This window comes from Gluconobacter potus (assembly GCF_015244705.1).
In the GTDB taxonomy this organism is placed as follows: Bacteria; Pseudomonadota; Alphaproteobacteria; order Acetobacterales; family Acetobacteraceae; genus Gluconobacter; species Gluconobacter potus.
Genome location: NZ_JABCQF010000007.1, coordinates 1 through 115,343, shown reverse-complemented (window position 1 = coordinate 115,343; position 115,343 = coordinate 1). Strand labels below are relative to the sequence as shown.

102 protein-coding genes and 1 riboswitch (1 of these 103 running past the window's edge) are annotated in these 115,343 nt (G+C 60.0%); of the genes, 53 read left to right on the top strand and 49 right to left on the bottom strand.

Going from position 1 to position 115,343, the window contains the following annotated elements:
• Positions 1–1,535, bottom strand: partial view of a TonB-dependent hemoglobin/transferrin/lactoferrin family receptor gene (locus tag HKD31_RS11240; protein WP_228120563.1) — the 5' portion only. Its footprint begins 790 nt before the window's first position; the window shows 1,535 of its 2,325 coding nt (coding positions 1–1,535); it begins with the start codon at positions 1,533–1,535; its stop codon lies beyond the left edge, outside the window.
• On the opposite strand from HKD31_RS11240, the gene HKD31_RS11235 reads away from it, so the two are divergent.
• Positions 1,529–2,326 (top strand): biliverdin-producing heme oxygenase, encoded by a 798-nt coding sequence (locus tag HKD31_RS11235; protein ID WP_228120562.1) that lies wholly within the window; start codon positions 1,529–1,531, stop codon positions 2,324–2,326. The genes HKD31_RS11240 and HKD31_RS11235 overlap by 7 nt on opposite strands.
• A 695-nt stretch (positions 2,327–3,021) precedes the next feature.
• On the opposite strand, the gene HKD31_RS11230 is transcribed toward HKD31_RS11235, so the two are convergent.
• Positions 3,022–3,636, bottom strand: coding sequence for a YitT family protein (locus HKD31_RS11230; RefSeq protein WP_194265084.1), 615 nt, complete (start codon positions 3,634–3,636; stop codon positions 3,022–3,024).
• A 1,243-nt stretch (positions 3,637–4,879) separates the two neighbouring features.
• Between HKD31_RS11230 and HKD31_RS11225 the strand changes: the two genes are divergently transcribed.
• Positions 4,880–5,473 (top strand): hypothetical protein, encoded by a 594-nt coding sequence (locus HKD31_RS11225; RefSeq protein WP_338085572.1) that lies wholly within the window; start codon positions 4,880–4,882, stop codon positions 5,471–5,473.
• A gap of 76 nt (positions 5,474–5,549) precedes the next feature.
• Here HKD31_RS11225 and HKD31_RS11220 read toward each other — a convergent pair whose 3' ends face one another.
• Together HKD31_RS11220 and HKD31_RS11215 are read right to left on the bottom strand one after the other, a co-directional pair.
• Complete coding sequence (locus tag HKD31_RS11220; RefSeq protein WP_194265085.1) at positions 5,550–6,893, bottom strand: GntT/GntP/DsdX family permease; 1,344 nt, start codon at positions 6,891–6,893, stop codon at positions 5,550–5,552.
• A gap of 130 nt (positions 6,894–7,023) precedes the next feature.
• Positions 7,024–7,794 (bottom strand): SDR family oxidoreductase, encoded by a 771-nt coding sequence (locus HKD31_RS11215; RefSeq protein ID WP_194265086.1) that lies wholly within the window; start codon positions 7,792–7,794, stop codon positions 7,024–7,026.
• A 285-nt stretch (positions 7,795–8,079) separates the two neighbouring features.
• On the opposite strand from HKD31_RS11215, the gene HKD31_RS11210 reads away from it, so the two are divergent.
• The 10 genes from HKD31_RS11210 (at position 8,080) to HKD31_RS11165 (ending at position 19,257) form a co-directional block, all read left to right on the top strand.
• The gene (locus HKD31_RS11210; RefSeq protein ID WP_194265087.1) at positions 8,080–9,726 is read left to right on the top strand and encodes an FGGY-family carbohydrate kinase; all 1,647 of its coding nucleotides are present in this window, start codon (positions 8,080–8,082) and stop codon (positions 9,724–9,726) included.
• Positions 9,727–9,803: 77 nt separating this feature from the next.
• A complete protein-coding gene (locus HKD31_RS11205) occupies positions 9,804–11,132 on the top strand; it encodes an ABC transporter substrate-binding protein (protein ID WP_194265088.1) in 1,329 nt (442 codons plus the stop codon).
• A gap of 27 nt (positions 11,133–11,159) precedes the next feature.
• Positions 11,160–12,083, top strand: coding sequence for a carbohydrate ABC transporter permease (locus tag HKD31_RS11200; protein WP_062447112.1), 924 nt, complete (start codon positions 11,160–11,162; stop codon positions 12,081–12,083).
• A 1-nt stretch (position 12,084) separates the two neighbouring features.
• A complete protein-coding gene (locus tag HKD31_RS11195) occupies positions 12,085–12,912 on the top strand; it encodes an ABC transporter permease subunit (RefSeq protein ID WP_194265089.1) in 828 nt (275 codons plus the stop codon).
• A 53-nt stretch (positions 12,913–12,965) separates the two neighbouring features.
• On the top strand, positions 12,966–14,069 hold the full coding sequence (locus HKD31_RS11190; protein ID WP_194265090.1) for an ABC transporter ATP-binding protein: 1,104 nt from the start codon (positions 12,966–12,968) through the stop codon (positions 14,067–14,069).
• Positions 14,070–14,087: 18 nt separating this feature from the next.
• Entirely contained in the window at positions 14,088–14,861 is a 774-nt protein-coding gene (locus HKD31_RS11185) for an SDR family NAD(P)-dependent oxidoreductase (protein WP_011253692.1), read from the top strand.
• A gap of 185 nt (positions 14,862–15,046) precedes the next feature.
• Entirely contained in the window at positions 15,047–17,236 is a 2,190-nt protein-coding gene (locus HKD31_RS11180; RefSeq protein ID WP_194265091.1) for a TonB-dependent siderophore receptor, read from the top strand.
• Positions 17,220–17,519, top strand: coding sequence for a hypothetical protein (locus HKD31_RS11175; protein WP_194265092.1), 300 nt, complete (start codon positions 17,220–17,222; stop codon positions 17,517–17,519). The genes HKD31_RS11180 and HKD31_RS11175 overlap by 17 nt, the downstream gene beginning before the upstream one ends.
• Positions 17,516–18,979 carry a PepSY-associated TM helix domain-containing protein gene (locus HKD31_RS11170; protein ID WP_194265093.1) on the top strand — a complete coding sequence of 488 codons (1,464 nt, stop codon included), beginning with the start codon at positions 17,516–17,518 and terminating at the stop codon, positions 18,977–18,979. Before HKD31_RS11175 ends, HKD31_RS11170 begins: the two co-directional genes overlap by 4 nt.
• Positions 18,976–19,257, top strand: a complete 282-nt coding sequence (locus HKD31_RS11165) for a hypothetical protein (RefSeq protein WP_194265094.1) — start codon at positions 18,976–18,978, stop codon at positions 19,255–19,257. The genes HKD31_RS11170 and HKD31_RS11165 overlap by 4 nt, the downstream gene beginning before the upstream one ends.
• Positions 19,258–19,269: 12 nt before the next feature.
• Here HKD31_RS11165 and HKD31_RS11160 read toward each other — a convergent pair whose 3' ends face one another.
• A complete protein-coding gene (locus HKD31_RS11160) occupies positions 19,270–21,750 on the bottom strand; it encodes a phosphocholine-specific phospholipase C (protein ID WP_194265095.1) in 2,481 nt (826 codons plus the stop codon).
• A 211-nt stretch (positions 21,751–21,961) separates the two neighbouring features.
• Positions 21,962–24,439 carry a TonB-dependent receptor plug domain-containing protein gene (locus HKD31_RS11155; RefSeq protein WP_062495239.1) on the bottom strand — a complete coding sequence of 826 codons (2,478 nt, stop codon included), beginning with the start codon at positions 24,437–24,439 and terminating at the stop codon, positions 21,962–21,964.
• A gap of 237 nt (positions 24,440–24,676) precedes the next feature.
• Between HKD31_RS11155 and HKD31_RS11150 the strand changes: the two genes are divergently transcribed.
• Entirely contained in the window at positions 24,677–25,615 is a 939-nt protein-coding gene (locus HKD31_RS11150) for a LysR substrate-binding domain-containing protein (RefSeq protein WP_194265096.1), read from the top strand.
• On the opposite strand, the gene HKD31_RS11145 is transcribed toward HKD31_RS11150, so the two are convergent.
• Complete coding sequence (locus tag HKD31_RS11145) at positions 25,608–27,101, bottom strand: aspartate ammonia-lyase (protein WP_370543924.1); 1,494 nt, start codon at positions 27,099–27,101, stop codon at positions 25,608–25,610. The genes HKD31_RS11150 and HKD31_RS11145 overlap by 8 nt on opposite strands.
• 235 nt (positions 27,102–27,336) lie before the next feature.
• Between HKD31_RS11145 and HKD31_RS11140 the strand changes: the two genes are divergently transcribed.
• The gene (locus HKD31_RS11140; RefSeq protein ID WP_062495243.1) at positions 27,337–28,539 is read left to right on the top strand and encodes a pyridoxal phosphate-dependent aminotransferase; all 1,203 of its coding nucleotides are present in this window, start codon (positions 27,337–27,339) and stop codon (positions 28,537–28,539) included.
• Positions 28,540–28,601: 62 nt separating this feature from the next.
• On the opposite strand, the gene HKD31_RS11135 is transcribed toward HKD31_RS11140, so the two are convergent.
• From HKD31_RS11135 to HKD31_RS11120, 4 genes are read right to left on the bottom strand one after another with little or no spacing between them, the layout of a single operon-like run.
• A complete protein-coding gene (locus tag HKD31_RS11135; RefSeq protein WP_194265097.1) occupies positions 28,602–29,045 on the bottom strand; it encodes a hypothetical protein in 444 nt (147 codons plus the stop codon).
• Positions 29,042–30,409 carry an acetyl-CoA carboxylase biotin carboxylase subunit gene (gene accC, locus HKD31_RS11130; protein ID WP_194265098.1) on the bottom strand — a complete coding sequence of 456 codons (1,368 nt, stop codon included), beginning with the start codon at positions 30,407–30,409 and terminating at the stop codon, positions 29,042–29,044. Before accC ends, HKD31_RS11135 begins: the two co-directional genes overlap by 4 nt.
• A complete protein-coding gene (locus HKD31_RS11125) occupies positions 30,406–30,858 on the bottom strand; it encodes an acetyl-CoA carboxylase biotin carboxyl carrier protein (protein WP_194265099.1) in 453 nt (150 codons plus the stop codon). Before HKD31_RS11125 ends, accC begins: the two co-directional genes overlap by 4 nt.
• Entirely contained in the window at positions 30,858–31,613 is a 756-nt protein-coding gene (locus HKD31_RS11120) for an SDR family oxidoreductase (RefSeq protein WP_062495367.1), read from the bottom strand. The genes HKD31_RS11125 and HKD31_RS11120 overlap by 1 nt, the downstream gene beginning before the upstream one ends.
• A 378-nt stretch (positions 31,614–31,991) precedes the next feature.
• Between HKD31_RS11120 and pxpB the strand changes: the two genes are divergently transcribed.
• The 5 genes from pxpB (at position 31,992) to HKD31_RS11095 (ending at position 36,819) form a co-directional block, all read left to right on the top strand.
• Positions 31,992–32,624: a 5-oxoprolinase subunit PxpB gene (gene pxpB, locus HKD31_RS11115; protein ID WP_194265165.1), complete on the top strand. Its 633-nt coding sequence runs from the start codon at positions 31,992–31,994 to the stop codon at positions 32,622–32,624.
• Positions 32,621–33,625 (top strand): 5-oxoprolinase/urea amidolyase family protein, encoded by a 1,005-nt coding sequence (locus HKD31_RS11110; protein WP_194265100.1) that lies wholly within the window; start codon positions 32,621–32,623, stop codon positions 33,623–33,625. The genes pxpB and HKD31_RS11110 overlap by 4 nt, the downstream gene beginning before the upstream one ends.
• The gene (locus HKD31_RS11105; protein WP_194265101.1) at positions 33,622–34,389 is read left to right on the top strand and encodes a LamB/YcsF family protein; all 768 of its coding nucleotides are present in this window, start codon (positions 33,622–33,624) and stop codon (positions 34,387–34,389) included. Before HKD31_RS11110 ends, HKD31_RS11105 begins: the two co-directional genes overlap by 4 nt.
• A gap of 164 nt (positions 34,390–34,553) precedes the next feature.
• Positions 34,554–35,471, top strand: a complete 918-nt coding sequence (locus HKD31_RS11100; RefSeq protein WP_194265102.1) for a DMT family transporter — start codon at positions 34,554–34,556, stop codon at positions 35,469–35,471.
• Between the two features lie 172 nt (positions 35,472–35,643).
• The gene (locus HKD31_RS11095) at positions 35,644–36,819 is read left to right on the top strand and encodes an MFS transporter (protein WP_194265103.1); all 1,176 of its coding nucleotides are present in this window, start codon (positions 35,644–35,646) and stop codon (positions 36,817–36,819) included.
• Here HKD31_RS11095 and HKD31_RS11090 read toward each other — a convergent pair.
• The 10 genes from HKD31_RS11090 to atpD form a co-directional block, all read right to left on the bottom strand.
• Positions 36,816–36,983 (bottom strand): hypothetical protein, encoded by a 168-nt coding sequence (locus HKD31_RS11090; RefSeq protein WP_165919968.1) that lies wholly within the window; start codon positions 36,981–36,983, stop codon positions 36,816–36,818. The two genes, HKD31_RS11095 and HKD31_RS11090, sit on opposite strands and share 4 nt — an antisense overlap.
• Before the next feature lie 71 nt (positions 36,984–37,054).
• On the bottom strand, positions 37,055–37,930 hold the full coding sequence (locus HKD31_RS11085; protein WP_194265104.1) for a F0F1 ATP synthase subunit gamma: 876 nt from the start codon (positions 37,928–37,930) through the stop codon (positions 37,055–37,057).
• Positions 37,927–39,450, bottom strand: a complete 1,524-nt coding sequence (locus HKD31_RS11080) for a F0F1 ATP synthase subunit alpha (RefSeq protein WP_194265105.1) — start codon at positions 39,448–39,450, stop codon at positions 37,927–37,929. Before HKD31_RS11080 ends, HKD31_RS11085 begins: the two co-directional genes overlap by 4 nt.
• Positions 39,437–40,171, bottom strand: a complete 735-nt coding sequence (locus HKD31_RS11075; protein WP_194265106.1) for a F0F1 ATP synthase subunit B family protein — start codon at positions 40,169–40,171, stop codon at positions 39,437–39,439. Before HKD31_RS11075 ends, HKD31_RS11080 begins: the two co-directional genes overlap by 14 nt.
• A gap of 4 nt (positions 40,172–40,175) precedes the next feature.
• Positions 40,176–40,421, bottom strand: coding sequence for a F0F1 ATP synthase subunit C (locus tag HKD31_RS11070; protein WP_011253684.1), 246 nt, complete (start codon positions 40,419–40,421; stop codon positions 40,176–40,178).
• Positions 40,418–41,119 (bottom strand): F0F1 ATP synthase subunit A, encoded by a 702-nt coding sequence (locus HKD31_RS11065; protein ID WP_194265107.1) that lies wholly within the window; start codon positions 41,117–41,119, stop codon positions 40,418–40,420. The genes HKD31_RS11070 and HKD31_RS11065 overlap by 4 nt, the downstream gene beginning before the upstream one ends.
• Positions 41,116–41,430, bottom strand: coding sequence for an N-ATPase subunit AtpR (locus HKD31_RS11060; protein WP_062455410.1), 315 nt, complete (start codon positions 41,428–41,430; stop codon positions 41,116–41,118). Before HKD31_RS11060 ends, HKD31_RS11065 begins: the two co-directional genes overlap by 4 nt.
• Positions 41,423–41,713, bottom strand: a complete 291-nt coding sequence (locus HKD31_RS11055; protein WP_231100538.1) for an AtpZ/AtpI family protein — start codon at positions 41,711–41,713, stop codon at positions 41,423–41,425. The genes HKD31_RS11060 and HKD31_RS11055 overlap by 8 nt, the downstream gene beginning before the upstream one ends.
• Complete coding sequence (locus HKD31_RS11050; protein ID WP_194265108.1) at positions 41,710–42,126, bottom strand: F0F1 ATP synthase subunit epsilon; 417 nt, start codon at positions 42,124–42,126, stop codon at positions 41,710–41,712. The genes HKD31_RS11055 and HKD31_RS11050 overlap by 4 nt, the downstream gene beginning before the upstream one ends.
• The gene (gene atpD / locus HKD31_RS11045; protein WP_194265109.1) at positions 42,123–43,583 is read right to left on the bottom strand and encodes a F0F1 ATP synthase subunit beta; all 1,461 of its coding nucleotides are present in this window, start codon (positions 43,581–43,583) and stop codon (positions 42,123–42,125) included. The genes HKD31_RS11050 and atpD overlap by 4 nt, the downstream gene beginning before the upstream one ends.
• A 307-nt stretch (positions 43,584–43,890) precedes the next feature.
• Here atpD and HKD31_RS11040 point away from each other — a divergent pair, with 307 nt between their 5' ends.
• Positions 43,891–45,516, top strand: a complete 1,626-nt coding sequence (locus HKD31_RS11040; protein ID WP_194265110.1) for an inorganic phosphate transporter — start codon at positions 43,891–43,893, stop codon at positions 45,514–45,516.
• Here HKD31_RS11040 and HKD31_RS11035 read toward each other — a convergent pair whose 3' ends face one another.
• The 14 genes from HKD31_RS11035 to HKD31_RS10970 form a co-directional block, all read right to left on the bottom strand.
• Positions 45,517–46,236, bottom strand: coding sequence for an NUDIX domain-containing protein (locus tag HKD31_RS11035; protein ID WP_194265111.1), 720 nt, complete (start codon positions 46,234–46,236; stop codon positions 45,517–45,519).
• 100 nt (positions 46,237–46,336) lie between these two features.
• Complete coding sequence (gap, locus tag HKD31_RS11030) at positions 46,337–47,356, bottom strand: type I glyceraldehyde-3-phosphate dehydrogenase (RefSeq protein ID WP_194265112.1); 1,020 nt, start codon at positions 47,354–47,356, stop codon at positions 46,337–46,339.
• Between the two features lie 68 nt (positions 47,357–47,424).
• Entirely contained in the window at positions 47,425–48,825 is a 1,401-nt protein-coding gene (locus tag HKD31_RS11025; protein WP_062495277.1) for a sugar porter family MFS transporter, read from the bottom strand.
• A gap of 109 nt (positions 48,826–48,934) precedes the next feature.
• Positions 48,935–50,584, bottom strand: a complete 1,650-nt coding sequence (locus HKD31_RS11020; RefSeq protein ID WP_194265113.1) for an electron transfer flavoprotein-ubiquinone oxidoreductase — start codon at positions 50,582–50,584, stop codon at positions 48,935–48,937.
• 43 nt (positions 50,585–50,627) lie between these two features.
• Positions 50,628–51,554 (bottom strand): electron transfer flavoprotein subunit alpha/FixB family protein, encoded by a 927-nt coding sequence (locus HKD31_RS11015; RefSeq protein WP_194265114.1) that lies wholly within the window; start codon positions 51,552–51,554, stop codon positions 50,628–50,630.
• Positions 51,554–52,315 carry an electron transfer flavoprotein subunit beta/FixA family protein gene (locus HKD31_RS11010; protein ID WP_194265115.1) on the bottom strand — a complete coding sequence of 254 codons (762 nt, stop codon included), beginning with the start codon at positions 52,313–52,315 and terminating at the stop codon, positions 51,554–51,556. The genes HKD31_RS11015 and HKD31_RS11010 overlap by 1 nt, the downstream gene beginning before the upstream one ends.
• 14 nt (positions 52,316–52,329) lie before the next feature.
• The gene (locus tag HKD31_RS11005) at positions 52,330–53,187 is read right to left on the bottom strand and encodes a sugar phosphate isomerase/epimerase family protein (protein ID WP_194265116.1); all 858 of its coding nucleotides are present in this window, start codon (positions 53,185–53,187) and stop codon (positions 52,330–52,332) included.
• Positions 53,187–54,338 carry a dihydrodipicolinate synthase family protein gene (locus tag HKD31_RS11000; protein ID WP_194265117.1) on the bottom strand — a complete coding sequence of 384 codons (1,152 nt, stop codon included), beginning with the start codon at positions 54,336–54,338 and terminating at the stop codon, positions 53,187–53,189. The genes HKD31_RS11005 and HKD31_RS11000 overlap by 1 nt, the downstream gene beginning before the upstream one ends.
• Positions 54,339–54,346: 8 nt before the next feature.
• Positions 54,347–55,114, bottom strand: coding sequence for a 3-ketoacyl-ACP reductase (locus HKD31_RS10995; RefSeq protein WP_194265118.1), 768 nt, complete (start codon positions 55,112–55,114; stop codon positions 54,347–54,349).
• Positions 55,111–56,253: an acyl-CoA dehydrogenase family protein gene (locus HKD31_RS10990; RefSeq protein ID WP_062495289.1), complete on the bottom strand. Its 1,143-nt coding sequence runs from the start codon at positions 56,251–56,253 to the stop codon at positions 55,111–55,113. The genes HKD31_RS10995 and HKD31_RS10990 overlap by 4 nt, the downstream gene beginning before the upstream one ends.
• 111 nt (positions 56,254–56,364) lie before the next feature.
• Entirely contained in the window at positions 56,365–57,627 is a 1,263-nt protein-coding gene (locus HKD31_RS10985) for a glycerate kinase type-2 family protein (protein WP_194265119.1), read from the bottom strand.
• Positions 57,628–57,667: 40 nt separating this feature from the next.
• Complete coding sequence (locus tag HKD31_RS10980) at positions 57,668–59,239, bottom strand: acyl CoA:acetate/3-ketoacid CoA transferase (protein ID WP_194265120.1); 1,572 nt, start codon at positions 59,237–59,239, stop codon at positions 57,668–57,670.
• A 118-nt stretch (positions 59,240–59,357) separates the two neighbouring features.
• Positions 59,358–60,953, bottom strand: coding sequence for a GMC family oxidoreductase (locus HKD31_RS10975; RefSeq protein ID WP_194265121.1), 1,596 nt, complete (start codon positions 60,951–60,953; stop codon positions 59,358–59,360).
• Positions 60,953–62,449, bottom strand: coding sequence for an aldehyde dehydrogenase family protein (locus HKD31_RS10970; RefSeq protein ID WP_194265122.1), 1,497 nt, complete (start codon positions 62,447–62,449; stop codon positions 60,953–60,955). Before HKD31_RS10970 ends, HKD31_RS10975 begins: the two co-directional genes overlap by 1 nt.
• A gap of 336 nt (positions 62,450–62,785) precedes the next feature.
• Between HKD31_RS10970 and HKD31_RS10965 the strand changes: the two genes are divergently transcribed.
• Both HKD31_RS10965 and HKD31_RS10960 read left to right on the top strand, forming a co-directional pair.
• On the top strand, positions 62,786–63,445 hold the full coding sequence (locus HKD31_RS10965; protein WP_062495297.1) for a TetR/AcrR family transcriptional regulator: 660 nt from the start codon (positions 62,786–62,788) through the stop codon (positions 63,443–63,445).
• 272 nt (positions 63,446–63,717) lie between these two features.
• Complete coding sequence (locus HKD31_RS10960) at positions 63,718–63,924, top strand: cold-shock protein (RefSeq protein ID WP_024717199.1); 207 nt, start codon at positions 63,718–63,720, stop codon at positions 63,922–63,924.
• Between the two features lie 54 nt (positions 63,925–63,978).
• Here the strand turns inward: HKD31_RS10960 and HKD31_RS10955 are convergent, their stop codons facing one another.
• Positions 63,979–64,893, bottom strand: coding sequence for a LysR family transcriptional regulator (locus tag HKD31_RS10955; RefSeq protein ID WP_194265123.1), 915 nt, complete (start codon positions 64,891–64,893; stop codon positions 63,979–63,981).
• Between the two features lie 111 nt (positions 64,894–65,004).
• Here HKD31_RS10955 and HKD31_RS10950 point away from each other — a divergent pair, with 111 nt between their 5' ends.
• The gene (locus HKD31_RS10950; RefSeq protein ID WP_338085571.1) at positions 65,005–66,057 is read left to right on the top strand and encodes a YeiH family protein; all 1,053 of its coding nucleotides are present in this window, start codon (positions 65,005–65,007) and stop codon (positions 66,055–66,057) included.
• Positions 66,058–66,063: 6 nt separating this feature from the next.
• On the opposite strand, the gene HKD31_RS10945 is transcribed toward HKD31_RS10950, so the two are convergent.
• Entirely contained in the window at positions 66,064–67,140 is a 1,077-nt protein-coding gene (locus HKD31_RS10945; protein ID WP_194265125.1) for a saccharopine dehydrogenase family protein, read from the bottom strand.
• Positions 67,141–67,261: 121 nt separating this feature from the next.
• Between HKD31_RS10945 and HKD31_RS10940 the strand changes: the two genes are divergently transcribed.
• The 4 genes from HKD31_RS10940 to HKD31_RS10925 all read left to right on the top strand — a co-directional run bounded on the left by HKD31_RS10940 (position 67,262) and on the right by HKD31_RS10925 (position 70,424).
• The gene (locus tag HKD31_RS10940; protein ID WP_041112316.1) at positions 67,262–67,690 is read left to right on the top strand and encodes an Lrp/AsnC family transcriptional regulator; all 429 of its coding nucleotides are present in this window, start codon (positions 67,262–67,264) and stop codon (positions 67,688–67,690) included.
• A 106-nt stretch (positions 67,691–67,796) separates the two neighbouring features.
• The gene (locus HKD31_RS10935) at positions 67,797–68,777 is read left to right on the top strand and encodes an ABC transporter ATP-binding protein (protein ID WP_194265126.1); all 981 of its coding nucleotides are present in this window, start codon (positions 67,797–67,799) and stop codon (positions 68,775–68,777) included.
• A complete protein-coding gene (locus HKD31_RS10930) occupies positions 68,774–69,598 on the top strand; it encodes an ABC transporter permease (RefSeq protein ID WP_194265127.1) in 825 nt (274 codons plus the stop codon). Before HKD31_RS10935 ends, HKD31_RS10930 begins: the two co-directional genes overlap by 4 nt.
• A gap of 1 nt (position 69,599) precedes the next feature.
• On the top strand, positions 69,600–70,424 hold the full coding sequence (locus tag HKD31_RS10925) for an ABC transporter permease (protein ID WP_062495303.1): 825 nt from the start codon (positions 69,600–69,602) through the stop codon (positions 70,422–70,424).
• A gap of 10 nt (positions 70,425–70,434) precedes the next feature.
• On the opposite strand, the gene hpxZ is transcribed toward HKD31_RS10925, so the two are convergent.
• Complete coding sequence (gene hpxZ, locus HKD31_RS10920) at positions 70,435–70,836, bottom strand: oxalurate catabolism protein HpxZ (RefSeq protein ID WP_194265128.1); 402 nt, start codon at positions 70,834–70,836, stop codon at positions 70,435–70,437.
• Positions 70,837–71,009: 173 nt separating this feature from the next.
• Between hpxZ and HKD31_RS10915 the strand changes: the two genes are divergently transcribed.
• The 3 genes from HKD31_RS10915 (at position 71,010) to HKD31_RS10905 (ending at position 72,891) form a co-directional block, all read left to right on the top strand.
• Positions 71,010–71,342 carry a hypothetical protein gene (locus HKD31_RS10915; protein ID WP_194265129.1) on the top strand — a complete coding sequence of 111 codons (333 nt, stop codon included), beginning with the start codon at positions 71,010–71,012 and terminating at the stop codon, positions 71,340–71,342.
• Positions 71,343–71,395: 53 nt separating this feature from the next.
• Positions 71,396–71,776, top strand: coding sequence for a VOC family protein (locus tag HKD31_RS10910; RefSeq protein ID WP_194265130.1), 381 nt, complete (start codon positions 71,396–71,398; stop codon positions 71,774–71,776).
• 104 nt (positions 71,777–71,880) lie between these two features.
• A complete protein-coding gene (locus HKD31_RS10905; protein ID WP_194265131.1) occupies positions 71,881–72,891 on the top strand; it encodes an MYG1 family protein in 1,011 nt (336 codons plus the stop codon).
• Between the two features lie 234 nt (positions 72,892–73,125).
• Here the strand turns inward: HKD31_RS10905 and HKD31_RS10900 are convergent, their stop codons facing one another.
• Positions 73,126–73,992, bottom strand: coding sequence for a DNA/RNA non-specific endonuclease (locus HKD31_RS10900; RefSeq protein WP_194265132.1), 867 nt, complete (start codon positions 73,990–73,992; stop codon positions 73,126–73,128).
• Positions 73,993–74,185: 193 nt separating this feature from the next.
• On the opposite strand from HKD31_RS10900, the gene HKD31_RS10895 reads away from it, so the two are divergent.
• Positions 74,186–75,589, top strand: coding sequence for a superinfection immunity protein (locus HKD31_RS10895; protein ID WP_194265133.1), 1,404 nt, complete (start codon positions 74,186–74,188; stop codon positions 75,587–75,589).
• Between the two features lie 6 nt (positions 75,590–75,595).
• On the opposite strand, the gene HKD31_RS10890 is transcribed toward HKD31_RS10895, so the two are convergent.
• On the bottom strand, positions 75,596–76,930 hold the full coding sequence (locus tag HKD31_RS10890; RefSeq protein WP_194265134.1) for a voltage-gated chloride channel family protein: 1,335 nt from the start codon (positions 76,928–76,930) through the stop codon (positions 75,596–75,598).
• Positions 76,931–76,965: 35 nt separating this feature from the next.
• A riboswitch (Fluoride riboswitch) is annotated at positions 76,966–77,044 on the bottom strand.
• A gap of 157 nt (positions 77,045–77,201) precedes the next feature.
• Between HKD31_RS10890 and HKD31_RS10885 the strand changes: the two genes are divergently transcribed.
• The 4 genes from HKD31_RS10885 (at position 77,202) to HKD31_RS10870 (ending at position 85,243) form a co-directional block, all read left to right on the top strand.
• On the top strand, positions 77,202–79,838 hold the full coding sequence (locus HKD31_RS10885) for a M1 family metallopeptidase (RefSeq protein WP_194265135.1): 2,637 nt from the start codon (positions 77,202–77,204) through the stop codon (positions 79,836–79,838).
• Between the two features lie 109 nt (positions 79,839–79,947).
• The gene (locus HKD31_RS10880; RefSeq protein ID WP_062455518.1) at positions 79,948–81,588 is read left to right on the top strand and encodes an ABC-F family ATP-binding cassette domain-containing protein; all 1,641 of its coding nucleotides are present in this window, start codon (positions 79,948–79,950) and stop codon (positions 81,586–81,588) included.
• Positions 81,589–81,891: 303 nt separating this feature from the next.
• A complete protein-coding gene (locus tag HKD31_RS10875; protein WP_194265136.1) occupies positions 81,892–83,820 on the top strand; it encodes a hypothetical protein in 1,929 nt (642 codons plus the stop codon).
• Between the two features lie 130 nt (positions 83,821–83,950).
• Entirely contained in the window at positions 83,951–85,243 is a 1,293-nt protein-coding gene (locus tag HKD31_RS10870) for an MFS transporter (RefSeq protein WP_194265137.1), read from the top strand.
• A 61-nt stretch (positions 85,244–85,304) separates the two neighbouring features.
• Here HKD31_RS10870 and HKD31_RS10865 read toward each other — a convergent pair whose 3' ends face one another.
• Positions 85,305–85,916, bottom strand: a complete 612-nt coding sequence (locus tag HKD31_RS10865; protein WP_194265138.1) for a YceI family protein — start codon at positions 85,914–85,916, stop codon at positions 85,305–85,307.
• A gap of 38 nt (positions 85,917–85,954) precedes the next feature.
• A complete protein-coding gene (locus HKD31_RS10860; RefSeq protein ID WP_194265139.1) occupies positions 85,955–86,761 on the bottom strand; it encodes a DODA-type extradiol aromatic ring-opening family dioxygenase in 807 nt (268 codons plus the stop codon).
• A gap of 105 nt (positions 86,762–86,866) precedes the next feature.
• On the opposite strand from HKD31_RS10860, the gene HKD31_RS10855 reads away from it, so the two are divergent.
• Positions 86,867–87,778 (top strand): LysR family transcriptional regulator, encoded by a 912-nt coding sequence (locus HKD31_RS10855; RefSeq protein WP_194265140.1) that lies wholly within the window; start codon positions 86,867–86,869, stop codon positions 87,776–87,778.
• 21 nt (positions 87,779–87,799) lie between these two features.
• Here HKD31_RS10855 and HKD31_RS10850 read toward each other — a convergent pair whose 3' ends face one another.
• From HKD31_RS10850 to HKD31_RS10840, 3 genes are all read right to left on the bottom strand, one after another.
• On the bottom strand, positions 87,800–89,488 hold the full coding sequence (locus HKD31_RS10850) for a M28 family metallopeptidase (RefSeq protein ID WP_194265141.1): 1,689 nt from the start codon (positions 89,486–89,488) through the stop codon (positions 87,800–87,802).
• 15 nt (positions 89,489–89,503) lie between these two features.
• Complete coding sequence (locus HKD31_RS16080; RefSeq protein ID WP_228120561.1) at positions 89,504–91,018, bottom strand: hypothetical protein; 1,515 nt, start codon at positions 91,016–91,018, stop codon at positions 89,504–89,506.
• 119 nt (positions 91,019–91,137) lie between these two features.
• The gene (locus HKD31_RS10840) at positions 91,138–93,264 is read right to left on the bottom strand and encodes a M3 family metallopeptidase (protein WP_194265142.1); all 2,127 of its coding nucleotides are present in this window, start codon (positions 93,262–93,264) and stop codon (positions 91,138–91,140) included.
• A gap of 214 nt (positions 93,265–93,478) precedes the next feature.
• On the opposite strand from HKD31_RS10840, the gene HKD31_RS10835 reads away from it, so the two are divergent.
• The 4 genes from HKD31_RS10835 (at position 93,479) to HKD31_RS10820 (ending at position 95,889) form a co-directional block, all read left to right on the top strand.
• Positions 93,479–93,814 (top strand): hypothetical protein, encoded by a 336-nt coding sequence (locus HKD31_RS10835; RefSeq protein ID WP_062455544.1) that lies wholly within the window; start codon positions 93,479–93,481, stop codon positions 93,812–93,814.
• Positions 93,815–93,930: 116 nt separating this feature from the next.
• On the top strand, positions 93,931–94,431 hold the full coding sequence (locus HKD31_RS10830) for a hypothetical protein (protein ID WP_041112298.1): 501 nt from the start codon (positions 93,931–93,933) through the stop codon (positions 94,429–94,431).
• Between the two features lie 82 nt (positions 94,432–94,513).
• Positions 94,514–95,263, top strand: a complete 750-nt coding sequence (locus HKD31_RS10825; protein ID WP_194265143.1) for a hypothetical protein — start codon at positions 94,514–94,516, stop codon at positions 95,261–95,263.
• Positions 95,260–95,889 carry a hypothetical protein gene (locus HKD31_RS10820; protein ID WP_194265144.1) on the top strand — a complete coding sequence of 210 codons (630 nt, stop codon included), beginning with the start codon at positions 95,260–95,262 and terminating at the stop codon, positions 95,887–95,889. The genes HKD31_RS10825 and HKD31_RS10820 overlap by 4 nt, the downstream gene beginning before the upstream one ends.
• 20 nt (positions 95,890–95,909) lie before the next feature.
• On the opposite strand, the gene HKD31_RS10815 is transcribed toward HKD31_RS10820, so the two are convergent.
• Together HKD31_RS10815 and HKD31_RS10810 are read right to left on the bottom strand one after the other, a co-directional pair.
• Positions 95,910–97,094: a serine hydrolase domain-containing protein gene (locus HKD31_RS10815; protein WP_194265145.1), complete on the bottom strand. Its 1,185-nt coding sequence runs from the start codon at positions 97,092–97,094 to the stop codon at positions 95,910–95,912.
• Between the two features lie 92 nt (positions 97,095–97,186).
• Positions 97,187–98,113, bottom strand: coding sequence for a glycosyltransferase family 2 protein (locus tag HKD31_RS10810; protein WP_194265146.1), 927 nt, complete (start codon positions 98,111–98,113; stop codon positions 97,187–97,189).
• 300 nt (positions 98,114–98,413) lie between these two features.
• Between HKD31_RS10810 and HKD31_RS10805 the strand changes: the two genes are divergently transcribed.
• The 12 genes from HKD31_RS10805 (at position 98,414) to HKD31_RS10750 (ending at position 112,339) form a co-directional block, all read left to right on the top strand.
• Complete coding sequence (locus tag HKD31_RS10805) at positions 98,414–99,577, top strand: MlaE family ABC transporter permease (protein WP_194265147.1); 1,164 nt, start codon at positions 98,414–98,416, stop codon at positions 99,575–99,577.
• Positions 99,578–99,579: 2 nt separating this feature from the next.
• Positions 99,580–100,347: an ABC transporter ATP-binding protein gene (locus HKD31_RS10800; RefSeq protein ID WP_011253639.1), complete on the top strand. Its 768-nt coding sequence runs from the start codon at positions 99,580–99,582 to the stop codon at positions 100,345–100,347.
• The gene (locus HKD31_RS10795) at positions 100,347–101,306 is read left to right on the top strand and encodes an MlaD family protein (RefSeq protein WP_194265148.1); all 960 of its coding nucleotides are present in this window, start codon (positions 100,347–100,349) and stop codon (positions 101,304–101,306) included. Before HKD31_RS10800 ends, HKD31_RS10795 begins: the two co-directional genes overlap by 1 nt.
• 44 nt (positions 101,307–101,350) lie before the next feature.
• Positions 101,351–101,929 carry a PqiC family protein gene (locus tag HKD31_RS10790; protein WP_338085568.1) on the top strand — a complete coding sequence of 193 codons (579 nt, stop codon included), beginning with the start codon at positions 101,351–101,353 and terminating at the stop codon, positions 101,927–101,929.
• A gap of 93 nt (positions 101,930–102,022) precedes the next feature.
• Positions 102,023–103,510, top strand: a complete 1,488-nt coding sequence (locus HKD31_RS10785) for an ABC transporter substrate-binding protein (protein WP_338085573.1) — start codon at positions 102,023–102,025, stop codon at positions 103,508–103,510.
• Positions 103,507–104,460, top strand: coding sequence for an ABC transporter permease (locus tag HKD31_RS10780; protein WP_194265168.1), 954 nt, complete (start codon positions 103,507–103,509; stop codon positions 104,458–104,460). Before HKD31_RS10785 ends, HKD31_RS10780 begins: the two co-directional genes overlap by 4 nt.
• Positions 104,457–105,272 carry an ABC transporter permease gene (locus HKD31_RS10775; RefSeq protein WP_228120557.1) on the top strand — a complete coding sequence of 272 codons (816 nt, stop codon included), beginning with the start codon at positions 104,457–104,459 and terminating at the stop codon, positions 105,270–105,272. Before HKD31_RS10780 ends, HKD31_RS10775 begins: the two co-directional genes overlap by 4 nt.
• Positions 105,269–106,087 (top strand): ATP-binding cassette domain-containing protein, encoded by an 819-nt coding sequence (locus HKD31_RS10770; RefSeq protein WP_194265149.1) that lies wholly within the window; start codon positions 105,269–105,271, stop codon positions 106,085–106,087. Before HKD31_RS10775 ends, HKD31_RS10770 begins: the two co-directional genes overlap by 4 nt.
• A complete protein-coding gene (locus HKD31_RS10765; protein WP_194265150.1) occupies positions 106,084–106,848 on the top strand; it encodes an ABC transporter ATP-binding protein in 765 nt (254 codons plus the stop codon). Before HKD31_RS10770 ends, HKD31_RS10765 begins: the two co-directional genes overlap by 4 nt.
• Positions 106,849–106,861: 13 nt before the next feature.
• Positions 106,862–107,875 (top strand): P1 family peptidase, encoded by a 1,014-nt coding sequence (locus tag HKD31_RS10760; RefSeq protein WP_194265151.1) that lies wholly within the window; start codon positions 106,862–106,864, stop codon positions 107,873–107,875.
• An 89-nt stretch (positions 107,876–107,964) separates the two neighbouring features.
• Positions 107,965–111,573, top strand: a complete 3,609-nt coding sequence (gene putA, locus HKD31_RS10755; protein WP_194265152.1) for a bifunctional proline dehydrogenase/L-glutamate gamma-semialdehyde dehydrogenase PutA — start codon at positions 107,965–107,967, stop codon at positions 111,571–111,573.
• Between the two features lie 73 nt (positions 111,574–111,646).
• Positions 111,647–112,339: a GntR family transcriptional regulator gene (locus HKD31_RS10750; RefSeq protein WP_194265153.1), complete on the top strand. Its 693-nt coding sequence runs from the start codon at positions 111,647–111,649 to the stop codon at positions 112,337–112,339.
• 3 nt (positions 112,340–112,342) lie between these two features.
• On the opposite strand, the gene HKD31_RS10745 is transcribed toward HKD31_RS10750, so the two are convergent.
• Positions 112,343–114,514 carry an FUSC family protein gene (locus HKD31_RS10745; protein WP_194265154.1) on the bottom strand — a complete coding sequence of 724 codons (2,172 nt, stop codon included), beginning with the start codon at positions 114,512–114,514 and terminating at the stop codon, positions 112,343–112,345.
• A gap of 15 nt (positions 114,515–114,529) precedes the next feature.
• Positions 114,530–115,012, bottom strand: a complete 483-nt coding sequence (locus HKD31_RS10740; RefSeq protein WP_194265155.1) for a MarR family winged helix-turn-helix transcriptional regulator — start codon at positions 115,010–115,012, stop codon at positions 114,530–114,532.
• A 232-nt stretch (positions 115,013–115,244) separates the two neighbouring features.
• On the opposite strand from HKD31_RS10740, the gene HKD31_RS10735 reads away from it, so the two are divergent.
• Positions 115,245–115,343, top strand: a 99-nt coding sequence (locus HKD31_RS10735) for a DUF1656 domain-containing protein (RefSeq protein ID WP_194265156.1), incomplete at its 3' end; no start/stop codon positions are given.

Below are 115,343 nucleotides of genomic sequence, written 5' to 3'. Positions count from 1 at the left end.
AAGTGGGAGCCATGAGCTCCATGCGGCAGGCCGGTGTAGCCCGAATTCGCCTGATAGGAAGCAGTATTGTGAGGATCGCGCTGGAAGTAGTCGAAACGGAATCCGGGGGTGATATGGAACCATTCCTTCGCACCCATACCGATACGATCCTGCACCAGTGCTCCAAGGTCAGTGCCATGAACTTTCGGCATGTCCGAGAAATTATCATGCAGATAAGGACTGGATGTCGCCTGCTGGCCGGTCTGGGTTTGGTAGGTATCGGTCAGGAAAACTTCACCGCCATAGGTAATGGCGTGATGGAGTGGACCGGTGAAGACATTGTTGGTGGCTGAACCTTTCACGCCATAGGACTGCACCGGCAGCGTCAGATGCTCATGGCTATAGGTCGAAGCCTTGGCAGTATCGTTGTTGAGAATATCGGTATCAGTCTTGATCTGCTGCCAATACGCCAGAAGATGAGCCTCGCTGAAAAGCGAAGTCGGCGTTTCCCCCTGGTAATCGTAGTTGCCTGAGATGCGCGAACGCTGATTTTCACTTTTGGTCGTATAATGGTCGGTAGCAGTGGATTCAGACGTCCGTGTTCGTTCATTGTAATTGCGATCAAACCATTCGCCAGTCAGACCGATCCGGTGGCCACCCTCAAAATAGTGACGGATTTTGCCGAGGAAGCTGCCCTGACTATAGCTGGCAGGATCTTTAGCGGTTCGGGTGCGCCCGTAACCGTAGATGTTTCCTTCGTTCCCTGTCTCGCTTCCGTTCTGATAGCCACCCTGGAGCAGGAAAACCGTGTTCTTGTATCGGGCTGCAAAAGCCTGATCGAGGAGAGCCGCTTCAGCAGAGCCGTTATAGGTCAGCTTCGTGATGCCGCCGAAGGTCTTTCCCGGTTTGAGGATGTCTTCCGGATCCAGTGTCCGGAGTGCAATAACGCCTCCGAGGGCACCTGTGCCGAAAAAGCTGGAATCTGCGCTTTTGACCACATCAATGGCGCCGAGGGAATTGAAATCGAAGGCGCTGACACCACCCTGCGCGGTGCTGAACGACCCGGCATAGGCACCATCATTCGCCCAGGGCATGCGAACGCCATCAATGGTTGTCTGGATGCGGTTCTGATCAAGCCCGCGGATGTTGATGCTGGAATTCCCGGCACTGTAATTCACGGACGCATCCACGCGACGGGAATAATCTTCCAGGCTGTCGATCTGCCGGTCACGAAAAGTCTTGTAAGTGGTCGTTGTCGTGAGAACACCAGCCATGCCGACCGAACTGTGATCTGCATCGGGATCGAATTTCATCGAATCAATGATGTCCTGAGCCCCCTTCACCTTCACGGCCGGCAGGGCAATCGAGACCGGTGGAGGCGTTGGTGTACTCGCGCTGCTTTTGGACGTGGTTGCTGAAACAGCAGATTTGGACGTCTTCGGATCGGTATTCACCGACGCTGCAACGGCAGGTGCTACACAGGCGCAGGCCAGTGCCGTGGTCGCCAGCATATAGGAAAAAAAGACGCGACGTGGTCGCGGACAGAACCTTGGCATTGCGGGAAACCTCAGGCATTGCAAATGAGAATCGATCGCATGTAAGGTCCTTAAAAAGCGCCCGTCAACCGGAATTCGCTCTTGTTGCTCATGATTATCGTTCGCAACAAAACGAGTGTATTTTTCTGGTCACATCGGATCGATCGGCATTTACATTGCGCCCTCCCATTCAGAGAGCGGCATACTATCGAAAGGCCCGTAGCCTGATGAACGAAACGAACACACTCCCCCTGTCGCGCCGCCTCAAGGAAGCGACAACGTCAACACATGAGACGTTGGATCAGAGCATCATGTCGCGGAACATGTTTGCCACGACCAAGGGCTATCGCGACTTTGTGCTCCTGCAGTATCGGTTTCACCAGCATCTTGACCCTCTGTACCGCCATGAGGTGCTCGCCGGCATTATTCCGGGTCTTGAGGCCAGAAACCGTTTTTCGTTGATTCAGGAAGACCTGAACGATCTTGGCGAGCCTCTTCCGTCACACCCAACCTTTTTGCCGGTGGAGGACGCCTCCGTGGCAGCCGGATGGTTGTATGTCGGGGAAGGATCCAAGCTCGGAGCCGGTTTTCTCATAAAGCTTGCGCAGAAAATCGGCTTTACACCAAGCTTCGGTGCCCGACACCTCGCCCCAGATCCAGAAGGCCGGGGACTGTCATGGAACAGGTTTCGTGAAGCCATTGATCATGCGCCGGAACTGGACCCTACGCGGTGTATCCAAGGGGCTCAGGACGCCTTCAGGCACGTCAGGAGATATCTCGAGAGTCCCGAAGATGTCCTGATGCATCCTTAAACGCCGGCCCACTTCACTGCCTCTACAGGCCTGTCGCTAGAATCTTCCTGCTCAGTTTAATGTTGAAAATCTGGGCAGGATGCTGACGTGAAGTGCAAAACCCGTGCAGTCTCGTAGCTCTCTATCTATTTTACCGTAAAAAACTGCCATTTTGAGAGATTTCCACCTCCCTTGACATGGTAGGGGTCACAGGTTCAATCCCTGTTGCGCCCACCACTCGATCCGGACCGTCATCGTGGTAGTCTGTGGGCTTGGCCAGCTCTGAGGGTGACGAAAGTCATCAGACTCCCTTTTCAGTTCACCAGATTGGGTGGTTCCTCCATGGGAGGCGGATTACCACCCGGCGGAGGATAAGGATTGGGTGCTGGCGGAATGGGAGGGCGGGGCGGACACGGGTTCGGCAATTCACTGGCCTTGATCCACGATGCGCGAATAAACTGGTTGCTCTCAACGGTCATGGTCGGCTCCCGTCAAAGTGGTGAGACACTGTAAAACCACTCGGCAAACAAGGTTCGGTCAGGAAAAAAAGAAAAGCGGGCGGCCTCTTTGCGTGGCTCCATATCGTGCTGAGGCGGCACTCCAGGAGCAGAGGGTTGAGGTCCTGCTCCGTTCCACTTCTCGTTGTTCACCCCCAGCCGTCCGGGCCTATACCGGGAGCGTAGCAAACTGACAGAAGGAAATGGATTTGCCTGCGTTTAATGCCCGATGTAGCGCCCAGGCCGGTGGAATACAATCAGGACACCACTCATTGCAAAGGCGCTTACGGCTGACAGCAGGACTTTTTCCCATGGCAGGAAAAATGTGGACAGTGTCAGAATGGCTGTATCAATCATGATCTGAACGCGGCCTGCATTGATTCCCCGACTTTTCTGGAGCCAGAGCGTGATAACGCCTGTTCCACCTACACCGGCCTGATGGCGTGCAAGGGAGAGAATCCCCATCCCGATGACGGTTCCACCGAATATCGCGGCGAACAGGGGGTGGACGTAAGAGAGTGCCATGACATTCGGGATGACACCTGCGAGGGCTGTAATCCCGAAACTGGCGATTGTCGTTTTAATGGCAAAGCGCGCGCCCATAGCGCGAATGGCGAACAGGAGAAACGGTATGTTAATGACCGTAAACAGATTCCCGGGGGTCATGGGAACGACATATGAGAGCAGCAGGGCAATGCCGGCCACGCCTCCGGTCACGAGCCCGGCCTTGTGCAGGTACATGAGTCCCATAACAATCAAGGAACAGCCGATCAGAAAGGCGTAGATGTCTTCTGCGTGCGAGTGACGAAGCCCGGGTCCATATGGTGAGGTCATATCCAGAAAATCCAGCCGTCCAGCAGGCAGACCCCTTCCGCCCCGCCAGATCAGATCCATGAGAATTCGAGCCAGATAGTTCAGTCCCTGCTACCTGCACAGCCCCTTTCATACGAAGAAAATATTGTTTCAAATGGCCGCTTTCTGTCTTGCCTGAAACTGCTGATAGCGCATCGATATTGCATGTTTGAAAGCATGTTGAGCTGGAGGGTCCGATTCTCAAAATGGGATTTTGGAAAGCGACGTTGAGGATGAGGAGACGGTATTGGTTCAGAGATGCACGAGTTAATAACCGAGCTTCAAAATAAAGAAGAGCGCCTCAATATTGCCGCCGACAAGTCAGACAAACCGAATGAGGGCACGCACATGATTACAGCGCTTGCCAACAAAATCGACGGATTGGTTTCACGCGGCCGATAGAGACCTGCCGCCTTCCCACATACCAATATTTCCAGGTGCTGAGCCCCTGAAATCCTGCGCCGGACTCGGCAGAACGCTCGGCCAGTTTTTCACTTCCCAAGACGGGCGAGTTCGGCAAGAAGACACGTCGCACAAAGGCGAATGTTGTGAACACTGGGCATCTCAAGGGCGACGTTCCACCCCGGATATTTGATGACCATACGATGGTCGTTTTCAGATCTGGAACTGGGACAGACTCCATGAACAGTATGCGGCAGGCAGCCTTCCGTTCCACGGCCTTAAACGACAAAAATCAGGATACCGGTATTTCCTTTACCCGGTCCTGAGTGAGCGGAAAACGTAACCTTCTGGCACCTCCTTGCAGAGAGTCCCGATAGTGAACCGCTGGCTGTTATCGAAGACCTGTCATTTTCTCAGCGCAGGGAATATACTAGTATTATTTTTAAGGATTTTCTATAGTAAAAGCGAATCATGCCGCTGCATATACCTCGATAAAATTCAATTATTATTCCAATATAGTGGTAAATACTTCAGTATATATGGCATTTATCTTTTTAGACAAGAATATCACTGAAGTATTCTATTATTACTATTGGGAATATCTCAAGGGTATCCCTCTCACCGGGGCACTTATCCCGGATCTACACCTCGCAGAACCAGATGACGGTCTTTCGTTCTGCATTATGTGGAGACTAGATCAGTGATCTGTCACGGCGGATAACAGCGCGGGACTTGCTTTTTTGGCAAGAATGGACGGAAAATCATCAATGCTCTTCCCTGTAACGAAAACGGTTGAAGAAAATTCACACGGAGCAAGCTGATCGTGGTTCCGCATCCGTTGACGCCTCCCGATATTTTCCAGCATGTGCGGATAATCATGGGCATGGTGGTTGGTCTAAGCGTAACACGCCTCCTGACAGGCCTCGTGCGGATTATTCAACACCCCAACCAGACGCGGATCTATCCCGTTCACATCGGCTGGGTTCTGACACTGCTCCTGATGCTGATGCATTTCTGGTGGTGGGAGTTGTGGCTGATCGAATTACCAGCCTGGACATTTGAAACCTACCTGTTCCTGCTGCTCTACGCGATCATACTATTTTTCCTGAGTGCTTTTCTGTTTCCTGAATCCATCAGCGATTACACGGGATATGAAGACTTCTTTATTTCCAGGAGGAAATGGTTCTTCTCCTTTTTTGCACTGACAGTCATCTTCGATCTGTTTGATACGATTATAAAAGGTCCCGCGCATTATGCCCTGTTTTCAATTGAATACTGGTTCCGTATCCCAATCTATCTTGTCCTGTGCGGTATTGCGATCATCTCGACTGATCGCCGGTTTCATATCGGGTTTGTAAGCCTCGGCCTTCTTTACGAAATTTCGTGGATCATCCGGCATTTCGAAAGATTATCGTAAAGTCTCGCTCCGGTCTGAAGCAAAACAACATGCTGATCCGTCCATCAGTTTGATAGCCCGAACAGGGCGGGAGAACTTAATGAACGAATATCGAAGCAATCATGCAGAAGACGAGGCCGCAGACTGCGATCAGTGTTTCCAGAACGGACCACGTCTTGAGAGTCTGCGGAACCGTCAGGCCGAGATATTCCTTCAACTGCCAGAATCCCGCGTCGTTCATTGGCCCGAAAGCGACCGAACCTGCTCCCGTCACCAGGACCATTAACTCAGCCGAAACGCCCGTTGAACGCGCAAGAATGGGTGCTACAATCCCTGATGCCGTTGCCATCGCAACGGTTGAAGAGCCACACGCAACACGCACAATGGCAGCGAGCATCCAGGCCAGAACCAGCAGAGGGACATGAGCGCCAAGTGCCGTATCCGTGATGGATCGTGAAACTCCGCTATCCACGAGAACACGCCCGAAACCACCCCCTGCCCCTAAGAGGAGCATGATCAGGGCGGTCGGCCCCAGGCACTCATTTGTAAATCGCAGAACGGTCTCTCGCGAAAAACCCCGTGCGTGACCCAGGACATAAAATGACAGGACCGTCGCCAGCAGAAGAGCGATATCCGTATTACCAATGAAATGCAGAATATTACTGAAGGTTGTATGAGGCGCGGCAACGCGATCTGCCATTGAACCGGCCAGCATCAGGATCACGGGAGACAGCACTGTGAAGACCGTGATGCCAAACCCCGGAAGATCTTCCGGCGGCTTGCTGCTCACGAATTGCTTCGCCAGCGGATTGACCCCTTCGGGGATTACTCTTGCTGAAGCAAACCGCCCGAAGACTGGCCCGGCAATCACCGCAATCGGCGTTCCAATCGCAATGCCAAGCAGAATGGTCTTCCCGATATCCGCATGATAGGCGCTCAGCGCCAGAAGCGCAGCCGGATGCGGGGGAATAAGGGCATGCGTGATGGACAGCGCAGCCCCCATGGGAAGAGCGACACGCAGTAAAGGCGTCTGCGTCCGATCCGCCAGAACAAACGCCAGCGGAATCAGAAGCACAAAGCCGACTTCGAAAAATACGGGAAGGCCGACCAGAAGGCCGATCAGCATCATGGCCCAGTCGACATGCCGACGGCCCGAAAGGGTCGAGATCGTCAGGACGATACGATCGGCGCCACCGGACTCCGCCAGCATTTTCCCAAGCATGGTGCCAAGCGCAATGACAGTTCCGACATGCCCCAGCACATGTCCTGCCCCCGCCTCGAACGACCCCACCACCTTGTCAGCAGGCATGCCAGCAATAAGGGCCAGCAGGATCGAGATCGAAAAGAGGACGATGAACGGATTGATCCGGAAACGGGCAATAAGGATGACAACCGCCGCAATGGCCGCAGTCGCAAGCGAGATGGCAAAGATGGAGTTCATCCGGTGTCAACTTTCCTGTGGCATCCCGACAGAAGAGGCCATCTTAACGAAAACCATTCCATCACAAACCCGATAGACAGTGCCCCTAACACAGTTCTGATAAATTGAAACAGAGTCAGCCGCAGAAAGACTACAACGATACGGTAATCCCGCCATCAACCATCAGCACCTGTCCGTTAACGAAGCTTGAAGCCGTGGAAGACAGGAAGACTGCTGCCCCGACCAGTTCCTCGACCCGTCCCCATCGCCCTGCCGGCGTGCGTTTGCACAGCCAATCCGTGAACTCTGCATCCGCCACGAGCTTTTCATTCATTTCCGTGGCAAAATATCCTGGCGCCAACCCGTTGATCTGAAGCCCGTGCCTGGCCCAGTCCGTCGCCATGCCTTTTGTTAGGTTTTTGACCGCTCCCTTGCTCGCCGTATAGGGCGCAATTCCCGGGCGGGCGAGCTCACTCTGGACGGAACAGATATTGACGATCTTGCCCCGTCCGCGCGGAATCATGTGCCGCGCCACCGCCTGCCCGACGAAGAAAACCGCGTTGACATTGGTTGACATCAGATCATCCCAGTCCTTGCGCTGAAATTCCTCCAAAGGTGCGCGGCGCTGTATCCCGGCATTATTGATCAGGATATCGATCGGCCCCCTACGCTGCTCAATCGCCGCGACCCCCTCAATCACCGCATCCTGATCCGTCACGTCGAAAACCGCCGTACTGGCTTTTAACCCTTCTGCCTCCAATTCGGACTGCGCGGCCTTCAGACTTTCAGCGTCTCGGCCATTCAGGACGACTTCCGCCCCGTAACGCGCCAGCCCCTTTGCGAGAGTCAGGCCAATTCCCCGTGACGCACCTGTCACAAGGGCGCGCGAACCGGAGAGTGAAAAAAGATCGGGATGGGACATATCGGTCAGCCTTCGAAATCACGGTTCTGCTCTTCCTAGCAGCCTGAACCCGCCTGGGATCCACAAGTCCGCGTGCGCACCACGTGCTCTCACATCGTCAATAAACTTTTATCAGAAAAAATTTCCATCCCCCTTCTGGACAGTCTGAAAGTTATATGTAACACAAATTACGGTATTTTGTGCCGATATAATGTGATATTCTATCACAAACAAACGTTAGGCTGAATCAGGGCGTGTTTTTCTCTCATGTCCTGTCTGTATTTTTTGAGATCTGGGTGTGATTCTATGGATCTGGTTCTGGGAATTGATGTTGGAACAGGCAGTGCCCGGGCGGGTCTCTTCACACTTGAGGGAGACAAAAAGGCCTCATGCGTCCGGCCGATCCAGACATGGACGCCGCGTCCCGGTTATGCCCAGCAATCCTCGCAGGATATCTGGACTGCCATCTGCGAGGCGACCCGCAGCGCTCTGGAAATGCTTGACGAACCCGGACAGGTCATTGGCATCGGTTTCGATGCGACCTGTTCCCTCGTCGTCGTTGGCGGCGATGGTCAGGGTCTCTCGGTAGATCCCGACGGCGCACCGGGACAGGATATCATTCTCTGGGCGGACCACCGCGCCCTTGAAGAAACGCGCGAAATCAACAGCAGTGACCAGGACGTGCTGCGCTATGTCGGCGGAACGATTTCCCCGGAAATGGAAACGCCGAAGCTGCTCTGGCTGAAGCGCCATCTTCCGAAAATCTATGAGCAGGCAGCCCATTTCTTCGATCTCCCAGATTTCCTGACATGGCGGGCCACAGGTTCGCTGTCACGTTCCGCCTGTTCGACAGCCTGCAAATGGACCTATCTCGCTCACGAAAACCGCTGGGACGAAGGATATTTCCAGTCCATTGGACTTGAAGACCTCGCACGCAACGGCTTCAGCCGCATAGGGAACGACATTCGCGCCCTCGGCGGTCTTGTCGATGGCGGCTTGAACGCTCAAGCGGCTGCGGAAATGGGACTGCCACCTGGTATCCCCGTGGGTGTTTCCGCCATTGACGCCCATGCCGGTGGCATCGGTCTGTTCGGGTTGAACACCGAAGGCTCTCTCTCGGACGATCAACTTGAGCGCTCAATATCGCTGATCTGCGGGACGTCGAGCTGTCACATGGCCGTGTCGAAAGACGCGCGTTTCGTGCCCGGTGTCTGGGGCCCCTACTGGAACGCCATGGTCCCTGAGATGTGGCTGAACGAAGCAGGCCAGTCCGCTACGGGCGCGCTGATCGACTTCGTTATTTCCAGCCATACCTTTGGCTCCGTCCTCAGACAGGAAGCCAAAGACACGGAAACCAGCGTCTACGCCCTTCTGAACACACGGATCGAATCTCTGGAACGCGGCAGCCTGCCGGGGACGATCACGGCCGACCTGCACGTGCTTCCGGATTTCCATGGAAACCGTTCCCCCCATGCCGATCCTGACCTGACCGGCATGATCAGTGGCCTCAGATTGTCCGACACGGTCGATGATCTGGCACGATTGTACCTCGCCACCTTACAGGGCCTTGCCTACGGCACGAAGGACATTATCGAGGCCCTCAACGCGCAGGGCTACCGGATCGACACGATTTTCGCGACCGGTGGCAGCACTAAGAACCCCGTCTTCCTGCGCGAACATGCCAACGCTACCGGATGCCGCATCCTGCTCCCCGCGGAGCCGGATTCCGTCCTGCTAGGCGCCGCCATCCTGGGCGCTGTCGCGAGCGGAACATATACCGATCTGCGACAGGCCATGGCGCAGATGAGCCACGCGGGAGACAAGATCGTCCCCGACCCGCGCCTCGCTGCGTATCACGCCGCCAAGCGCAGCATCACGCACGACATGCTCTCGCAGCAGCTCACCTGGCGTCAGCAGATGCGTGACGTTCTGGAAAAGGAGAACACCGCCTGACGGCCCAACCGTCCGACCCGTTCTGCCATTCCCGCCCACCGAAACGCATCACCATCCCTTTCCAGAGGCCGATCTCCATGTCCCGTCTCAAAGCCACACGCACCGCCATCTGCACTCTCGCCCTTCTGCTCACGGGCTCCGCCCTGTCCAGTGCCGGGGCAGCCGGAACCCTGACGATCGCCACCGTCAACAACGGCGACATGATCGTCATGCGGCAGCTTTCCCAGGAGTTTGAGAAGGCCCATCCGGACATTCACCTGAACTGGGTCACGCTGGAAGAAAACGTCCTGCGTCAGCGCGTCACGACCGATATCGCCATGAAAACCGGCCAGTTCGACGTCGTGACCATCGGCAACTACGAAGTGCCGATCTGGGCCAAACAGGGCTGGCTTACCGAAATCAAGCCGGACGCCGCCTATGACGTGAACGACATCCTGCCTTCCGTCCGCGACAGCCTGACGGCGGATGGCAAGCTCTATGCCCTGCCGTTCTACGCCGAAAGCGTCATGACCTATTACCGCAAGGACCTGTTCCAGAAAGCCGGTCTGACGATGCCGGACACGCCCACCTACAATCAGATCCGCCAGTTCGCCGACAAGATCACGGACAAGGGCAATCAGGTCTACGGCATCTGCCTGCGTGGCAAGCCAGGCTGGGGCGAGAACATGGCGTATATCTCGTCGCTCGCCAACACGTTCGGCGCTCAGTGGTTTGACATGTCCTGGAAGCCGACCATGACGTCCGATGCCTGGAAAGCGACCCTGAACTGGTACGTCTCGGCACTGAAAGCTGACGGTCCTCCGGGCGCGACTTCCAACGGCTTCAACGAAAATCTGGCCCTGTTCGCCAGCGGCCATTGCGGCATCTGGATTGATTCCACCGTCGCAGGCGGGCTGCTGTTCGATCCCAAGCAGTCGCAGGTTGCGGACAAAGTCGGTTTCGCACCCTCCCCCAAAGGCCCTTATGGCAAAGGCCCGACCTGGCTGTGGAGCTGGAGCCTCGCCGTCCCCGTCAGTTCCCATCAGAGCGCGGATGCCCAGACCTTCATCACATGGGCCACGTCCAAGGATTACGTGAAACTGGTCGCCGCACAGAAAGGCTGGGTCGCTGTTCCGGCCGGAACCCGCGCCTCCACCTATGCCGCGCCGGAATACGTCAAGGCTGCCCCCTTCGCGTCCTTCGTGCTGAACGCGATCAAGACGGCTGATCCGAATGGCCCAACCGCCCAGCCGCGTCCCTATACCGGTGCGCAGTTCGTCGGCATCCCGGAATTCCAGGCCATCGGCACGCAGGTCGGCCAGACCGTTGCCGCGACCCTGTCCGATCAGATGACCGTCGATCAGGCCCTGACCTCCGCCCAGGCTTCGATCACCCGCGCGCTCCGCCAGTCCGGCCGCGCGCGATAACGCCGCCCGATCAAGGTTAAGAATACCATGCAGGCCGTACTCGAACACAGCCCGCCCGCCGGAGCGACTGCCCTGAACCAGACGAAGGCACGCGGGAAAAGGACAGGTCTCCTGCTCCTTTCCCCGTCCGTCCTGCTTCTTCTGGTGTGGTCGATCGTCCCACTCGTCATGACGCTGTGGTACTCGGTGCAGAACTACAACCTCGTTGACCCCACGCTGCACGGCTTCGCGGGGATCGACAATTACTGGTATCTGCTGACCGATCCCGATTTCCTGCATTCGCTGCTGAACACGTTCGTACTGGTTGCGGGCGTCCTGATTATCAGCGTCGGCGGCGGCACCCTGCTGGCCGTTCTGTACGATCAGGAGTTCTTCGGCCGCGGCATTGCCCGCATCATGGTCATCTCGCCATTCTTCATCATGCCCACGGTCTCGGCACTGCTGTGGAAGAACCTGATGCTGCACCCGATCTATGGCGTCTATTCCGCCATGATGCGGGCTGTGGGTCTCACGCCGATCGACTGGCTGGCGCGGTTCCCGCTCCTGACCGTCATGATGATCGTCGCCTGGGAATGGCTGCCTTTCGCGGTCCTCATCCTGCTGACGGCCGTGCAGTCGCTTGACGGTGAACAGCGTGAAGCCGCCCGGATGGACGGCGCCGGCCCGATCGCCCGTTTCCGTTACATCATCCTGCCGCATCTGGGCCGCGCCATCAGCGTCGTCGTCATGATCGAGACGATCTACCTGCTGACGATCTTCGCGGAAATCTCCGTCACGACTGCCGGCGGTCCCGGCGTGGCCTCCACCAATCTGGCCTATCTGATCTATTCACGCGCCCTGCTCCAGTTCGACGTGGGTGGCGCCTCGGCTGGTGGTGTGGTCGCGATCATCATCGCCAATATCGTCGCGATCTTTCTGGTGCGCGCCGTAGCCCGCAATCTGGAGGCCTGACGTGGCGCTCAAGACCAAAACCAGCACCCGGATCGGCGTCACCGTCCTCGGCTGGGGCATCGCGCTCTGGCTGTTCTTCCCGATCTTCTGGATGATCCTGACGAGCTTCAAGAGCGAGGTTCAGGCGATTTCCACCCCCCCGAAGCTGTTCTTCATGCCAACGCTGAGCAGCTACGGCGAAGTGTTCGAACGTGCCAGCTACTGGCATTTCGCGCTCAATACGGTGATCGTCTCGGTCGGGGCCACAGCCATTGCCATCGCCCTTGCCGTCCCGGCGGCCTATTCGATGGCGTTCCTGCCCTCAAAACGCACACGCGGGACCCTGCTGTGGATGCTCTCCACCCGGATGCTGCCGCCTGTCGGCGTGCTGGTCCCGATCTACCTGCTGGCCCGCAACACGCATCTGCTCGACACCTGCACCGGTCTGGCCATCGTGGACATGCTCACGAACCTGCCGATCATCGTCTGGATGCTCTACACGTTCTTTCGCGAAGTCCCTGCCCCCATTCTGGAAGCGGGCCGGATGGATGGCGCCACGCGCTGGCAGGAAATGACGATGGTCCTGCTGCCGCTCGCCCTGCCTGGCATCGCATCCACGGCCCTGCTGTCGCTCATCCTGTGCTGGAACGAAGCCTTCTGGTCCCTGAACCTGACCTCCTCGCACGCAGCCCCCCTGACAGCGTTCATCGCATCCTTCTCATCACCGGAAGGACTATTCTTCGGAAAACTGTCCGCAGCCTCCACCCTCGCCGTGGCACCGATCCTCGTTTTCGGCTGGATCAGCCAGAAACAGCTCGTCCGCGGCCTGACTTTCGGAGCCGTCAAGTGATGCGGACCCCGGCTCACTCCACTCAACTTTCCTGCATAAACGGGGCCTGACCCATGGCGACTGTCGAACTCAAGAACCTCCACAAGACCTACCTTACGGAAGAAATCATCAAGGGGATTTCCCTCTCGATCGAAGAGCGCGAATTCGTGGTTTTCGTCGGCCCGTCAGGCTGCGGAAAATCCACGCTCCTGCGCATGATCGCGGGCCTTGAGGACATCACATCCGGCGATCTCCTGATCGACGGACAGCGCGTAAATGACGTGGAACCCGGCAAGCGCGGTCTGGCGATGGTCTTTCAGTCCTACGCGCTCTACCCGCACATGGACGTCTACAAAAACATGGAGTTCGGCCTCAAACTGGCCGGAATGCCGGAGGCCGAGCGCCGCGAGAAGATCGAGCACGTCGCCCGCACGCTTCAGCTCGAGCCCTATCTGCACCACAAACCCGGACAGCTCTCCGGCGGCCAGCGGCAGCGCGTCGCCATCGGTCGCGCCATCGTCCGCAACCCGAAAGTCTTCCTGTTCGACGAGCCGCTCTCGAACCTCGATGCCGCCCTGCGCGGCCAGATGCGCGTGGAGCTCTCCGCCCTGCACCGCAAGCTCGGCGCCACCACGATCTATGTGACACATGACCAGGTCGAAGCCATGACCATGGCGGACAAGATCGTCGTTCTGCAGAAAGGCGTGGTCGAACAGATCGGCTCCCCACTCGAACTGTACCACCACCCCCGCAACCTGTTTGTGGCCCGCTTCATCGGCTCGCCGCCCATGAACTTCTTCCCGGCCATTTTCCAGGGCGGAGATTCCGCAGGCTCCAGCGTGCAGCTCCGCGACGGCTCGACCCTGTACGTGCCCGTCACATCCCCGGGCCTGCTGCCCGGAACAAAGGTGACGGTCGGCATCCGTCCCGAACATGTCGAACTGGCCTCTTCCGGCCCCAACAGCGGCGTCGTGGAAGTCATCGAACGCCTCGGGGCCATCACGCTCGTCCATGTCCGCATGCCGGACGGGGAAATCATCGTCGTCCAGACGGATGGCGCAGTCCTGACGGAGGTCGAAACCCGCGTCAGCCTGACCCTTCCACCAAAGAACTGCCATCTTTTTGCCCCTGACGGCCTGGCCTTAGAAGCCTGCCACCGCCACCCGCTCGCTGCCTGATCTTAGGAACCACATCCCATGTACATGGAAAAACTCCGCCTCGATAACCGCGTCGCCATCGTCACCGGCGGCGCACAGAACATCGGCCTGGCCTGCGTCACCGCACTGGCCGAGGCTGGCGCCCGCGTCATCATCGCCGATCTCGATGAAGCCATGGCCACAAAAGCCGTGGAAGACCTGCGCATGGAAGGCCATGATGTCAGCAGCGTCGTCATGGACGTCACGAATACGGAAAGTGTGCAGAACGCTGTCCGCAGCGTTCATGAACAGGAAGGCCGCGTGGATATCCTGGTCGCCTGCGCCGGCATCTGTATTTCCGAGGTCAAGGCCGAGGACATGACGGATGGTCAGTGGCTCAAGCAGGTCGATATCAACCTGAACGGCATGTTCCGCTCCTGTCAGGCCGTCGGGCGCATCATGCTCGAACAGAAACAGGGCGTCATTGTCGCAATCGGCTCCATGTCCGGCCTGATCGTCAACCGCCCGCAGCAGCAGGCGGCCTATAATGCGTCGAAAGCCGGCGTTCACCAGTATATCCGCTCGCTGGCCGCAGAATGGGCTCCCCATGGCATTCGTGCCAACGCCGTTGCCCCCACCTATATCGAAACGACGCTCACCCGCTTCGGCATGGAAAAGCCGGAACTCTACGACGCCTGGATCGCCGGAACCCCGATGGGCCGCGTGGGCCAGCCCGATGAAGTCGCTTCCGTCGTGCAGTTCCTGGCGTCCGACGCAGCCAGCCTGATGACCGGCGCCATCGTGAATGTGGATGCGGGCTTCACCGTCTGGTGAGCAAGGACGATCCGGGCGCTATTACAGCGCCCGGATGCCTTTTCAGCAAAAGACCGTAACAATCAGTCACTTATTGAGGAAATCTTTCAAAGTTTCATTTTCTTCTGACGCTACTTGCAACTAACTCGCAATATCGATACCAGCCTCTGATCACGCGCCAGCACGCACAGTCATTGAGGTCGGGTATGCACCGCAGCAGGATTCTTTACGCGATACCCCTCTCCCTCGTCATGAGTGGAGAAGTCTTCGCAGCCGACCAGAATGCCGCAACCGAATTGCCCCCGCGATCGGGCACAAAAAAAGCCAGCTCAACCGGGACACAGGCCAGGACTATCGAAAAGCTCGAAGTTCGCGCACGCAGGGCTTCGACCCTCGCCTCGTCCGCAACCAAGTCGGACACGCCCCTGATCGAAACCGCCCAGTCGGTCACGGTCATCACCCGCAACGAAATGGACATCCGCAACGTCCTGAACCTCAATCAGGCCGTGCGCTATACCGCGGGCATCACTGCCGATCTTCGTGGCGGCGGCGTGGGAACACGTTATGACCAGTTCGCCCTGCGCGGCTTTTCCATCCCGACATTCCTTGATGGTCTAAAGCTTCAGGACAGCCCGACCGGCTATGCCGTAGCCCAGACCGACACCTCGCGTCTGGATCGCATTGAAATTCTCAAGGGTCCGGCGTCGGCCCTTTACGGCCAGTCCAGCCCCGGCGGCCTCGTCGCCCTCTCCAGCAAACTCGCCACGGACCAGCGCTCTTACGGAAGCGTCAATGCGACTGGTGGCATGTTCGACCTGTACCGCGTGGATGCCGATGTCGGCGGTTATATGACGGATAACGGCTTCGTCCGCTACCGCGTCAATGGCACCATCAACGGCCAGCACAGCCAGCTCGCCCGCACCGGAAGCCGCCGTTTCTCCATCAGCCCGTCCTTCACCTTCGGTGGCGACGGCCCCACGACGCTCACGATCCTCGGCAACTACCAGTATGACCCGGAAAACGGCACTTATGGTGGCGTCCCGCTCGTCGGGTCGCTCAAACGCGCGTCTTTCGGCTATCTGCCGCGCAATTTCTACGACGGCGATTCATCGTTCGAAAAATACAACCGTCGCCACGGCTCCATCACCTACATCCTCAACCATCGCTTCAACAGCGACTGGAGCTTCAGCACGCGCGGCCGCTACGACGACATCAAGACCCAGTACCGCAGCGTCTATGACAGCGGCTATTACGTCTCGGACGATACGCTTGCCCGCTCGGCCATCGCCACCAACGAACATACGCACAACCTGACCTTTGACAGCCAGTTCAAAGGCCATGTCCGGACCGGACCGCTACGTCATACAATGATGTTCGGCTTCGACTACATGCAGCAGAGCGCCTCGGAAGTCGGTTATTACGGTTCAGCTCCTGATCTGAACGTCTTTCATCCGAACTCACAGATGGCCATTCCCACTCCGTCCCCCTGGGTGAACTACAACACCGACTCCCATCAGGCCGGCATCTATGGACAGGACGAAATCCACTGGCGTCACCTGATCCTGACAGGCAGCATCCGTAACGACTGGTACCGGTCCCATCAGACCGACAACATGTACAACACGACGACCAACCAGAGCCCGAGCCAGATTACCTGGCGTGCTTCGGGCCTGTATCATTTCGATTTCGGTCTTGCGCCGTATATCAGCTACTCGACATCCTTCCAGCCACAGTCCGGCAGCGTCTCGACAGATGGCGGAAAGACCGTGCGTCAGGCCAATCCGTCGCTCGGCAAACAGCTTGAAGGCGGCCTGAAATACCAGCTTCCGGGCACCTCACTGCTCCTGACGGCTGCGGGCTTCCATATCGAGCAGACCAACGTTCTCGTTGCTGTCGGCAACACCGGCTACAGCGCTGAAAGCGGGCTGGTCCATTCGGACGGCTTCGAGTTCGAGGCCCATGCCGAGCCGTTCCACAATCTCGTGCTAACAGCAGCCGTCAGCATCCAGAAGGTGCATGACGACTCAACCGGCAAGCCGCTCATCCAGTCCGGCAAGGGTAATGCCTCGCTGTTCGCCTTCTATACGATGCCGTCGGGTCCCGCGAAGGGCCTCGGCTTCGGCGGCGGCATGCGCTATTCCAATAAATCCTATGGTGGTGAAGCATCTTACGGGAGTGTCTGGGTGCCGCAATATGCCGTGTTCGATGCGTCGGTGCGATACGACCTGTCCAACCTCTCCCACAGCCTGCATGGCTGGAATGTGGGCGCGAGCGTCCGCAACCTCTTTGACAAGAACTTCATCGCCAATTGCCTGAGCTATGCCTCTTACGGTCAGGAATACTGCTATTACGGAGAGCGCCGCAACGCGCAGGCCAATATTGGCTTCAGCTGGTAAACCACAACCCGGAACCCGGCGCTACGACATCGCCCTGCGCCTCGTCGTGGCGTTGCCGCTCGGTTACGCCCTCTCCGCGCTGGGCGGTGTCTGCCTTGCGTTCTGGCTTCCCCTGTCCAGGGCTGACAACGCCATGGCCGGAATCCTTCTCGGCCTGGTCCTCTGGCCCGTCGTTTTCATAGCAGCTTTCGCAGTCACCCGTATCGGGCGACTGCTGGCTTTCCTGATCCTCGTGGCCTCTCTCCTGAGCGGCCTGGGACTCCTCGGAGGCTGGCAGCCATGAAAGGCACGTTCCGCGCGTCCATGGCTGTAGTGCACACGACACTGGGTCTCGTCACGGGCTGGGTGCTGTTCGCCATTGCCCTGTCCGGCGCATTGAGCGTCTTCCGGCGAGAGATCAGCCTCTGGGCCAGGCCCGAACTTTCCACTTCCGTTTCCTCCCCCCTCCTGACGGACGCCCATGCCCTGGACTGGCTGAACCGCAACGCGTCCACCGCCAGTGCCTGGTATGTCGGCAGCGCAACTGATCTGTGTTCCTTTGCAACAGCCCTGTGGCCTGACACAAAGGGCAAATACATCCAGCGTGCCCTCGACCCCGAAACCGGAAGCCCGGATGGTATCAGGGACACGCTCGGCGGCGAATTCTTCTACCGCTTCCATTTCGAGCTTCAGCTTCCCCATCCCTGGGGGCGGCTTATCGCAGCCCTCGCCGCTCTGGCCCTCGTCGTCGGGCTGGTCACCGGCATCATCATCCATCGGCGCATCTTCGCGGATTTCTTCACCTTCCGTCCCTCGCGCGGACAGAGAAGCTGGCTGGACACGCACAATCTGCTTGGTGTCGCCGCCCTGCCTTTCCATCTGATGATTTCCTTCACAGGCGCCGTCACCCTCGGATCGCTGCTCCTTCCCTGGAGCACCCAGGCGCTTTACCGGAACGACGTCACCGCCTCCTACACGGAGCTCAATCCCGCGCTCTATTCCCGCCCGGCAAGTGGCCATGCAGGTCATCTCGCACCGATCCTCCCCATGCTCCAGGAAGCTGACAGGCGTTTCGGCGGCACGGGCCTGGAACAGATCTATGTTTTCAATCCGTCCGATCAGGCGTCACTCGTTACGATAATCGCGGGCAACAGCCGTACCGTCAGCACCTCGTCGCAAATCATCACCTTCGATGGTCCATCAGGTCACATCCTCAGGGAACATATCGAAAAACGCCCTGTCATCCGGGCCTATACGTTCCTGTACGGACTGCATGTGGCGCGTTTTGCGCCCTGGGTCACACGCTGGCTCTATTTCCTGTCCGGACTGGCGCTCGCGGCGCTGATTGGCAGCGGCATGCATCTGTGGACGCTCAAGCGCCTGCGCCGCCCGCATCATCTGGGACACCGGATCGTCGCCCGTCTGAATGTGGGCGTTCTGATGGGTACGCCCCTCGCCTTCGCATCCTTTTTCATCGCCAACCGCCTTCTCCCCGTCACGATGCCCCACCGAGCCGGATGGGAAGTGACAACCGTCTTCATCGTCTGGGGGATCACGCTGGCCTACACGCTAGTCCGTAACCCAGAGCGGACATGGGCGGAGCTGCTGGGCGGCAATGCCGCAGCATGCTTTCTGATCGCAGCGCTCAGCCTGCCCTGGCATGGCAGCATCGTTGCAGGCGTCGGGCTGACAGCCCTTATCCTGTCAGCATCTTTCGCTTTTGCGACGTATCACAGAATACGAAAAACCGGGCTCCTGGCATGAACTGGATTTCCGTTCTGTGCGGACAGTCCGCCATGCTGATGTTCGTCGCGGCCTCTCATCGCGGAAACCGGGTCTTCTGGCATGACCGCCTGACAGCAGCACGGCGGCGCATCCTGAAATCATGCGCCGCCCCGGTTCTGCTCCTCAGCCTCGCGCTTCAGACTCTCAGCGACGGGACCGTCATCCTGAACATGATCGAATGGATTCTGCTTGCCAGCCTTGAAATCATGGTCGCGACACTCGCCTGCTCCCTCTGGGAACGCAGCGCCCGACCATGAGCCGGAAGGCGCTTAGCCAGCCATCGCCGGATCAGTGAGCGTGATCTTCCCCGTTTCCATCCGGCCGCCCAGAACATGCCTGAAATCCGGATCTTCCGGCGATGTTAGCGTCACGTCATACCACTGATGGCTGGCTGACAGATCCAGCCGGATCTCCTGATGCCCCCGCCCTTTGAGGACCACCGTCCGCAGTGGCCCAGCATCGCCGGCATGGTACTGAACCGTCAGCGGTGCCTTGCCACCATTGGTCAGGGAAAGAACGATCCTGGGCCCTTTGCCCTTGCCGCCAACGTCATAACGACAGGCTGAACGAAGCGCGACCCGATCAGCATGCCCCCGATAAGCCCGGTAGAACCCGTTGGGCGCATGAACCGCGACATCATACAGACCATCCGCAGCCGGAAGCGTCACATCCATCCGGTCTCCCGCCGCTACGGCGTAGGTTCCAGCCTGCATATCGCGACCACCATTGCGGTAATCATAGATATTGAATGGCGCGCCGGCCGCCCGCTCTCCATGAACGCTCTGCCCGGCTCCCAGCTTCAGGCTGACCTGCCCGCGCTCCACATCAATGCCGCCATCACAGTAAAGCTCATAGGGCAGCGCACAGGCCGGACGTGTTCCGCTTTCCTGTCGTACGGTTTGCCGCAGCAGATCCGGCTGATCTTTCAGTGCGGCGATCTCATCCCCGGACAGCGAGCGGAAACCACCCGGCATGGGACGGTTCCGCGCATCTTCGATAGCCTTCAGATGCGTGTTCCGGTCCAGATAGTTCAGGGACGGCGCAACCTCGTCTTGAGGATGGAAACAGGACGTCAGATCGCCGCAGATGGCCCGACGCCAAGGGGAAATATTGGTTTCCCGGACAGGCGTGCCGAACTTCTTCTCAACGAAATGCTCCAGAAACCGCAGTGTCGAGCTGTGGTCGAAAAGCTGCGAATTGACCAGCCCACCCCGGCTCCACGGAGACGCCACAACCATCGGCACCCGGAAGCCGAGCCCGATCGGGCCACTGCGTGCGAGCCGTTCGGGAACGCCCCGGCAAACCTCGTCCTCGGCAGTCGTGTATTCCAGCCCGTCTGCCCCGATCGAAGCGGAAGAGTGGCCCGTTTCCGGACGCTGCGGATCAGGGGCCGCATAGGAACAGCCGTGATCGAAATACCCGTCATTTTCATCATAGGTCAGAATGAAAATGGTCTTCTTCCAGACCTCGGGATTCTCGGTCAGGATGTTCATGACTTCCGACACATACCAGGCCCCCCCATACCAGGCCGATGTCGGGTGGTCCGAGAAATGCTCGGGCGCCGCCATCCAGGAAACAGCCGGGAGTTGGCCTGTCCGTACATCCTTGCGGAACTGGTACAGCACGTCTCCCTTCGGCGCCTTCATCCCCTTCGCATCCGGATCGTCCACGAAGGAGAGTTCCTCAAGGCTGCGATAATCAGGATCGCCGCTGTTGATCACGAAGGCCTTCGTGAAAAGCGCGCGCTCCTCGGGCGTCAGCTTCTCAAATCCCTTCGAGGATTTCTGACGCTTCTTCAGAACCTCCATCAGGGCCTTCGCCTCGACAAGCTGCTCGCTCCGCTCCCCGGAGACCAGCATCTCAAGGTTTTCAAGCCGATTGATATGCTCTGAACATTCCCGGATCCGCTCTTCGATCCATTCTCCAAAGCCCGGATTGGAGCTGACATTGAAGCTGTCGAAACACTCCAGCACGTTACAGCCGAAATTGGACAGCCAGGAACGCTCCGCCGGAGACATGCCGCCCGTCTGGCTCAGTTCGTTCTGATAGAACTTCCACGACACCCCGACCTTCTCCAGCCGCTCCGGAAAGGTCATCCAGGTCATGCCGCCTTCCAGGATTTCCGGGTTCCGCATGTAGACGTTTGACGCGGTATTCTGCTGGTCCCGCACGGTTCCTGTCCAGAAGACGAGACGGTTGGGCGTCGTGCTGGACATGACGCCGCAGTAGTTCTGGTCACAGACCGTAAACGCATCGGCCAGAGCATAATAGAATGGCAGATCCTCGCGGGTATAATATCCCATCGTCAGCGGATACTGCCTGTATTCCTTCTTGTGAGGCCGCTTGACGTCAATCCACCGGTCATGATGCCCCCCGTTCCAGGCATCGACCTGACTGTCCCGGGAGTGCGGGATCGAGCCCATCCAGGTGACCTTTGTGTCGTGAATGTTCAGGCGCCACGGCGCATAGGTCTCCCCGCTCTTGCCGGACTGCACGAAAACGGAGCTGCCGTTCTTCTGACGGATCGCGCGCCTGTCGTTGAAGCCGCGAACGCCGGCCAGTGTTCCGAACATATGATCGAAAGAGCGGTTTTCCTGCATGAGGATAACGACATGCTCGGCATTCAGATATGTCGTACCCGGCTCGGGCGCGATGGCATAAGCGCGACGGATGGCGGCCGGAAGCCCTTCCGTTGCGGCTGCGGCACTACCGAACAGGGCGTATTTGAGGAAGGTTCTGCGAGTGGACATATCAACCGTTGCCTGGGACCTGAAGCCGCGTATTGCGACAGACTAGAGAAATAGCCCCGGATGAATAGTCGTCTCCCGTCCCTAATTCATCCCGCGATCCCGAAACTTCATGAAAACGTCACCTGGCCGGAAACAGCGAACGGGCGCAGGTCGCTTTGCCGACCATACGCCCGTTCATTTCGAGACACAAAAAATCGCGTTCTGAATACAATCAGAAGTTGATAGACGTTTTTACGTAATACATGCCGCCATTGAAACCATAAGGCGAATAGGAGGCATACTTCGTAAGCCCCTGCTGCGTATGGGAAATGGAAGAAGGAACGCGCGTCGGATACTTGTTGCCAACATTGTTGGCACCAACCCCGATCGTCCAGCGCGGCAGGATCTTATAGTCCACCTCAAGATTGGTCAGAAGCGCGGGATTCTGCATGAAGGGGACGCTGCCGGCGCCTGTCGGAGATGCCATATAGATGATCGAGCCATAACGCATCTCCTGCACGAACGCAGACCACTTGCCGTAGGTCCAGTTCACGCTGATCTGCTCGCGGTTCTTCGGAGCCGCATGCAGGACAATTTCCTTGGTGTACTCGTTGACGAAGCTGGCGTTCGAGGAGCGGATTTCCGTATCCGAGAAATTGATCCCCATCGCAAAGCGGAACTGCCCCAGACGCCGCGTATGCAGCGTGTAGTCAGCGCTGAAGTCGCCGCCGAATGTCTGGGTATTGTAAAGGTTGGCGTAATAGGAAAGCGAAGTCGCACTCTCAAGATTATTCTGCGCAAGCAGGTTCATGAGAACGGCATCGCTCGTATCGACGCTATAGGTTTTCGTGCTTCCCAGACGGGAATTGATGGCGATGTAGTAAAGATTACCGGTTACATGAAAATCATTCACCGGCGTCGCATCCACACCGATGCTGTAGCTTCGGGAATATTCACCCTTCATGCTACCTGCACCAAGATATTTGGCGATGGCGCTGTTAGCCGGGACCTGATCCACCGTATAGCCGGGATAAGGCGCAGAATAGAAATAGGACATCTCGCCCAACGTCGGCGGACGATAGCCCGTATTGATATTGGCGCGGATAGCCCAGCGCTTGTTGAAATTGTACCGTGTCCCGACCGATCCGGTCTCAACGGTCGCAAGGTTGTTGTAGCTCGCGACACGCCCGCCCAGCGTCCACTCCCACTTCTTGGTAACGTAGAAGTCCAGGTTCGCGAAGCCTTCGTAGACATCGCGGTTCTGATTGGTAACAGCCATCGGGACGTTACCCGGATGATCCGTCGCCCCAAGCCCTTCCCAGGACGCCGTCTCGCCCTCGGTCATCTGGAACGTATCGTGGCGGTATTCGGCGCCAAACTTCAGATCAACCGGTCGAGGCAGAAAGCCCGTCTGGAACGAACGCGACCCGCGAATGCCGCTCGTCAGTTCCGTCGCAATGGAAGACCCGTCATAGAACGAGGTCTGCGTGCTGTCGGTGAGGGAGACGTTTTCGGAATCCTTGGTACCGTATTTCTGGGCGTCACGGCCAAACGTGACATACGCATCCCAGGCGAACCCGAATTTATGGGTCCGGATACCATTATCCGTCTCGAAATCATACTGGTCCATTGTGATATACGGCTGATCGCCATTCGGGTACAGGTCAGTATTGATCCAGGTATCCGTATCGGCAGCGCTGCGATACGTCTCCGCTACATTGGCCCGGCGATGTGAGAATGTCGACGTGCTATAGACACTGAAACCATTCCCCAGCGGCATAGACATGTTCTCGCTGATCGTCTCAAGCGTGGATTTCGGCAGACCAAGCCCGCGCTGAACGTCACGATTGGCCGTTTCATTCCGTGAATCGCTGTAAAGCGTTCCATAGAAATTGCCTCCACGCGTCGTGGGAAGCTGATGCGTCACCTGAGCTGCCAGATCGAGATAGCCGCCGTTATTGCCCAGAGCCATGCCATAATTGGCCGATCCATCAAGACCCTGGCCGTCACCTGCGTAATAGCCATTGTTCTTGAAGTTAATGCTGCCACCATGCGTATCGCGCTTGAGCACGATATTGACCGCACCAGCAATGGCATCCTGCCCGTAAAGCGCAGACGCGCCCTCCGTAATAACCTCGATATGATCAATTGCAGACACCGGGATCAGCGAAATGTCGCTTGGCTCACTGCCCCAGTTCGTACCGGCATTCGAATTGAAATTCGCACCAATATGGCGTCGATGCCCGTTGACAAGGATCAGCGTATCGTCAGGAGACTGCCCGCGAAGCTGCATCGTCTGGACGAACGCACTCGCTCCACCGCCTGGCAATGCCGAGGTGGTGATGGCTGGATTGGCCTGGGCCAACGCTGACAGGACGTTCGTCTGACCCGTCTTGAGCAGTTCAGCCCCCGTCACCACCGTCACCTGCGTCGTGCTGTGCCGCGCCGTCACCGGAGAGAATACGGAGTTCGTCTGCCGCCCACCGACCTGAATACTTTCAGTCGAAGAGGCCAGAAGTGACGTCGGAGCATGATGAACCGGCGCAGCACTCCGCACAGGCGCGGCACTTGCACCTTTTCGTGCAATAACCCTGTGATGTTTTACAGGCACGGATGGCGCAGTCGACGCTGCGAGAACGATATCCGGTATGAACGCGCCCAGTGCAGCACTTGCGACCAGACAGAGTTTCCAATTTGACCCAATCAACATTGCATCCCTCTCAAGTCGCCGGAATCCCGATGCGAAAGCATGAGTTTATGGTACGGATACGTTATGTTTTGGCGTCATATGGATTATTTATATTCCAATTTCGCAACGAGGACGCAGGAAAATTTCACCAGCTGCCGCAGCTTAAAAAATTAAGCATATTCCGATGGATTCATTGACGATTTCCCCCAATCGGCAGACTATCGGAATCATAGTTCGTCACATCAGGAGATTGACCAGTTGGATATCAGGCGTTTGCAGGCCTTCGTGAAGATCATCGACCTCGGCAGCATTTCACGCGCTGCCGACCTGCTGAACATCGCCCAGCCGGCACTCAGCCAGCAACTGGCCGCCCTCGAAAGCGCTTTCCGTCAGAAACTGGTCATCCGCAGCAAAAGCGGCGTCACCCCGACAATCGCTGGGTCAGTCCTTTACCGACATGTCCAGATCCTGAGCAAGCAGTTCGACCGTGCCATGGTCGAGATCACCCAAGGGGCTGGTCCCCTCGTCGGCAAGGTCTCTGTAGGCCTTTCTCCATACAGCGCGGGATCCACGCTCTCGGTTGAGCTTCTGCGCCGCATCCGGGAAGACCTTCCCGGCATCGTGCTGCATCTGACCGAAAGTTTCGACGACATATACAGTGAACTCGTCATGACGGGCCGCCTGGATATGGCCGTGATCCATGGCTCAGGTCCCATGAAGGGGGTCAGCTTTACGCCGCTGATGAAAGAGGAATTCTTTCTGCTTGCCCCTCATGCCCTCAATATTCCCTATGAGGACGAAAATACGGTCCAGCTCGCCGACATTACGGACATCCCGCTTCTGGTGCCCCCGAAGCATAACTTCGTTCGCAAGGCTATCGACATGGCCTTCCTTCGCAAGGGGCTGGAGCCAACCATCGTCGCGGAGATCGAAGCCCTGACAACCCTTCAGGGCGCAATCCAGGAAGGAATCGGCAGCACCATCCTTCCCTGGTCGGTTGCCAGCCGAATTGCCGTCGAAGGCAAATCCCGCATCTACGCCCTGCGCAATCCCGTCATCAGCGAAAACGTTTCCCTCTGCATCCCCGAACTTGTTCCCGAAACCGAGGCTTCGGTCGCGGTCCGCGAACGCCTCATTGATCTTGCCCGGGCCATGGCATCATCGCGCAACTGGCCCGGGACCCATGCCTCTACATAACAGCAGCAGTCACGCGCCCGACATTGGGCTGTGTCAGGAATTCCGGCCGCAAAAGCCCTGCAAGCTCATTCTCGGACAACAGCTTCTCTTCAAGCACAAGTTCCGAGACCGTCCGGTTTTCCGCCAGCGCACGGCGGGCAATCTGCGAACAGGCATCATATCCAAGCACCGGCACCAGCGCAGTGACAATACCGATATTCCGCTCGAACAGATAGCGGCACCGCTCGGGATCCGCGGCAATACCAGATACGCATTTCGTAGTCAGAAGCGTCACTGCCGCCGTCAGCGTCTTCAGCGACGAGAAGAGACAGTACCCGATCATGGGCTCGAACGGATTGAGCTGGAACTGCCCACCATCGGCACACATACTCACCGTGACATCGTATCCTGCCACGAGATACGCCACCTGGTTAACGGCCTCTGGAATGACCGGATTCACCTTACCCGGCATGATCGATGACCCTGCCTGCACGGCTGGCAGCATGATCTCGCCGATGCCGGCCCGCGGCCCGCTGGACAGCAGCCGCAGATCGCTTGAAATCTTGGACAGCTTAAGCGCCAGGCGCTTCAGTACAGCCGAGAACTGGACGAAAACCCCGACATCCGAGGTCGCTTCAATCCTGTCAGACGCCTCCACCACCGCCAGACCGGTCAGCCTGCCAAGCTCCTGCACAACAGTCTCCGCATAACGCGGATCGGTGTTCAGACCCGTCCCGATCGCCGTCCCGCCCAGGTTGACTGTCAGGAAAGACTCGGACTGATCCCGGATATGGCGAATCTCCGTCTCCACCGCATGCTGAAACGTCCTGAATTCCTGCCCGAGCGTCATGGGAACGGCGTCCCGCAACTGGGTGCGTCCAACTTTCAGAATAGATGCGAATTCATCAGCCTTTGTCTTGAATGCGCACGCCAGATCTTCCAGAGCCGCCAGCAACGGCACTGTGGCTGCAAGCACGCCAAGTCTCAGCGCCGTGGGGTAAACATCATTGGTAGACTGCGCCATATTCACATGGTCGTTCGGATGCACAACCCGGTAATCGCCAGGCTTCTTCCCCGCCAGTCCCAGCGCGACATTGGCGATCACTTCGTTGACATTCATGTTGGTGGACGTTCCCGCCCCACCCTGCATGGCATCTACGATGAAATCATTGCGGTAATCATCGCTCTTCAACAGCGCCAGACAGGCCTCCTCGATCAGTGCGGCACGCTTATGGTCCAGATAGCCGAGCGCCCTGTTCGTCCGTGCCGCAGCCTGCTTGACCGTCACGAATGCACGGATAAAATCGGGAAACGCCCCTACGGGCTCTCCACTGATCGGAAAGTTCTGCGCCGCCCGACTGGTATGAACGCCCCAGAGCGCCTCGACCGGGATCCGGGCCTCTCCCAGCAGATCTTTCTCGACCCGGAAACCGGCTGGCGGCGGCATATCCGTCTGCTGCGGCATCATGTTTGCCGGGACTTCTGACTGGGGTGCAGATGTCGTCATTTCGGATATCCAGAACTGTGATTGAAGCAGAGCACGATCCTTCGCCAAAAGGATCTTCAGAGGCCTTGCACCCCCTGACCAGCCTGAAGCCTATTATTGCGACTTCGATTCATCCCCATATGATTGTGATATAGGGTCAGACAATTTTCGGCAGTATCTTGGCGTCATCGAAACGACTTACGATGTTTCCATTCGCGCACGCGTTACCACCCCTTGCGGCAATGGAGACCCATCAATGCCCGGTTTTGCTGATCGACTGAACGGAATTGGAGTCTCGGCCTCCGCTGCCATGACGGACAAGGCCCGCGAGCTCAAGGCGGAAGGCCTGAAGATCGTCAGCCTTTCTTCCGGCGAGCCTGATTTCCCGACCCCGGACCATGTCGTGGACGCTGCCATTGCCGCTGCCCGCGGTGGCGATACCAAATACCCCCCGCAGGACGGCAAACCCGCGCTCAAAAAGGCCGTGCAGGCCAAGTTCCTGCGCGAGAACCATCTCGATTACGCCCTCGACGAAATCCTCGTCGCCAATGGTGCAAAGCAGATCATCTTCGATGCCATGATGGCGACCTGCAATACCGGTGACGAAGTCGTCCTCGCCTCCCCCTACTGGATCAGCTATTCCGACATTGCCCGCCTGTGCGGCGCAAAACCGGTGCAAGTCGCTTGTCCGGCCGAGGACAATTTCCGCCTGTCCGCCAAGGCGCTGGACGCGGCCATCACGCCGAAGACCAAATGGCTTCTGCTGAACTTCCCCAACAATCCGACCGGTGCCTGCTGCCCGCGTGAGGACATGGAAGAGATCGCCGCAGTCCTCCTGAAGCATCCGCATGTCTGGATCATGACGGACGACATCTACGAGCATCTGATCTATGACGATTTCGAGTTCTGCACCATCGCGGAAGTCGAGCCGCGCCTGAAGGACCGTGTGCTGACGGTCAACGGCGTCTCCAAGGCCTATGCCATGACCGGCTGGCGCGTTGGCTATTGTGGTGGTCCGCGTGACCTGATTGCCGCCATGAACAACATGCAGGGTCAGTCCACCAGCGGCATCAACACCATCGCCCAGGCTGCGGCCATCGCTGCCCTTGAAGGCCCGCAGGATTTCCTGAAGGAGCGTGCCGCAGAGTACCAGTCCCGTCGCGATCTCGTGGTCGGCCTGTTGAATGACATTCCCGGTGTGACCTGCCACACGCCTCAGGGCGCGTTCTACGTCTATCCCGAGATCGGTGCCTGCCTCGGCAAAACCACACCCAAGGGCCGGCATCTCGCAACAGACGCTGATTTCGTCATGGCCCTGCTGGAAGAAAAGCAGGTTGCATCTGTCCAGGGCGGCGCTTACGGCATGAGCCCTTTCTTCCGCATTTCCTACGCCACCGACCGGGAAACACTGAAGGAAGGCTGCCGCCGTATCGCAGACTTCGTTACCTCCCTGACCTGAACGAAAAACGAGGAAGCCATATGGCTTCCTCGTTCCCCTAGATCCGACAGGTTGGGCTACTCTCAGACAGTCGGTTCAATCCGTACAATGATGGCCCCATAGCCGGTCAGCACACCATCCTGCCCGACAACGTCCACGACCGTTCCCTCTACAGGAACCGTAACCGGAATCTGTAGAGTTCCGATCCGCATCTGGGCCACGACATCGCCCTGCCGCACCAGCGTTCCAATTTCCGCCAGATCCGTCAGCGCCAGCACTCCGAAATAAGGTGCATTGACCGCAATATCAGTCTGCATCGTCTCAACAGACGCAGACGGGGCGCCAGCAATCGGCACATGTGGCGCGGAAGCAGGAGCCTTCACGCGCAGAAAGCACCGCGAGCCCTTGCCATCCGAAAGCTCGATCGTCTCCAGCCCCGCCTGAACCAGCAGATCTGCAATCCGTGCGAGATCGTCTGAAGACGGGATACCTTCAAACACCGGAACCTGATTTTCCGCAGGGCTCATGATGATGACCTCTCTGCCAGCCAGCGTTCAAGATAGTGGATATCGACGCCCCCCGCCTGAAACTGCGGATCAGCCAGCAGATCCTGATGCAGCGCGATATTGGTCGAAATGCCTTCGACCCTCATCTCGGCCAACGCTACCCGCATCCGGGCAATTGCCTGTTCACGCGTTGCCCCATAGCTGATGATCTTGCCGATCAGCGAATCATAATAAGGCTGAACCGTGTAATTGCTGACCACATGCGTATCGACGCGAATACCCGGACCACCCGGCAGATCCCACCGCGTCACCGTTCCCGGAGATGGCATGAATGTCGCGGCGTCTTCCGCATTCAGACGGCACTCGATCGCATGACCCTGCATCCGGATATCCTCCTGGCGCATATCAAGCGTCTCGCCCTGCGCAATCCGCAATTGCTGGGCCACGATATCAATGCCGGTCGTCTCTTCCGTGATGGGATGTTCGACCTGGACACGCGTATTCATCTCGATGAACGCAAAGATCCCGTCTTCATACAGGAATTCAAACGTACCCGCTCCGCGGTAACCGATCTGGCGGCAGGCCTGAACACAGCGCTCCCCGATCTCGGCGATCGTCTCAGACGGAATCCCGGGCGCCGGCGCTTCTTCCAGAACCTTCTGATGACGCCGCTGCAGGGAACAATCCCGCGCGCCAAGCCACAACGCCGTCCCATGCATGTCACACAGAACCTGGATTTCCACATGGCGCGGCTTCTGCATGTATTTTTCAAGATAGAGCGTCGGATTGCCAAACGCCTGCTGAGCCTCCTTGGCTGTCAGGACCACGGCATCATCCAGTTCGTCCACACTGTGAACCACCCGCATGCCACGACCGCCGCCGCCGCCCGAAGCCTTGACGATCACTGGAAAGCCAACCTCGAGCGCAATGGCTCTGACCTCTTCTGCAGAAGACGGCAACGGCCCGTCGGACCCCGGCACACAGGGCACACCAGCATCGCGCATGGCCCGCTTTGCCGTGATCTTGTCACCCATCATGCGAATGGAATCACCCGTCGGCCCGACAAAGGTCAGTCCAGCCGCTTCCACCGCATCCGCAAAATCCGCATTTTCAGAAAGGAATCCATATCCCGGATGGATGGCTCCCGCGTCTGTCACTTTCGCAGCCAGAAGCAGACCTTCCATATCCAGATAGCTTTTCGAGGCGGCGGCCGGGCCGATGCACAAAGCTACATCCGCCTCACGGACGTGCCGACTATCTGCATCCGCTTCCGAATACACTGCCACCGTCTCCAGCCCGAGCTGACGGCAGGCACGCTGGATCCGCAGGGCAATTTCCCCACGATTGGCAATCAGAACTCTTTTGAAACGCTGCATGTCACTCATACCAGACGGAACAGAGGTGTTCCCATGTCGACTTCGGCGCCGGCAGCCACGAGAACCTCCTCAATCGTCCCCGCAACGGTCGCACGAACAGGATTGAAAACCTTCATGGCTTCAAGAAGCCCCACCTGCTGTCCTGCCTCGACCTTCTGGCCAACAGTGACATAAGGCGGCGCATCCGGTGACGGAGAGAGGTGAAAGACCCCGTAGGACGGCGCAGTGATCGTCTCCGCGGCTTTGGGGACAGAGACCACTGCCGGTGCAGCCTTTGCCGCAACCAGTGCCTTCTCTGTCGAGGCCACATGCGCGGTGGCGGCTACAGGAGCATCCTGCGTTCCACACGCCTTCCCAAGACGGATCTTCCGACCGTTTTCCTCAATCTCAAGCTCCACAATCGGAGCCTGAGCCATGAGATCGATCAGACGACTGATCTGTGAGATATCCACTGCCATCAGGCCGGAGTAGACGTTTTCTTCGCAAAATTCAGACCACCCACGACCTGCATCGTCGGCAGCACTTCCATGAAGCTGACATTCATGCGCTGGGGAGCCAGAACCGCAAACGCCACGGAGTTCGCGATATCTTCCGGCAGCAGCGAATCATACTCATCGAAAAAGCGCTTCTTCGCCTCGGCCATGTCTCCGATCAGACGACCGAAAACTTCCGTTTCCACACGCGCCGGCGAAACTTCCGTCACCCGGATCTGACGGCCGAACAGATCACAGCGCAACTGCTGCGACAGCGAATGCACACCGGCTTTTGTCGTATGATAGACCGTATTGCCGCCCGCAAAGGCATAGTGCCCGGCAATGGAGCTAATATTCACGATATGCCCACGGTCCCGCGCGATCATCCCTGGGACCACCAGCCGCGTCAACTGCAGGACAGCGCGCAGATTCACATCCACCAGCGCATCAATGTCCTCAGGCGTCGTGTTGGTGATATTACCCGTCCGCGACTGTCCCGCATTGTTCACCAGAACATCGACTTCCAGCCCGGCAAGGAGGGCCTCAAGCCCGGCCTGGTCCGACACGCTGACGGCATGGGGAATGCACCCCGTTTCGCTTGCCAGCGCCTCAAGGCGCTTCGCATCGCGGGCCAGAGCATGAACTTCAATGCCGCTTTCGCTCAGCCGCCGGACAATGGCAGCGCCAATGCCCGAAGAAGCGCCAGTAACGAGAGCGGTGCGGTAAGGAGTATTGCTCATGCGAATGAGACCCATTGCTGGAGGACAGGAAGAGACCGCCATCAGCGCCGCATGAAATACGGAACATCCGGCAGGAATATTATTCCGACGCTAATGGAGTTATTTCACAAACACCAAGAGCCGTTCGTTCTTGCCCCATAACATAATCCGATGGAACCCTTACCTTACCCTCTGGAACCATAAGATTATCCAATGACATCACACGGCGAATTGCTCTGGCCATCATTCCCGTGCCAGTCATATCGTTTCGTTACCGCCTCAAAAGCGGACTTGAGAAAATGAGACGGAACCGTCACAGCCCGGGAACTGCATGTTTTGACCGCAGACACGCTCCTCACACCGGACCGGCGTCACGCCGCCAGCGCCCCGGTCATCAGCATGATGGGCACACGCGCCATGCTGTTCGAAGCACCCGGCGAATTCACCATGCGGCAGCAGCAGCGGATCTGGGCTCTCATCGCCCATACCGAAAACCGCCCGAACATCCAGGAACTCGTCCCCGGCGTCACGAACCTGCTCCTGATCTTCACCCATGCCCCCGAGCATCCGGAACAGACCGCAGACTGGCTCCGGAACGCCTGGGAAATGCTCCCACCCCGCCAGATCGAAGGACGGCTCTTCGAAGTGGGCGTGCAGTATGGTGGCGCGTTGGGTGACGATCTTGCTGCGGTTTCTGCCCATACGGGCCTGCCTCCCGAAGAGGTCATCCGACTTCATCACGAAGGCGAATACACCGTCTGTGCCGTCGGGAGCGCGCCGGGTTTCGGCTATCTGCACGGCCTCGATCCCCGCATCGCCACGCCACGAAAATCCGTGCCATCACTCAACATGCCGGCAGGAACCGTGACGATCGGCGGCATGCAGGCAGGAATTTCTGCGCTGACTGGCCCGAATGGCTGGAACTCGATCGGCTATACCGAAATCTGCCTTTTCGATCCGTATCGCGCTTCTCCTTCCCTTTTTGCCATTGGCGATCGTATCCGTTTTTACCCGGAAAGCATCGAACTGTGATTACGATCCTCGAGACCGCCCCCCTCAATACCGTGCAGGATCTGGGACGGCCAGGATATCGTAATCTCGGCGTCGGCAGCTCAGGCGTCATGGATCCCCTGGCCCTGGAAATCGGGAACATCCTTCTGGACAATGAGCCAGGGGCCGCCTGCATCGAACTCCAGACCTACCCGTTCGTCATCCGCTTCGAAACGCCGACCAGTTTCGCTGTTACCGGCATTGATGCGCCGCTGACACTGGACGGCAAGCCTGTTCTTGCATGGTCCGTCGAGACTGCTGCTTCCGGACAGGTCCTTCAGGTTGGCATCCCGAAAACGGGTGCCCGCGGCTATGTCTGTGTGAGCGGCGGTATTGACGTGCCCGTTGTTCTCGCCTCACGCAGCACGCAGCTCCGGGGCAGCTTCGGCGGCGTTGAAGGGCGGTTTCTGGAAGCTGGCGACGAGCTTGTAACGCAGCCTGCAACCGAGCATCTATCCGGCTATGGTGCAGTCCCCCCTGTTCGCATCCTTGATACAGGGCCGTGCGAAGAAAAAACCGTCTTCCTGCGTGCCGTTCCCGGAACGGATTATACACGCTTTACAGAAGACTCCCGCGAGCGCTTCTGGGGCCATCCGTGGCGGATCACGCCGCAAAGCAACCGTGTCGGATACCGCCTCAGCGGCGCGCCCCTGACGTTGCTCGAAAAGGTCGAATTGCGATCATACGGCATTATTCCGGGGATCGTGCAGGTACCGCCAGCCGGCGAACCTATCGTGCAACTCGCAGACGCCAACACCGCAGGCGGCTATCCACGTATCGCAACCGTCATCGAAGCTGATCTGTGGCGTCTGGCGCAGGCCCGGATCGGGACAGCCATCCGCTTCGTGGAATGCAGCCACAAGGCAGGCATCGAAGCCGATCAGCCGATCAATCGCTACCTTGAAGACCTGCGTCTGATGGTGGCGCATTATCGCGCGTCCAGTCAGTCCCGAAACGGCGCAAAACCCGGAGGCAAAGCATGAAAATCGACCTCAATTCCGATATGGGCGAAGGCTTTGGCCGCTGGCGGATCGCCGATGACGACGGGCTGATGGATGTCATCTCGTCCGCCAACATCGCCTGCGGCTTCCATGCCGGTGATTACGCGATCATGAACCGGACCGTCCAGCTCGCCAAGGAAAAGGGCGTCGGTATTGGCGCACACCCGGGATTGCCCGATCTCATGGGCTTCGGTCGCCGGTCCATGTCCATTTCGGACGCCGATATGGAAGCCATGATGGTCTATCAGATCGGGGCGCTTCAGGCTGTTGCCGCACTGCATGGGCACCGCGTAACCCATGTCAGCTACCATGCCGCCTTCGGGAATATGGCCAATGCCGATGAAGGGCTCGCATTGCGGCTCGCCCGTGCCATTGCGGCTCTGGACAGGGAACTGACGGTCTTCTGCATGCCCGGACAGCTTACGGAGCGTGCGGCGGACAAGGCCGGCATCCGTGCCCAGACCCTTTTCCTTGCAGATCGTGCCTATACAAGCCTCGGGACCCTCGTACCACGCGGTCAGCCCGGTGCCGTCATTCATGATCTTGATGCCGTCAGGGCACGTGTCAGGCAGTTTCTTGAAGACGGTTCTGTCACAACCTCCGTCGGTTCACGGCTTGAAGTGAAGGCGCAGTCCATTCTGGTACACAGTGACACGCCGGGATCGCTCGAACTGGCAAAGGCCATCCGCTCGGAAATTGAAGCGACGGGCGCAACCCTCACACCAGCTTTCCAGCTTCCAGACTGACATCCATAAGAAATCCTTATTGCGACGCCGGAAGTTCCTATAGCTGGATTTCACGAACATGCATTACGTTTTCAGAACGTCGCAGGAAATCGTTCCTGCAACACTTCTGGGTCCGTTATCAGAGCACTACTGTATCAGTATCGTGCATCGGGGTATGAGTTTTCATGAAGCATGATCTGAAACGCGGAGCATTGCTTCTGGCCTCAGCTACATTTTTCGTTGCAGCTTTGAACGCACTCCAGAAGCTGACAGGTTCACGACTTCCGGCGCTTGAAATCATATTCTTTCGCAATCTGTTCTCGCTTCCCTTTGTTCTTCTGATTGCTTCCAGAACAGGGATTATTCTCAAAACGCATCACTTCGGTGGCCATCTGATCCGCTCTGTCGTCGGGCTAATCAGCATGATTATGGTGGTCATCACGGTGACACGCCTGCCGCTGGCAGAGCAGCAAGTCCTGTCCTACACGCAGCCCCTGTTTCTGGTGCTGCTCTCGATCCCGCTGCTCCATGAACGTCCGTCTCTCCAGCGATGGGTTGCAGTCCTGATAGGATTTGCTGGGGTTGTGGTGGTCGCCCTTGGCAAAGGGCTGCTCAACACGGACGCGACATCAGTTTCCACGATCATCTATCTGCTTGCGCTGGCACAGGGCGCAGTCGGCGCACTGACGACCATGCAGATCCGACAACTCTCTGCCACAGAGGCCAGTACAACAATTTCGCTCTGGCAGGCCATTCTCATGAGCCTCATGACGGCAGCTCCTCTCCCATTCATTTGGGTCACACCAGGCTTTCAGGATGCACTGTGCCTGGTCGTCGTCGGAGCATTTGCTGGTATTGCCCAGGTCCTCCAGACCGAGGCATTTGCGTCCACACAGGTCTCGGCAATCGGGCCTTTCGCCTATACCGGCCTTCTCTGGGCAGCACTGATCGGCTGGTTGGGGTTCGGAGAAATTCCCAGTTCCGCAATGGCTGTGGGCGCAGTTCTGATTATCGGCTCAGGCATCTGGATGCTTCGCCATGACCGGGCCTCAAAAGCCCGGGCGACCGTCACCGCAACAGTTGAAGCGGCGGAAGGCTCCTGATTTCTTCTTCTCATCCACCTTATCCATACCAATCCCCGATTTCGGACCTCCCCTTCCGAAACGACAGAAATTCCCGGAGACCGACAGCGTGACAACAGATCAAGCCACAACGTCCCAATCCCGGAATCGGAACGTTCCGTCTCGCTATATATTCTTTTTTCTTGTCTTTCTGATGTATGTCATCAGCTACGGCGACCGTGCAGCTCTTTCCATCGCCCTTCCGACGCTGGGCAGGGAATTCACGCTCTCTCCCGTGCAGATGGGATGGGTGTCATCCAGCTTCCTGTGGTCGTATTTCCTGCTGAATCTCCCCTCGACCATGCTTCTCGATCGCAAGGGAGCGCGCCTGATCGGCAGTCTGGCCGTCTCGCTCTGGTCTTTTGCAATGCTCCTGGGCGGAATGGTTCACAATATCACCCAGTTCCTGATGACGCGCGTTCTCCTCGGCGTAGGCGAAGCACCGACTTTTGGTGTGGGTGCAACCGTCGTCCGCAACTGGGCGCTTCCCAAGGAGCGCGGCTCTGTCATGACGGTCCTGCTGACCGGCATGCAGCTCGGACTGGCTGGTGGCACGATCGCAGGCGCCTATCTGATTGCCCTGTTTGGCTGGCGGTTCGAGTTCATGGCCCTCGGGATCATCGGACTGATATGGGCCACCATCTGGTGGATGGTCTATCGTGCCCCTGCTGAAAAAGCTTCTGCCCCTGCCCGTGCGCCCTTTTCAGTCGCATCGATACAGAACCTTTTCCGCTCCCCGTCCTTTCTTGGCATCCTCGTGGTCCAGTGTACCCAGAATTACCTGAATTTCCTGGTGATGTCCTGGATGCCCCTTTACCTCATTCATGAACTTCATATCGATATTACCGGTACCGGCACGCGAACAGCGCTCTGCTATCTTTCCGCAGCCCTCGGAGCCATCATTATTGGACGCATTCTAGAACACATCACATTCCGCAACGGCATTCACCCGCCTCGCCGCAGGTTTATTGTCGCCATCTGTCTAACGGGAGCCGCGACGATCGGTTTTCTGCCCCATTTCCATACAATGACGCCGATCCTCTTCATCCTTGGCGGCTCTCTTGCCTGCCTGATTGCTGCAAACGGAGCCAATACGGCCCTGCTGACAGACCTGATCGAGGACGGAGACAAGATCGGCACGGTTACTGGCGTCACACTGACCTGTAGCAATTCCCTGGGGCTTTTTGCCCCCATCGTGACGGGCTACATCGTTTCTTACACCGGACGTTTTGATATGGCGTGGTATATGTGCTCAGCCGGACTGATTGGCGCAGGAGCACTCTCGCTCCTGCTGGTTCGTGCTCCGATCTCGATGCGCAGCAGCCCTTAGTTGCCCAGTGAGCGATCGACAGAGCGGCCTGCGCGTTCGACCGGGCCTTTCGGCGGATCGACGGTGTCACGGACCTTTTCCCCGAATGTCCGGTGATGCTCACATGCCGTCAGGGTCACGCAGGAGACCGAAAGAGCCAACAGAAGCAGGATTGATTTACGCATACGGACTGTCCTTGGAAGAATGTCAGGCTCCATAGAACGGCACTCCCCGTATTCAGTTCCTTCTTATGATTTCAGGTCCGGGAATGGCGGTTGAACCGTTTAAGTTTCGCCAGCGTCGGGCCTGATACGAGTTCTATGATCTCGGACGTGATTTCTTCCTGACGGACGGTTCTCTGAAGCTGCTCCAGGGATTTGAGCTGGCGCGTGATTTCATGATGCGCGGCCGTCATCCGCTCGCTCCGCGCCTTGTTTTCCGCCCCGAAGGATTTCAGTGCCGCCAGACAGAGCTGGGAGAAAATATAGTCTGCCACCAGATCGGTCATGAGCTTTTGCGGCGCAACATTCAGCAGGGGGACCGGCCCTGACGTCACCGTTTTACGCAGCAGAGCCGGGTCCAGCGGGAAAAGCGACTGCCGGGTTACGCTCGCCTTCTCCTGCTCCGAAGACTGGCAGACAATGACGCTGACATGCGTCAGCGCCCCGGCGACAACCTGCCGCCCGATTTCCTTCGTGATGCTGTCAGCCAGTGCAGGAACCGCCCCCGGGTTCTGAACCGCAGGCGCTATCCATTCCGCTTTGATCCCCCTGGAGCGGGCAATGGCATTGCCGCGAGTGCCGATCAGGAAGAGATGCTCCTTCTCATCCTCCTGCAGGGCATCAAGGACATGCTCACTGAACAGCCCCGCGAACCCCTGCTCGGCGCAGAAGGCAATCACGCCTGTCTTTCCCGGCTCCTGTGATGACTGCCCGTTCCGATCCACGGGCAGCAGCGGAGCGATACAGACCAGAGCATCCTGAATGGTCCCGGCATACGTCTCGACCGCCAGGGCAGCCCGATGGGCCTGCTGCACCCGTACGGCTGCGAGGCTGCGCATTGAGTCCACAATGCCGCCCAGTTCCTTGACGTTACCAATCCGGGCCGTGACCTCCTGCAGCCGCTCCGTCATGAGGCGGCTGAAGCCCGGGGCTCAACATACTGCCGCAGACAGGCCACAAAACGCTCTTTCTGCTCCGTGGAAAGAACGCCCCCGCTTTCTATCGCCGTCGATATCTCAGATGCGTTGCTCCGCAGATAATCGCCCAGACCGCTCTGGATGGTCCGGATATTTTTTGCTGTCACACCATCCAGAAGACCATTCTGCGAAGCCGTGACGAGTGCCACTTCCTGTAGAAGATCCAGTGGCGCATGCGGCCCCTGACGCAGGATCGCACGGATACACGCGCCCCGCGCCAGTTGCTGCCGGACATGCGTATCCGGCAGCCCCCCGAAACGCGTGAACGCTTCGAGTTCAATGAACTGCGCATAATCCAGACGCAGCGTCCCGACCGACGACCGCAGGATGGACGACTGCGCGGCCCCACCCACACGGCTGACGCTCACACCCACATCAACGGCCGGTTTCTGCCCCTGATCGAACAACGTACGGTTCAGGACGATCTGGCCATCGGTTATGGAAATGAGATTGGTCGGAATATAGGCGCTAAGGTTCCCCGCTTCTGTCTCCGCAACCGGCAGCGCCGTCAGAGAGCCGCCCCCTTTCGCCGCCGAGAGCTTCGCTGCACGTTCCAGCAGACGCGCGTGAACGTAAAAGATATCTCCCGGATAGGCCTCACGACCCGGGGGCCTTCCGGTAAGCAGGGAAACCTCGCGATGGGTTGCGGCATGCTTGGACAGATCGTCGATGACGAGGAGAGCATGTTGCCCACGGTCCCGGAAATATTCCGCCATGCTCATGGCCGCGAAAGGCGCAATCCAGCACAGGCCAGGCGCTTCCGCCGGACGCGCCACCACGATGATGCATCGATCCGGATTACCCCGCGTCCGGATCGTCTCAATCACGCGCTGGACGCTGGAAGTCTTCTGTCCAATGGCGACATAGACGCAGATCATGTCGTTGGATTTCTGGGCCAGAATGGCATCGACCGCGATGGTGGTCTTGCCGGTCGCCCTGTCGCCGACGATGAGTTCCCGTTGTCCCCGCCCAATGGGGAAAAGCGTATCGATCGCCAGCGTCCCCGTCTGAACGGGCTCCGTCACGAGTTCACGGTCGATAATGGCCGGAGCGGGCCGCTCGACCGGAAACCAGGTCTCCGCCTCAACCGGCCCTTTACCATCGAGCGGCCGTCCCAGCGGGTCCACCACCCGTCCCAGAAGCCCCGGCCCGACCGGAACACTCACGACACCCGACGTTCCCTGAACGGCATCGCCGGCTTCGATCGTGCCTTCATTGTTGAGCAGGATACAGCCGATGCTGTCTTCTTCCAGGCCGTGCACAAAACCGTAGCGACCGTTCCCGAAAGACAGCAGTTCGTCCAGCTTCGCATCGGGAAGACCGGAAATCAGGGCAATCCCGTCGCCAATGTCTTCGACCCGCCCCGTCCGGTCTGTCTGGGGCCCAACCGAAATATCCGTCAGGCTGGACCGGGCCGAGGCCAGCCAGTTGGCGGCCTGGTCAGTGTCCGGCATGAGACAGGCCCTCCCTGATACGAACCAGATCAGCCTGCCAGTTGGACGCCACGGTCAGATAAGGCGTTTTCACGGCAAACCCTTCCACGAGAGCAGGATCGACGGTCCAGGTAATGGCGGGATGTTCACCCACCGCAGTCATGAGGGCGCTCTCATAGGCCTGACGCTCATCAGGCCCCGGTGCTGTTGCCGTGGCAAAGGTGAAGCCGTCGCGCAGACTGAGCCGCTCCCGGTCGGGAAGTGTCGCAATCGCCTTGAGAAGTCTGTCGAAGAGCGTTTCGCGTGCCGGACGGCAGCAGCCTGTCTCCGCCAGAAGCTGCCCTGCAATATCGCAGGACAAGGCAGCCGCGTCTGACCGCCAGCGGGCCTGATTTTCCGCCTCTTCCTGCGCGATACTCTGCTTTGCGCCAGCCTCCAGAGCCGCCGCATCCTGCTGGGCCTTTGCCAGAATGGCCTGTCTTTCGTTCTGCGCGTCCTGTTGGGCCTGCTGCACGATGCGGGCCCTTTCCTGCTCGAACCCGCTAAGTGCCTCCCTGACGGCGGCACGGTCCGCTTCGAGCTGCTTCTGCCCGTCCGTGACCTGCGCAAGCTGGGCTGCGATCTCCTGCTGACGGCGGGAGATGACGGCGCAGATCGGGCGCCAGAAAAACCTGGAAAGCAGCCAGATCAGAACGCTGACGTTGATGACCTGCAGCCCGATTGTCCACCAGTCGACTGTCACCGGACTACTTCAGCAAAGGGTTGGCAAAGAGCAGAAGCAGGGCAATGACCAGGCAGTAAATGGCCATGGTCTCGATCATGGCGAGCCCCACAAACAGCGTCCGGGAAATGGTGCCTGCGGATTCAGGCTGGCGCGCAATGGCATCCATGGCGGCGGCGACAGCCCGTCCTTCCGCGAGCGCTGGCCCTATGGAGCCGAATGACACCGCCATCGCGGCGGAGACGATACTTGCCAGAGCGAGCCAGTTCATGAGCGGGATCCTGTATTTTTAATGGATTGGGGCGCAGCAGGTCTGGTCAGCGCGCCCGCGATAAAGACCATGGCGAGAATGGCGAAAATATACGCCTGCACGGCTCCCGTCAGGAGATCGAGTGCCATGAGAGGAATGGGAACGAGCAGTCCGGCAAGGGAGAGAACGATCCCGATGATGAAAACACCGGCCATGACATTCCCGAACAGCCGGACCATGAGCGAAAAGGTGCGCGTGACCGTCCCGATCAGGTTGAGAGGAACCATGACGACACTCGGCCACAGGAAGCTGCGCAGATAGCCCGTGACGCCACCGGAGCGGACGCCGAAAATGATGATGGCCAGAAACACGGTGATCGCCAGTGCCGCATCCGTTGCCAGAATGGCGGTAGGCGGCTCAACGCCAGGCACGAGCGAGGACCAGTTTGCCACAAGGATGAAAAGGAAAAGCGTGCCCACGAAAGACCGGTACGGCGCAGGCTCGGTCCGCATGGTCTCACGGATCTGCTGGTCAAGCGCCGTGACACCCAGTTCAAGCAGCGTCTGGAGCCGACCGGGCCGGCCAGAGGTCAGAGTGCGGGAAATCCAGGCCCCCCCGAGCGTAAGGACGGCCATGATCCCCCACGTCGTCACCACAGGCTGCGTCACCGGGACCGGGCCGATATGAAACAGGACATGGCTTGAAAGCGGCGACATCATCGCAGCGGTCCCTCTTCACCGATCCTGACGCCGGGACCGATGCGGGCCTTCATGATCCGCAGCACGAGCGGCCGCGCGACAAGCACACCGCAGGTCGCCCAGAGGAACGAAGCGGTTCCACTCCGTGCGGCAAGATAAAGCAGCCCACCCAGCAGCAGAAAGCGCCCCAGCAGCATCGCTATGGCCACAGGGCGCCTTGAGGGCGTCATCAGGAACTGCACATTGACCCACAGGGCGGCCACATGAACACTCCCGGCGAGTAGCCCGACCAGAAGCCAGCCAAGGGACGTCAGGATCTCTTTTTCAGGCATGGGGATGACTCATCCATTTCCAGGCGCTCCAGCCACCCGCCGCAAATCCGGCCATGAGCAGACCGGCCGAGAAGGCAACTCCCGTTCCCCAGCGGTGATCCAGCCACCGTCCCAGCAGGAGCCCGCCAAGAGGCGGCGTGATGATCGTCCAGCCAAGGACACCAATCCGGGCGAGATGCTGCGTGACGTTGACGTCTCCATCCGTCTCGCCGGTGCGCTGGCGGTTCATGCGCTGGCGGATGGCGGCTTCCATCTCGTCAGCCTGGGGGCTGTCATCTTTCACTGCAAGAGGCTCCCCGCGTCAGACCACAAGCCATCTCCGATCCGCCGCACCGCATCCAGCTGAAGACGGACGGACGCGACATTTGCATTCCTGCGCGCATCATCAAGGGCCGCATAATGCTGACGCACGAGGGTTTTCAGCGTTTCGAGATCGTCTCCACAGACGGCTTCGCGGGTGGCAATCTCGACCATGCTCCCCTTCTCCGTCACGGTCAGAACACCCTGCCGCACAGCACAGTAATGCGGCGTCCCATCGTGGCGCTTCCAGATCACGACGGACGGAAGAACGCTGGACACCAGATCCGCATGCCCCTGCAGAATGCCGAAACTTCCGCTTTCGTCCTCGGCACGGACCGACATGACGTCCGGCTCGTCCAGAACCACCGTCAGAGGCGTGATGATCCGCAGCTTCATACGGCCGCCCCGGCTGCGGCCTTCCGCGCTGCCTGCTCTTTCTGGCGTGCCTCGTCCAGTGTGCCGACCATGTAGAGCGAGCTCTCGGCCCAGTCATCCGTCTCGCCATCCAGAATGGCCCGGCAACCCGCCAGCGTGTCGGCCAGGCTCACACTGCGCCCCGGCTGCCCGGTGAACTTCTCGGTCACTGTGAAAGGCTGGCTGAGAAACCGTTGAAGCCGCCGGGCCCGTGTGACAGTGCGACGATCGTCGGAACCCAGTTCCTCAACACCCAGCAGCGCAATCACGTCCTGAAGGGATTTCAGTCTGGCCAGAGCCTCCCGGACCTGTTCGGCAATTTCACAATGCGCCTCCCCCACAACCAGCGGATCGAGAAGCACGGAAGAAGATGCCAGAGGATCGACTGCCGGATAGAACCCCTGTGCCGCGAGATCCCGGGAAAGCACAATCTGGCTGTCCATGTGCGTTGCGATGGCTGTCACGGCTGGATCCGTGAAGTCATCGGCGGGGACGTAAACGGTCTGGATGGCAGTGACGGCGGCACCGGCCACAGAGGTGATGCGCTCTTCCACCGCCCCGACTTCCGTCGCAAGCGTGGACTGATAGCCCACCCGCGATGGCAGACGGCCCAGCAAACTGGAGAGTTCGCTTCCGGCCTGAACAAAGCGGTAGATGTTGTCCATGAGCAGCAGGACGTTTTTGTGCTGCTCGTCGCGGAAATATTCAGCAATCGCCAGAGCCGTGAGCGGAACCCGCCAGCGTGCGCCCGGCGGCTCGTTCATCTGCCCGTAGACGAGAACGGCATGCCTGATTACGCCCGATCCGTTCATGTCGGAGAGCATTTCATGCCCTTCGCGGCTGCGTTCGCCCACACCCGTAAAGATCGACAGCCCCTGATATTTCGCGGCCATGGCATGGATCAGTTCCATGGTCAGAACCGTCTTGCCAACGCCAGCTCCGCCAAACATCGCCGCCTTGCCGCCATGCGCAAGCGGCGTCAGCAGGTCCAGAACCTTCACCCCGGTCTCGAAGATATCCGTGCTGGCGTTCTCGGTCTGCATGGCGGGTGGGTCACTGTGGATCGCACGCCGCGGAACATCCGCCGGCAGAGCCGGACCGTTATCACGTGGAATACCCGTAACATCCAGCATCCGGCCGACAACAGCCTCACCAACAGGCACACGAAGCGCCTCCCCCGTCGCGCGAACCATCACATGCCGCGCCAGTCCGGACGTGGACATGAGGGCAACAGCCCTGACCGTCCGGGGATCGAGATGGCTGTGAACCTCAAGGATCAGCGGCGCCCCACCGTCCCATGCGACTTCGAGCGCCGAATTGATTTCAGGAAGATGACCCGCCGCAAACCGCACATCCACCACAGCTTCACGCACCGCAATGATCTCTCCCAAAGGAGAAACCGTGTCGGATTTCGCCGGAGTAACCGCTGGCAGGTTCATTTAGTCTCCTTTTGAGCGCGCCGTATCGCAGGACAGCTCTCTTGCCACGCCTTAATAAACCCGCGTCCCCGAGGCGTCGATATTTACGCTGGGAAAGTGAGCGGATTCATGAAACGATAATAGATCTTCCCCCACAGTGCCGTCAGTCATGTCCGTATACACTGAACGTCCTGCGCCGGTCAGGCAAGACCACGCCGGCACGAGGCTGAAATCAAATCGTCTGTCGCAAAACGATCATGTTTCAGCAGTCGCATCCGCTTGGCCGCTTCAATAAATTAAGGAAAGGTAAACAAACCATGGATCAGTGATGTCTGAAACGACCATAGGCTCCCGCGCGGAGATCCCGACCCCGTCGCGCCCCGACATGAATGGAGGCAACAAGCCCCTTCACGTCATACTTTTCTTCATCGTGCTGATCGGCGCACTGGGATTTGCCGCCTTCAGCATCCTTCAGGACATGCATTCGGTCGGTGAAGGCGCCCTGGCGACGGGTACATTCGTGATGCTCGGCATTGCCCTGGTCATCGCGCTGGCCTTTGAGTTCGTTAATGGCTTCCATGACACGGCCAACGCGGTCGCAACCGTTATCTATACCCGCAGTCTGCCGCCGCTCGTGGCCGTCATCTGGTCCGGTTTCTGGAACTTCCTTGGCGTCGCACTCTCCACCGGCGCCGTGGCCTACAGCATCGTGACGCTCCTGCCAGTGGAACTGATCCTTCAGGCCGGAAGCAGCGCGGGCTACGCCATGATCTTCGCCCTGCTCATCGCGGCCATCGTCTGGAACCTCGTCACCTGGGCCTTCGGTATCCCCAACAGTTCGTCGCACGCTCTCGTCGGCTCGATCATGGGTGTCGGTCTGGCCAACCAGCTGATGTCCCCCGCCGGTGCCGCAACGCAGGGCGTTGACTGGGGGCAGGTTGAGAAAGTCTTCTCCGCGCTACTGTTCAGTCCCATCTGCGGGTTCGTCATGGCCGGGCTGCTGCTTCTCGTCATGAAGCTTCTGGTCCGCAACAAGGCGCTCTATCAGGCTCCTGAGGGCGACACTCCGCCGCCGCTGTGGATCCGCGCGCTGCTGATCTTCACCTGCACGGGCGTCTCGTTCTCCCATGGCGGCAATGACGGACAGAAAGGCATGGGCCTGATCATGCTGATCCTGATCGGCGCGGCCCCCACGGCCTACGCGCTGAACCGGGCGATGCCCGAGAGCGCCATGCCGGCCTTTATCCAGTCTTCTGCCGAAGCCGAAAAGATCTTCCTCACCCACGTCCCGAACCAGTCCACGGCGCTGACGGCCGAAAATGCCCGCGAGATCGTCGGTGCAGGTCTGCGCGCCAAATCCATCGCGTCTCCCGAAACCTATGACGCCCTGGCCGTCCTCAGCGACGATATCTCCACCTCGGTCAAGACCTACGGCTCCATGAAGGCCGTCCCTGCCGCCGCCGTCCCGAACGTCCGTACGGACATGTATCTGGTCGCTGACGCCATCCGCGTCATGGGAGAAGCTCAGGACTTTACGCCTGCGGAAAAAAAGTCCCTCAAATCCTTCCAGTCCGAACTGTATCACGGCACCCGTTTCATCCCGCTCTGGGTTAAGGTCTCCGTCGCCATTGCCCTGGGCCTTGGCACGATGGTCGGATGGAAGCGCATCGTCGTGACGGTCGGTGAAAAGATCGGCAAGACCCACATGACCTACGCCGAGGGCGCATCGGCCGAAATCGTGGCCATGACGACCATTGGCCTTGCCGAAGGCTATGGCCTGCCCGTCTCCACCACGCATATCCTGTCCAGCGGCGTCGCCGGAACCATGGCCGCCAACGGCTCGGGCGTTCAGCTCGGGACACTGCGCTCCATGGCGCTGGCCTGGGTTACGACCCTGCCCGCCGCCATGGCAATTGCAGGGATCCTGTACGTCCTGTTCCGTCAGATCTTCTGATCAGCTCCTGGAGCATTGTGCGGATTTCAGATCCGCACAATGCTGCTGGTACAGATGCCAGCTCAGCAGACAATGAACATTCGGCGTATGACGCGGCATGTCCTTCAGCGGGACGACACAGACTGTCGTGTGCTCATGCTCGTTAGCCAGCCCACCCTTCCGATCAAGCAGCCCGTCCATTTCCGCCCGTGTAAGAATGATGTCCACGGCATAGAGCATCATCTCTTCGCTGCTTCCACCGGGCGACAGAAACACCGGCGTCTCACGCAGTCTGTAGGGCCTTCCTGCTGTGAGGTTCAGCCCCGTCTCCTCCCGCAGTTCGCGCAGAGCGGCAATTTCAGCGGCCTCCCCGTCAATCACGCCGGCCGGTAAAGCCGTCACCATCTGCCCGACCGGAAGCCGCGCCTCACGCACCAGGACGACATAGCGCTCGTCCGGAGCCTCCTTCACGGTCACGACCGGCATGATGGAAACCGTCGGGTCCCGAAGCACGGCAAAGCAGGGCATTTTCGCCCCTTCGTTCCACGCATCGGCCTCAACAACAACGAAACCGACGCGCGAGCCGAACATCAGCACATCACGGACAAGAACCGAGCGGAGATCGAAACTGGACCGGGTCTTTGCGATCCAGCCTGAAAACTGCGGAGCATTCAGGACTTTTTCCTGAAGCTCCGACGATATGGCAGTCGCAAAATGGACTGGAACATCCTGTTGCATCATGGACCGACCTCTCATCCCTGCCTCTCAGGCACCGGAAGAACCGTCTGCCATAATGCCTGTCGAAGCAACTCGGACGACGAGATCGACCACCCTGCCGCCCTTACAGGCTCCCCATGAGAACCGCGGTATCGATCATTCTGTTGGAGAAGCCCCATTCATTGTCATACCAGCTGCAGATATGGATCATCTCACCATTCCGGATGAGCGCCGTCTGCGTCGCATCGAAACTGGAGGACGCAGCGCTATGATTGAAATCGCTGCTAACGAGCATGCCATCGCTGTAGTCCAGAACGCCCGCAAGAGCGCCCACGGACGCCTCATGAAAGGCCGCGTTGATGTCATCTACCGATGACGGAGCACGCGACGGCACGAAATCGAGCGACACCATCGAGACATTCGGTGTCGGCACCCGAAGCGACGATCCGACCAGCCGTCCCTTGAGATGCGGCAGGACAAGACCGATCGCCTTGGCGGCACCCGTGGACGTCGGGACCATGTTCTGACCGGCCGCCCGTGCGCGCCTCAGGTCACGATGCCTGCGATCCACGATCTGCTGATCGCCCGTATAGGAATGAACCGTCAGCATGTAACCGCATTCGACGCCGAACGCCTCGTCCGCCACCTTGACCAGCGGCGCCAGACAGTTTGTCGTGCACGACCCATTCGAGACAACCGTCATGTCCGGTTTGAGCGCATCATTGTTCACGCCATACACGATCGTCGCATCCGCATCACTTGCCGGAGCGGAGACGAGAACCTTTCGTGCTCCCGCCTGCAACAGGGGCTGCACAGCCTGTTTCGACGTAAAGAGCCCGGAGCACTCCATGACGACATCCACGCCATCGAGCGCAACCGCCCCCGGCTCACGCTCCGAGGAAATACGGATCGGTCCGTAACTCCGGCCATGCGCTTCGATCGTCAACTGATCGCCTTCAAGATGGACTTTCCCCGGGAACCTTCCGTGGATGCTGTCATAGACCAGCATGTGAACCTTGTCCTCGACACTGCCTGGACCATTAATGACAACAGGAACAATGTCAGTCCGTCCGCTCTCGATAATACTTCTCAAGGTCAGACGTCCGATACGTCCAAATCCATTGATCCCGATCTTGACTGCCACGATACTGTCTCCGTTTGATGCCCCGATGTCAGGGCCTGTCCTTTTGTGAATGAGGGGAAGGCCTGCGCTTACAGGCCGATGCGATTGAGGGGCTTGCCGGCCATGAGATTCCGCTCGATCTGTTCAAGCGACACACCGCGGGTTTCCGGGACGAACTTCATCGTCACGAAAATGAAGATGAGATTGAGCAGGGCGTAGAGCCAGAAGGTCTGAGCGCTTCCCAGCGTCGTCAGGAGCGAGAGGAAGGTCAGACCAACAATCATGTTGGTGCCCCAGTTGGTGAAGGTCGAGCACCCGATGCCGAAGTCACGCCCCTTCATGGGCTGCACTTCGGAGCACAGGATCCACACCAGCGGCCCGGCGGAAAAAGCAAAACCGACGATGAAGCACAGCAGCATCGCAACAGCCGCGTAACGCGCCAGATCGCTGTTGCCCGTGCCGAAATACAGAAGAATTCCGACTGTAAACATGCCGAGCGCCATCATGATGAAGCCCGCGATCAGCATGGGCCGCCGGCCCCAGCGATCGACATATCCAATAGCGATGAACGTGGAGAGCACATTGACCAGACCCACGATCACCGTGCCCCACAGGGCGGCACTTGTGCCGAAACCTGCCATCTCGAAGATGTGGGGCGCGTAGTACATGACCACATTGATGCCGGTGAACTGCTGGATCGCCTGAAGCGCCACGCCCAGATAGACCGCCCGGCGGAAGTTCCGGTTCTTCTTGAAAAGCGTGTACCCGCCATCAGCCTGGGCAAGCTGTTCACGGATTTCGACGATCTCGTCACGGGCATGCGTGTCATTGCCGCGCAGACCGTGCAGGACATCGAACGCCTCGTCATGCCGCCCCCGCAGAACCAGCCAGCGCGGGCTGTCCGGCAGGAACAGAACACCGATGAGGAACAGAACACCCGGAACGCCCACGATGCCCAGCATCCAGCGCCAGGACCCCGAATAGGCCAGAAGCGCATCGGAGATGAACGCAACCAGAATGCCCACCGTGATCATGAGCTGATAGACGGAAATCAGCGCCCCGCGATGCTGCTGGTGCGCAATTTCCGAAATATAAAGTGGAGCGGTAAAGCTCGCGACGCCGATCGCCAGTCCAAGGACCACACGGCCCGCGATCAGGACCGGAACGGACGGCGCCAGCGCGCAAAGCGCCGACCCGGAAATGAAGAGCAGTGCCGAGATGATCAGCAGCTTTTTGCGGCCCAGGATGTAAGACAGCCGTCCCCCGAACAGGGCTCCGAGCGCTGCGCCGACCATCATGCCTGAGACAATGCACTCCTTACCGAAATCATTGACCTGAAACTCGATACCGATGAATTTCAGCGCTCCGGATATGACACCCAGGTCCAGCCCGAACATCAGACCTGCCACCGCAGCCAGAGTGGCTACGAGGGCACTTCTGCCGTTGAGTGAAACGCGCGGAACGCCTTGTACAACGCCAACGTCACTCATGACCGTGTTCCTTTTCTTGGTCTTCTTCTGTGATCGGAAGAAACACTTCGGCAGCCATGGATTCCGAGTTCTGCATGGATGCCGTTACTTTGATCTGGTCTGTAAAATTTTACATATTCGGGTAATTGGGTCCGTCCCCGCCCTGCGGCGGCGTCCAGACGATATTCTGGGACGGATCCTTGATGTCGCAGGTCTTGCAGTGCACGCAGTTCTGGAAATTGATCTGAAAGCGTGGTTTCCCCGCGTCCTCGACAATCTCGTAAACCCCCGCCGGGCAATAGCGCTGCGCCGGTTCGGCATAGATCGGCAAATTCACCGTAATCGGAATGTCAGCATTCCTGAGCTTCAGATGACAGGGCTGGCTCTCGTGATGGTTGGTGAACGAAAACGCCACATTGGTCACCCGGTCGAAGCTGAGCTTCCCATCCGGTTTCGGATAGGCAATCGGCGAAAAATCCGCAGCCTTCCCCGTCGCTGCCGCATCCGTCTTGTGATGATGCATTGTCCCGAACAAAGGCGCCCCAGTCAGAGACGCCGTCCACATATCAAGGCCACCCAGCACGATCCCGCCCGCCAGGCCGTATTTTTCCCAAAGTGGTTTGACGTTGCGGACAAGCTTGAGATCCCGGCCCACAGGCCCTTCCCTCAGGACGGTGTCATAGGCCGTAAGTTCATCGCCGCTCCGGCCACCCCGGATCGCCGCATGAGCAGCCTCTGCCGCGTGCATTCCCGAATAAATGGCATTGTGGCTGCCCTTGATCCGCGGAACATTCACAAGCCCGGCGGAACAGCCCAGAAGCGCGCCACCGGGGAAAACGACCTTTGGAATGGACTGCCACCCACCTTCCGAAATGGCACGGGCGCCATAGGCGATCCGCTTTCCGCCTTCCAGCAGCCCCGCCATCAGCGGATGATGCTTGAAACGCTGGAACTCCCGATACGGGTCGAGATAGGGATTTTCGTAGCTCAGATGCACGACAAACCCGACACAGACCTGATTGTTATCCAGATGATAGATGAACGCGCCGCCTCCCGCATTGCGCCCCAAAGGCCAGCCCATCGTGTGAACGACCGTGCCAAGTTTATGCCGGACCGGGTCCACTTCCCAGATTTCCTTCAGGCCAATCCCGAATTTCTGCGGGTCCCTGCCATCCGACAGACCATAATGTCTCATGATCTGTAGCGCTAAAGAACCCCGCACACCCTCGGCAATCAGCACATACTTCCCTGCCAGGATCATACCCGGTTCGTAATTCTCGCCCGGCGTGCCATCCGCGTTCCGTCCGAACTCACCGGCGACCACGCCCCGGATTTCGCCTTTCCCGCCATACACAAGCTCACTGGCCGCCATACCGGGGAAAATCTCGACGCCCAGCCCTTCTGCCGTTTCGGCAAGCCAGCGGCAGACATTCCCCAGCGAAACGATGTAGTTGCCGTGATTGTTCATGAAAGGCGGCATGAGCCAGTTGGGAAGACGTGTCTGGCCCTTCTCGCCCAGGACATAGAAACTGTCCGTCTCCACAGGCACGGTGATCGGCGCGTTCATTTCGTGCCATTTCGGCAGCAGGACATTGAGCGCACACGGATCAATGATCGCGCCGGAGAGGATGTGGGCGCCAACCTCGGAACCCTTGTCCAGCACAACGACGGACAGGTCCGGGTCAAGCTGTTTGAGACGGATGGCAGCCGACAGGCCCGCCGGTCCGGCACCGACGATGACGACGTCATAGTCCATGCTTTCGCGTTCAATCGCCGTCATGACTTTTCTCCCTCTCCGATCGTGATACCGAGGCTGCGCATGGTCAGATCTTTGCTGTCAGTTCGGGCAGGATGGTGAACAGGTCCCCGACCAGCCCGTAATCGGCGACCTGAAAGATCGGTGCATCCTCGTCCTTGTTGATCGCGACGATGACACGGGAATCCTTCATGCCCGCGAGATGCTGGATGGCGCCCGAGATGCCGACCGCGATGTAGAGGTCCGGCGCCACGACCTTGCCGGTCTGTCCGACTTGCCAGTCATTGGGTGCGTAGCCCGCATCTACCGCCGCGCGGCTTGCGCCAACCGCAGCACCCAGCTTGTCCGCAAGAGTGGTAATGGCGTCGAAATTTTCCTTCGAGCCAAGACCACGTCCACCAGACACGATGATCTTTGCCGATGTCAGGTCCGGGCGTTCGGATGCGACCGTCTTGTCCTCGACCCACTGCGACAGGCCGAGATCGGCCGGAACGCTAACGGTTTCGACAAGGGCACTTCCGCCGCCCTGTGCTGCCGTGAAGGCTGCCGTGCGGACCGTGAAGACCTTGACGGGATCGGAGGAGCGGATCGTCTGGATCGCATTGCCGGCGTAAATCGGCCGCTCGAACGTGTCCGCGTCCTGAACAGCCGTGACCTCGGACAGGACCATCACATCCAGCAGCGCAGCAACGCGCGGCAGGACGTTCTTGGAAAACGCGGTCGCACCAGCGGCGATGTGGCTATAGTCTTTGGCCAGCGAGACGATGAGCGTGCTGACGGGCTCGGCAAGGCCGTGCGCCAGAGATGCATCATCCGCCAGAAGAACCTTCGACACACCCGCCAGTTTCGCCGCCTCGTCGGCCGCTGCCGCGCAGTTCTCGCCCGTGACGAGAACATGCACGTCACCCAGCGTGGCAACCGCCGTCAGGGCCTTGGCGACAATATCCGTTCCCAGACGCCCTTCATTGACTTCGGCAAGTAGCAGAACAGACATCAGAGGACTCCTGCTTCATTCTTCAGTTTCGACACCAGTTCATCGACAGAGCCGACCTTCACGCCGGCATGGCGCTGCGGTGGCTCGACCGTCTTCAGAACTGTCAGACGCGAGCGAACCGCGACGCCGAGCGTGTCGAGCGACACCTCTTCAAGCGGCTTCTTCTTCGCTTTCATGATGTTGGGCAGCGCCACATAGCGGGGTTCGTTGAGACGCAGGTCCGTCGTCACCACGGCCGGAAGCTTCAGCTTGATGGTCTGAAGACCACCATCGACTTCACGTGTCACCAGCGCCGAACCGTCCTCGATCGTAACAGAAGAGGCGAACGTGCCCTGCCCCCAGCCCAGCAGGGCGGCAAGCATCTGGCCGGTCGCATTCATGTCGTTGTCGATCGCCTGCTTGCCCGCGATCACCAGACCAGGCTGTTCGTTTGCCACGACCTTGCTCAGGATCTGCGCCACCGAAAGCGGCTCCAGATCGACGTTCACATCATCCGTTGCCGTCACGAGAATGGCGCGGTCCGCTCCCATGGCGAGGGCGGTCCGCAGCGTATCCTTCGCCTGCGCGACACCGATGGAGACGACGACCACTTCGGTCGCCACGCCCTTTTCCTTGAGACGAATGGCCTCTTCGACCGCGATTTCGTCAAAGGGGTTCATGGACATCTTGACGTTCGCCAGATCAACGCCAGACCCATCCGGCCGGACGCGGATGCGGACGTTATAGTCGACGACCCGTTTCACAGGGACGAGGATCTTCATGATACTCTCCGTTCTCAGCAGATATCGCGGAAGCGCTGTATCATCACATCCAGCACTTCGGCCGGATCGCGCTTCCACCAGTTGTTTGCAGAAAAAATCTCGACTTCGCAGAACCCGTCATATCCCGCGCGTTCCACACCCGCGCGGAGACCTTTCAGATCCGCCACGCCGTCCCCCATCATCCCGCGATCCAGAAGAAAATCCGTCGTCGGCACGAGCCAGTCACACAGATGGAACCCCATGATGCGCGTCCCTGCCCGTTCAAGCTGGCGCGGAAGATCGGTGTCCCACCACACGTGATAGACATCGACCGCCACACCCAGCGTGTCGGAATTGAGGACGTCGCAGATATCCAGGGCATCACGCAGTGTCGGCAGGCAGGAGCGGTCCCCGCCATACATCGGATGCAGCGGCTCCAGAGCCAGCTTGACGCCCCGTTCGGATGCGTAGTCCAGCACTGCCGACAGACGGTCCGTGACAATATCGAGGCTCTCCCTCACCCCCTTGGTGCCGGGCTCGACGCCCCCCACCACGATGGTCAGAATCTTGCCTCCCAGATCGGCGGTCTCGTCGATGGAACGACGGAAATCATCCACGACCGCCTGCCGTCCGTGTGGCGCCAGAGGCCCCACAAGAAACGGCGAACGGCACAGACCCACGATCTCCACTCCGGCCTGCCGGGCGTGCTGCCCGATGGCCGAAGCCCGGCCCTGAAGTTCCGGACGCCAGAAGACGATGCCGCCGATGCCACGCTCGGCGCAGGCGTCGATTGTCCGTTCGGCGGACCATCCGGCCCCTGCCCCCGGCATGTTATGGCCGAGGGTCGCGGTATTCAGGGCCAGCGCGGAATGATCGTGGGTGAAGTCGCGCATCAGTCGGCTCCATAGAGCGACAGAAGCGACTTCATGCGCCGGACGGCCAGTTCCGGATTGCGGAGCAACCCGCAGCCATCCGCCAGCCGGAAGATCTCCGTAAAATACGGGAGAGGTCGCATGGACTGCGCACCACCCAGCATGATGAAGTGATCCTGAAAGCCGTTCAGCCATGCCAGGAATACGACACCCGTTTTGTAATACTGGGTCGGAGCCTTGAAGATCACCCGGGCCAGCGGAACCGTGGGGTCCAGCGCCGCGCGGAAAGCGGCTTTGTCGCCTTCGCCGAGTTTGCTCACAGCATAGGCGGCCAGCGGCGCCAGCGGATCGAAAACGCCCAGGAGCGCATGGCTGAAGCCCTGCTCGTCGCCTTCGATCAGTTCCGGGTAGTTGAAGTCATCCCCGGTATACATTTTCACGCCGGCCGGAAGCAGACGGCGCATCCGGATTTCCTTCTCCTTGTCCAGAAGGGAAATCTTGATGCCGTCCACCTTGGAGACGTTCTGCCCGATCATTTCCAGCACGGTTTCCAGCGCCTGATCGAAACTGTTCGTGCCCCAGTATCCGGCCAGTGCAGGGTCGAACGCCTCTCCCAGCCAGTGCAGGACGACCGGTTCATCGCAGGCCGAGAGAACTTCGCGATAGACGCGCAGATAGTCTTCCGGACCTTTCGCCACACGGACCAGTGCCCGGCTCGCCATCAGGATGATCCGGCCACCAACGGCTTGAATGGCCTCGACCTGTTCCAGATAGGCGCGGATGACTGCATCCACATTCCGCACGCTTGCCGGATCCAGATGATCAGTTCCGCAGCCATTGACGACGTCGGCGTCCGGCAGTTCCGCCTTCGTCCGGCGGATCAGCTCAAGCGCCATCGGCCAGTCCAGACCCATACCCCGCTGGGCCGTATCCATGGCTTCAGCAATGCCCAGCCCCAGACCCGCAAGATAGCGGCGGAACTCCATCGTCCGCTCCCAGTCGATTGCACCGGATCCTGAAGGGTCCTTCGCTGCATAGGGATTGGCGACGACATGCGCTGCGGAATAAACGATCCGCGCCGGATTACGGCCCAGTGTTCCTGTCGGAGCCGGTGTTCCGATCAGGTGATAGTCCGTCTTCCGGCCGGTTTCATCGGGAAGAATGATTTTCATGACCGCTCTCAGAAACGCGGCACAAGCATTCCGGCATCCGCCGAAATCACCTGGCCTGTGGTGTAGGGAAGTCCGCCCGAAGCAAGGGTTGCGATGATGCCGCCCATGTCCTCAGGCTCACCGACGCGCGGCAGCAGGGTCAGACCGTCCACGGCACGCTGGCGATACTGCTCGATCACGGCCGCTGTCATGTCGGTCGCGATCAGGCCGGGCTGGACGTCATAGACCGCGATGTTTTCAGGTCCGAGCCGAACGGCCAGAGCCTTGGACACCATCGCGGCAGCCGCCTTGGACGCGCAGTATTCGGAGCGCTGGACCGCCACGGCCGTGGCGTTGGACGACGTCACATTCACGATGGAATGAAACACGCCCCCGGGCCGCGGACGGGACAGGAGCAGCTTTGCGAAAGCCTGCGAGAGAAAGAACAGCGCCTTGGTGTTCACCGTCAGGCAGCGGTCCCAGCTCGCTTCACTCACATCCAGCAGGTCGCCACGCTGAAGGACGCCGACGCCCGCGTTGTTCACGAGCGTCGTCAGCGGCCCAAGCTTAGCCTCGACCTGCGCCAGACGCTCCGCGTGGACAGACAGATCCGTGATGTCGAACGGGAGCGCCATGACGGACGCTCCGGTTTCGGACAGACGGCTGACGGCCGAGCGCAGTTCCTCGTCATCGAACGGTCCGTTGACCGCTAAAGCGAAGCCCCGTTTCGCCAGAGCCTGCGCCGTCGCGAAACCGATACCCCGTGAGGAACCGGTGACGAGAGCGACCTGTCTCATGCCCGTGCGCCTTTACGGAGCAGTTCACGCGCGATGATCATGCGCTGGATCTGGTTGGTACCTTCATAGATCTGGGTGATCTTGGCATCGCGGTACAGACGCTCGACCTCGAAGCCACGGATATAGCCCGAACCGCCAAAGACCTGTACGGCATCGGCCGTCCGGGCCACCGCCATGTCACCGGCAAAGCACTTGGCCATGGAGCACGAGCGCGTAGCATCCTGCCCGCGATCGATCTTCGTGGCAGCCGAATGGACCAGAAGCCGCGCCGCCTCGATGTCCTTGGCCATGTCAGCCAGAAGCCACTGCACGCCCTGGAACTCGGAGATGTGCTTGCCGAACTGCTTGCGCGTTCCGGCATAATCCACGGCCGCTTCAAGCCCGGCCTGAGCAATACCGACGGCCAGTGCCGCAATGCCGACGCGGCCCTTGTCGAGCACGCTCATCATCATGTGGAAACCACGGTTCATCTCGCCCAGCAGCGCATCGCTCCCCAGGCGGACATCCGAGAAGTCGAGCGCGCCAACCTGGCTCGCCCGCTGGCCCATCTTGTGCTCCTTGGGGCCACGCTCGACGCCCTTGGCATGTAGATCCACGATGAAAATGGACATGCCGCGGTTGCCCGCTTCCTTGTCAGTCCGAGCCAGAACGAAGCCCGTATCGGCGACCGGCGCGTTATGGATCCAGATCTTGCCGCCGTTGAGCACCCAGCCGTCGCCGTCGCGCACGGCGGTCGTGCGGATACCGGACACGTCGGTGCCAGCCTCGGGCTCCGTGATACAGTAGGCGACCTTGCGCTTCATGGAGAGGATGTCGGGCAGCATCTTCTGCTGTTCCGGCGTTCCGTGACGGACCAGAAGCGTGGAGATCAGCTCCACCAGACCGCACTGGTCGGCAACGCTGGCATAGCCGCGGGACAGTTCTTCCATCACGACCGCATAGGTCAGCGTGTCAAAACCCGGCCCCCCAAGCTCTTCCGGAACTGCGATACCGAACAGGCCCAACTTGCCCATTTCTTCATAGATTTCTGCCGGGAAGCGCTCTTCGCGGTCCAGCGCCTCGGCGGCGGGACGGATGACGTTATCCACGAAAGACCGTGTCGTTTCGCGGACTTCTTCCTGCATTTCGTTCAGAAACATAGCCGACTCCACATAAGTAACTAACTAGATGGTTACTATTGAAAACTGTTAAAGACTACGGCTTTCGCCACACTCACCAATCAATCATTATTGAAGCTTTCCGAGCCGGTCCTAGCGAACCAGTACGGCTCTGAAATCATTGACGTTCGTCCCGGTTGGCCCCGGAACAAACAGGTCTCCCAGCGCCTCGAACGCGGTATAGGCATCGTTCTCCATCAGAAGATCTGTGGGATTGAATCCCTTCTCCCTCAGGCGCTCCATACTGACACCGTCGGCAAAGGCCCCGGCATTGTCTTCCGAGCCGTCAATGCCATCGGTATCCGCCGCCAGAGCCGAAAACGGCAGACCTTCCGCCGCCAGCGCAAAAGCCAGAAGGAACTCGGTATTGCGTCCTCCCCGGCCACCCTGCCCGCGTATGGTTACAGTGGTTTCCCCCCCTGACAGGATGACGACCGGGCGGCGGAAAGGCCGTCCCCTCAGGATGACTTCCCGCACCATTGCGGCATGAACCTTGGCGACGTCCCGGGACTCCCCTTCGATCGCATCCGACAGAATCACGGGATAGATCCCCGCCTCTCGAACCTTCTCTGCCGCCGCTTCCAGCGACAGATGGGCGGAGGCAATCACCCGCACCTCATTCCTGCTGAAGACCGGATCGGTCGCCAGCGGTGCGCGTCCCTCTTCCCCCTCCAGCCATGACTGGACCTTTTCGGGCAGGCGCAGTTTCCACGTCTTCGCCAGACGGCGGGCATCCTCTCGCGTTCCCAGATCCGGCACCGTAGGCCCGGAGGCCACCTGGGCAGGATCGTCAAAAGGAACATCCGACACCACCAGAGACACGACCTTCGCCGGAGCCGCCGCAGCCGCCAGGCGGCCGCCCTTGATGCCCGACACCTGCTTGCGGATGCTGTTCATGACGGAAATCGGCGCGCCTGACGCGAGCAGGACACGGTTCAGTTCGGCCTCGTCCTCAAGCGTCATTCCCGGTGGCGGAGAGGGCAGCAGAGCCGACCCGCCGCCACAGATGAGCGCCACGACGAGATCGTCCGGCCCAAGCCCTTTTACCGTCTCGAAAAGCGCCTCCGTAGCCTTCAGACCCGCCTCATCCGGCACCGGATGCGAAGCCTCCATCACACGGATGAACTGCGTCGGACAGACATTTCCGTAACGCGTGACCACTACCCCGCTGAGCGGCCCTCTCCAGACACGCTCGAAAGCCGCGGCCAGCTGGGCCACTCCTTTGCCGGCACCAACCACAACCGTCCGGCCCTTTGGAGGCTCGGGCAGATGTGCCGCCAGGATCTGCTCCGGCTCGGCCGCGCCAACGGCGGCGTCGAAGAGTCCTGTCAGAAACATGCGGTCCTGAAGCATCATGGTCAGTTCCTGTCTGTCCGTCTGGCGCAAGGGTCGAAAATCACAGGGTCAGTCCCATGGGTTCATCACGGAACAGGGCCGCGTCCATTTCCTTCAGATCGGGCGACACCTCGAGATGAGCCGTCGCCTGATCCAGAAGGTCACGCTGCAAGTCGATCCCCGGCGCGATTTCAGTGACCGTCAGCTTGCCATCCAGCAGCCTCAGAACGCAACGCTCCGTCACATAAGTGATCTCCTGCCCGGTTTCGGTGGCACGGCCACCGGAAAAACTGACCTGCGACACTTCGGGCACGATTTTTGCGATCTTGCCTTCCTTATCAATCACCAGACGGCCGCCCTCGATATGCATCTTCGCTCCGGCATTGAAATTGCCCGAGAAAATGATGCGCTTGGCCCGCGCCGTAATATCCACAAACCCACCGGCTCCCGCCGTACGATGCGGTGTGGCGGCCAAACGGCTGACATTCACCGAACCGTTCTGTCCGATCTCAAGGAAGGACAGGAGGGAGCAGTCGAAGCCACCCGCCTGAAAATACGAGAACTGATGGGGCGATGCGACAAAGGCCTCGGCATTACTGGCGCAGCCGAACTTGAAGTCCAGCAGCGGAATGCCACCCACGGCTCCCTGTTCGATCACCCATGTCACCGCGCCATGACGCCCTTCTTCCAGAAGAATACGGGGAACATTCGCGGAAATGCCGAAACCGATATTCACGGCCCAGCCCTGCTTCAGCTCCTGCGCCACGCGACGGGCCATGACTTTGGACGGGCCAAAATCCGGAATGTCGAATGTGGAGAGCGGGCGGAAAATCTCACCGGAAATGGCGGGATCATAGGCCGTTGCGGTTGTCTGGAGTTGCTCCGGTGCTTCGACGATCACGTCCACCAGAATACCGGGAACCTTGACATCATGCGGCTTGAGCGTGCCCTGCGCCGCCACACGACGGACCTGTGCAATTACCAGACCGCCATTGTTATGGGCCGCCAGAGCCATTTCCATGGCACCGAGCGTCGCACCTTCCTGCTCAAAGGTCAGGTTGCCGTTTTCATCCGCCGTCGAACCACGAATGATGGCTACGTCCGGACGCAACGCCGGGAAATACAGCCAGTCCTCGCCCTCGAAATCCATGTGACGGACGAGCGGATTCAGCCGTGCCGTCTCATTCATCGCGCAGCCATCACGCTTCGGGTCTGCGAAGGTATCAAGCCCGACCTTGGTCAGGACGCCGGGACGCTTTGCCGCCCCTTCCCGCAGCATGTCGAAAATTACCCCGGACGGAACGTTATAGGCGGCCAGATCTTCTGCCTGGATGCGCTGCCAGATCAGCGGCGGCTCGGCATTGCTCGGCCCCGAAGGATAGGAGCCGCCGATGATCTTCGTGATCATGCCAGGACGGGCAAGATGGTCCACGCCCTTGGTCCCGAACATGTCACCTGCGGCAATCGGATGGATGGTCGTCAGTTTAGATGGAGATTTCGTAGCCTCGAAACGCTGTCCCAGTGCCTCAAGAACCGCGTCGGGACACAGAAGCCCCGAGGACGAATTGACGGCAACCATGGCTCCGTCCCTGATGAGGCTCACAGCCTCAGTCGCTGTCCTGACTTTCGTCATCTTCCAATGCCTTTGTATCTAACTGGTTAGTTACTGTAATTTCGAATGAAAAAGCCCGGCATGGCAGCAAGACTTTTCCGCTATTGCGTGTTTTCAGGTGATGCGGGGAAATCCCGGATCAGGCGTTCCCCTGAATGAAATCCGCTGCCCGCTCACTGATCATGATCGTCGCAGCATTGGTGTTGGAACCGAGCAGCGACGGCATGACCGAGCTGTCACAGATCCTGATGCCCTCAAGCCCGTGCACTTTCAGACGCGGGTCGACGACGGACATGTCATCACGACCCATCTTGCAGGTGCATGTCGGATGATAGGACGTCCGGCCATGTTCCCGCGCATAGTCGCGATACATCTGCATCGTCGGTTGTTTACCGCTAAAGAAGCAGGTTTTCCGGATGTGCTTCTGCAAGGACGGCTGAGAGAACATCTCGTAGCTCAGACGCACACCTTCCGCAGACGTTTCAAGGTCGGCCGAGTCTCCAAGGAAATTGGGATCGACCATCGGATTGACCCTCGGATCTGCCGAACGCAGCCGGACGGTTCCGCGGGACTTCGGCCGTAGCACATAGCTGTTCAGCGTAATCCCGGAGGTCCCCTTGGGAACGGACGTCACCCCTGCTTCAGCCCCTGCCCCCGCAAGGAAATGGAACTGGAGATCAGGAACACCCGAAGACGGGTCCGAGTACCAGAACGCGCCGCCCTCAACCACGTTGGATGCAACGGGACCGGATCTGAACATGGTGTATTCAAGACCTGCCCAGAGCATCCAGTGCAGTTTCCTGTATTTGTCGAAGCTCTCATCCGTCTTGAGCTCGGCCACGATATCCACGCCGAAATGGTCCTGAAGATTTTCGCCCACGCCCGGCAGATCCTGCACGACCGGGATACCATTTTCGCGAAGATGCGCGGCAGGCCCGACGCCCGACAGCATCATCAGCTTCGGCGTTCCGATCGCTCCGGCCGTCACAACGATTTCCTGGCTCGCTTCGGCAGTATTCAGGGTGCCGTTGGCAATATACTGCACACCCGTCGCCCGCGTCCCGTTGAAGACGATCTTCAGGACCAGCGCCCGCGTCACAACCGTCAGGTTCTTCCGCCCCAGGGCCGGACGCAGATACCCCACAGCCGTCGAGCAGCGCCGGTTGTTCCGGATGGTCATCTGATAGATGCCTGCGCCTTCCTGCGATGCGCCATTAAAGTCAGGGTTATAGGGCAGCCCCATTTCCTGACAGCTCTGCACGAACGCACGGCTGGTCGGGTTCGGGTCCGCGAGGTTGGACACCCCGAGCGGCCCGTTCGTGCCATGCCAGGCACCCGAAAACACGGCATTGCCTTCGGAACGGATGAAGTACTTCTGGACATCCCGGAAGCTCCAGCCATCCGCACCTTCCGCCGCCCAGCGGTCGAAGTCGGAAGGATGCCCCCGCGTGAAGACTTCCGCATTGATGGACGATCCGCCACCCAGAATCCGGCCCTGCACATAGGGGATCTGGCGGTTGTTCGCATGTTTCTGCGGCTCCGTCAGAAGATCCCAGGTATGCGGCCCCGTGGTCATCTTCGCGAAACCGACCGGCATGTGGATCAGGGGATGCGTGTCCCGCCGGCCGGCCTCAATGAGGCAGACACGGACGGAAGGATTTTCGGAAAGGCGGGCTGCGAGAACACAGCCAGCCGAACCGCCACCGACAACGATGTAATCAAAACCGCTCGTCATTACGAAATCCAGTGCGAACGTTTGCCAGTTTCGATATGGACAGATTTGATCTGCGTATATTCCTCAACACCGTACAGACCGGCTTCACGGCCCCAGCCCGACTGCTTGAAACCACCCAGCGGCGTCTCGGGACCACCGCTCATGATGGTGTTCACCCAGAAGCGGCCGGCGCGAACACGACGGGTCACGGCAAGCGCCTTGTCGATATCCTTGCTCCAGACCGATGCGGCCAGGCCGTAAACCGTGTCATTGGCAATCGTGATCGCTTCATCGATGGTATCAAAATGGAAGGACGCCAGAACCGGCCCGAAAATCTCGTCACGCGCGATGCCCATCGAGGGCTTCACATCCGTGAAAAGCGTGGGCTGGATATACTGCCCCTTGCCGAAATCGACGATCCCGCCACCACAGAGGAGCCTGGCGCCCTCGGCCTTGCCTTTCGCGATATAGTCCAGAATGGTCTTGTTCTGCGCTTCCGTCGTAATGGCGCCGATCTGCGTCTCGGGATCGAACGGATCGCCGACGCGGATCTTCTCCATTTTCGCCACAACGAGACGTTCGAACTTCTCGGCCACGGACCGCTCTACGATCAGACGGCTCGACGACACACAGCACTGCCCGGTGTTGAAGCTGATCCCGAAAGCTACCGCATCGGCCGCATCCTCGAGGTTACTGTCCGCGAATACGACGATCGGGTTCTTGCCGCCCAGTTCGAGACCCAGCTTCTTCAGATTGCTGTCAGCCGCTGCGTGGATGCAGGACTTGCCAACCCCCGTCGAGCCCGTGAAGGACAGCATGTCAATATCCTGGTGCTCGGTCATGGCCTGACCAACAGTGCGCCCCGTACCCGTCACGACATTGAAGACACCCTTCGGCAGTCCGGCATCGGCAAGGATTTCCGCCAGAAGAAGCGTCGTGGCACTCGTGACCTCGGCAGGCTTGACGACCAGCGTGCAGCCGGATGCGAGAATGAACGGCGCGCGCTCACACAGGATCATGAACGGGAAGTTCCATGGCGTGATCAGACCGACAACACCGATGGGCTCCCGCAGGACCATGCCGAACAGCCCCTCGCCCAGATTGTTGAACGTATCACCATGCAGCATACGCGCAGCGCCGGCAGCCATCTCGAAGCAGGCGATACAGTGATCGATCTCGCCCTTCGCCTGACTGATTGGTTTGCCGTTTTCGAGAACTTCCCAGTAAGCGATATCATCGCGCCGCTCGCGCAGCAGGCCCGCGGCTTTCAGGAGAACCGCCGCACGATCCGCAGCCGGCAGGCCGGACCAGCTTCCGTTCTCAAAGGCACGACGCGCCGCAGCTACCGCCTCATCAAGGTCCTCACGGGTGCAGCGTGGAATACGGGTGACGGGAACATCATGGGCTGGCGAAGAGCGATCGAAGAAATCCTTACCAGCGCGCCATTCGCCATCAATGAAGAATTTGAACTCACGCGGCTTTAACGGTAAAGATACAGTCTTTGAGACAACATTCATGAGACTTATTTCCTGCTGACTATGGCGCTTCCATCCCTTTTACGATGAACAGCCCGGTTTTATTCTTATGAACTGGAAACCCCGAGAGATATTACAACATGCAATTCTTAATCACGGATGACCCTCACCTGCATTTGACCACAGACGCTCGGGTTCCAACTTCCTAACGCACAACGCACCATGTAGTTACTTACACATATCGCAGGGGCGCGCCAGCATGAAATCACGTTACGTTGATATTTTTTCGTACTTTAAGTGTGATTTTACGATCCGCTTTTCTTTTGGGGCGGTTTCCCCCAGAAAGAGCACCCCTACTGAGAGCGGAACAAACCCCTGATGCCCCTTGAGAAAAGCAGAGCGTCCTCCTCTACGAAAAAGCGCGTCAGGGACGCGGAGGCCACGAAATTACGCATTCTCGAAGCGGCGAAGAAGGAATTTGCCCGAAACGGGCTTGAAGGCGCACGGGTCGATACGATCGCCCTCGATGCCAAGGCCAACAAGAGGATGCTCTACCACTACTTCAAAAGTAAGGACGGCCTCTTCCGCACCGTCCTGGAGCGGGAATATCTCAACATCCGGGAGGAAGAGACCAGACTGGATCTGGAGAACCTGCCCCCCAGGACAGCGCTCGAAACGCTCGTCCGCTTCACATGGGAATATTACATCGCCAATCCCGAGTTCATCACCCTCGTGAACAGCGAGAACCTCTGTCAGGCCGCCCATATCCGGAACTCGCCTACACTGAAGACGATCAGTCAGAAATTCGTCCGCCGCATCCAGTCCCTTCTGGACCGGGGCGTTCGGGAAAACATCTTCCGCGACGGCATTGACGCGGCCCAGCTGAACATCACGATCGCCTCGATCAATTATTATTATTTCACGAACCGCTTCACGGGATCGGTAATCTTCGAGCGGGATTTTACAGCCCCCGAAGCGCTTGAAGAAAGAATTGCCTTTAATATCGAAACGATATGCCGCCTGGTCTGCAAGAATTAAGGCGCAGTTTTTCTTACAAACATACAGTCTCATATCCCTGAATTCAGAGCCAATTTATGGTCCGGTTAAGGAAAATATTGAATTCCGGTTACAATTATAATGCCCTGCCTTAGATTTTTCTCTTGCATCTGCGGTCGAGTTAACGTCTATCTGATGTCGGCAGGTGCTCCTAAGCGGGTTTTCGACGCATGTTGCGTCATTCGTTCCCCTTAAGAGTTATGATTTCGTGCGTATCTTGTGCACGACTGCTATTGTTAAAAAGGAGCCTCGTTATGGCAACAGGCACCGTAAAATGGTTTAACTCCACCAAGGGCTTTGGTTTCATCCAGCCTGATAACGGTGGCCAGGATGCGTTCGTTCACATCTCTGAACTCGAGCGCGCCGGAATGCACACCCTCAACGAAGGTCAGCATGTCTCTTACGAGCTCGAGTCTGGCCGCAACGGCAAAACGTCGGCAGTGAGCATCAAGGCAATCTGATTGCCCTGATGTACATTCCGATGTGCAGGAAGCCGCCCGCAAGGGCGGCTTTTTTCATGTCTGGCGTCCACTTTCGGGCTGCGGCCCGTGCCCCTTGTTTGCAAGATCGATCATCTCCACAAACGCATCGGCAGCAGGGCTTCTGTAACGTTCCTTATGCCTCAGCCCATAGAAAAAGCGGCTTTCCGGCACCTCTGATGCCGCATGAAGCGTCCCCGCCAGCAGCGCCGGGGCAACCACCAGCGATGACAGCGCACCAATCCCCGCTCCTGCCTCGATGGCGGTGCGTACGCTCTCATTCGATGGCAGGACCAGACTGACATTCAGCTCATCGGGCGCGATCCCAAGACGCCGGAGATAGTGTTCCAGCGTAGCCCGCGTCCCCGATCCCGGCTCCCGCATCACCCAGACCTGTTTGCGCAGCCATTCCCTGTCAGCATGTGCAGGAACCCCGGCGTCCGCCTGCACAATGGTCAGATTGTCTTTTCCCAGCGGCCACTGAGCGAGCGCTGGATCATCGACAATCGCTTCCACGATCCCCAGTTCAGCCTCCCCTTCCCGGACCTTCTTCGCGGCCTCTTCGGTATTGCTGACGGCCAGTTCGACCTTGATCTGCGGATATTTTCTGCGGAAAGCGACCAGAATGGACGGAATCCAGTACGCAGCGATGGTCTGGCTCGCCACAGCACGAAGCGTTCCCTGCTTCAGCCCGCTGATCTCATCCAGAATGTTTTCTGCCGCAGCGGCCTGCGCGACGACCGCACGGGCCTCGGGCAGAAACAGATGTCCCGCCTCGCTCAGACGGATGCCCCGTCCCACCCGATCAAAAAGCCTGACCCCGTAACGCTCTTCCAGAGCCGCAATAGCCGCCGAGACCGCGGACTGGGTGACGTTCATCGCCCGGCTCGCAGCAGTGACGTGTTCGCGTTCGGCAACAGCGATGAAGAGACGGAGCTGATCAAGAGTCATGGGCAATGGATAGCACAATCAATCGATTTTTCTGATTGGAATCATGAAATTTATGCGTTGGATTGATTGATTGTCCTCTCCCTAAATCTTCACGATCAAGGAGAGCATATCGTGAAGACCCTATCGCCCGCGGGAGACCTCGTGTCCCGCTTTCCGGGAACGGCCCTGTGCATCGGTATTGCGCTTGCGGCTTTTGGTCTCGAGCACGTGGAACGGATCCTGGCTGGTAAAGCCTTTCTGGAGACCCTGAATATCGCGCTCATCCTGGGCGTCATCCTGCGGTCTGTCCGCAAACCCGCAGACACCTTCAATTGCGGGATCAGGTTCTGCTCGAAGACACTCCTCAACATTGCGATCGTCCTTCTGGGCACGACTTTCAGCCTTCAGGCCGTCTGGTCTGCCGGACCTGAAATCCTGCTCGCCGTTCTGGGGATGGTGATCTTCAGCATGATCTTCACCTGCTGGGCCGGACGGATGAATGGCCTGTCTCGGAATCAGACCCTGCTTGTGGCCTGTGGCGATTCCATCTGCGGCAATTCTGCCATCATGGCCGCCGCCCCTGCCATTCAGGCGTCTGATGAGGATGTCGGCGCGACAATCGCCTTTACCGCCGCAGGTGGTCTGGCGGTCGTTCTGGGGCTGCCTGTCCTGCTCCCCTTCCTGAACATGTCCGGGATCGCCAATGGCGCCGTCGCCGGGTTGACGGTCTATGCGGTTCCACAGGTCATGGCGGCCGCCGCGCCGTTCGGTCCCGCCGCGCTGCATGTCGGAACGCTCGTCAAGCTCATGCGCGTTCTCATGCTGGGCCCGGTCTGCGCCGTTCTGTCACTGACGGTTCATCGCAACAACGCCCGGACGCAGCCACTGAAACCTTCCGGCACGGGCAAAACCCAAAGGCTGTTCCGCCTTGTCCCGTGGTATATCGCGGGCTTCATGGCGATGATCATCGTCCGGTCCCTTGGCGTCATTCCCGAAGCCTGCATCGCTCCCCTCAGCCAGACCGCCACATTCCTGACCATTCTGGCCATGGCAGCACTGGGTCTGGGGATCGATATCCGTTCCGTCTTCCGGGCGGGACGACCGCTGGTCCTGACAGTCGCGATGTCCCTGGCCGGCCTTCTGGGGGCCAGCATCCTGCTGGTCCGGATCCTGAACTGCGCATAAAGCAGTTCAGCCCTGCGGTTGATAGACCCGCCCGTAGCGGTTCGACAGATAGGCGGACAGCGGAATATCTTCCTGACGGACAAAGCCTGCCGACGGAATCTTCCCTTCTGCGAGCAGGTCCAGAACCGCGCAGATGGACCCGGCTGTCGTGAGCTGAATTGCAGTCCGGTATCCGCCCATGAACTCCTGCGCGTGAATGGTCCGGGCCAGCGTTTCCTGCTGCTGCCGACCATCCCGTAGCCCCGTCACGATAACCGACAGCACCACCAGATCCTGAGCCGTTCCGGGAATGGCGTGGGTCAGGATATCCTGAAGGATATGCCGCCGTTCCGACAGCCGCAGATCGGATAGGAGAACCTTCATGATATCGCGATGACCCGGATATCGCATGGTGCGATAATTGAGTTCCCGGACCCGGCCGTCATAGGTTTCGCACAACGAGCCCAGACCGCCGGACGTGTTGAAAGCCTCATAAAGAACGCCATCGACACCCAGGCTTTCCATGCCCTCAAGCGCGGGAACGAGGATGCGCTTCCCATCCACGATCGCCTCACAGGGTTCGATATATTCGTTGATGAGGCCTTCCGTGCTCCAGGTCAGGTTGTATCCCAGCGCATTGGACGGAAAACGCGGCAGCGCTCCGACACGCAGCCGGATCGTATCGATCTCGTCGAAATGCCCGGCCAGATCATGTGCGGCAATGGAGACGAAACCCGGTGCCAGACCACACTGAGGAATGAACGCATGCGACGCGCCCTCGGCCAGCGCCTTCACGTCACGGGTGGATGCCACGTCCTCGGTCAGGTCCAGATAATGCACACCCGCTGCGGCTGCGGCGCGCGCGACAGGGCGTGTCAGGTGAAAGGGAAGCGCGGACAGGACGGCGAATTGTCCCTTCAGCAGATCCGGATCAAGGCCCTGGGCGATATCAGCGGTCTGGCGTGCAATGCCTTCGGGCAGTTTCAGGCTGTTGAGATACTCCGCATGACAGTCAAGCAGCGTCACATGATAGCCGCCGTGATGAAGAAGCTCCGCAATGGCTGAACCGATCTTGCCCGCGCCTGCAACCGTAACCTGCTTCATGATCATATCCTGTTCCGGAAGTGTTACGGACAGGATCAGGGTCTGGGCCGACGGATCTCAAGCGGCAGCGTGACGGCAAAAAGCTATTCCCAACGGCAGATTGCCGTCTATAACAGTCAGAATGACGGATCCGATCGATCAGGCTCTTCTCGATATCCTGCGCCGCAATGCGCGAACCCCCACAGCCGCGCTGGCGCGCCGGCTGGGGATCTCCCGCACGACTCTGCAGGGACGCATGGAACGTCTGGAGCGGCAGGGACGGATCCGGGGCTATACGCTTCTCGAAAATCCGGACGAGGATCTGGTGCGCGCCCATGTCTCGATCGTGCTCACACCGCGCCACCGGCAGAAAGTGGAGCGGGACCTGAAAACACTGCCCGAACTGCGGGAACTGCATGCGGTCAGCGGTGCCTCGGACCTGATTGCCCTGCTGGGGGCCGCCACGACCGAAAACATCAATCGCGCCATTGACGATATCGGGCAGATGGAAGGGGTGGAGCGGACCGTCTCCGCCATCATCCTCTCGACGCGCTTTCGCAAAGGGCACTGAGCCAGCCGACTGGTACATCACACGCCTTCAGAAACGGCTTGCTTTCAATATGGACCGCTGTCCACTCTCCCCAAAACAGATGTTTACCGCTCATGACGGAGCCCTGATGCAGACGCCCCCTTCTCTTACCGACGCCATTACGGTCAGCAATCTCCGCAAAACCTACCGGATCCGCGAAGGAGGCAGCTGGCGGGGAAAAACCCGTGATATCGTCGCGCTGGACGGGATTTCCTTTTCCGTCCCGAAAGGCCAGATCGCAGGCTTCATCGGCCCGAACGGCGCGGGAAAATCGACGGCGATCAAGATCCTCTCCGGCATCCTGCGCCCCACGTCGGGAGAGGTGCAGGTCAACGGTCTGGTGCCCTGGACGAACCGCATCGCCCATGTGGCACGGATCGGCGTCGTGTTCGGGCAGCGGACCCAGCTCTGGTGGGATCTTTCGGTCGCCGAAGGCCTCGCTTTGCTGCGCGACATCTACGGCGTGGAACCGGAGCGTTTTGCCCGCAACCGCGCCCGTCTGGCCGATGCGCTCGATCTGGGCGGGATCATGGACCAGTCCGTCCGCCAGCTTTCGCTCGGACAGAGAATGCGTGCCGAAATCGCGGCCTCTCTCATCCATGATCCGGACATCCTCATTCTCGACGAACCCACGATCGGGCTGGACGCCCCCTCCAAGCTCGCCGTGCGGGCTTTCGTGCATGAACTCTGCCGGGACCGCGGCACGACCGTCCTGCTGACGACCCATGACATGCACGACATCGAGGCACTCGCCGAACGAGTAATCGTCATCGGTCACGGCCGCATCCTCGCAGACAGCCCATTCGAGGATCTTCGCACCACGACGCTGTCCGAGCGTATTCTGGAGCTCGATTTCCATGACACGCCCCCCGAACTGACGCTTCCCGCCGGCGCCCACGAAACCGCGCGTGAGCCCCATAGTCTCACCATCACTTTCGACCCGCATCAGATCCCGGCCCCAGCTCTCGTCGCGCATGTCGGCCATCTTCCGGGTCTCGACGACCTGCGGATCAGCCGCCCCTCGATCGACGAGATCATCACGCGTTTCTATGCGGATCACGCCGCATGAGCCTGCGCCCGTATCTCACGGCCTTCGGTCTGCAATGGAAGATAGGGCTGCGATACCGCATCGCCGTCGTTGCGGGACTAGTGGCACAGATGTGGTTCGGCGCCGTGACCCTGATGGCCTACGCGTCAGTGTACCATGCCGCTCCGGACGTGCAGGCCCCGCTCTCGCTGCGACAGGCCATGACCTATACCTGGATCCAGCAGTCACTCTTCACGCTTCTGCCGCTCGGCTGCCTGCCTGCCATCGGCGACGCCGCCCGGACGGGAGCCATCGTCTATGATCTTCTGCGTCCGGTCGATATGTGGAACTGGTGGCTGTCTGCCAGCCTGGCGCGACTGCTGGGAAATGCGGTGCCTCGAGCGGTCCTGCTGGCCTGCGTGGCCGGTCCTCTCGCGATGCTTGTCGGGCTGGGCGCGTGGAGCCTGGCCGGCCCCGCCAGCCTGATCTCCGCGGCTCTGGCCCTTCTTTCCATCACACTCGGCGCCCTGCTTTCCGCGACCATCGTCATGTGGTGGAATATCCTCACGGCCCGTACCCTTTCGCCTCTGGGGAGCTATGCCGTCGGAACGCCGCTCGCCGTCCTGTTGTCCGGGATGCTCCTGCCACTGCCGCTTTATCCCGACTGGATCCGGCCTTTCCTGCTCGCACAGCCTTTCGCCGGCATTACCGACATCCCCATCCGCATCTATCTCGGAACACCCATCCCCGGCGGTGTTGCCACGGGTCTGGGTCTGCAGATTTTCTGGCTGACGGCCCTGACACTTCTCGGACGTCTGTGGATGCGCCAGACCGTGAACCGGCTGGAGGTGCAGGGTGCCTGACATGACGCAATCCCCTTCCCGCACGCTCAGCGGTCCGGGCCTGTATCGGCGCATGGCCGGGGCTTCGATCGTGGCGCAGCTCCGCTATCCCGGCACCTTTGTCATTCAGGCCATCGGCAATTTCGTCACGACACTCCTCAGCTTCTTCGGCATCTGGAGCCTCTTCCATCGCTTCGGCAGCATTGCGGGATGGGATATCGGAACCGTCGCCGTCCTGTACGGTCTTGTGAACGTGGCTTTTGCCGTCGCCGAGACTTTGGGACGCGGCTTTGAGGTCTTTGGCGGCGAATATGTCCGGACTGGGAGCTTCGACCGCCTCCTCCTGCGACCGCGCTCGACATTGCTGCTACTTCTGGGACACGAACTGCGCCTGCGCCCGATCGGACGCTTCCTTCAGGGCCTCTTCGTGCTCGTGGCGGGTCTGTGGCTTGCTCCTCATGTCCAGTGGAGCGCAGCGCTGGTCCTGCCCTGGGCCATCGCGGGCGGTGCGGCCATGTTCCTCGGCGTCCTGATCGGACAGGCCGCCTTGTGCTTCATCACTGTCGAGGGGCTGGAGGTCGTGAACGTCCTGACTTATGGCGGCGTGGAGGCCGGACAGTACCCGCTGACCATGTTCGGCCGCTGGCTCCGGCGCTTCATCACCTTCGTCCTGCCGCTCGCAGCCGTCTGCTATTACCCGACGCTGTTCAGCCTCGCCCACCCGGACCCGCTTGGCATGCCGACATGGATCGGCGCGCTTTCGCCGGCGGCGGGGTTCGCCTTCCTCGGCATCATGATCCTCGTCTGGAACCGGGCGGTAGCGGGATATGTCTCCAGCGGAAGCTGAGGCCCGGCGCTCAGGATCCCGTGCCCATCAGCGAGACATGGGCGGCGATGATCTTCCATCCTTCGGGCGTCCGGAACCAGGTCTGGCTCTGGCGCCCGATCCGCTCCGCTCCGATCCGCCGGAACTCCAGGTCCACCGTCGCCACATCCCTGCCAATGACGGTAATGACGCGGCACAGGACCTCCCGCGGGGGCGAACCACCCGTCCTGTTGCGGCGGAACGCCTTGATCTCGTCAAAGCCGTAGAGATTTTCCCCTACGCCGTAACGCACCGTCTCCGGCCCGTCGTAAAACAGCCTGTCCAGTTCTTGCAGTTCATTCTCGCCCAGGGCCCGTTCGTAACGGTCGGACAGGGCCGTGATGTCCCGAAGGATGTCAGGATCGTTCAGAAGCGGAAACCCGGATGACGTCATGGCTGCTCTCCATCATTCAAATGATGCGAAGGATATCAGATCACTGGCGAAAGCCATTCCCCTAAGCCTCAATCAAAGACATTGACCTTTCGCGAAGTCACGAGCCAATAGACTGTCAGGATCGACCTGATCCCGCGCTTTACTCCATTCTCCGTCACGAGTAGGTTTCTGTCATGCGTTACGTCCTTCTCCCCAGCCTGCTTCTGCTTGCCTCATGCTCCGGAACGCCCTGGGTTACCGGTCACACCGACAGCAAATGTATTCGCGAGCAGATGCTGAGCGGCGCCGGCGGCAATCCCCACCCCTTCGCCACCGCTGCCGGACTCTGCGCAGCCACGGCACGCAAAGACAATGGTGGCCATGACCGGCCGCTGGATGTACGCGATGACACAACCCTTCAGGCGATGGCGGAAAATCCGGATTACAATACCAACCGACAGTCCTTCGTCGCGCGTGATTCAAAAACCCGCATTCCGGGTGGTATCCGCAATATCAATATCGACTGAATTTTCAGGACGGCACGTCCGTCCTTCCCCTGTATTATAGAGGAATGAGTTTCATGTTCAGCCATATCATGCTCGGCAGCAACGACATTGCCCGTTCCAAGACATTCTATGATGCGACACTGGGCGTCATCGGCTGCGAACCGGCCGAACCCAATGCCAAGGGCCGCCTGACCTATGCCCATTCCGGCGGTCGTCTGGTCATCACGAAGCCCCTGAACGGCGAACCCGCAACTCCTGCCAATGGCGGTACGATCGGTTTTGCCATGAGCAGCCCCGAGCAGGTCGATGCCTGGCATAAGGCAGGCGTGGAGAACGGTGGCGAGGCGATCGAAAACCCACCGGGTATCCGTCACACGCCGACGGGCGACCTCTATCTTGCCTATCTGCGCGACCCGGACGGCAACAAGCTCTGCGCCCTGTACAAGGCTTCCTGAAACAGGGCCTGACCAACTAACCCCGGCGACAAGGTTGTCTGCCGGGCTGCCCTGCGGCATGAAGGGGCCACTTCATCCCCTTCTCCCTGTCGCAGGTTCTCAAGATGTCCGAACATACTCCCATTGGTCTCGAAAATGGCGCAGCGCCCGTCACGGCGCTAACCCATTCGGGCAATTTCCACGTCGACGAGACCATGGGCTATGTCATCCTGCATTACGCCCTCGCCCCGCAGGGTGATCTGCGCGCCCGCGTCCTCGAAGAAAAATCCGCCGACCGCCTGACCTTCATCCGCTCCCGCAATCCGGATGTCATCAAATCAGCCGATATCGTCTTCGACGTCGGCGGCCTCTATGACCCCCCGCATGGCCGCTACGACCATCACATGAAGGACAAGCCCCTTCGCGAAGACGGCACGCCTTACAGCGCCGCCGGTCTGCTGTGGAAGGATTACGGCCACGCCGCCATCCGCAATATCCTCAAGACCCCGGTTGATGATGCAACTGTAGACCTGATCTGGAAGAGTCTCGACAAGTCCCTGATCCTGCCGATCGATCAGGACGACAATGGCGTGGTCAAGATGGGAAAGCTGTCGCTGGCGGATATCGTCTCCGCCTGCAGCCCGCCCTGGGACACGGCTGAACTCTACGGACGCCAGGAAGCCCGCGCCCGGGAATCCCTCGGTTTCGCCAATGCCGCCACAGCCGTCGCATCGCACCTGACGAATGTCGTGGACCGTGTTCGCGCCAGCCTCAAGGCAACGGACCGCGTTCTGGCAGCTTATGAAAATGCCGAAGACAAGCGCATTCTCGTCATGGGCACCGGCATGCCGACCGAAAAGGTCATTTTCGAACATGACCTGCCCGTCGTGTACGTGGTCTCTCCCGCCGGTCCGGAGCAGTGGAACGTCAAGGCCGTCCCGCCCGTCCGCGGTGATTTCGGGCAGCGCGTCTCCCTTCCCGAAGCCTGGGGCGGTCTGGAGCGGGAAAAGCTGGCGGCTGTCTCCGGTGTCTCCGACGCCGTGTTTGCCCACCCTGCCCGCTTCATCTGCGGTGCGGGCAGCCGCGAAGGCGCCATCCGCATGGCACAGCTGGCTCTGCAGATCGCCGGGGTCTGAAAACAGGAAAGGACACGATAACAGACCATCGCGTCCTTTCCCCACCCAGACGTCTCGCTGATCAGACCAGAAGACAGAAAACCGCCGCCGCGACACAGCCCGTCACCGGCAGTGTCAGCACCCAGACCATCACGCCCTTCATCAGCCTCGACCAGACGGTCGGCTTGAGCGAAATAGTATAGATGGCAATTGCAGCAGCATTGGCGATGCTACGAACAGACCAGTATACGGCATCTACTGTACGAGCGCTTTCAGAAGTGCCTTGAGAGCCTTCTGGGCCGCTTTCGATCCCCATTCCTGCAGTAGTTTCCGGGAGCGGGGCTGTCTCGAAAGGGCTTCCGGTGTTTCCCGGATCGGCGGCATGGCACTGACGTGATCCTTCAGCGATGCCGGAAGAGCGGGAAACGGATCAATCCCCACAAGCTCGGTCAAAAGCGCCACACTCGTAATCCGGCAGGTCGGATGGCGCGTGTTCAGACACACATACGCCCCCATCCCGTTAGCCGCCGGATCATAGATCGCTTTCCAGGTCACGGCAGGCACCGGAGTACGCCCCGCCCCGATCGTCCGGGTCTGCTCCGGATCGTAACCCGGCCCGGTCACGACAAAGATTTCCCCTTCCTGCCGCGCCCAACCCCGGACAGCACTCTCCACCCCTTCCCATGGCCCCCGGTTCAGCTCCGCAGTCTGCGGGACGATGTTCGACAGCAGGAAGGACTGCTGCTGTGCCTGCACACCGGGCTCGTCCCCGCTGGGTGTCATGTGCCCGCGGTCATAACCCGAAGACCTGTAATCCTCGAGCGCCGCCCGCATTCTCACAGGAAGGCGTTCATCAGGGTAAAAACTCCCCTGCCGGCGCGTGCGGTCCGCGATTTCCAGATTTTCTTCCGTCAGGTCCTCGGCCGACCACAGCGGTCCCTTCGTGCTTTCCGAAGCAAGCACCGCATAATCCGCATTACACAGCTGAACCGTCCCGATCCGGAGCGTTTCATTCAGCACCTGAGGTGCAACGCCATCAGCGAACATCTCCGGACAGGACGCGGCCTGCGCCGGAAGCACGACAAGAAGAGCACAGATCGGAAGATACGACAGGAAATTCAATAATGCCTCGCATACCCGGTTCCGCAGTATCCATCCGGGACTGCCCCGGTGTTAGTGGATCAGGGAACCCCGCACAACCGACTGATTTTCCAATTTCTTTCCTTCAGAAGCCCTCGTCCGTTCCGGGATGCTTCTCCTTGCAGGCGATGAAAACTCCGCATCATCCATTGGCGTTACAGAGGAAAGTCGGGATATGCCTGATGCTGCGGAGCACGGAGCCCGCATGACAGGAAAGCGGAGACAGACCATCCTCAAGATGAAAACCCTGATCGGCGTCATGCTTCCGGCACTCCTTGCCACAAGCGTTCCGGCCCGGTCTGCCACACTCCATCCGCTCGCACCGATGGCCCAGGCGGAGATGGGAAACAGCACCCACGCCGCCCTGTCCGCAAAGGGGGTTGTTGCCACTCTGGACGTCCGTCGGACCACGCGCTGCAACGTGCCCGTCGTCTGGGCCGACGCCGATACCAGCCCGGCCTCTCCGTGCAGCATGGCCTTCCTGACGCTCAGCCAGCCCGGCAACACACACTCCCGCCCCGCCTCATTCCCCCTGACGCCTTACGGCACCGAGGATGACGGTATGGCGCAGCTGAAGATGTCGTTACGGCATCTGGACGCGTCATCGCCTTTCCCGCAGGTCATGGTCTCCGCCTATACAGGGGGCGCCCATTGCTGCTCGCTCACATCCATCTTCGATCTGCGCCCCGATGGAAGCTCCGGCAGAAGCTGGCAGCATCTTGAACTTGGAGCAATGGATGGCGACGGGGAACCGGACGTCGTGGATATCGCCGGAAACGGGCAGCAGGAAATCCTGACATCCGATCAGTCGTTCCTCTATGCCTTCGCATCGCATGCCGGATCCGAAGCCCCTGTCGTCATCTCACGCTACCACGATGGCGTCCTTGAAAACGTCACGCGCGATCCGGCCTATCGGGACTATCTTGCGAAGGATCTGGCGGACAGACGGCGCAACTGGATCAAGTCCGGACGTTTCGAGCCCAATGGCTTTCTCGCCTATGAAGTCGCGACCATGACCAATATGGGCCGGTTCGCGGAAGGCTGGCGCGACATGCTGGCCCATGCACAGTCCACGAAAGAGTCCGGCTTTGGCCTCTCGGCATGCGATCTCAAACCGCCCGCTGAAAAGCAGAATGGTCATGCCTGTTCCGCCAAGGAAAAAGAACTGCTCCCATTCCCGCAGGCCCTGTCCCTTTTCCTCGTCCGCGCGGGATACATCACGCCAGAACAGGCAGCCTCCGTGACGGACAGTCATGAGGCCGCTTCGGTGCCCCCTCCCGTTTCCCCCGTGGCTACGCCTCACAAGGCCCCGAACCCGCCCTCATCCGCCGCAGCCCAACCACCCGAAAGGGACCAGGCCCTTTCCGCTTCGGCTGTTCCCGCAAAATCCAGGGGACTGTTCGCGGCTCTCGGCGTTCTGGGACTGGCACTCTATCTTGTTCCGGTCCTGATCGCCTACCGTCGCAATACGATCCGTCAGCACCGGATCGCGATGATAACCGTGCTTCTGGGCTGGACGCTCATCGGGTGGGTTGCGGCGCTGATCATGGCACTCAACGAACCCACCCGGACACGGTAAGGTTCATCAGTCCGGGATCTGCGGCATCCGCGCCTCGCGCAATGTCATGCCGCAGACCCGGTTCCAGGACGCGCTCTTGGGTGTCCCGATCCGCTGGGACAGATAGATCCCGGTATGCCCCGAACAGGCATAGGCCACGAAACATCCGGTCGCGAAATAGACGATATCCCCGGCCCCGAACAGTTCCACACCCATCAGCGTACAGGCCAGAGGCGTGTTTGCCGCCCCCGCAAAGACCGACACGAACCCGACAGCCGCCAGCAGATCCACCGGAACATGCAGCAGGAACGCGAGAATGTTCCCCGACGCGGCGCCCAGAAAGAACAGCGGCGTGACTTCACCACCCTTGAAGCCCGTCGCCAGAACCGTGACCGTGAAAACCAGCTTCCAAAACCAGGACCACGGATAGATCGTCGGCCCAAAGAAACTGACGATCGACGCCCCACCCGGCTCAGCAGGCAGAACGCCCAGCCCCAGATAATCCCGGTTTCCCACGATCATCACCAGAAGAATGGTCAGAATGCCGCCAATCGCCGGAAGCAGCCACGGCGTTTTGCAGAGCTTTTTTATGAACGCCGCCAGACGGTGCACGCTCTCGGCGAACACCCGGCTCAACAGCCCGAACGCCAGCGCGGCGATGGCAACGCGTACTACAAGCATGATGTCCACATGCGAGACAGAACCGTCAGAATTCAGCGTTCCCTGAAACACCAGCGGATAGGACGCATGATGGATGCCCCAGGCGCGACAGGCCCAGTCCGCAATGATCGATGACATCGCGGCGGGGAGAAGGAAACGGTAGTCCAGCCGCCCGAGCGTCAGAACTTCAAGAGCGAACACGGCGCCAGCAATGGGTGTTCCGAAAACGGCGCCGAACCCTGCCGCGATGCCACATGTCAGCAGAACACAGGTTTCCGGAGCCCGCAGTCTGAACAGTCTGGCCGTGGCACTGGCCAGACTTCCGCCAACCTGTATCGCCGTCCCTTCCCGTCCCACGGAAGCGCCGAACAGATGGCTCACCACCGTGGCGATGAGCACGAACGGCGCCATCCGCAGCTGAACGCCCGCGCCCGGTTCATGGATTTCATCCACGATCAGGTTCGCCCCGGCCTCAACGTCACGGCCGAACCAGAAGTAACACAGCCCGACTGCCACACCCGCCAACGGAAGGCCGAACAGCAGCACCGGATACTCGATCCGCAGCGACGTGGCGCGTTCCAGAAGCCACAGGAACAGGGCACAGGCACTGCCGATACAGACCGACAGCACCACCAGCACCGCGCTCAGGCGAACAAGGCTGAAAATACCGGGAAAACGGGGCTGATTCTGAAGTTCACTCATAACGGACGCAGTTCTCCTGTCTTGTCCGAAGGGGACGAGGGACAGGAATCATCAGCTTCCGGATGAAGCGGTTCGACCGGGAACGGTCAGGCAGAATCCATTGCCTTCAGGGCCATCACAAAGCCGTGCAAGCCTTGATCTGTCAAGAGATGACAAGGTTTTTAGGGAGAGACACTTTTCGGCATGACGACGCTATGCCACCGTCTCCGTAACAAAAACGAACGGTCCGTTCCGTTTCCCCTCATTCAACCATTTCAAGGAACTGCGTTTCATGCGCCGTCTTCTGGTTCTCACAACGCTGCTTGCAGGCCTGCCCCTCGCGCTCCCTGCCCATGCTGAAGGCACGTTTTCCTTCGCCACAACACCGGGTCAGCTTCCCAAGACCGTCGTACCGACGGACTACATCATCGATCTGACAACCGACATGGAGCATCTGACGCTTCAGGGCGACGAGATCATCCGGGTTGAAGTGCAAAGCCCGACCGCCGACGTCACGCTCAATCAGGCAGGTCTCAAACTGGCCAGCGCCCTTCTGGACAACTCGCAGAAGGCCGAAATCCGTCAGGATGATGCCGCCGAAACCGTCACCCTGCACTTCCCGGCCCCAGTTCCCGCCGGCGTCCACACGCTGGCGATCAAGTATTCCGGCCCGATCCTGAAAACACCGAACGGCATCTATATTGACGACTACACCGACCCGGCAGGCAAGCCGAAGCGGATGCTGGTCACGCAGTTCGAGGTCGCGGACGCCCGCCGGATGTTCCCGGGCTGGGACGAACCCGCCTTCAAGGCAACCTATCAGCTGAACGTCACGCTGCCCTTCGAATACGCGGCTGTCAGCAACATGCCGATCATCGGCACGACGCAGCAGGACGCCAAGACGAAGCGCGTCTCCTTCAGCCCGACCCCGCGCATGTCGAGCTACCTGCTCGCACTGGTGGCCGGCGACATGGCCTCCGTGGACGGCAAAGCGGATGGCACCCCCATCCGCGTTTTCGCGCCGAGCGGCCTTGAAAGCCAGGGCACCTACGCGCTGGGTGCCGCCGAGAAGATCCTGCCCTATTACAACGAGTATTTCGGCATCAAATATCCACTGCCGAAAATGGACATGCTCGCCATCCCCGGCAACTATCAGGCCGGCGCGATGGAGAACTGGGGCGCGCTGACCTATATCGACAACGTCCTGCTGTTTGATCCGAAGAACAGCACACCCCGAACCCGCGAACTGATCTATGAAGTCGTCGCGCATGAAATGGCACATCAGTGGTCCGGCGATCTGGTGACCATGGGCTGGTGGGACAATATCTGGCTGAACGAGGGCTTTGCCTCCTGGATGGAGATCAAGGCAACCGACAAGATGAACCCCGACTGGGACATCTGGCCGCGTCAGCACGAGACCCGCGAAGCCACGATGGCAACGGACGCCCTGTCCACGACCCATCCGATCCAGCAGGTCATCCACAACGTCAGCGAAGCCAATTCCGCATTTGACGGCATCAGCTACGGTAAGGGCGAGCTGGTCATCCGCATGATGGAAGGCTGGCTTGGCGAAGACCATTTCCGCGACGGGATGCGCGCTTACATGAAGGCCCATGCCTTTGGCAACGCGACCAGTCAGGATCTGTGGAACGCGCTCTCCGGCACGTCGGGACAGGATGTCGGCAAGGTCGCCCGCAGCTTCACCGAACAGCCCGGTATTCCGCAGGTCAATGTCGCGGCCGTCTGCAAAAACGGCCAGACGACCTATACCCTGACGCAGAGCCGCTTCACGATCCACGACCCGAATGCGAAGGCCCTGACCTGGAACATTCCGGTTGTCGCAGGCGGCCCCGGCCTTGAGACCAAGAAGCTGGTGCTTGGTGCGGAACCCGCCACCTTCACCCTTCCCCGTTGCAATGCCCCCCTCAAGCTCGATCTGGGCGAGAGCGGGTATTACCGCGTGCATTACGACGACGTGGCCTTCGCCCCGATCGCTGCATCGATCTCAAAATTTGCTCCCGTCGACCGCGCCAACATCCTTGGTGACCAGTTCGCGCAGTTCCGGGCCGGGCATGGCGCGCTGTCCTCCTATTTCGACCTCGTGGACCGGCTGACCGCCGCGCATGAGACCGATATCGCCACGCTTGAAGAAATCATCAGCAAGCTGGAAACGCTCGATTTCTATGAAATCGGCAGCCCGGACCGCCCTGCGTTCCAGGCCTATGCCCGCAGCCGCCTTGCCCCGGTCCTCAAGCGTCTCGGCTGGGACCAGAAGCCGCATGAAAGCGTGCTGGACACGATGCTGCGCCCGTCCGTCATCTCGGCACTCGGCACCTTCAATGACCCGGCTGTGCTGACTGAGGCCAAGCGCCGTTTCGCAATCTGGCTGAAGAACCCGGCCTCCCTGCGTCCCGATCTGGTCGGTACGGTCTCGGCCCTTGCGATGAAGCATACCGACGCCGCAACCTACGAAATCATGGCCAAGAAGGTCCGTGACACCCAGGCGACCGAACTCAAGCTCCGCCTGTTCCAGGCCCTCGCCAATGCCACGGATCCTGACCTGATCCGTCGCAATGTGGAACTGGCCTATAGCGGCGCCATTCCGAACGGCCGTATTTCCATGGCGCTGTCACAGATCGCCTCTGCCAGCGAAAATCCGGACCTCGTCTGGAAGCTGGTCCGCCAGCATGAGGCCGAGATCCGCACCCATCTGGCCCCCTGGTCACAGGACGGGTTCCTGCCGGCCATCGCAGGACATTCCAACAATCCTGACATTCTGGCCGAGCTTCAGAAGGATCCGTCTTCCAGCAAGACGACCGGCGCCAAGATTGCCACGGCCCATGCCCTCAACACCGTTGCCGCCCGTCAGGAAGCGGTTCAGGCGACCCAAAGCCAGATCCATGACTGGCTTGCCGCCCACACCCACTGACGACAACACCTAGGCGAGGCGGAAAAGATCCGCCTCGTCCCTGTCCGGGGCGATCAAACTGTTATAGGGATGGCGCTCCCGTTTTACCGTCACCGGACCATCCTGCCCCATGCTTCAGATCGAAAACCTTGTCTTCAACGCCTGGGGACGACAGTTCTTCAATCGTGCAAGCGCCAACCTGCCCAACCCGTCCAAGGTGTCTCTGGTCGGCCGGAACGGCGTCGGGAAATCCACACTTTTCAAACTGATCAAGGGCGAGCTTCAGCCGGATTCCGGTGAGATCGTCATCCCCCGCGCCGCCCGCGTGGCGACCGTGGATCAGGAACACCCCGCCACTCCCATCAGCCTGATCGACACGATCCTCGCCGCCGACACGGAACGCGCCGCCCTCATGGCCGAGCTGGAAACCGCCGATCCGGAGCGGATGGGCGATATCTGGATGCGTCTGATAGAAATCGACGCCGACAGTGCCCCTTCCCGCGCGGCGGAAATTCTCAACGGTCTGGGCTTTTCCACGGCCGATCTCGATCGCCCGATGGCCGAATTCTCCGGCGGCTGGCGGATGCGCGTAGCTTTGGCTGCCGCGCTGTTTGCCGAGCCCGACCTGCTGCTGCTCGATGAGCCGACGAACTATCTCGATCTTGAAGGTGCTCTATGGCTGGAAGCGCGCCTTGCCCGCTATCCGCATTCCGCGCTCATCATCAGCCATGACCGCGAACTGCTGAACAACTCCGTCGATTTCACGCTGCATGTCACGGAAGGCAAGCTGGAGCTTTACACCGGCGGCTATGACGATTTCGAGCGTCAGCGCGCCGAGAAGATCCGCCTGCAAAGCGCGACGCGCGCCAAGCAGGAAGCCGAACGCGCGCATCTGCAGTCCTTCGTGGACCGCTTCAAGGCCTCGGCCGCCAAGGCCGCGCAGGCCCAGAGCCGTGTCAAGCGTCTTGCCAAGCTGGCCCCGATCGAAACCACGATCGAGGCTTCGGTCTCACCCTTCCTGCTCCCCTCGCCAGCGCGTCCTCTCGCACCGCCCCTGATCCGGCTGGAAAATGTGGAAGTCGGCTATGGCGACGATCCCGCCATCCTGCGCGATCTGAACCTCAGGCTGGACGTGGATGATCGTATCGGCCTGCTGGGCGTCAACGGTGCCGGCAAGTCCACTTTTGCAAAAATGATCGCCGGCGCTCTCGAAGTCCGCTCCGGGGAAGTCTCCCGCTCCCCCCGCATCGAGGTCGGCTGGTTCCACCAGCACCAGATCGAGGCGCTCGATCCCGAGCAGACCCCGCTCGACATCATGCGTGAAGCCCGTCCGACGGACAGCGATCAGTCCCACCGCTCCCGTCTGGCGCAGTTTGGCATCCATTTTGAAAAACAGGGTACCAAGGTCGAGGCCCTGTCCGGCGGCGAGCGCGCGCGCCTGCTGCTGAACATGGTCGCCATGGCCGCGCCGCATCTGCTGATCCTCGATGAGCCGACCAACCATCTGGACATCGACAGCCGCCGCGCCCTGCTGGACGCCCTGAACAGTTACGAAGGCGCGGTCATCCTCATCACCCATGACCGCTCGCTGATGGAACTGGTCGCGGACCGTCTGTGGCTGGCCGCGGACAACCAGATCGTCCCCTTCGATGGCGACATGGATGATTACGCCAGGTTCGTCATCGAGCGGGCAAAGGGGGGAACATCCGCCCCGTCCCAGAGCGCCGCAAAGGAAAAGCGCTCCAAGGGCAAGAAAAAGAAGACCAAATAAGAAAATACAGGAATCATTATTGAGGAGGGCTGTATTTGAATAACCCCTCCTCGGTATCCTGTCTCCAATATGAAAATCGTTAAATACCCATAGAAGGATAGTAAATATACTTCCATGAAGCGTGGTAAGTTGTTATTCTGATCCATAAATAATGTGTAATTTTCGTTATTTTTGAGATATATCAATTTTCAAACTTCCGTGAACGCGTAAGTCTCTCCTGACGGGTAGTGCCCATCGACATGCCCGGCATGGCGGTCGGGTACCTGATGGAATTCCTTGGACGGATTTTAGGAAGGGAAAAGTGTGTCTCCTCTCGGTGGCCTGAAGATCACGGGAAATTACCTGCCCAGACGGTACAGACTGCTTCTGGGTGCTGTCTTCTTCATTGGCTCCCCCCTTCCTGCCTTTGCCCAGAGCGCCGACGACCAGGAACTGGCCGCGATCAAGGCGGAGATGCGCATGCTCGAAGGCCGCCTTCAGGCCATCGAGCAACGCCGCCATGCAGGCTCGTCCTCCCATGCGGCCCGTCCGAATGCCCCGAAAACCTCCGTCGCGCGCAGGATGCCGATAAAGGGCGAGACCCCAAAAATCGAAACCGCCCGCGCGGCAACATCGCCGTCCTCTCCGGCCAGAAGCATTCCCCGCCCCAGCAGCGGGATCATGCCGGTTTCAACAGCAGGCTTCGCTCCGGACAGCGTCACGGCAGCTCCCGCAACGGTCCCGACGACACCGATCGTTACACCGGCCCACCAGACACCGCCGCCGCTGTTCCAGTGGCTGGGCAACCAGCACAACGAGGCGCACCGGACATCCATCGACCTGACATCGTCCAGTCCGCTCGCCATTACCCAGACGGAAGTGGATCATCTTCCGCCGGTCTTCCAGATCGGCAATCTGACGGTCAGGCTGGGTGGATTCATCGATTTCTCCAACATCTGGAGAAGTTCGAACATGACGAGTGGCCCTGCGACGGCGTGGAACAATTTTCCGTATGTCAACAGCCCCAATCACGGGCTGAGCGAAGAGCGTTTCTCGGCGCAGCTCACCCGTTTCTCCACGCTTCTGGAAGCCAATCCGACCAAGTCCGTGCGTCTTCAGGCTTATGTCGAAAGCGATTTCGGCGGGTCTGGCGGGACGACCAACAGCGTGCAGATCAACGGTTATACACCCCGTCTGAGGCTGGGATATTTCACTTTCACGGAGAAGGACTGGGGACTGCACGTCCTCATGGGCCAGGCCTGGAGCCTGACGACCAATTACGCCAAGGGCGTCATTCCCCGTCAGGAACAGCTTCCGGCCGTTACGGATAACAACCAGATCCCAGGCATCACCTTTACCCGCGTGCCGCAGATCCGCATTGCCAAGGACTGGGACAGGAAATACTGGCTGGCCCTGTCGATCGAGGATCCTCAGGCGACAGTCGGTTTCTCCGATGCGCTCAGTTCGGGCGGAACGCTTCCCGCGAGCTACGGACATCTCACCGGACCGACAGTCTATTACGCCAATGCCGGTGGCGTTCTGCTGAACCCGAACACGCAGTACAGTTACAACCCCGCGCCCGATATCGTTCTCAAGACGGCGGTTGATACGTCATTCGGGCATTATGAGGTCTTTGGCCTTGCCCGCTGGTTCCGTGGACTGGTTCAGCCGGCTGGCGAGAACCATACCCACAAAAGCACCCAGTTCGGCGGTGGCGTGGGCGCTGGCATGACCGTGCCGCTCGGGACCGACAAGCTGCAGCTGACCGGAAACGTGCTCGCCGGTCAGGGTGTGGGGCGTTACGGGCCCAGCCTCATTCCCGATACGACCTTCGATAGCAACGGCAATCCCACTCCGATCCCGGAAATCATGGGTTCGCTCGGGCTGGTCGGGCATCCGGCACGCTCCGTGCTGCTTTATACCTATGGCGGTGTGGAGAGCGCGGGACGCCGCACCTATCTGGGCGCCGATGGCATCCAGCATGGCTATGGCGCGACGGACCTGAACCTCTCCGGCTGTGAATACGAATTCGGAACGTGCTCTGCCCAGACAAGAACGCTGGCCTCCCTGACGACGGGCGGCTGGTGGCACTTCCTGGACGGCCATTACGGCAGTGTCATGGGCGGGCTTCAGTACACCTATATCCGGAAGTTCGCCTTCAAGGGCAATGACGGCGCGGATCATGCCGTCGACCCCACGACTTACGGACATACGGTGTATGTGACCTTCCGTTATTACCCCTTCCAGCAATAACATCTGGTGAAATATTCACATTACCTGACAAATCATTCCAACCGGCAAACACGCTTTTTTCAAGACTTTCGCGCCCTCACAGTCATGGTTTCCGGTCTGACAGGCCAGCCATGACACTCTGGAGAATTTCATGTCTGGCACAACAACTCAGGCGCCGCCCAAGCCCCTGAATCCGTCCCCGACGCAACCGCAGAAACTTCAGCCGCTTTATGTGCTGTCGTGGTTCCTGTGCGCGCTGTTCTACTTCTATCAGTATGCCATCCGTTCCGCCCCCGGCATCATGCAGGATGAACTGACGCAGGCCTGGGGTAACAGTCATCTCGGCCTGATGATCGCGTCCTATTATATCGTCTATGCTCTGATGGCCCTTGCCGTGGGCGTGCTGCTGGACCGCTATGGCGCCCATGCCATCATGCCGATGTTCATTGCCATCACGGGCGTGGGCTGTCTGATCTTCGGCCAGGGCAGCCTGGTTGCGGGTATCGGCGGTTACATCATTCAGGGCATTGGCGCGATCTGTGCCTTCGTCGGCGCGTCCTATGTTGCGGCACGCTATCTTCCGGCCCGGACGCTGGCGCTTTTCGTCGGTCTGACGCAGTGCATGGGCATGGCCGGGGCCGCTTTCGGCTCCAAGCCGACGCGCATCCTGATCGATCCGCATGGGTCGTTCCACATCCCCTGGCAGTCCGTCTGGCTGGGTTTTGGTGTCATCGGGCTCCTGCTGGCTGTGGCAGTCTTTTTCGTCATGCCGCGTGATACGGGTGACAGCGCCCAGCACCATGGCGATGTTTCCATGGCCAACCTGCTGCGGCCCTTCAAGATCATCTTCTCCAACCCGCAGAGCTGGATTGCCGGTCTTGCTGGTGGCTTGCTCTTCGTGCCAACCACGATCGGTGCCCTGGGCTGGGGTGCGCTGATGCTGAGCAAGGGCGAGCACACGACGATGGGCTTTGCAGCCACGGATGTGTCGATGGTCCCCATCGGCTGGGTCATCGGCTGCCCGCTTCTGGGCTGGATTTCGGACAAGATCGGCCGTCGCAAGCCCGTCCTGATCGGCGGTGCGCTGGTGCTGCTGGCGGCGTCGCTCTGTGCGCTCTATGTTCCGGTCGGCGTTATGCCGCACTACTCCGTGGCGCTGGTCATGGGTATCGCGTCCGGTGCGGCCATGATCCCGTTCTCCTCGATGAAGGAAGTCAATCCGCCCGAGGTCAAGGGAACGGCCGCCGGTGTCATGAACTTCCTCGTGTTCGGCACGACCGGCATCATGTCGCCGCTCGTTTCCGCCCTGATGGGCAAGGATGCGCCGGAGACGATGGAACAGTTCCATACGGCCTTCCTACCGCTGGTCATCGGCATCGGAATTGCCATTCTGCTCGGCTTCCTGCTCAAGGAAACCGGATGGAAAGTCCACAAGACCTCCTGAGTTTTCCGGACAGTCTGAAAAAGAAAACGGCCCACGAAAGTGGGCCGTTTTTTTATGCGCGTTATTTCGCGGCAGTCTTCTCAAACGCCCCGGCAATCGTCAGCGTGACGTCATCGCCGACATAGGGGACATATTTCTTCACGCCGAAATCGCTGCGATGGATCGTCGCTTCGGCCTGAAAACCGACCGTATAGGCCTTGTCCATCGGATTGACGCCTGCGCCCACGAAATGGACGTGCAGGACTTCCGGGTGCGTGACGCCATGAAGCGTCAGGTTGCCGGTCACCAGAGCCTCATCCGTGCCCGTGCGGCGGACCTGCGTCGAGACGAAGGTCGCATCCGGATATTTCGCGACATCGAACCATTCACTGTTCTTGAGTTCACCCGTCAGAACCGTGCTGGTGGTTGAAATGCTCGAAACCGGGATGGTCACGTTCAGGTGCGAGGCCTCCGGATGGGCCGTATCAAGCTGAAGCGCGCCGGTGACGCCGGAGAGCTGGCCGGAATAATAGGTGAAGCCGAAATGCAGCACGGAAAAACCGATCTGCGTATGGCTGCTCTCGACCGTATAGGCGCCGGACTGCACATCAGCAGGGTTGGCGGCATAAGCCGTGGAAGACAGGAGGACGAGAGCGAATGCAGCGCCTGCGCTCTTGAGAAAACGTATTTTCATGATGTCATGATCTTTCTTGATGAAGTGAATTGAGGACATCAGCCAAACCGGAAACCGGACAGGGCCTTCCCCATGACGATATCGTTGTAATCGCGATGACCTGCATCGGTTCCGGCGGCGAACATCAACGGCAGGAGATGTTCCGGCTGAGGGTGGCACTCCCGCGCAAAGGGGGCGTGCTCCCAATCCAGCAGGCTCTGTGTGCGACGAGCGGGCGGAGCCTCGACCGCCTGCTGAAGCCAGGTGTCGAACGCGACGGATCTGGCGTCGGACACGGCATCGGGGCGCATCAGATGGCGCATGTTGTGGTAAGTCATGCCCGTGCCCACGATCAGGATGTTTTCGTCCCGCAAAGGCGCCAGCATTTCCCCGAGTTGCAGGACGCCTGCGGCATCCAGCGACCCTGGCAGGGAAATCTCCACAACCGGGATATCCGCATCGGGAAATGCGAGCATGAAGGGAATGAAGACCCCGTGATCCAGTCCGCGCGTGGCATTTTCTGTACAGGCCATGCCACGCGTGCGCAGAAGATTACGGATTTTCCCCGCCACGATCGGCGCTCCGGGTACGGGATATTCAAGCTGATAGGTGTGGGGCGGAAAGCCGTAATAATCGTAGATCAGCGACGGATGAGCCGTTGATCCGACGACCATACCCTGTGTCTCCCAGTGACCGGACATGACCACAATGCCATCCGGACGACGTGGCAGGGATGGCCCCACGGAACGGAGATAGGCCGCCATGTGGTCCCATGTCGTCCCCCACTCCATGAAGAAGCACGGGCCACCTCCATGCGGCAGGAAAAGAACGGGCTGCCGCGTCGTGTCCTGATCGTTCAGGGTCATGGTGAGTGCCTCCGTTCCGTGCGATGGGACTGATCTTGCCACCCTCACCCGAAAAGAATAATTCCCTGATCCGGGATAAGATCTGACACCAGGAGTGTGAGGTGAATGCTTGATCGCTTCACGGGCATGCAGGTTTTTGCAAAGGTCGTGGCTCAGGGCAGCTTTTCAGGAGCCGCGAGCTCGCTGGGTCTGTCGCAGACGATGGTCACGAAACATATTGCCGCGCTGGAAAGCCGGCTGGGGATCTCGCTGTTCCATCGCAGCACGCGCAGGCTGTCGCTGACGGAACCGGGGCGTCTCTTTTTCATCCGCAGCCAAAAAATCCTGACGGATCTGGAAGAGATGGAACAGGAAGTCTCGGCGGAAAACCAGGAGCCACGCGGGCTTCTGCGCCTGAATGCGCCGGTCTCGTTCGCCATCCGGCATGTCGGGCCGATCCTGCCGGAATTCAGCCGACGCCACCCCCTCGTCACGGTCGAACTGGGGCTGGATGACCGGAGGATTGATCCGATTACCGAAGGATGGGATCTGACGCTGCGTATCGGGCGGATGCCATCGAGCGCGTTGCGGTCGCGCCGGCTGGCGCAGGTCGATTTCGTGGTCTGCGCGGCGCCGTCCTATCTGGAAGAGTGTGGCACGCCCCGCAGCGTTGCCGACCTGCCGAACCACCGCTGTCTGGGTTACACGCTTGGCGACGAGATCAGCAGCGCGCGCTGGAGCTTTGGTCCGAACGGTGAGCGCACGGTGCCGGTGAGCGGTCCCATGCATGCCAATAACGGCGATATCCTGCGCGAAGCTGCCGTGGCCGGACAGGGCATCATCTATCAGCCGACATTCATCGTCTCGGATGAGCTGAAATCAGGTCGGCTGGTTCCGCTGCCGCTTGATGTGCCCGTCATGACGGGGCCGGAACTGCATGCCGTCTATGCTCCGACGCCTCATGTCCCGCTCAAAATCCGGGCGATGATCGATTTTCTGGTCGAACGCTATGGCCCGGTTCCGCCCTGGACGATCTGACGGAACCGGGAAAAGCGTCCCTTACTGAACCGTTTCCGGAGCGTTTTTCTGGCGGATCGCGGCGAATTCCGAACCAGCCTTCCATTGTGGCCAGTCATGGGAGAACGCCACGTCATGCCCGACTTTCCACACGGCCCAGACGTCCTGCGCGGCACCCCGCACATCCCAGTCGGGGCTCCAGGCATCGCAGGCCTGATGGTAGCAGGCCATGTAGGCCGTCAGCCACTTGCCACCCGCTTCCGTTCCGCCCTTCAGAAGATCGAATTTGCCCGCCATATCCATAACCGCAAGAACCGGCACGCCCGCCCGTGCGAAGGGCAGATGATCCGCGCGATAGAACGCGCCACGCTCGGGCATTGCTTCCGGCTGCGCGGTGCGGCCCTGAAGAGCCACGGCGGCAGCGAACTGTTCCTGAAGCGTGTCCTGCCCTGCCCCGATGATGAAGGCGTTATGCGCAGGCCCCGCCATCTGGAGCACGTCCATCGTCAAATTGGCTGCCGTCTTGTCCAGCGGTGCCAGCGGATGAGAGACGTACCAGCCTGATCCCAGAAGACCGCGTTCCTCGCCCGTCCAGGCTGCGAAACGAATAGTGCGGTCAGGCTTCGGTCCGGCCTTGAAGGCCCGGGCGATTTCGAACAGCGCAGCAATTCCCGAACCATCGTCGATCGCGCCACGTCGAATGACAGTGTTGCCCTGCGCGTCGGTGCTCTTGCCGTAAGCGTCCCAGTGGGCACCGAACATGACCGTCTCGTCCGGATATTTCGCACCCGTGATCTTGGCGAGCACGTTCTGGCTTTCCAGACGATCGACTGTGACCGGCAGGTCGGCTGAGAATGTCGCGTGCTTCAGCGTGACGGGACGGAAGCTCTCGGAACGGGCCTTGATGCGCAGGGTATCAAGATCCAGCCCAGCCTGCTGGAACAGTGCGGCCGCGGCCTTGCCTTCAAGCCAGCCCTGCACGGGGACGGGACGGCTTTCGGTGGCAGCATGTTCCACGTCATACGCCTCCCCGCCCGGTGCCACGACGGTGCTCCAGGGGTAGGACGCGGCCGCAGTTTCGTGAATGATCAGGGCAGCGACAGCGCCACGACGCGCGGCTTCCTCGTATTTGTAGGTCCAGCGGCCGTAATACGTCATGGTCTTGCCGCCGAAGCGCCCGGCGACGGGTTCACCGGGAGCCGCATCGAAATCGGGATCGTTGACGAGGAAAACCGCGACCTTGCCCTTCAGATCAACGCCCTTGAAATCGTCCCAGTGGCGCTCCGGCGCATGCACGCCATAGCCCACGAAAACCATCGGAGCATTTTTGACCTGAAGCCGGTCTTCCGGCAGCAGCGTCGCGAGATAGATGTCCTGAAGCTGGATCAGGGGAAGCGTCCTTCCGCCGGTCCGGGCACTGATGGAACCGTTCGCGGCGGTTCTGGTGCGGATCATGGGGACAGTCTGCGTCCATCCGCCGTTTTCACCAGCCGGCTCAAGACCCAGAGCCTTGTACTGTTCGATCAGCCAGGGAACCGTGACCTTCTCCCCTTCCGTTCCGGGAGCACGGCCCTCGAACCGGTCGGAGGCCAGGATCTTCATCGTCTCCGACATACGCGACGGGCTGATCTCGGCTGTCGGGTCGGCATGACCGGCGACCGGAGCGAGAAGAACCGCTGTCAGGGCAGTGGCAAGAAACAGGCTGCGTCGGGGGAATGTCTTCTGTGTCATGGCAAGACCATATCTTCAGTTACGGTTCTGGGAAGAAGAAATCGGACCGGCATCTTTCAGTGCCGCCGGGTCCAGACGATCACGGCGGATATAGACGCTCTTTTCAACCGGATCGCGCTGATAATCCTGTGCGAGTATCTTCAGGACGCAGGGCATGAAATCCGCAGGTGCCCACCTGCCCCACACATGGTAATCATCGAAATAGATGACGGGCGGAAGATCCTGCGGAAGGTCATGGCATAGGTCACGCTCATAGCCGCCCCAGGGGTGACGCGCGTAATCCGCCTCCCATGGCAGGTATTCGTGATATTTCTTCATGGAGAGGCGGCCCGCGTAAATATAGACATCCGGGTTATAGGGAATGACCAGAATGCGTTCGTCCGGGCGGGAATGGGCCTGAATGGCTTTGACGAAACCGACATCCCTGTTTTCGCGGATCGGATGAAAGCCTGCCTGACGCAACTGCTGCCGTGTCATGCCATGCGGTGAGGAGACGGCGTGCCGGACCCCGATGACATAGAAGGCACAGAAAGCGAGCGCGATGCATAGTGCGGCACGGTCATAGGACTGCAACACACGCATCATCATCAGAACGCAGAGTGTGAGCGCGCCCATGATGAATGTTCCGTCCTGAAATCCGAACGCGCCACGCACCTGCATCATCAGAACCGCGCCGATGAGCAGCAGGGCTGCCAGTCTGTGCCGGGATGTTGCGAGAACGAGAATACTGCCGATCACGAAGCAGATCACGGCCAGGGACTGGATCGTGGTATCGGGCCGGAAGGATGGAACAAGGCTGAGAAACAGGGTGCCAAAGCCCACGTCGATATAGGGGGCATAGTAGAACTGGTTGGCAACGAAGTGATAGACGATCATCCCGCCCAGATCGCCGTAAACCGCCATCCAGAGCCCGCTGAGGACGAGTGCCGCACCAGCGCCGAGCAGAACCTGCAGAATCCCGCTCCAGTAGCCCGGGCGTCTTACGGCAATGACGACCAGCCCCAGCAGGACGGCCGTCGGACCGAAGGAATACGCCGTAAGCGGCAGAAGGGCGATGCACGCGCCACCACACCGCGCCTGCCAGCAGCCGACCTTGTCTCCCAGAAGCACCGGAAGAACCAGCAACGCCATGGCCGCCGCAAGCAGATCACCGCCGATGGTCCAGTAACTGTCCATGTTGAACGCCTGGATCGTCCACTGGGCACCCATTGCGACAAGCCATGCCGCAGTCGCAAGGCACCGAGTTGATGGCCTGCTAAGTACGGCGGACAGGAAAACGGCCACGGCGCTGGCCATCGTGCAGACAACCGGGATGAGCCGCATGAGATAGGCGTGGCGGAAATCGGTCACCAGGCCGACGAGCCAGGACAGGGCAAAAATCAGCGGGCCGTGCGCGTCGATATAATCGCGATACAGGATATCGCCCCTGACGATGGCCAGTCCGCCGAGGATGTGGCCAGATTCATCGCCAAAAGGTGGGGCTCCGAGGCCGAAGAAGGTCTTCAGGCCGAAATACAGCACGGCAAGCATAGCAAGGAATGGGCCGCAAAAAGGAAGGAAGCTCATTCTGCGCATGGGTGTCGGCATATTTTTATCCGGAAAGATTAAAGACCGAGAGAAAAGATCAGGTCTTTCCTCCCGGTTTGTGATTACTTGCCCTGTTCGGAAACAAGCCCACGATGCACCAGCATCGGGGTAATGTCCGGGTCGCGGCCGTAGAAGGCGCGGAACATCGGGCCGTAATCCATGGTGTGTCCCTTCGAGAGGATCATGTCGCGGAAGCGCTGTCCGTTTTCACGCGTCAGACCGCCATGCTCCTGGAACCAGGAGAACACGTCCTGATCCAGCATTTCCGTCCACAGATAGGCGTAATAGCCGGCAGAATATCCGTTGGACCAGATATGCAGGAAGTAGCTGGAACGATAACGCGGCGGAACAGCTGCGACGTCCAGTCCCGTGCTGTTCAGAGCATCGCTCTCAAACTTGTCCACGTCCTGCCGCGGTGCCGTCGCGGGCAGGCTGTGCCACTTCATGTCCAGTTCGGCTGCAGCGACGATCTCGCCCAGCGCATAGCCCTGATTGAAGTGTGCGGCCTTGCGGATCTTCTCGACCAGGGCCTTGGGCATCGGAGCGCCGGTCTTGTAGTGCCGGGCGTAATGCGACAGGACCTTCGGATCCAGCGCCCAGTTCTCGTTGAACTGCGACGGGAATTCCACGAAGTCGCGCGCCACGCTTGTGCCGGACAGCGACGGATAGGTCTGGTCCGCGAACAGACCGTGCAGGGCATGGCCAAATTCGTGGAACATTGTCGTCACGTCGTCGGACGTGATGAGCTGCGGCTGGCCAGGGGCCGCCTTGGTAAAGTTGGCGACGTTGTAGATGACGGGCTTCGTCCCAAGCAGTTTGGACTGCCCGACGAAGTTGGACATCCACGCACCGCCGGACTTGTTGTCCCGCTTGAAGTAATCGAAATACATCAGACCCAGCGGAGAGCCGTCCTTGTCATGGACTTCAAAGACCATGACGTCAGGCTGGTAGACGGGGATATCCGTCCGCTGCTGGAACGTGATCCCGTAAAGCTGGTTGGCGGCAAAGAACACGCCATCCGTCAGGACCGTTTTGAGCTCGAAATACGGCTTGATTTCATTCTGATCGAGATTGTACTTCGCGCGGCGCACCTGATCGGAATAATGCTCCCAGTCCCAGGGCTTCAGATCGAACTTGCCGCCGTCCTTGCGGATGGCTTTCTGAAGAACCTCGGCTTCGCGCTTCTGTTCGGCAACCGTGGCCGGGACGAGCTGCTGCATGAAGTTTTCCGCAGCTTCCGGCGTCTTGGCCATCTGATCGTACAGCGTATAGGCGGCGAAATTCGGATAGCCGAAGAGTGCGGCCTTCTGCGCGCGAAGCTCTGCCAGTTCGGCGATCGTGGCGCGGGTGTCGTTCTCGTCGCCCTTCTCGGCACGGGTCCAGCTCTGCTCGAACAGGGCCTGACGGGTTTTACGGTCCGTCAGGGAAGAGAGAGCCGGCTGCTGCGTCGTGTTCTGAAGGGGGATGACCCATTTCCCAGTCAGTCCCCGCTCCTGCGCGGCCTTAGCAGCCGAGGCGATCGTGTTGTCATCCAGACCGGCCAGCGCCTTTTTGCTGTCCACGATCAGGGCGCCGTTCTTGGCACTGGCAATCAGCTTCTGCTCGTACTGGGTTTCAAGATTGGAAAGGCGCGTGTTGATCGCACGCAGCTTCGTCTTGTCCGCTGCCGAGAGCTGGGCACCGGCATGGACGAACTGCTGATAATAGATATCGAGGAGCTGCGCCTGCTCAGGCGTCAGGTTGAGCTTTTCGCGGCGGTCATAAAGGGATTTTACGCGGGCGAAGAGCTTCGCGTTCAGATAGACTTCATCTTCATGGGCGGTCAGGCGGGGCGCTTCCTGGCTCTGCACCTTGTCCAGCGTATCGTCGGTGTTGGCCTGATAGACACCGTAAAACGTCATCTGCACGCGATTGAGGGTCTGGCCCGCGCGTTCCATGGCGGCAATGGTGTTGTCGAACGTCGGCGCTGCGCGGTTGTTGGCGATCGCCTTGATCTCGCGCAGATGCTCCGTCATCCCGCGCTCGAAGGCGGGGGCGTAGTCGCTGTCTGTGATCTGGTCGAAACGGGGGGCCTGATAGGGCAGCGTGCTCGCCGAAAAGAACGGGTTCGTGGAAGCGGCATGCGCTTCAGCGGAAAGGGAAAATGCCGAAACCGCAAGAACTGCGGCAAGCCTGAAATTGAAAGCCATGAAATCGCCTGTAATACTCATGATGATGCCGAACCGTATGGTGTTCAGGAAGGACCGTCAAACGGCTGATCGCGCTACCGAAAGCGTGCGGAAACGGCCAATTGCCGCTTGACGGCATTTTCTCCTTGGTGCGTGCGAAAACTCCTCCCTAGACCGGCAGTGTGTGTTGACACGCCCGCCTTTTCGGGGCGGTTTTTCATAGCTGGAGATGACAATGGACTGGACATCGCTGTTCCAGACAATCCTGCCCTATCTGCCCGCCAAATACGCTGGCGATATTGTTTCAATCATCACCTTTCTCATTGCCGCGGCCGCGCTGGCCCTGCGCTTCTGGAAGCCGCCCGCCAGCACGTCGAAGCTGCTGCCGCTGTTTCGGATCGTGAGCATGATCGCGCAGGCGAAAGGCTGGAATACCAGCGCCTATCAGCCGGGGGCGAAAGCCATCATGGTGCCGGTTGGCTCCTCGCGTGCGAAAGACGCCGAAAAACTGGGGCTGGATGTGGTCTCGACGCATCCGAAGGCCGGTGAGCCGCCCCGTCGCGTCAACTAATTTCAACGTCAGTCATTTCACAGCCGGGCTGACCGTCTGCCGGGTGACAATTTTCATTTTCACGATCCATAGCCGCCCCCTGAGGCGGCTTTTTTCATTTCTGGAGCTTTTTACTGATGCGTAACCGTCTGATCGCCCTGAGCCTTGGCGCCGTTCTTCTGGCGTCCACGAGCGCCTGCACCACCACCGGCAGCACAACCACTTTCAACACCCAGGCCCTGAGCAGTGACGCCGCTGCCATCGCCTATGCGGTTCAGGCCATCGAAAGCATTCCGGATCTGGAAAGTCATCTGTCCGCCACGGACAAGGCGACGTTCGACAACCTGATCGCCCAGATCAAGAGCGTGACGGCACAGGTTGCCGCCAACTCCAGCGGTTCCATCACGGTTACAACCGGCAAGGACTGGGCCAAGAGCCTCGGCACCGATCTGCAGACCCTGCTGGCCATCGCAACGCCGATCGTGAAGGTCTACTCGCCCTCCGCCGCCACTTACATGAGCACGGTGTCCGCGATGATCCCGCTGGTCGAAGCCCTCGCAGGCGTTACGGCCGCCCCTTTCACAGCCACCACGCAGTCGCCGGAACTGATCCGCGCCCGGATCTATCAGGGCGTTTGACGCTCCGTCCGCTTCCTCACCCCGAAGACAGGAGCGGTTCGCCTGAACCGCTCCCTTTTTTATGTTCCTGCCGGAGTTGTCCATGTCCCGATGCCTTGGCAAACGTGCGCCCAAGCATGATCTGCGAACCTACCGTCTGGCGCCCATGCTGGCCGCACACCTTCCCGCCGTTCCCGTGCAGAAGGACTGGTCCGAAGGGGTGCCCTATCAGATGTGGGGCAATGACCGGTATGGCTGCTGCGCCTTTGCTGCCCATGCGGCTCTGACGGCGACATGGACACATGCCGCGCAGGGGCTGGTCGTGCTGTCTACGGACATGGTGCTGAACAATTACGGGGCCGTGACCGGGTTCGATCCGCAGACGGGGGCCCGGGACAACGGAACGGTCCTGCTGGATGAGCTGAACTTCTGGCTGCGTCAGGGTCTGCACCGTCCGGGGCAGACCCTGGATTACCTGACGGCTTACGGCACGATTGATCCGCAGGACTGCGACGGGATCCGTCGCGGCATCTGTTATCTTGGGGGCGTTCTCGCAGGGGTTCAGGTGCCTCAGGGCTTCATGGATCTTCCACTGGGCGCGACCTGGGACTGGAACGCCATTTCCGACCGCACGCCGGTGGGCGGTCATGCCATCGCCCTCGTGGGCTATAATCCTGAAGGGCTTTTCTTCAATACCTGGGGGACGCGGACATTCATGCCGTGGGATACCTTCACGAAGATTGCCGATGAATCCTATGGCCTCCTGTCGCGCCAGAACTGGATCGGTATTCCCGGTACATCGCCTAACGGAGAAGCCTTCGAGGCCCTTCTGGCGGAAGTGAGAGGCGTATGAGCGGCAGGATTTCCTCCGGCCGTTCTGCTCTGGGCCTGCTGGAAGTTGCCCTTCTCGGCGGCTGTTCGGCGGGGTCTCCATCTCCTGTCACGATCAGTGAGGCCATTGCCGGCATCCAGATGGATCTGACGAAAACGGGGGTGGTCAGCACCTCGCATGTGCAGGACTGGACAGTGGAGCAGAAGGCAGGGTTCGACCGGAACGTTCGTGCCCTGCAATGCAGCCAGCATGTTCCGGACCCGGTTGTCGCCATGATGTCCGGGCCGGTTACGCTGTCACTGTCGGGGAGCTTTACGTCCTCGGGCAGCTTTTCGGTCAGCAGCTCCGGCACGCTGCCCGTTTTCGGCCTTCAGGCGGACGCGAACCGTACGAAAGCCCAGACGATTGACCTTCCGGTCCAGTTCGTCCCACTTTCCGCACTGCCGGATGCAGAAATGGCGCGGGAAGTCGGCTATGCCGGTGATCTCCTGTCGCAGAGCGATACCGTGCGTCAAGCCGAAGGGGAAAGGATCAGAACCAGCCGCGATGCCCTGACGCGGCATGTTCTGGAGCTGATCGCCCTGTATCCCGGATCCTGTCCGAAGGATCCGGTTCACCCCTTCGTCGGTGTCCCGCGCGTTCCCTGACACGCAGTTGCGGAAAACTTCTAGACTGGCGCGGAAAGGCCGAGCGCCCTTCCCGCTGCCGTGGCGATATCATGCCTCAGCCGCACGACACTGTGGCCCCCTGACGGATGAACCCGGTTGGTCAGGATCAGCACATAGCTGTCGCTGTCCGGGTCGATCCAGAGAGATGTGCCGGTAAAGCCGGTATGTCCGAAGGAGCGGTGGGAAAACACGTCTCCCCTCGGGGACGAATAATGGGTGTCGATATCCCAGCCCAGTCCCCGAAGTTCCGTTTTTCCTGCCGGCTGCTGCGGCGTGGTCATGAGGATGAGCGTCTCTTGGCGCAGGGGGAAGCGGCTCGGACGTCCTTTCAGGCGATCCAGAAGGGCCTGCGCATAGAGCGTCATGTCCCGCGCATCCGAGAACAACCCGGCATGACCGGCCACGCCCCCCATTCTCCGCGCCGTCGGATCATGCACCACGCCGCGCAGCATGTTGCCCTGCTCGTCATACTGGGTCGGGGCGATAATGGGACGCAGACCGGTCGCCGGAAGATAGCCGGATTCCGTCATGCCCAGCGGTTCAAGAATATTGATCCGGGCATACTGGTCGAGCGGCAGACCGGCCAGCTTTTCGACCAGAAGCCCCAGCATGATGTAATTGATGTCACTATAAACAAACTTCTCGCCCGGTGGATTGGCGAGCGGAGACATCATGGCCCGCCTGACGCCCTCGGCCTTGCCGGTCCAGGGATCGTTCAGGGGAATGTCCGGCGGCAGGCCGGAATAATGGGTCATGAGCAGGCGAACCGAAATGTCGCCCTTTCCATTGGATGCAAATTCCGGAAAATACTGACTGACGCGGTCATCCAGTTGCAGCTTCTGCTGCTCGACCAGTTGCATGACCGCCAGCGCCGTCATGGTCGGCTTGGTGAGGGACGCCATGTCAAAGCGCGTCTCCCAGTCCAGAGGTTCGGACACCGGAGCAAGCGCCCGCTTTCCATAGACGAACCGGTGCACGATCTTTTCATCATGACCGATCGCGACCACGGCGCCCGGAGCTTCGCCTCTTCTGATGGCATCCCGGACGAGAACGTCCACTGCACCGAACGAAGAACCCGGACGCGCGCAGGCGGCCATCTGACTGACGCAGGCCGCAGCCCCTCCGAGCAGGACATGGCGCCGCTTCAGAAAACCGTGCCTTTTTGTGGCGAGCCTCTCCGGCATGTTCCGTATCTCTCCTCTGCCCTGATCCTTTACGGAAAAGAGTAGCGGTTTTTTACGATCACGCAACAGAATGCCTGACCGCATTCGATCCGTCAGTACGTGCGGCGGAGCACGTAAATCGGGCGCTGCTTCGTCTCCATGTAGATACGGCCGATATATTCCCCCAGCATGCCGATACTGATGATCTGCACACTGCTGAAAAAAATGATCGCCACGAACAGGGATGTATAACCCGGCACGGGATTGCCCCAGACGATCGTCCGCAACATGATGAAAAGCGCATAGAACATGGAGAGCAGCGCGCCTGCCGTTCCCAGATAGGTCCACAGCCGGATTGGGGCGGAAGAAAAGCTGGTGAAGCCTTCCAGGGCGAAGTTCCACAGGGAATAGCCGGAAAACTTCGTCATGCCCGCCGCACGGGGCGCACGAACGTAATCGATGCTGACCGTCCGGAAGCCGACCCAGGCGAACAGACCTTTCATGAATCGCTGACGTTCGGGCAGCCTTTTGAGCGCATCGACCACGCATCGGTCCATCAGGCGGAAATCTCCCACATTTTCCGGAATCCGGATATGGGCAAGCCGGTTATGCAGCGCATAGAACCAGGACGCCGTCTTGCGCTTGAGCAGACTGTCGCTGGACCGGTCGATCCGTTTGCCCAGCACGACCTCCGCCCCATCGCGCCAGGCCTGCACCATTTTCGGGATGATCTCGGGCGGGTCCTGGAGATCGGCGTCAATGATGATGACCGCATCTCCCGTCGCCGCATCGAGACCGGCCGTCAGCGCAGCTTCCTTGCCGAAATTACGCGACAGTTCGAGCACCCTGAACCGCCGGTCGGTTTCGCAAAATCCAATCAGCTCTCGCAGCGTGCCGTCGCTGCTGCCGTCATCGACGCAGACGATTTCCCAGTCCGTGTCCGCAATCCCGTCAAGGACAGGCAGGATACTCCGCACGAAATGGCTGATGGCGGCTTCTTCGTTCCAGAACGGGACAATCAGGGAAAGCTGGCTGGCCATAGAGGGTTTTCAGGTTCCAAATCGTGACAGAATGATCATAACAGAAATATCCCAGTAACAGTCAGCCCTCCCGTCAGGAAAGAACAGCGTTCTTCGGGTACAGTCGATCCGTGTCAGAACCTTTCATGAGCATTGATCTTTTGCCTGCAGCCGATAAGGTGCCACGTCAGGACGGCGATCGGATTTCCACCCCGTCTCGCCCGTAACCGCCAGCCAGTTGTTTCTTCAAGTGTCACTTCCCGCCAGCCTTTCCGCTCTTTTGCAGCATCAGGGGATGTCAGGACCGGAAATGCAGAGTCCATGACAGACCAGACCACGACAGGCCCCTCGGCCGCCCAGCCCGCAGACAGAACGCCCCAGTGGCATCTGCAGGGCGAGCAGAGCGCGCCAGTCATGGTTCTGAGCGGTACCTGGCAGGCGCGGACTGGCAATATTCCCGTTTTCCCGAAAGACGGGCTGAAAAAATCTCCCGGCGCCCATCTGTCCTTCCAGACATCCGATCTCCAGGTCTGGGATACGGGGCTTGTGGCATTCCTGTGGGATCTCAAACGCGTTGCCCATGACGCAGGCATCAGTCTGGACATGCAGACGCTGCCGGGCCCGATGCGCCAGCTCCTCGAACTGCTGCCCGAAGTCCCCGACGACCCCGTCCATCACAAGACGGCCCGCACCCCTTTTCTGGAAACAATCGGCAATCACGCCATCGCATCGATGACGGAAGTCGGCGTGGTCTCCGAACTGGGCGCGCTGACGGCAAAGGGCGCCGTCCTCACGCTTCTTGGCCGCAGCCGGATGCGCATGGTCGACCTGCTGGCCAATACGGCCGATGCCGGTCCGTACGCCCTGCTCATCGTGGGGATCGTCAACTTTCTGATCGGCGCGATCCTGGCGTTCGTAGGCGCCGTCGAGCTTCAGAAATTCGCCGCCGGCATCTATGTGGCCAGTCTGGTCGGCATCGCGATGGTGCGTGAGATGGCCGCCGTCATGACCGCCATCATCATGGCTGGACGTACGGGTGGTGCCTATGCCGCACGGATTTCGACCATGCAGGGCAATGAAGAAATCGATGCCCTGAACGTCTTCGGCATCCCGACCTCAACCTATCTGATCCTGCCGGCCGTCCTCTCCCTCATCATCACGATGCCGTTTCTCTACCTGTACGGCTGCCTGATTGGCATGCTGGGCGGCTTCGTCGTGGCCATCTCGATGCTGGACATCACGGCGGCGGGATATTTCCATCAGACGGTCACGGCGTTCGGGATCGGACAGTTCATTTTCGGCTTTACCAAGAGCCTCGTCTTCGGGGCCTTTATCGGTCTGACGAGCTGCCGGATCGGCCTGAAGGCTGGCCGCTCAGCCGCGGATGTCGGCATTGCCGCCACACGGGCCGTCGTCGTGGGGATCGTGGGCGTTATCGCAATCGACGCGATCTTCGCCGTCATCGCCGATGTTCTGGGGATCTGACCATGCCTGACCAGACCGTCCTGTCCCTTCGCGACATTACGCTGTCCTTCGGCCCGAAGATCATCCAGAAAAACATCTCGCTCGACGTACGCAAGGGAAGCATTTTCGCCGTCATGGGCGGCTCGGGCTGCGGCAAGAGCACGCTTCTCAAGAGCATGATCGGCCTGCTGCGCCCATCCGCCGGCGAATATCATGTCGGGGACGAGAACTACTGGGCCGGAGACGAAGCCCATCGCACGGATCTGAACCACCGCTTCGGGGTCCTGTTCCAGAGCGGCGCGCTCTGGAGTTCCATGACTGTCGGCGAGAACATCGCCCTGCCGCTCCAGATGTTCACGGATCTCAAACCCTCCGTGATCCGCAGACTTGTGGAACTGAAGCTGGGGTTCGTCGGCATGTTGCAGGCGATTGATCTCTACCCGTCGGAAATCAGTGGCGGCATGTGCAAACGCGCCGGTCTGGCGCGCGCCCTCGCCCTCGATCCGGACATCCTGTTTTTCGACGAGCCTTCCGCAGGCCTCGATCCGATCACCTCGGCCCGGCTCGATGACCTGATCCTGAACCTGCGGGACGGGCTTGGCGCGACGATCGTCATCGTCAGCCACGAACTGCCAAGCCTCTTCCATATCGCCGATGACGGCATCTTCCTGGACGCCAGGACAAAAACTCCGATCGCCCATGGCTCCCCCCGGGACCTGCGGGACAACTGTACCGATCCACAGGTGCATGCCTTCATGCACCGTGAACGTGACGAAGAAGGAAAAACGTGATGAACAGGCAGGCTCTTGTCGGTGCTTTCGTCCTTGGGGGGACGGGCCTGATTGTCGCGGCGTTCGTCCTGTTCGGCAATTTCCATCCCTTCACCCGGACGGAAAAAGCCGTTCTCGTGTTTCATGGCGCCTCGTCCGGGCTGTCTGTCGGATCCCCCGTCACGTTCCGTGGTGTCCAGGTCGGCGCGGTGGACCGCGTCGTCATTGAATATAATCCGGCCACGAAGGACGCCTATATTCCGGTCTTCGTCACCATACGCCCCGACAACATCGTTCTGACGAGCAGCAGTCATCACCGGCCCGACATGGAAGAACTCGTCCATCAGGGTCTGCGCGGCGAGATGAACCTCAAGAGCTTCGTTACCGGCACGTCTGAAATCGATCTGGATTTCGCACCCTCGACCCCGGCCGTGCTGCATCCCGATATCGCCCGCATCACCGAAATCCCGACCAAGCAGTCCACCATCGCGGCCATGACACAGAGCCTGCAGGACCTGCCGCTGAAGCAGATCGGCGAGAACGCCAATGCAACACTGGCCTCTGTCCGCCAGCTCTCGGAACAGCTCGACAGGGAACTTCCGGCTCTGGTGCAGAGCATCCGCGACACCTCCGACCACAGCCGGGACATGGTCGATGCCGCCCGCAAGACAGTAACGGAACTCGAACCCGCCCTGACGCGCACACTGCTCAGCGTGGACAGGCTGGCCAATGAGGGCACGACCCAGCTCAATGCGCGCGGCCATGAACTCCATGCCGTCCTGCAGAACAGCAACGACGCCGTCCAACAGGCTACCAAAAGCCTCGCCAATCTGGAGAGCATGACATCCCCGCGCTCTGCCGACCGCGCCAATCTCGAATCCAGCCTGCGGGATATAGCCGCCGCCGCGTCCGCCCTGCGCGGTTTTGCCACGGACGTGGAGCGCAATCCGCAGCTCCTTCTCACGGGACGCCGGCCATGAGCAGACAGTTCCGCCGCCCTTTGTTTCTTCCGGAGACCAAACCCGTGACACGGCTCATGACCCGATCCGCAGCCCTTCTGGCCTTCGCCCTGATGTCAGGTTGTGCCGCGCCCCCCATGCAGTTCTACACCCTTGGCGCCCCATCAATCGCGCAGAACAGCGGCACCCTGCCCGCCTCGGCCCCTGTCCTGAACGTGTCTCATGTCACACTCCCGGATTATCTCGACAGTCAGGATATCCTCATACGCCAGGGCGACCAGCTTGACCGCAGCCCCAACGGGCGCTGGGGAAGCCGTCTGTCCCAGGGCGTGACGGATCTTCTGGCGGCCCATCTGGGGCAGGACTGGCCGAGCTATGTCGTCACGACGCAACCCTTGGCCGAGACGCCAGCCCTGCGTCTTGCAGTCAATATCAGCCGGCTGGATCTCGACAGCAGCGGTCAGGGTGCCCTGACCGCAGATTGGGCACTGATCCCCTCGGACGAGCACCAGCCCGTTCAGCGCAGCCGTGGCTCCTTCACCGCACATGGCACGGTGACGACCGACAGCGGCAAGGTCGTCCTGACCCGGACCCTCGTTGAACAACTCGCTGCCCGGATCGCCAGCACGACCCCGCGCCCCTGAACAGCACCCCCTTTCGCTCAGGCGACGAAGGCCCTATTTTCCGTGATCCTGCGCCCTGAGGCTGCAAGTTCGCGGAGCGCCTGATTGAAAACCGTGCCCATTCTCCTGACCGTTCTGGCGGTCGGCTTTCCGGCGTCTCATATTCCCGGGACGGCGCGGGCAGCCGATACGCGCGATACGCTTTCGATCGGTCTGGCCATCGAACCGCCGGGTCTGGACCCGACGCGCGGCTCCAGCGAAGCCATCGGGATGGTGACGTATGGCAACATCTATGAAGGACTGATGCGGCTGGACGAACAGGGCGCCCTCAAACCCCTTCTGGCGCAGGATTGGCATATCTCGCCGGACGGCCTGACCTATGACTTCACGCTTCATAACGGCGTGCGCTTCCATGATGGTACGCCCCTGACCTGCGACAGCGTAAAGTTTTCCCTGCTCCGCGCCGGTGCGGCGGACAGCACCAACCCGCACAGGGCCATCTTCAGCCAGATCGCCGACATCTCATGCCCGGACAGCCTGCATGTCAGCATCCGGCTTCAGCATCCTTACGGCAGTTTCCTCTATCAGCTCGCTTGGAACGACGCCGCCATTCTCTCGCCGGCGTCCGCAGCGCAGAACATCAGCCATCCCGTCGGCACAGGGCCATTCGTGTTCGGTGAATGGCGGCGCGGGGACCACCTGACCCTGACCCACAATCCGGATTACTGGGGTGCCAGACCGGCCCTGCAATCGGTGACGTTCCGCTTCATGCCCGATCCGCTGTCCGCCAGTAATGCGCTGCTGGCCGGGGAGCTGGATGCCTATCCGTCTTTTCCGTCCCGGGAAATCCTGAGCCGCTTTTCCGGAAATATGCAGTTGCAGGTCGTCCGGGGCAGCTTTCCGTTCAAGGCCATTCTCGCGCTCAACAACGCCCGCCGCCCGTTCAATGATTTCCGCGTCCGGCAGGCCATCGCACAGGCCATTGACCGCAAAGCCCTGATCCAGGCCGTAGCCGACGGAGACGGGACGCTCCTGCAATCTCACATGGCACCGGACGACCCCGATTACGTCGCCCTGCCCGACCGGTATCCCTACGATCCGGACCATGCCCGCGCCCTGCTGAAAGAGGCGGGCGTGGCACCAGGCACGCACCTGACCCTGACCTTCCCGCCCATCGGCTATGCACGCGACAGCAGCGAACTCATTGCCGCCTATCTGGAGCAGGTCGGGCTGAATGTGACGCTTCAGCCCGTGGAATGGCCGACATGGCTGAGTCAGGTTTACGGACAGGGTCAGTTCGACATGACCGTCATCGCCCATACCGAGCCTCATGACATCACGATCTATGACCGCACGCCCGTCTATTTCCACTATCACAGCCCGGTCTTTCACAGGCTCGTAGAACAGTACGAAGCGACAGCGGATACGACCCGGCGGCACCAGCTTTCCGTGCAGATGCAGGAACAGCTCGCACAGGACGAACCCAATATTTTCCTGTTCGCCATTCCCCGCGAAACCGTCATGAACCGACGCCTCAGGGGTCTATGGACAAACCAGCCCATCGCAGGCTGCCCGGTCGCAGGCGTTTTCTGGGCACCATGACGGGCATGGATACCCTTCGCATCGCTCTGGAACGGCTGCTGCTTTTCGTCCTCGCAAGCCTCGTCATTTTCGCGGCCATGAACCTCCTGCCCGGCGACCCCGCAGCAGTCATGCTCGGGCTGGATGCAAGCCCCGAAAGTCTGGCGGCCCTGCACCAGAAACTCGGGCTGGAATCATCCCTGCCCGTGCGATACGCGCACTGGATCAGCGCATTCATTCGCGGTGATCTGGGCCGGAGTTACATCTATGACGTTCCCGTCCGGAGCCTGATCGGCGAGCGCCTGCAAAGCAGTCTTCCCCTCATTCTGCTGGCCATGCTCGTGTCTCTGGGCGCAGGCATCCCACTCGGCGTAATGGCGGGCGCGAAGCGCGGAACACTGCTTGATACGGGCCTGATGAGCTTCCTCCAGCTTTTCAAATCCATTCCGGATTTCTGGCTGGCGATGATGATGACGTTCCTGTTCTCCCTGACCCTGCACTGGCTGCCCTCCAGCGGCTTTCCGGGCTGGCATGATGGTGCCCTCCCGGCGCTCAGGGCCCTCACCCTTCCCGCCATCGCTCTCGCCATCCCGCAGGCCGCCATCACGGCACGTTTCATGCGCTCGTCCCTGATCGAGACCCTGTCGCAGGATTTCATCCGCACGGCCCGGGCACAGGGCTACAGCAGACGCAGCGTTCTGTGGCGCATCGCATTGCCCAACGCGCTGATCCCCGTCCTGACGCTGGCCGGGATCCAGCTTCCGCTCCTCGTGACCGGAACGATCATCGTCGAGAGCGTCTTCAGCCTGCCCGGCTGCGGAAAGCTCCTGCTGGAGGCCATCAACCAGCGCGATATCCCCGTGGTGCAGAACCTCGTCATGCTGATCGTCGCGTCTGTGATGGTCCTCAATGTCCTGATGACGATCCTCGTTCGCTGGCTTGATCCGCGCCTTGAGACAGACCCATCATGACAGCGCGTTCCAACCGAACGCTCCAAGCGGGGAGCATTCTGCTCGGAATTGTCCTCCTCCCCGCGACCGTCATAACCCTGTTCGATGGCGGTCACGCGCCGCCCATCGACGTCCTGCACCGTTATGCGCCGCCATCCCTGCTGCACCCACTCGGAACCGATCCTTTCGGTCGCGACCTCATGGTCCATGTTCTGACCGGAGCCTTCAACAGCGTGACGATCGCCGCGATCTCCGTCTGTCTCGCCACGATTGTGGGGACGGCACTCGGTCTGATCGCGGCGGCCCGACCGGCCAGAGCCATCATGGGACTGGCCGATCTGGGCCTGGCCTTCCCGCCCATCCTGATCGCCGCCCTTCTTGTCACCGCTCTTGGAGCCTCGGCCACGGGTGAAATCCTCGCCATTGCCCTGTTCGGCCTCCCGGCCCAGATCCGCATTACCCGGCAGGCTGCACGCTCCATTCTCATTCAGGACTATATCGCCGCATCCCGACTGGCCGGACGTGGCCCGGTTTACATCATGCGCCGGCATGTCCTGCCCAATATCCTGCCGCTCCTGACGGTCCAGGCGACCTCCTCGCTGGCCCTCGCGATCCTGTCCGATGCCGGACTGTCCTATCTCGGTCTGGGCGCGCCGCCACCACGACCGGATCTGGGACGCGCCCTGGCATCGTATCAGATCCATATCTTCGATCATCCACTGCTGGTCGCTATCCCCGGAATAACGATCATGCTGCTCGTGCTGGGCTTTAATATATTCGGGGACGGTCTGCGGGATGCTCTGGATGCCACCCATGAGGAGCGCACCCCATGAGTTCCCTGCTCCATGTCCGGAATCTGAGCGTGCAGAGCCCGGAGCGGCCGATCCTGCATGACGTGTCCTTCACGCTTGAAGCGGGACAGATCCTCGCCGTCACCGGGGAATCCGGTTCCGGAAAATCCACGCTCGCACTAAGCCTGATGGGGCTGCTGCCCCCCGGCTTTCAGGCTCACGGCAGCATCCGGCTTGAAGAGACGGAGCTTTCCACGCTCTCCGAACAGGACTGGTGCCAGATCAGGGGAAAAAGACTGGGCATGGTCTTTCAGGAACCCATGACGGCCCTGAACCCCACGCGCCGTATCGGGACCCAGATCGGGGATACATTCCGCCTTCATACGACGCTCTCCCGTCGCGAGATCGGCACGGAAACACGCACGCTTATGGAACAGGTCGGCCTGTCTGAAGCCGGCGTGAGCGAACGCGCCTACCCCCATCAGCTTTCCGGTGGCCAGAGACAGCGCGTCCTGCTGGCAATGGCGCTGGCCTGCCAGCCCGAACTCCTGATCGCGGACGAGTTCACCACCGCACTCGATGCCCGGACCCAGGCAGCCATGATGGCGCTTGTGAGCCGCCGCTGCGAGACGCAGGGCATGGCCGTTCTCATAATATCCCATGACCTCGGGCTGGTGCGTCGTTATGCCGATCATGTTCTGGTCATGAAAGACGGCACCTGCGTGGAACAGGGCGCAACCACATCCGTGTTTGACGCCCCACGCCATCCCTATACGCAGGCGCTCCTTGCCATGTCCCTGCACGGCGCGGCCCGCACGCCGCTTACGCCCCTGACCGTCTTTACGGCACCGTCATGACCCCGATCCTTCAAGCCCGGAATGTGACGTATGGGAGGACAGGCCGGCAGGGTTTCTCCTTCGCGCGATCCGCACGCCCCCCTATTCTGAAAAACATCAGTCTAGATCTGCAGGCAGGCCAGACGCTCGGGATCGTCGGGGCCTCGGGAAGCGGGAAATCCACCCTGTGCCGTATCCTCAGCGGCCTGATCGCGCCCGATGAAGGACAGATCCTGTATCAGGGGCAGGATCTCGCGACCTCATCAGAAGCCGTGCGGAAGAAAATCCGCCCCGCGATCCAGATGATCTTTCAGGACCCGGCTGGCGCGCTCGATCCACGTCAGACGGTCGGTGATATCGTGGGGGAAGCGCTGGGTCCCGTCCCGGCTCGGGACGCACGCATCCGCACAGCCCTCCAGAACGTCGGCCTTTCCGCCGATATCACCAGCCGCTACCCGAGAGCCTTTTCCGGCGGCCAGAAGCAGCGGATCGCCATCGCCCGCGCCCTGATCACACGGCCTTCCGTCATCATCGCCGATGAAGCCGTCTCGGCGCTGGATGTCTCCACACAGGCCATCGTCCTGAACCTGCTGCTCGATCTTCAGAAGCGGCACGGACTGTCGTATGTTTTCGTCAGTCACGATCTGGCCGTCATCCGCCATCTGTCGCACCATATCGCCGTTCTGGATCAGGGCAGGATCGTGGAATCCGGTTCGGCGTCCGATATTCTGGATACGCCCACCCAGCCCGCCACAAAGGCGCTTCTTGAAAACACCTACTGACCCGCGAGGCGTCATGACCAGCCTGAACCTCCTTACCGACATTTCCGGCATCCGCGTGGGCCACTGCCAGAATCTGACCCTTCGCACGGGGGTGACGGCGGTCCTGTTCGATCGCCCCGTCATCGCTTCCGGCAGTTTTCCGGGCGGCGCACCGGCCCTGCGGGAAACCGCGCTGCTGGAGCCGGAAAACATGGTCGGGCATATCCATGCGGTCGTCCTGTCAGGCGGTTCGACCTTTGGGCTGGACGCGACAGCCGGGGTTCAGGCCTGGCTGCGCGAGCAGTTCGGCAACGCACCTTTGGCGCCGGACACCATCCGCGTGCCCATCGTGGTGCAGGCCAGTCTTTACGATCTCCCGCAGGGCGGACAGACGACGTGGGGCCGCTATTCACCCTATGCCGAAATGGGCCATCAGGCCGCGACCAGCGCCCGAAGCGGAGCTTTCGCACTGGGTACGGCTGGCGCAGGAACAGGCGCGACAACCGCCACACTGCGCGGGGGGCTGGGTTCGGCGAGCGCGATCACACCCGCCGGGCACCGCGTGGCCGCAATGGTCGCCGTCAATGCCGTCGGAACAGCCACGATCGGCGACAGGCCGCATTTCTGGAGCGCGCCTTTCGAGCAGGGGGACGAGTTCGGCGGTCTGGGCATGCCGGTGCATCTGAGCGCAGAAGATTTGCGCCTGCGTTCCAAATGGGCCTCCGTCACTGGCACCACGATCGGCCTTATCGCCACGGACGCCACCCTCACCAAGACACAGGCCAAACGCCTCGCCATTCTGGCGCAGGACGGCGTGGCACGCGGTGTGTTTCCAGCCCATCTGCCCTTGGACGGGGATGCCATGATCGGGGTCTCGACCTGCGAAAAACCTGCCCCCCTTGGTCAGGAATGGACCGAAATCCTCCACACCGCCACGCAGGTCACGGCCCGCGCCATCGCCCGGGGCGTGTATGAGGCGTCCCCTCTTCCCGGCGGCGCCCCACTCCCGACATGGCACGAACATTTCGGATGCAAAGATACGCCATAAAAATGATCTGACTCTCATTTCATATATTTTACTCAGGATCGTATATGATTATAGGACTCAGACCGAGTGTCGTGTCCGAGGCTGAGTCTATGTCAACTTTTGTGCCGTCCTATCCTGTCCGCTCCTCCCTTCGTCAGGCCATCGCCGCAGACATGCGCAGGCCCGAAGCGGAGTGCATCCTTCCCCTGATCGAACAGGCCACGCTGACCGAAACGGAACAGCAGAACACGTTTGACGTCGCCCGCCATCTGACCCGCTCCCTGCGCACACAACGTCGCCCGGGGGGCGTTGAGGCCCTCGTGCAGGAGTTCTCACTGTCCTCCGCCGAGGGCGTCTCCCTGATGTGTCTAGCCGAGGCCCTCCTGCGTATTCCGGATGCTGCAACCCGCGACGCCCTGATCCGCGACCGGATCGGCACAGGCGACTGGCTGTCCCATGTCGGCGGCAAGAAGTCCGTCTTCGTGAATGCGGCCTCCTGGGGGCTGATGCTGACAGGCAAGCTGACCAACGATACGGATGAAGGCCTCGCCGCCGCGCTGTTCCGCCTCGTCGGACGTGGTGGGCAGCCGCTGGTCCGCCGTGCGCTCGACATCGCCATGCGCATGATGGGCGAGCAGTTCGTCATCGGTGAAACCATCGAGGAAGCCTGCAAGGTCAGCACCGAACCCGAAGACCGCGGCTTCAAATATTCCTATGACATGCTCGGCGAAGCGGCGATGACGGAAGCCGACGCGCTGCGCTACCGCCGCGACTACGAGCGCGCGATCGACGTGATCGGCCAGACCGCACGCGGTGCGAATGTGTATGAAAAGGCCGGAATTTCCATCAAGCTCTCGGCCCTGCACCCGCGCTATGCCTTCGCCCAGCGCGAGCGTGTGCTGAAGGAACTTGGCCAGACGCTGAAAGACCTGGTCATTCAGGCCCGCCGCTATGACATTGGCATCAATATCGACGCCGAAGAAAGCGAACGTCTGGACCTCTCGCTCGATCTGATCGAAGATTTGTGCCACTGCCCGGAACTGGACGGCTGGAACGGCATCGGGATCGTCGTGCAGGCTTATGGCCGCCGTGCCCCGAAGGTTCTGGACTATCTGATCGACCTTGGCCGCCGCAGCGGACATCGCCTCATGATCCGTCTGGTGAAGGGCGCTTACTGGGACAGCGAAATCAAGAAAGCGCAGGTTGAAGGCCAGACGGATTTCCCGGTCTACACGCGCAAATGCTACACGGATGTCAGCTATATCGCCTGCGCGAAAAAGCTTCTCGCGGCGCGCGATGTCGTCTTCCCGCAGTTCGCGACCCATAACGCCCGCACGCTGGCCACGATCTACACGCTGGCCGGCCTGAACTTCCAGATCGGCGATTACGAATTCCAGTGCCTGCACGGCATGGGCGAGACGCTCTATAACGAAGTCGTCGGTCCGCAGAAGCTCAACCGCCCGTGTCGGGTCTATGCTCCGGTCGGCTCACATGAGACGCTGCTGGCCTATCTGGTGCGCCGCCTGCTGGAGAACGGCGCCAACTCGTCCTTCGTCAACCAGATCGGCGACGAGAGCCTGCCCATCGAGACCCTGATCGCCGATCCGGTCGCGCTCGCAAAAGCTGTCCAGCCCCCGGGCGCCTCGCATCCGGCCATCACGCTGCCCAAGGACCTGTTCGCACCCGAACGCACCAATTCCCGCGGTCTGGATCTGACCGACGAACACACCGTCACGGCCCTGGCCAAAGCCGTCTGCGCCTCCGAAAAACAGACGCTGGAAGACCTGTCCTGCTCGGGTGAGACGCAGGAGATCCGCAATCCGTCCAACCATTCGGACAGGATCGGCAGTGTCTGTTTCGGAACCGAAGAGGATGTCCGCAAAGCCATTGATGCCGCCGAAAGCGAAGGCGCAGCATGGGCGGCTCTATCCGCCGACGCACGAAGCACCAAGCTCGATCGCGCAGCGGATCTGCTGGAAGAGCATCAGAGCGAACTGATGGCCCTTCTGGTCCGCGAAGCGGGCAAGTCCTATGCCAATGCGCTCTCTGAAGTTCGCGAGGCCGTTGATTTCCTGCGGTATTACGCCGTTCAGGCCCGCGAAACGGCCCAGGCAGGCAGCAGCACGCCGCTCGGCGTTGTTGCCTGTATCAGCCCGTGGAACTTCCCCCTCGCCATTTTCCTGGGACAGATTTCGGTCGCACTGGCGGCTGGCAATACGGTCGTCGCAAAACCCGCTGAGGAAACACCGTTCATTGCCCTGCGCGCCGTTGCCCTTCTGCGCGAAGCCGGCATTCCGGAAAACGCACTTCGGCTTGTGCCGGGCGCGGGCGAGACCGGCGCGGCCCTCGTGGCCGATCCGCGGATTGCCGGCGTGATGTTCACCGGTTCCACCGCTGTCGCCGGCCTGATCGCCAGCACTCTGGCCGGACGGACTGGCGCGGACGGACAACCCGTCCCGTTCGTAGCCGAGACCGGCGGCCAGAACGCCATGATCGTGGACAGTTCCGCCCTGACCGAACAGGTGGTCGCGGATGTTCTGGTCTCGGCTTTCGACAGCGCGGGCCAGCGCTGCTCCGCCCTCCGCGTCCTGTGCGTGCAGGAAGACTGTGCCGATCGGGTCCTGACCATGCTCCGCGGTGCCGTGGAAGAACTGCGTGTCGGCAATCCGGCCGAACTGCACACGGATGTCGGCCCTGTCATTTCCGCTGAAGCCCAGTCGGGCATCCAGACCTATATCGACGCATCCCGTGCGCAGAACCGTGCCGTCTGGTCCCTTCTCCTTCCGGCCACGGCATCGAACGGCACCTTCATCGCCCCGACGATCATCGAGATCGACAGTCTGGCGGACCTCAAAGGCGAAGTCTTCGGACCGGTCCTGCATGTCCTGCGCTTTGAAGCCAGCAGCTTCGAGGCCCTGATCAACGCGATCAACCAGTCTGGCTATGGCCTGACCTTCGGTCTGCACACAAGGATCGAAAGCCGCATGGCGCATGTCACCTCGCGCATTGAGGCCGGGAACCTCTACGTCAACCGCAACATGGTTGGCGCGGTTGTGGGCAGCCAGCCTTTCGGCGGCGAAAAGCTCTCGGGCACGGGACCGAAAGCCGGTGGTCCGCTGATCCTGCGTCGCCTGATGAGCACCGCCCCGGCCCATACGGACTGGGAAAACCAGGAACTGCCAGAGCCCGCACGGCTCTTCCTGTCCTGGCTGATGCGGACAAGCTTCCCGCTCTATCAGACGATCGTGGACGCCATGCAGCACGGCATGTGCGGCACCACACGCGAACTGCCTGGCCCGGTCGGCGAAACCAACCTGTATCAGCTTCTGCCGCGTGGCGCCGTCCTGTGCATCGCCAGCGACCGCGAGACCATGCTTCGCGCCGTGGGCCTCGCCCTCAGCGGTGGAAACACAGCCTTCGTTCAGGGGCCGAATGTGGCTTCGGACTGGGTCTCCGACCTTCCCGATGCGCTTGCGCTGCATATCCGCCGCACGCAGGGTGGGCGTGTTGCGGGGTGCCGGACGATCCTTGCGTCGCCGGAAGAAAAGCAGATGGCGGAACAGGCCCGTGCGGCCCTGTCGCGTTCGGGCATGATCGTGCAGCTCTACATGCTTGACGCGAAAAGCCCGATCCGGCCTGAATGGGTGCTTCAGGAAAAGGTCGTCAGCACGAACACGACGGCCGCGGGCGGCAATGCCAGCCTGATGACCATCGGATAAGGACAGGACCTGACATGATCGTTCGTTACGATCATGCTAAGAGGATCGCCCCTAACTGACGGACGACCATTCCATGCACGACGCCGAACCACTCTTCGCACCTGTTGATACGAAAAGCGGCTCGGCTTCGCTCGAAATCGCGGACGCTCTGCGCCGTGCCATTACGGATGGCATCCTGACCGATGGCCAGCCAATGCGACAGTCGGAGCTTGCCCGCAATTTCGGCGTCTCCACCATCCCGGTCCGCGAAGCCCTCAAACAGCTTGAGGCAGAAGGCCTGATCGCTTTCCTGCCCCATCGTGGCGCCGTGGTCACGGGGCTGAGCGAGGCGGATATCCTGGAATATTCGGACATCCGTGCCTCGCTGGAAAGCATGGCGGCCGGACTGGCGATGACGTCCCTCACCCGTGTCGATCTGGCGCGGATTGAGGACGCCTATGAGACCTTTGTCAGCGGAACAGGCGGCGCACAGGGCATGGAACAGTCCGGCCGTCTGAACTGGGAGTTCCATGGCGCCATCTATGCCGCAGCGCAGCGCCCGAGGCTGTACGGCATGATCCACGACCTGCATTCTCGGCTTGATCGTTACATCCGCGCCCATCTGGAACTACCGGGGCGAAAAGCCGCAACTGACGCCGAGCATTTCCAGATCCTTCAGGCCTGCCGCGCCCGCGACGGCGAAGAGCTCGGCCGCCTGACGAAGCAGCATATTCTCGAAGCCGCGTCCCTCTCGCTGGACGTCATCCGCGAGCGGACAACGCCCTGATCCTCACCGCGCCGGATTGACCGCAACCAGCGTCGCAGGGCCCCGCTCGTCATACCACAGATGCAACGGGCCATCCGCATGGAAAAAGCCCGGAATACTGTCGATGATATGGGCACTCTGTTCCAGACACGACACCAGCCGGACACGGTACAGCCCTTCCATTCCGGAAGCCTCGTCCGCCCCGATCAACCCCGCGGCCGCCATAAGAGACGCAGCCGTCCCGACAGGATCCCGCCGCAGGGTTTTGAAGGACGCCAGCGCCCCATCCAGAGCCTCTCTCTCGTGAGCACTCAATCCCGCCGGTTCCACGGCCTGCCGCAGGCGGATCAGCAGACGCCCAAGGGACAGGGCGGCAAACGCGCCATCGACATATCCCTGACGGTCGATCGGAGACGCCACCAAAGACAGCCGCATGAGCAGGATGGAAACCTTCTGGATCTGCGTCCCTTCCCACACCATCCAGGATGGCACCTTCCCGGCAGGCCGAGCCGAAAGACTCTGAAGACTACGACCAAGGGAAATGACGAGCCGTGAGGCATAAAGCCGCTGATCGGCCGGCATGATCACCCGGAACACCAGAACCAGCAGCGCACAGCCCATCAGGATGGCCAGCCAGGTATTGATGAGCGTGATGTCGTCGGGAACCATACTGTTCGTTATCATCAACTGCATGGCCAGAAAGACCGTGTAACCGAACGCCCCCACCCCGTAACGCGGATGAAACTGGAGCCACACGCCCGGCAGCATGCACGCACAGACCGACAGCCAAAGCATCGGATAACCGTCCACGCGGGGAAGTGCGGCAATATGGCACAGCCAGCAGGCCGGAACCGACAGCGCCGTCCCGATTGCCATCGGCAGACTGGCCCGTGCCGCAGAAGGCGCCGTGGACAGCAGGCTCGACGCCGCCACGACATACATGATCATCATCGGCCCGGTCGGGAAATAGGTGATGTACCAGATCATGCAGGCCAGAAAGGCGATCAACACTCCCCGCAGACCGTTATAGATCGCCGACATCCATTCCAGATAAGGCAGCACCCGGACGCGAACATGCGGGCCGCGCGGGCTGGACAGGTCCAGAACCGTCTCCCGAAGCTGAAGGAGAATATCGCGGACATTATCGACAGACGCCTGAACCGCAGGCGATGTCACCGCCCCCTCCAGAACCTCAAGCCGCTCAAGCGACTCTTCCAGACAGGCCAGCACGCCCTGCGGCCGCTCGATCCATCCGGCGTTCTCCGTCAGGGCGAGAAGCTCGGTCAGCGTGTCGCGAATCTCACGATGAACAGGCGCCGAGAGCGGGTTCGCCACTCCCAGATTGCGCCAGTACGGATGATAGGACGCGACAAGCCCCGTCATGCGACTGACGGCGAGCCGGTATCCCCGCACCCCGGCATGAATGTCGGGATTGTCCGTCGCGGCGTATTCTATGGCAGGCCCGAGCCGTGCCAGCTGCCCCAGAAGACGCTGCCGCCCGTCATAGATTGTCTGCGGAAGGCTCCGGAAAGCCCCTTCAGTCCCCACAGGTTCCGAGCCCGGAACATCCTGCGCATCGGAGCGGTTCATCAGCCCCTCATGAAACACCAAAGCATGGCGGATCGTCTCGCGGAACGCCCCTGAAAGCGCGTCCATCGTGCCCTGACGCCGACGCGGCGACGTCACCATGAACACCGCCGCCGTCACCACGATCCCGAGCGCCACATCCGACACGCGCATCATGGCCGACAGGAAGATGTTTTCGGGATGGGCAAAAGCCGGCACGGCCACGATGATAATCGTGTAGCCCGTCAGAACCGCTGCATAGGCCCGGAAATAGCGCAGGCAGGTTGCCGTCATGCAGGCCAGCCCCACAAAGGCCGACAGCGCCATGAAATACAAAACGGCGGACTGCACGAACATCGCCATGACCGCCGTACTCAGGGCTGCGCCGATCACCGTCCCGGTCATGCGCCACACACTCTTGGAGACCAGTGCGCCTACAGTCGGGTTCGCGACGATCAGGACGGTCGTGACCGTACTCATCGGCGATTCCAGCTGGATCATGAAGGCGAGGAAGAGCGCAATGCCTATGGACAGGAAAACCCTGGCCGTAAAAGCCGCCGTGGAGACGAAATTCCGCCAACGCACGCTGTTGCGGTCGAAAGAAAAAAGCTGGCGAAAAGGATTGCGCATGAAAGGTCCGGAAAATCAGGGGGAAGAAAAACCGGAGAGGGAAAATTTCCCTTCCATCATACCAAGCTGGCTACGCAGCAGTGCCACGGCATCCGAAGGCAGCCCCTCGGTCAGACGGGCTTCCAGATCCGCCGAGATGCGGTGGAACTGACGGCACCGCTCGCACCCGGCTTGCGTGAGAACCAGAAGGTTGGAGCGACGGTCCTGCGGATCGGGCTTCCGCGAGATCAGCCCTTCCCGCCCCAGATGATCGAGAACCCGCACAAGCGCCGAACTGTCCACGCCCATGACGGACGCCAGATCGCTCTGCTTCATCCCGTTTCCCATCACCATCAGGTACGCCATGGGCCGCATGGTCGCGAGCGTCATGCCCTCGGGCCGCAGGAGACGGTCCAGCTGCGCCCGCCACAGGCTCGACAGTCGCAGGACATGAAAGGTCAGCCCCATGTCATGAAAACTGCTGTCCCGAAGAATGGACGGATCGTACTGGACAGCCATTTCTGCTGACACCTCATCTGTTGACATAGCAATAGATTATATGACACCATCACAATTGAAAACAGATCCTGTTGACATTTTCGTCAGGAGGTTCAGTTTTTGATCCATATCACTCACCGACTACTGCTTCACTGAGTGGGAGTCGATGTGGCTGAGCGAGGAGCGTTGTGGACGAATTGGCGTACAGTCTGGCGTGTGGCAGTCTGGTGGTTGACGGTAGGGTCGGTTCCTGATGCTGGCTGAAGTTGACCTGTTTGGCGTTTTCGTTGCACCGCTTTCCATTTATGCCGTAGCGGCGGTCTTTGTGACGTTACTGCTTCGAAGCATCCTG

Bases quoted from the DNA above. Each gene is read 5' to 3' on its own strand.
- HKD31_RS11230 (WP_194265084.1), bottom strand. From the start codon at position 3,636: ATGACCTCACCATATGGACCCGGGCTTCGTCACTCGCACGCAGAAGAC.
- HKD31_RS11220 (WP_194265085.1), bottom strand. From the start codon at position 6,893: ATGAACTCCATCTTTGCCATCTCGCTTGCGACTGCGGCCATTGCGGCG.
- HKD31_RS11215 (WP_194265086.1), bottom strand. From the start codon at position 7,794: ATGTCCCATCCCGATCTTTTTTCACTCTCCGGTTCGCGCGCCCTTGTG.
- HKD31_RS11210 (WP_194265087.1), top strand. From the start codon at position 8,080: ATGGATCTGGTTCTGGGAATTGATGTTGGAACAGGCAGTGCCCGGGCG.
- HKD31_RS11205 (WP_194265088.1), top strand. From the start codon at position 9,804: ATGTCCCGTCTCAAAGCCACACGCACCGCCATCTGCACTCTCGCCCTT.
- HKD31_RS11200 (WP_062447112.1), top strand. From the start codon at position 11,160: ATGCAGGCCGTACTCGAACACAGCCCGCCCGCCGGAGCGACTGCCCTG.
- HKD31_RS11190 (WP_194265090.1), top strand. From the start codon at position 12,966: ATGGCGACTGTCGAACTCAAGAACCTCCACAAGACCTACCTTACGGAA.
- HKD31_RS11185 (WP_011253692.1), top strand. From the start codon at position 14,088: ATGTACATGGAAAAACTCCGCCTCGATAACCGCGTCGCCATCGTCACC.
- HKD31_RS11180 (WP_194265091.1), top strand. From the start codon at position 15,047: ATGCACCGCAGCAGGATTCTTTACGCGATACCCCTCTCCCTCGTCATG.
- HKD31_RS11170 (WP_194265093.1), top strand. From the start codon at position 17,516: ATGAAAGGCACGTTCCGCGCGTCCATGGCTGTAGTGCACACGACACTG.
- HKD31_RS11165 (WP_194265094.1), top strand. From the start codon at position 18,976: ATGAACTGGATTTCCGTTCTGTGCGGACAGTCCGCCATGCTGATGTTC.
- HKD31_RS11160 (WP_194265095.1), bottom strand. From the start codon at position 21,750: ATGTCCACTCGCAGAACCTTCCTCAAATACGCCCTGTTCGGTAGTGCC.
- HKD31_RS11155 (WP_062495239.1), bottom strand. From the start codon at position 24,439: ATGTTGATTGGGTCAAATTGGAAACTCTGTCTGGTCGCAAGTGCTGCA.
- HKD31_RS11145 (WP_370543924.1), bottom strand. From the start codon at position 27,101: ATGACGACATCTGCACCCCAGTCAGAAGTCCCGGCAAACATGATGCCG.
- HKD31_RS11140 (WP_062495243.1), top strand. From the start codon at position 27,337: ATGCCCGGTTTTGCTGATCGACTGAACGGAATTGGAGTCTCGGCCTCC.
- HKD31_RS11135 (WP_194265097.1), bottom strand. From the start codon at position 29,045: ATGAGCCCTGCGGAAAATCAGGTTCCGGTGTTTGAAGGTATCCCGTCT.
- accC (WP_194265098.1), bottom strand. From the start codon at position 30,409: ATGAGTGACATGCAGCGTTTCAAAAGAGTTCTGATTGCCAATCGTGGG.
- HKD31_RS11125 (WP_194265099.1), bottom strand. From the start codon at position 30,858: ATGGCAGTGGATATCTCACAGATCAGTCGTCTGATCGATCTCATGGCT.
- HKD31_RS11120 (WP_062495367.1), bottom strand. From the start codon at position 31,613: ATGAGCAATACTCCTTACCGCACCGCTCTCGTTACTGGCGCTTCTTCG.
- pxpB (WP_194265165.1), top strand. From the start codon at position 31,992: ATGATGGGCACACGCGCCATGCTGTTCGAAGCACCCGGCGAATTCACC.
- HKD31_RS11105 (WP_194265101.1), top strand. From the start codon at position 33,622: ATGAAAATCGACCTCAATTCCGATATGGGCGAAGGCTTTGGCCGCTGG.
- HKD31_RS11100 (WP_194265102.1), top strand. From the start codon at position 34,554: ATGAAGCATGATCTGAAACGCGGAGCATTGCTTCTGGCCTCAGCTACA.
- HKD31_RS11095 (WP_194265103.1), top strand. From the start codon at position 35,644: ATGTATGTCATCAGCTACGGCGACCGTGCAGCTCTTTCCATCGCCCTT.
- HKD31_RS11090 (WP_165919968.1), bottom strand. From the start codon at position 36,983: ATGCGTAAATCAATCCTGCTTCTGTTGGCTCTTTCGGTCTCCTGCGTG.
- HKD31_RS11085 (WP_194265104.1), bottom strand. From the start codon at position 37,930: ATGACGGAGCGGCTGCAGGAGGTCACGGCCCGGATTGGTAACGTCAAG.
- HKD31_RS11080 (WP_194265105.1), bottom strand. From the start codon at position 39,450: ATGCCGGACACTGACCAGGCCGCCAACTGGCTGGCCTCGGCCCGGTCC.
- HKD31_RS11070 (WP_011253684.1), bottom strand. From the start codon at position 40,421: ATGAACTGGCTCGCTCTGGCAAGTATCGTCTCCGCCGCGATGGCGGTG.
- HKD31_RS11065 (WP_194265107.1), bottom strand. From the start codon at position 41,119: ATGATGTCGCCGCTTTCAAGCCATGTCCTGTTTCATATCGGCCCGGTC.
- HKD31_RS11060 (WP_062455410.1), bottom strand. From the start codon at position 41,430: ATGCCTGAAAAAGAGATCCTGACGTCCCTTGGCTGGCTTCTGGTCGGG.
- HKD31_RS11050 (WP_194265108.1), bottom strand. From the start codon at position 42,126: ATGAAGCTGCGGATCATCACGCCTCTGACGGTGGTTCTGGACGAGCCG.
- atpD (WP_194265109.1), bottom strand. From the start codon at position 43,583: ATGAACCTGCCAGCGGTTACTCCGGCGAAATCCGACACGGTTTCTCCT.
- HKD31_RS11040 (WP_194265110.1), top strand. From the start codon at position 43,891: ATGTCTGAAACGACCATAGGCTCCCGCGCGGAGATCCCGACCCCGTCG.
- HKD31_RS11035 (WP_194265111.1), bottom strand. From the start codon at position 46,236: ATGATGCAACAGGATGTTCCAGTCCATTTTGCGACTGCCATATCGTCG.
- HKD31_RS11025 (WP_062495277.1), bottom strand. From the start codon at position 48,825: ATGAGTGACGTTGGCGTTGTACAAGGCGTTCCGCGCGTTTCACTCAAC.
- HKD31_RS11020 (WP_194265113.1), bottom strand. From the start codon at position 50,584: ATGACGGCGATTGAACGCGAAAGCATGGACTATGACGTCGTCATCGTC.
- HKD31_RS11015 (WP_194265114.1), bottom strand. From the start codon at position 51,554: ATGTCTGTTCTGCTACTTGCCGAAGTCAATGAAGGGCGTCTGGGAACG.
- HKD31_RS11010 (WP_194265115.1), bottom strand. From the start codon at position 52,315: ATGAAGATCCTCGTCCCTGTGAAACGGGTCGTCGACTATAACGTCCGC.
- HKD31_RS11005 (WP_194265116.1), bottom strand. From the start codon at position 53,187: ATGCGCGACTTCACCCACGATCATTCCGCGCTGGCCCTGAATACCGCG.
- HKD31_RS11000 (WP_194265117.1), bottom strand. From the start codon at position 54,338: ATGAAAATCATTCTTCCCGATGAAACCGGCCGGAAGACGGACTATCAC.
- HKD31_RS10995 (WP_194265118.1), bottom strand. From the start codon at position 55,114: ATGAGACAGGTCGCTCTCGTCACCGGTTCCTCACGGGGTATCGGTTTC.
- HKD31_RS10990 (WP_062495289.1), bottom strand. From the start codon at position 56,253: ATGTTTCTGAACGAAATGCAGGAAGAAGTCCGCGAAACGACACGGTCT.
- HKD31_RS10985 (WP_194265119.1), bottom strand. From the start codon at position 57,627: ATGATGCTTCAGGACCGCATGTTTCTGACAGGACTCTTCGACGCCGCC.
- HKD31_RS10980 (WP_194265120.1), bottom strand. From the start codon at position 59,239: ATGACGAAAGTCAGGACAGCGACTGAGGCTGTGAGCCTCATCAGGGAC.
- HKD31_RS10975 (WP_194265121.1), bottom strand. From the start codon at position 60,953: ATGACGAGCGGTTTTGATTACATCGTTGTCGGTGGCGGTTCGGCTGGC.
- HKD31_RS10970 (WP_194265122.1), bottom strand. From the start codon at position 62,449: ATGAATGTTGTCTCAAAGACTGTATCTTTACCGTTAAAGCCGCGTGAG.
- HKD31_RS10965 (WP_062495297.1), top strand. From the start codon at position 62,786: ATGCCCCTTGAGAAAAGCAGAGCGTCCTCCTCTACGAAAAAGCGCGTC.
- HKD31_RS10960 (WP_024717199.1), top strand. From the start codon at position 63,718: ATGGCAACAGGCACCGTAAAATGGTTTAACTCCACCAAGGGCTTTGGT.
- HKD31_RS10955 (WP_194265123.1), bottom strand. From the start codon at position 64,893: ATGACTCTTGATCAGCTCCGTCTCTTCATCGCTGTTGCCGAACGCGAA.
- HKD31_RS10945 (WP_194265125.1), bottom strand. From the start codon at position 67,140: ATGAAGCAGGTTACGGTTGCAGGCGCGGGCAAGATCGGTTCAGCCATT.
- HKD31_RS10940 (WP_041112316.1), top strand. From the start codon at position 67,262: ATGACGGATCCGATCGATCAGGCTCTTCTCGATATCCTGCGCCGCAAT.
- HKD31_RS10935 (WP_194265126.1), top strand. From the start codon at position 67,797: ATGCAGACGCCCCCTTCTCTTACCGACGCCATTACGGTCAGCAATCTC.
- HKD31_RS10930 (WP_194265127.1), top strand. From the start codon at position 68,774: ATGAGCCTGCGCCCGTATCTCACGGCCTTCGGTCTGCAATGGAAGATA.
- HKD31_RS10925 (WP_062495303.1), top strand. From the start codon at position 69,600: ATGACGCAATCCCCTTCCCGCACGCTCAGCGGTCCGGGCCTGTATCGG.
- hpxZ (WP_194265128.1), bottom strand. From the start codon at position 70,836: ATGACGTCATCCGGGTTTCCGCTTCTGAACGATCCTGACATCCTTCGG.
- HKD31_RS10915 (WP_194265129.1), top strand. From the start codon at position 71,010: ATGCGTTACGTCCTTCTCCCCAGCCTGCTTCTGCTTGCCTCATGCTCC.
- HKD31_RS10910 (WP_194265130.1), top strand. From the start codon at position 71,396: ATGTTCAGCCATATCATGCTCGGCAGCAACGACATTGCCCGTTCCAAG.
- HKD31_RS10905 (WP_194265131.1), top strand. From the start codon at position 71,881: ATGTCCGAACATACTCCCATTGGTCTCGAAAATGGCGCAGCGCCCGTC.
- HKD31_RS10895 (WP_194265133.1), top strand. From the start codon at position 74,186: ATGCCTGATGCTGCGGAGCACGGAGCCCGCATGACAGGAAAGCGGAGA.
- HKD31_RS10890 (WP_194265134.1), bottom strand. From the start codon at position 76,930: ATGAGTGAACTTCAGAATCAGCCCCGTTTTCCCGGTATTTTCAGCCTT.
- HKD31_RS10885 (WP_194265135.1), top strand. From the start codon at position 77,202: ATGCGCCGTCTTCTGGTTCTCACAACGCTGCTTGCAGGCCTGCCCCTC.
- HKD31_RS10880 (WP_062455518.1), top strand. From the start codon at position 79,948: ATGCTTCAGATCGAAAACCTTGTCTTCAACGCCTGGGGACGACAGTTC.
- HKD31_RS10870 (WP_194265137.1), top strand. From the start codon at position 83,951: ATGTCTGGCACAACAACTCAGGCGCCGCCCAAGCCCCTGAATCCGTCC.
- HKD31_RS10865 (WP_194265138.1), bottom strand. From the start codon at position 85,916: ATGAAAATACGTTTTCTCAAGAGCGCAGGCGCTGCATTCGCTCTCGTC.
- HKD31_RS10860 (WP_194265139.1), bottom strand. From the start codon at position 86,761: ATGACCCTGAACGATCAGGACACGACGCGGCAGCCCGTTCTTTTCCTG.
- HKD31_RS10855 (WP_194265140.1), top strand. From the start codon at position 86,867: ATGCTTGATCGCTTCACGGGCATGCAGGTTTTTGCAAAGGTCGTGGCT.
- HKD31_RS10850 (WP_194265141.1), bottom strand. From the start codon at position 89,488: ATGACACAGAAGACATTCCCCCGACGCAGCCTGTTTCTTGCCACTGCC.
- HKD31_RS16080 (WP_228120561.1), bottom strand. From the start codon at position 91,018: ATGCTTGCCGTGCTGTATTTCGGCCTGAAGACCTTCTTCGGCCTCGGA.
- HKD31_RS10840 (WP_194265142.1), bottom strand. From the start codon at position 93,264: ATGGCTTTCAATTTCAGGCTTGCCGCAGTTCTTGCGGTTTCGGCATTT.
- HKD31_RS10835 (WP_062455544.1), top strand. From the start codon at position 93,479: ATGGACTGGACATCGCTGTTCCAGACAATCCTGCCCTATCTGCCCGCC.
- HKD31_RS10830 (WP_041112298.1), top strand. From the start codon at position 93,931: ATGCGTAACCGTCTGATCGCCCTGAGCCTTGGCGCCGTTCTTCTGGCG.
- HKD31_RS10825 (WP_194265143.1), top strand. From the start codon at position 94,514: ATGTCCCGATGCCTTGGCAAACGTGCGCCCAAGCATGATCTGCGAACC.
- HKD31_RS10820 (WP_194265144.1), top strand. From the start codon at position 95,260: ATGAGCGGCAGGATTTCCTCCGGCCGTTCTGCTCTGGGCCTGCTGGAA.
- HKD31_RS10815 (WP_194265145.1), bottom strand. From the start codon at position 97,094: ATGCCGGAGAGGCTCGCCACAAAAAGGCACGGTTTTCTGAAGCGGCGC.
- HKD31_RS10810 (WP_194265146.1), bottom strand. From the start codon at position 98,113: ATGGCCAGCCAGCTTTCCCTGATTGTCCCGTTCTGGAACGAAGAAGCC.
- HKD31_RS10805 (WP_194265147.1), top strand. From the start codon at position 98,414: ATGACAGACCAGACCACGACAGGCCCCTCGGCCGCCCAGCCCGCAGAC.
- HKD31_RS10800 (WP_011253639.1), top strand. From the start codon at position 99,580: ATGCCTGACCAGACCGTCCTGTCCCTTCGCGACATTACGCTGTCCTTC.
- HKD31_RS10795 (WP_194265148.1), top strand. From the start codon at position 100,347: ATGAACAGGCAGGCTCTTGTCGGTGCTTTCGTCCTTGGGGGGACGGGC.
- HKD31_RS10780 (WP_194265168.1), top strand. From the start codon at position 103,507: ATGACGGGCATGGATACCCTTCGCATCGCTCTGGAACGGCTGCTGCTT.
- HKD31_RS10775 (WP_228120557.1), top strand. From the start codon at position 104,457: ATGACAGCGCGTTCCAACCGAACGCTCCAAGCGGGGAGCATTCTGCTC.
- HKD31_RS10770 (WP_194265149.1), top strand. From the start codon at position 105,269: ATGAGTTCCCTGCTCCATGTCCGGAATCTGAGCGTGCAGAGCCCGGAG.
- HKD31_RS10765 (WP_194265150.1), top strand. From the start codon at position 106,084: ATGACCCCGATCCTTCAAGCCCGGAATGTGACGTATGGGAGGACAGGC.
- HKD31_RS10760 (WP_194265151.1), top strand. From the start codon at position 106,862: ATGACCAGCCTGAACCTCCTTACCGACATTTCCGGCATCCGCGTGGGC.
- putA (WP_194265152.1), top strand. From the start codon at position 107,965: ATGTCAACTTTTGTGCCGTCCTATCCTGTCCGCTCCTCCCTTCGTCAG.
- HKD31_RS10750 (WP_194265153.1), top strand. From the start codon at position 111,647: ATGCACGACGCCGAACCACTCTTCGCACCTGTTGATACGAAAAGCGGC.
- HKD31_RS10745 (WP_194265154.1), bottom strand. From the start codon at position 114,514: ATGCGCAATCCTTTTCGCCAGCTTTTTTCTTTCGACCGCAACAGCGTG.
- HKD31_RS10740 (WP_194265155.1), bottom strand. From the start codon at position 115,012: ATGGCTGTCCAGTACGATCCGTCCATTCTTCGGGACAGCAGTTTTCAT.